Consider the following 113,115-nt stretch of genomic DNA (forward strand, 5'->3'; position numbering starts at 1 on the left):
CAGAGGCCGAAGAGAACTTCTATGCACAGCGCGACGTGCTCGATATGGTCGCGTGAAATGAAGCTATAGGTCTCCGACAAACCCGGAGCGATTCACGGTGATCCGGTCGCCGGGTTGAACAAAGGTCTTCATCTCAGGTTCCTTTCGATGTGGCGAAGTAGAAGGTGGACGGCGGGCGGTTCGCGAGCGCCGCGATCTCCGAGTCCAGGGCGGCCAGTGCGCGGGCCATCTCGGCGTCGGAGCGGTATTCGATCTCTTCGCCGTTCTGGTCCCGCACCCGGCGCATACCGCCCGCACGCGCCCGCAGGAGCGCGTCACGGGCAGATTGCAGTTCGGCGAGGGTCAGCGCCATTAGCTGGTCGCCACGCGCTGAGCGCCGCGCCAATCCAGCCAGCCCGCCCCGAAGTCGAGGAAGGCCCGGAAGGACAGGCCCAGCGTGTCCCACGCCTCGCGGCGCTGAACCTGCACGCCTTCGGCCCCGGAGAGGTAGCCGTAGCGGAGCGCCGCCAGCCGCGACGGGTCGCTGAACAGATACCAGTGGCCGGACGGCAGGCGCGGCTCCACCAGCAGGTTCAGCTTGCCCGCGAAGGGATTCACGTCGGCCGTGGTGGCGGCGTAGATCGCGGCCAGCACTTCTTCGCCGTCGGTTTCCAGATCGGCGGGCACCAGCAGATAGCGCGGCGGCGCGTCGATGATCGTGGTGCCATCGGTGCCGGTCCGCAGCCGCATGGCCTCGCGGTTCTCGGCCAGCGTCGCCTTGGACGGCGTGTCGGCCGTGGTGCCGATGTTGCCCCGGCTGGCATCGAAGACCGGCGTGCCGTCGCGCATGTCGGGGTTGCCGGTGATCGTCGCCACAAGGATCGACGCTTCGGTCTGGGCGGCTGCCTCGCCGAAGGCGCGGACGGTATCGCCCAGCAGGTTCAGGTCATCGTTGATGATAAGGTTGCGGCTCAGGTCGATCCGGCGGCCGTAGGTCTTGAGGTTGATCGCCTCGCCCTCTTCGCCCCGGGTCGTGGCCGTGAACTCACCGGACTCGGCCATCTCTTGCAGTTCGCCCATCTCGCCAAGGCGGACGGCCGTGCTCGGCTTGAAGTCCCGCAGCGTGGTCTTCCGGCAGAGCGTCTTCAGCGGCGACTCCGCAGCGCGGTAGGTAGCCATCGCCGTCTTGCCTGCCGCGTCCATCACGGTCAGGGGGAAGTCCGACGTGGTGTGCTCGCCCGCCGCGCGGTGCAGCATTTCGTTGCGGCTCATGCCGCGCGTGCTGGTCCCAGCCCGCTCCACGGATTCGCGCGCAAGGTCCATCAGGGCCACGTCGGCATAGGGCCGCGCCTCTTCGGGCAGTTCGGCCAGCCCGCCCATGCGGTAGGCCAGCGCATCGGCCTGCCGACGCCGGATCACGGCCGGATCATCGTTCGCCGGAGCGTGGGTGCGGATGACGGGCTGCGACCGGCGCTTTTCGTCCATAGCGTCGAAGATCGCAGCCTTGGCGGCGGTCAGGTCGGCGTTCTGGTCGATCAACTGATCGGCGATCTCAGCGCCGAGCCCGGCGGAACGGACCAGCCCACGGATGTCGCTCCGACGCTGTGCCTCCGCCTCTTCGGGCGTCGGGGTTTCGATGACTTCTTGGGGCATTTCGGTTCCTTTCTGCCTCAGACGGGCGGACGGGTCCGCCGGGTTGGAAGTCAGGGTGACTTCGGTGATCCGCCACCCGGTCGGGGTCTTCACCCGTCCCTGCGGCGTGGATTTTTCGGTCCATCCGGTGACGCGGTAGCCGATGCTGACTCCGCTCACCGTGCCATCGGCGATCCGCTGCACGATGGGCGCAGCATCTTCGGCCGAAGTCAGTTCCAAGACGGCAACGACCACGCCGTCTTCCAGAGCGATGGACCTCACCCGGCCGATCTGGTCACGGACGCTCGACGTCCGGTGCGAGTCGAGAACGGGCAATTCCGCGACCGCCGACAGGTCCAGCGTGTCGGCGGTCAGAATTTCGAGGAACGGGCCACGGGCATCGCGGCGCTGGACCGGCGTGGCGGTGGCGACCACGGCGGAGACGGTCCGGGTCTCCGGATCGAAGCTGTTGGGCCGCGTCGTGGCGGCGCGGGTCATGGTGCTATCGAGCGGCAAGGCGGGACTCCCATTTCTGGAACTCGGTGGAGCGCCGGTCATGCAGCTTCCCGGTCTTCGGGTCGCGCACATGCGAGGCGTTGACGGGGCTGGCGGTCAGCTTCGGACCAGTCTTCTGGTCATTCGCATCCCGCAGGAGGAATCGAAGCTGAGACTCACTCTTGGCCATCGGTCGCCCCCTTGCCGAAGGACAGGCCCAGTTCCACTTCCCGCGCGCGGTCGGCAGCGATCTCGCGGTCCAGATCGTCAGCGTTCCAGCCCATCTCGTTGATGGCCTGCGACCGGGACATGAGCCCGAGCGCCAGCGCCTCTTTCACGGCCGCCATGTCCTTGGCCGGGTCCACCTGAGCGTGACGGGGCATGATCCACTCGGCCCCCAGATCGGGCGACAGGTCCAGTCGTCCAGCGAGGACTTCCGTGGCAATCCAGCGCCGCCAGATCGGGCGCAAAAGCTGGGGAGCGAGGACGCCATACTGGCATTGCTCCACGCGCGCCCGGAACGGCAGCAGGCCCGCCCGCAGGCTCGAATAGTTGGCATTGGTCAGGTCGCCCGACAGCATATGCTCGGGCAGGCCCAGAGCCGCCGCCAGTGCCAGCAGGTTCATCCGCACGAAGGCCGGGGCGTCCTTCAACTGTTCGGGGCTATTGAAGCGAATATCGGTGCCACCCGGCAGGACCCGGACCACCCCCGGTTCCAGCGAAATGTCGGTCAGCCCATCGGCGTCCGGGAAGGCCGTCGCCGCGCCGCCCATGTTGGTGGCGTCGGTGACGAAGGCGGCGTGCATGGCGGCGATCTTGGCCGAGACCAGCAGCGCGTCGGTCAACTGGTCCAGTTCGCTGGCCGACAGGACCGCCGGGGCCAGCCAGCTAAGCCCGCGCACCTGTCCGGCGGCGGCGGACTGCATCACATGCAAAACGTCGGCTGCGTCCACCCGGACCGGCGGGGCATAATCGGCGTAGATGGAAGACGGTTTCTGCGGCAGGATGTGATAGGCCACCCGGCGGCCTTGGGCGTCGAACTCCACGCCGGAGACGATCTCCCGGCCGTTGCCGAGCGTGGCCGTCTTCGACTCGTCCAGCAGTTCCGGCGGGATCAGTTGCAGGCGCAGCCCATCGGCTTCGTCGCGCATCAGGATCAGGGCTTCGCCGTCCACGACAAGGTGGCGCGACACGTCCCGCTGAAGGCCCCAGAAGTCGGTCCGCCCGGCGTGGTCTGCGGCGTCGGCCCACGTCTCGAAAGACCCGGCGGCCAGTTCACGAGTCCCGGCATCGGTCGCCCGGACGGCGGGACGGATGCCTGTTCCGACCAGCGAGGCGCACCAGTTCTGGACGCCGTTGGCAATGAACGGGTTGTTCATGGCGAGGTAGCGAGCGCGGGACCGCGTGATTGACGCGGCCGCGCCGATCTCCGGGTTGATCGGTCCAAACTGGCCCAGTCCGCTCCCCCGGCGGCTCCCGGTGGCAGCATCAAGCGAGCGCCGCCCCACCGGAGCGGCGGAGCGGTCGAAGATGCGCCGGACGGCGTTGGAGAGGAACGGAAAGGCCATGCTCAGATTGCCTTGGGCAGCTTGCCCAGCACTTCCGCGATCAGCCGCGAAACCGGGAGAACGAAAGCGGCGTCGATCAGCCGTTTGCCGGATGCGGCTTCCAGAGCGGCCAGCATCTCTTCCGCCTCGGGGGTCGTCGTGTCGGCCCATCCGGCGCGAACGGCAATAGTCCCGTCCCGATACATGACCAGCGACAGGTCGAAGACTTCGCCTTCCCGCGTCCTCTCAATCGCCTCTTCGATGACCGACAGCGCGCGCCGTCCACCCTCGAAACTCCGATAGCGTCCCGGGAGAGTGTCTGCGGAGAGCAAGAAACGCGCCAGCCTGTCTAGCTGGAACCGGTCGAAGCCGAAGCGTTTGGCAATGTGGACGAGGCGCAGCGCACAAACCCCGGCTTCGTCGAACAGGTCGGCGCGGCCGTCACGTTCTCGGGGCGCGATGCTGGTGCGCTGCGTCAGGTTCCGCAGTTCCTTGTCAAGCGTGTTGAAGTCGTCATCGGGAAGCTGGTCTATCTCCGCGAAGGCGACGGAGGCTTGGGAAATCTTGAACATCAGGAGTCTCCGAGTTGGCTCTACGACTCTATAACTCGGTTTTGAGTTGTAATGCAAGAGGCTGCTGTGCTAAGGCCGAGTCGTCGGCGACTACAGCCCGCCGACGTTCCTCTACCTGTGTGGAGGGGGCTGGTTTCGCGCCGAGGCTGGCCCCCTCCAATTCTGAAAGGACCTCCGATGCAGGATTTCTTGGCAGACGTTCAGAAGGCCCGCCGCCTCGCGGTAATAATGTTCAGGACGTCGGCGGAAGAGGGGCTGAGGGTTGGGGAAGCGATCATCATGACGCGGCGGTATCTGGAACACATGGGCTATCCCGCCCCCGACGATCCGCTGGCCTTCGCCACGAATGGCCGCGTCACCATGCACGATGCGCCGCTGGGCTCACAGTTCTACTGCAAGCCGAACGGCGAGATTTTATGATAAACGACTGGTGCGTTCGTTCGCGAACTTTGGCACCATCCACTAATGGAAAATGTGCAGATTCTCACGAAACGTATCGCGTCCATAGCCAAGGACGCGTTAGAGCGAGAACTTTCCACTCAAGAGCGTGCGCGGCTGGCAGACGAAGTCGAGACATTGCGCGGCGACATTTTTGAGCATTTTGAGATGGTTAAAGTCGACTTGACCGACAAGCGCCGGATACCTCCCGGGGACTACATCGACGAACAACTTACTGGGCTTTGTAGCTTCACACGTATGGCTCTAGGCACCGAAGAACGAACCGCGTCTCCCCGTCAAATCGCCGAAAACGTCACCCACTATCAGCACAAGATAAATGGCCTTGTCGGCCCTTAATTCGCACTTTGTTCTGGCCGCCCCTTGACAGGTTAACGCTTCGTCACTTTATCGAAGCGATTGGCAACTATTTGGTGACAAAGATGAAATTGACGGACGGTGAAAAGATCATCATCGCCATGTTGGCGGATGTTCACAAGGCGCTGAAGATCGAAGGTGAGACCGATGTAAAACATCTCATGGAGTCAATCTACAGCGGCAACTTGTGGAGTTTGGACTGGGATTGGCAGGGGCTGTTGGGCGCGAAAGAAACGCCTGACCACGTCGTGAAAGAGACGGCAGACATCCTCGATATGTGGTCGCTCCTTGAGACGGCCTATGAGCGACTAGAAGAAGCGGACAAGGACAAGGTTAAGGCGGCAAACCATGGCCACGGACCGGTGTTTTCCGGCTTCGATGGAAACAACGATGATCACTTTGGTGTCGCGAAGCACTTCATAGAAGTAATGGATCGTTTCGCCCATTTTGAAGGTCGCGACCTCAACTCTCACTCTCAGATGTCGCTTCCACGCTACCGTCAGATGTATCCCAAGTTTGAGGAACTGCGCGCAAAACTTGCGGATCGTGACTTGACAGCGGATGAGATAATTTCGGTGCTTCAGGCGGAAGCGGCTTAACGATCAAGCCATTTGGATTTGACAACCTGCGGGGGCTTGCGAGCCCCCGTCACGCTGGCCAGATCGGCTTCGCGGCGATCAACGGCGACGCCCACCAGTGCCCGGGCGGCCATCGCATAGACGACGCAATCCAGCGCCTCAGCGCGGCGGCCCACGATCCGCTCGAACCGGGCGGCGGGCTGGCCCCGGCTGTAGCGCACCACGCGGCGTTCGCTGGTCAGTTGCGTGAACCAGTCATCGGACAGGGTGTCGCCGAAGCGCCAGCCCGAGCGGGCTTGCAGTGCGTTCAAGAGCCGTTGCTTGGCCACGTCCACGCCCACCAGCATCAACACGATGCCACGGGTCTTGGACCGCTCCACCAGCGGCCGTTTGAAGCCTGCGACGCCCTTCAGCGGGAAGATGCGGCGGCCGATGCGGGACCGGGTGAAGCCGTAAACCTGATCCGTCATGCCGCCGTCGCCGCTGTCCACCAGCACCGCGTCATAGCGGAGCACACCGCCCGCCGGGTGCCGAAAGTCGCGGCGCAGCAGGTCGTCCAGTTCCGCCCAGGTATCAGTCACGTTGGGGTCGCCCCAGACGATCTCATGGGCTAGCACCAGCGCCACGTCGTCCGCCGTCCAGCCCAGTGTCGTCAGTTCGATCCTGTCCTTCTGCACGTCCGCGCCGCCGGTAAGGTAGAGCGTTTCAGGCGGCAGCCGGTCGAGACCGATGGGCTCGCGCATGGATGCCAGTTCGGCGTCGTCCAGATGGTCGCCCTCGCCGCGCCACGGCTCGCCCAGCACAGTGTTCAGCCACGGCTTCAGCGTGGTCGGGCTGCGCTTGGCTTGAAGGAACTCGGCGGCCAGACGGGGCCATGAGGCGTTCGGGAGCGTGCTGGTTAGGCTGGTCAGCTTGTAGCCCCTATGCCCCTCCACATGGGGCGCTGTGGCCCGCCACCGGCCCTCTGCCACTATCCGGGGCTTCTGCCGGTCTTCGACCACGCAGCCGCACTCGGGGCAGACCCAGTGGGCCGTCTCGGGCTTGCCGTCGTCCCATCGAATGTCGGCCCAGAGAATTTCGCCGAACTCTCCGCAGCCGGGGCACGGGACCTCATAGACCCGCCGGTCGGATTGCTCATAGGCCCGCAGGATGCGGCTGGTTTCGGCGTCGACCGGCGTGCTGGCCAAAACGATCTTCCGGTTGCCGTAGGTCATGGTCCGCCGCATGGCCAGTTCCACGGGGTCGCCCTCCACGCCCGCGCTCAGTTCATAGGCGTCGATCTCATCGGCGAAGAGGATGCGGGCTGTCCGGGCTCGCAGGTTGCGCGGGGCGCGGGCGGATACGATGGACAGGCTGCCGCCTGCAAAATGGCGGTGCATGAGGACGTCGCGCCCGGATGCGTCGGTCGAGAGCGCCGCACGTAGCGCCGGAGACTCGCCAAAGGTCGGTTCGATGACGGACACCATCAGGTGCCGGGCGTCCGCCTCAGCCGGGACGACGCACAGGACCGGGCTGGGGTCGTTCTGGACGAAGTGCCCGAGCGCCCCGACCATCAACTGCGTTGCGCCTACCCGCGCGCTCTTCAGGATCGTCACACGCTCCACCGTGACGTCGCCGATTGAATTGCCAATCTCGATTTGCGGCTTCCAGAGCCGCATCCGGCCGGGCTGGGCGGCGAGGCTGGACGGCAGGAAGACGTGAGACTCGATCCACTCGCTCAGGGCCAGCTTGGCGGGCGGGCGGAACGCTGCCAGAGCGTCGCGGCGGAGTTGGGCGAAGCGCGGGTCAACGGTCATCGGCAATCGCCTCCATCGCGTCCCTGATCTCGGCGTCGAGCGCGGCGGTCTCTTTCCGGTCCAAGGCAAGGCGGCTGGCCACCCGGGACGGGACGGCCAGCACGGCGGCCCGCAGATCGGTCACGATTGCCCGCCACTCGTTCGCCACCTGCCGGGAGTCCAGCAACTCGCCACGGGCAGCCGCGTTCTGAAGCGCGATCTTGTCGGCCTGTTCCCGGGCCAGCCTTATCTTCTCTTCGGCCAGTGCCTTGTCGGCGGCCTTGCCCTTGGCGAGTTGCCGGGCGTGATCGCAATAGGCGGCCACGGATGCTCGGAGCGGATAGGTCTTCTCGGGCGTCCGGGGCAGCACGCCATCGCGGCCGAGCGCATGGACCCGGTTGGCTGTCAGCCCGAGCCACGCGGCCAGTTCGGCAGCGGTCACGGTGTCGGGGGCGGTGAAGTCGTCGGCCCACTCTTCGCCGATCAGTTCGGCAATGTTGTCACGGGTGTCAGTGCTCACGGGTATATCCCCCACAGGAGGGACCGCCCCCACAGGGGGGATGTGCCCCCGGGGAGTTTTCCCAAACCAGAATCTTCACCACGGGGCGAAATGTCGGGGCTCCGCGCCCCCCGCAGTGCGCATCCCCAGAGGGACCCATTGCATCCCCCTCACGGGGATCAGCAGTTCCCCACCACAAAGGAACATCTTCTCTAAGGTCCGGGGCATGGCCGGACCGGACAGCCGGACAGGGCCTAAAGGCCCCTGTCCTGTCCGTCCGGTTTCCGGGCCACCGTTGCCCAACCGGACGGACGCCGGACGAAACCCGGACCGTCCGGTCTTGTCCGGTCCCCTCACACATCGTCATCTCCCAGCAGGGCTTCGGGGGATTGCCCCGTGGCGAATCTCCCGTCGCGGAACACCAGCACATTCTTGCGGGTCAGTTCTTCAACGGCTCGCTTGAAAGTGCGCCGCCGCCCGTCACGGTCGTCGGCTGCGGAAACTCTTCGGCCTTCAATAGCCCGCTCGCGCCAGATGGATTCGGCAACGGGGGCACCATCGCCGATTTCATGGAACACGGTCAGCGCGGCATTGGCGCTGGGGGACAGCTTCACCTCCCGGCTGCCTGAGTCGGCGCTGTCCGTCTCCCGGCAGATCGCCGTGGTGATGGTGTCGCCGTCTTCGTCCTCGCCCAGCGGGATCGTCGCCACGGTGAAGGCCAGCTTTTCGTCGGTGCTGCCATTGCGGTTCTTGGTCAGCATGCCGGTGACGGTCCCGTCTTCCCGCTTCAGGTAGAGGTTCATGTCGAGCGCGCCGTTGAGGATGGAATGGCCGCGCGGCAGCCCATTGCTGCCGTCCTTCGTGGCGTGGTGGACCAGCACCACGGCCGCGCCCCAACGCGCCAGCCGCCGGGCCACAGCGACGACAGTGCCCATTGCCTTCGCGTCGTTCTCTTCCAGACCCGGGAACGCGACGGCGAGCGTGTCGATTACGATCAGCGCCGGGCGCTGGTCCTCAACGGCGACCATCAGCGCCTTCAGGTCTTCGCTGCCTTCACTCAGCAGATCGGAGACGCCCTCCACCAGATTGAAGGCGTCGGCGTCGCCGAGCTGGTCCCGGAGCGCCCGCACCCGCGCGCGCATCCCGTGGCTGTCTTCTGCCGCCACATAGAACACGCGACCCTGCCGGGTCCGACGCCCGAAGGCTTCCGCGCCCTGCGCAACGGCGAAGCCCAGATACGGGGCCAGCAGCGACTTGCCCGCACCCGGAGCACCGACAATGGCGGCAATGTCGCCCTCGCCCAACAGGCCCTTGATGACGTAGTTCCGGGCGGGCAGGTCTTCGCAGTCAGCGGGACTCAGGAAGGTCAGCCGCGACGGCGACAGACCCAGCAGGGCGAGACCTTCGGCGTCCAACTTCCGGCGCATCTCCGTCTTCCACTCGGCCTTGGACAGTTCGGCGGAGCGACGGTCGATCTCGCCCATCTCTTCATCGGACCACGCAGCGTCCAGCAGGGCCACGGCCTCGGCCTGCCGCAGTTCGGTGACGGCCGGATGGGACCAGCCCCGGCGCTCGGCTTCGGAAATGAAGCGCCAGCCGGTCGCCCCATCGGACCGCTTGAATGACGCCCAGACACGGTCGGTCTCGGCCGGGTCATTGGAATGGTGCTGGGCGGACCATTGGTGGGCCAGTTCGAGTCCATCCGAGCCGCCGCCACTCTCTGCATGGATAGCGGCGAGCCGAGCCACCCACAGTTCCCGGTCCTTGATGTCGTTCGGGACCGCCCGCACGGCTTCCACGAAGACGGGCCACGGCAGGCCCGTGGGCCGCGCCTCGCCCGCGTCCACGGCCTTGCGCTTGATCGGCAGATCATCGGGCCACGGCGGCAGCTTGGCCGTCAGGCTGCCGCTCAGGAGCCGGTAGGAGCCCTTGCCGTTGACCGCGCCGGGCGCGACAACGAAACCGCCTTCGCCGCGCACGTCCAGCCCCGGCGGCAGCCCGGCGGCGCTGTTGCCCATGCCCTCGGGCCACTCGAAAAAGATGTGGCGACCATCGCCCGCCGAGGCCACCTGCGTGTCGGACAGCGAGTCCACGTCCAGCCCGAGCGCCAGCAGTTCGGCGAAGCCGTCCTTGCCATTCTTCTGGTCCACGTCCAGCACCGCGACGCCGTTGCGCTTGCCGGTCGGCAGGGCGGGCATGGCATTGGGCCGGTCACGCCACCACGCTTCGATCTGGTCCGGGTCCGTCGTTGCCTTCTCCTGCCAGCCCTTCACCAGCGGGCGCTTATCGGGGCCGACCGGGAAGACGGCGATGCCATCCGCCGCCAGAGCGAGCGCGGCGCTCAGATTCTCAGCCCCTTGGCTTTTGTCGGTCTTCAGGCTATCTTTCGCTTGCATTGGTCGTGTCCTTTTCGGCCTTTGTGATTGCGCCGCCAGACGCACTTTCATGGAAGCCCTCGCCCTGATCTGGCGGGGGTTTCTTCGTTTCGACAATAGACGGGAATCGAACCCCGCGATTCGGCGTGTTCGCAGATGTTCTTGTCCACATCCTTGTCCACATTTCGAACCACGCGGATTCGTAAGTAATTGTTATAATTGTATTTTTGTGGGCGTATATTTCGCAGTAGCGGACTGTCTCTCCGCCATTTTGAGCTCAAGGCTAACCATCCCAATATGCTGATAGCAGGGTGAAGTTCGACGTTTTTGCGCTGACTGCGGTGTTTTGGTCCAATACGCAGTCGAGCAGCGTTTGAAAATTGCGCATGAACAATCCATGCCGTAATCAGAACGGATGCAGTGGACGATCAACGAGATCGAAACCTTTCTGGCGGTCATAGACGCAGACTCGATTTCGGGGGCTGCGATCCGTATGGATGTATCGAAATCGGTGATCAGCAAACGGATCAGCGACTTTGAGACGGCGCTCGGAATCGCGCTTTTCACCCGCCATGCCGGGCGCATCACGCCCACTGATGCGGCGTTGACATTGGCCGAGCGGCTGCGTCCGGCGTTGTCGCAACTTGTTAACGCGACCGAAAGCGCGGCATCTGGCGGTGTGGAACTGCGCGGCCGACTAAACATATCGGCACCGATGAGCTTTGGCATCCATCATCTCGGCCCGATCATCGCCGAGTTTGCCCGGACACATCCCGGTCTGGAGCTGGTCCTCGACTATGACGACGCGATGGTAGATCTGGTGCGCAAGGGGCATGATGTTGCCATTCGCCTGGGCGAGATGGCTGACAGCACGCTCGTCTCGCGCAAACTCTGCGAGGACCGGCGCGCCATTGTTGCCAGCCCGGACTACCTCGAACGTCATGGCCCGCTGACCGACCCGGCACAGCTCTCCGATCATTCCACGATCTGCTATCAGAACAGGCGGATCGGCGATATCTGGCGGTTCGATCCGCCGATTCGGCCGCCGAAGCCCTCGCACCTTGTGACCAACAACGGCGAGGCCATGCGCGACATGGTGTGTGCCGGGCTTGGCATCGCGCTCTTGCCGATGTTCATCGTCCACGAGGACATCAAACAAGGGCGCGTGGTTCAGGTTCTGCCGGAACTTCGGTCTCACGGCCTGCCGATTCACGTCGTCTGGCCACCGATCCGACCGATGCCACGGAAGCTGCGCCTCTTCATAAACCACCTCGTGACGAGCCTTGGCGATACCCCACCTTGGCTGCGGGCGTAACCACGCCGCGTGTCAGATCCCTGAGCCGAGCCGTTCGCCGACCCAGAACACCGGTTTCGTGGCGGGGAACGTGGCGACGCGGCACGGTCTCGATATGATCTGGTTGTCGCGCGATTCGATAATGTCCGCTGACGTTAAGGACACAAGCGTGCGCGCAAACCAAGAGGTTCGAGGCCATTTCTCCCGCCTCATGACAAAGAGGAAACGCGAATGTCATTCACCTATAAAAGACTGAACAAGGAAGACGCGGCCGTCCTGCTCGTGGATCATCAGGCCGGCCTGCTCTCGTTGGTGCGGGATATCGACCCGGACAAGTTCAAGAACAACGTCCTGGCCCTTGCTGATGCGGCCAAATACTTCGGTCTGCCGACCATCCTGACGACGAGCTTCGAGGATGGGCCGAACGGTCCCATCGTTCCCGAACTGAAAGAGACCTTTCCTGATGCTCCCTTCATCGCGCGCCCCGGGCAGATCAACGCATGGGACAACGAGGATTTCGTGGCCGCCGTAAAGGCTACGGGCAAGAAACAACTGATCATCGCCGGCGTGGTGACAGAGGTCTGCGTGGCTTTCCCCGTGCTCTCCGCAATTGAGGAAGGTTACGAGGTGTTCGTGATCACCGACGCGTCGGGCACGTTCACCCCGATGACCCGCGACGCTGCGTGGGACCGAATGTCGGCGGCAGGCGCGCAACTCATGACATGGTTCGGCGCCGCCTGCGAACTGCACCGGGACTGGCGCAACGATATCGAAGGGCTGGGCGATCTCTTTTCCAACCATATTCCCGACTATCGGAACCTGTTTTCCAGCTATCTTGTGAACCGGAGCTGAACGCGATCAAAGCGATTGTCACGCCGCCCAATACATCAGGATGACAGCCCATGCCCACATCGCGCCTGAGCGGGCATGGGCCAGCTACTTATTGCGATTGCTCAACCCGCGCCAAAGGGCGTAAATGACCACCGGACTCCGGGTGCGGGCGGATGAAAGATCAGTGGCAGGTCACCCACGCACCCTGAATCTCCGAGACCACACGCCCGACCCGTTCCGGTAAATGCGGCAGCCTTCGAAAGCAGATCAGCCGACAGAGCGGGTGCTGGCCTCGCTCTGTCGGCGCAGCCAGTCGCGGGCCACTTCCAGATCTTGCGCCACGATATCATGGCTCGCCGAGACAAGGGACAGATCGCAATCGGCTCCGCACCTCGTCAGCCACATGGCCAGTTCCCGGCTTCTGCTAACGCGGGGGTCGTCGGTCCCCGCGAGCAACAACACCTCGGTGCCCGCCAGATCCACCATCGGCAAGTTGACCAGAACCGGAATGGCCCGCACAAGGATCGCGCGACGAATGATCCCCGGATGGAGTGCCATGATGGCAGCCGCGAAATTCGCGCCGTTGGAATAGCCGAACACGGTCAGATTCTCCGTGTCGAGCGCATAACCCCGAAGCGCCTCGGGCAGGAATGCGTCAAAGGCGTCCGCTTCGGCGCGGATGTCATCCTGATCAAAGACATCCGGCGCGAAACGACGGAAAAATCGCGCAACGCCCTCTTCGGTGGCGCGACCGCGCAAACCGAGAAGGGTCGCACGGGGATTGAGGCGCGCGGCGAAGGGCATCAGATCCGCTTCGCTGCCGCCCGTGCCATGAAGCAGCAGGGTCGTGCTGCCATCCGGGTTCTGAGGGCTGCGAAGGCGGTGTGTGAAGGTCAGGTCGCGCTTTGGCATGCGCGGCTCACCCGGTCGCGCGAATTGCGGCAGCATGATGCGCAGATCCTCTGCACGCTCGCTGTCACGGTCCGGGATGATGAGCCTGGTTCCCAAAGTTTCAGGCGACTCGTCCACCGCGAAACCGGGCGCGTCCGTGGCGTATTCAAAGAGGATATTGGTCGGATCGCGCAGATAGAGCGACAGGAAATATTTTCGGTCATGCACGTTGGTGGGCATGTGCCGAAGCCCGAGCGCAAGCCGCATGCGCCGCACCGCATCCTCATCCGGCGCGCGAAAGGCCACATGATCGATCACGCCGGTGCCGGGGATGCCGCTGAAGAATCCGCGCGTATCGCGCACATCAATCACATCCGTCGCGGAAATTAGGCGCCGGACCTGGTCTTCGACCGCAGCGTTCCTGTAGCCAAATTGCATGGCGAAGTCGGCGGTTGCCGCAGCGTCGTTGGTGAAGAGTGTCACTGATCTCAGGCGGGTCGGGGCGATAGGATCAGGAAGGGCATGAACTGCGGAAAGGTCGATGCCGACGAGCTTGATGATGATCCCGTCCGGATCCTTGAGCCGCAAAACTGTCTCTCCGAATTCTCGCGTCGGTTGCTCACCAGCGACGCGCGCCTCGATCATCCGCCGCATCCATTCGCCGATGCTGTCTAGCGGAACGGCGAATGCAACCTCACCGACCTGACCATGGCCGACCCGACCGGGCGCGCCATCCTGCCAGACGAGGAAGGAGATGATTGAGCCCGGCGTGCCCTGTGCATCGCCGTAGAACAGATGAAGCTGCCCGGCATCCTCGTATCCGCCCGTCTGCTTGATCAGCCGCAATCCCAGAAAGCCCATGTAGAAATCCACATTGGCCTGCACATTCCGGGTGATCCCGGTCACATGATGAAGTCCGGTCGCCATGCGCGTTCCGCCCGAAGAATCCGCCCGAGTATAGCCGCGGTTGCCCTCATGTTAACATCCTCCGCGAGAGGCTCGCGCCTGTCCATGGTTACCGGAATGGTACCACGTCGATACCATCGAGAGCCTGATCCTCCCCTCTGCGGCTGGAGTCGCTGCCCTGTCTGCGAGCGGGGATAACCGGTCCGTCGCGACGTCCGAGAGCACTACCGCGATACGGTATCTCCTGCGGAATTCAGGCACTGATACCACCGAACAACGGCGTGAGACGGATCGTTCCTGTCAAAGGGCGCTCACATCGCATCACGAGCGATCACGATAAGTTCATGAAGTGTCGATGCAACCTGATGCTACGCAAAGAAAAGCTCTGAACGATCTGACTCGAAATAGAAATTTTCCTCGCGGGAGTGTGAGATGCGTGCTGTCGGCTCGACGAAAGTGTTGTTTCCCCTGGCCGGCAGCGCCGGAATTACGGCAAGACAGAGACAGCTTGGCGCACTGCGCCTCGGGGTTTCGTGGCTTGCACTTGCGGTTGTGATGGCTGCCGGACCCAACCCCGCCCATGCAGCGGACGAGTGCGGTCCCGCCGTCCCTGGCGGGACGGTGACCTGCGGCCCGACCGGCAATCCGACGAACCACTACCCTGACGGGATCCTCTACGGCAACGTCGGGGTGCCGGTTCCGGACCTGACGGTGGTCATCGAGGATGGCGTCATCATCGGCACCACCGGAGATTCCCAGGCAGCCATGACGCTGTTCGGCTCGGGCGACGCGGTGGTGGACGTGGGCGTGGCCACGATCTCGACCCGTGGTGTCACGTCGAACGGCATCTGGGCGCGCAGCTACACCGGGACCGCCACGATCACCTCGGAGGCGGCCGTGAGCACCGAAGGCAGTTCGTCCATGGGCATCTACGGCAGCAGCTTCAGCACGGCGCCCGGCGCCGACGTGACCATCACATCCATCGGCCCTGTCCTGACGCGCGGCAACTATGCGAACGGCGTGATGGGTGTCACCGGCGACGGGCTCGTCTCCATAACAACCGGCCGGGTGACAACAGAAGGCTTCCTGGCCAGGGCCATTCGCGCCACGGCGTTCGACGGCGCGGTTTCCGTCACCACGACCGACGTGGTCGAGACCCGTGGAGACGATTCTGTCGCCATACGCATTGACGGCGGCGAGGGTGTGAGGATTGACGGGCAGGCCGCAATTCAAACCCGGGGCAGCTTCAGCGACGGAATCCTCGCACGCGCCTACGGTGGCACAGTCGACGTCGACGTGACCAGCGTCGGAACCCTTGGCAACGGGTCTGCGGGCATGTTCGTATCGAACTACGGCACCGGCGCGGGCAATACCGTCTCCGTCACATCCACAGACCAGATCACGACCGAGGGCAGCAACGGGATAGGGATCTTCGCCCTCAGCCGCGGCGGGGCAATCGACATCGAAGTCGTCGATGTCACCACCACCGGGGCGGGCGCCACCGGGATCTATGCCCGCAATTATGCGGCCGGCGCCAACGGCGCGGTCTCGGTCACGGTGACGGGCAACGTCGTAGCCACCAACACCACCGCGCGCGCGATATCCGTGAGGGGCGCGCAGTCGCATATCGTCATCACCGAGACGGGGCTCGTAACCTCGGGGCAGTCCGACTCGATCAACTCCGTCTCGAGCACGATCGATACCGTCGATGTGCATGGCACGCTGGCGGGAACGGCGCGCCTGAACGCCGGCGACGACCGGGTCACCTTCTACTCCACCGCCGATCTGTCGCGGCTCACCCTTGTCGATGCCGGAACGGGGACGGACGCGCTCACCTTCGACGGGCTCGCGGGGGTGCTCGATCCCGCCATCTTCACGAATTTCGAGACGATCACATTCGACAACGGGTCGGATTTCGTGGCGGCCCCGGCAGGCGCCTCGGTGCTGAGCGCGTCGCAGGGCCTGTTCCTGAGCAACAACTCGGCGCTGCGGCTTGGCGATCTCGACGACATCTTCGGCAGCGTGTCGATCGACGCGACCTCGCGGCTGGTGGCGCGCGGCGACAGTCCGGGCATCAACAGCATCACCGGAGACCTCACGCTGGCCGGGCGGCTCGACCTGACCGATGGCGCGGCCGACGACCGCACGGATGTGAGCGGCAGCCTGATCGGTCAGGGCGGCACCATCGCGCTCGACGTGCTGTTCGGCGGCGGCGGAGTGGCGGCGGCGGACCGTCTCACCTTTGGCGGCGACATAACGGGAACCGCCTTTCTCGAGATCAACCCGATCTTCGGTGGACCGCTGGCCGGAGGCCCGGTTCCGCTGATCACCTTCGGCGGTGCGATGATGGGGAATATCCAGCTTGCACAACCGCTCGATTTCGGCGGCATCGTCTTTGAACTTGCGCAGACGGGCAACAGCTTCACACTCGCGCTGGTCGAGCAGGGGCTGGTGGCCGATGTCGCGGAAAGCGTGGCGTTGGGCGCCGCCTTTGCGCCCGTTCTCCAGAGTCTCTTCGGCGATCTGGGCGCGCGTATCGGCACCGGGGATGCCCTGCGCCGTCCGGGGCTGGGCGCCGAGCCGCCGGGCCTCTGGGGCCGGATCGCCGGGGCCGATCACGATGGCGAGGCGGGCAACGGAACCCGCGGGGTAGATTTCGAGATCGACCAGTTCGTGCTTCAGTTCGGCGCGGACGTCCTGCGGGCCGAGACAGCGGGCGGCACACTGATCGGATATGCGATGGCGCAATATGGCACGGCGGACGGCGATGCCTATCAGCAGGGTATGGCCTCGACCGGGTTCAGCGCCACAAGTTACGGCATAGGGTTGGGTGCCACCTGGTATGCGGCGGACTCGGACACCTATGCGGACATCGCGGGCATGGTGAACTGGCATGACCTCGGCGTCACGGGGCCGGACGGCGACGCGCTCTCCTATACGCTGGGAATAGAGGGCGGCACACGCCTGCCGCTGGGCGGCGCCCTGTCGCTCGCACCGATGGGACAGATCGTCTACAGCAACGCGGATATCGACCGGCTGTCCCGACCAACCATGGTCGATCCGGCGGGCTCGATCACCTTTGACCGGGCCGAAAGCCTGGTGGCGCGCGGCAACCTGATGCTGGAATATGCGATCGACCCGATGTCCTCGGTGCAGATCGGCGGCGGTCTCGCCTATGAGTTTCTGGGCACCAGCGAGACGCGCTTTGGGTTCGGGTCGGTCAGCAAGACCGATCACGGTGGTTTCAGCGGTGAGATCGCGGCGCGCGGACAGGTGCGGCTGGCCGAGGCGCTCACCGTCTTTGGTGATGTGCGGGTCAGCAGGGCCTTCGATTCTGCCGGGATCGACAGCCTGTCGGGCCAGATCGGGATCCGGATGGATTTCTGACTCCGGCCATTATGCAGGTTGCCGGCGACGTGGCCGTCGGGCATGACAGCACTGATGACGCGAGGCGAGGCATGACCGAAGAGAGCGACGCGGAGGCAGCAGCGCCAGGCGCAGCGACGGCCGGCATAAGCTGCTCGGCGGGGTTTGCGGATTGGCTCGGATGGCATGGCATAAGTCTTGCCTTCACCTCTTACCAGACCGGGCAGCTGTTTCTCGTCGGGCACCACCCGAACGGTCAGGTTGCGTTTCACCAGCACGGTTTTGGCCGTGCCATGGGTCTCTGGACGACACCCGAACGGCTCTACATGGCGACATCGGCCCAGATCTGGCGGCTTGAAAATGTGCTGATGCCCGACCAGCGAGCCAACGGGCGCTTTGATCGGTTGTTCGTGCCGCGCAACGCGCAGACGGTGGGTGAGACCGACATCCACGAGATTGCAGTGGAACCACGGGGACGCATCCTGTTTGTCAACACGCTGCATTCCTGTCTTGCCACGGTCTCGACCGTGCATGGCTTTCGCCCGGTCTGGAAGCCGCCCTTCATCTCGCGCCTCGCGGCCGAGGATCGCTGTCATCTGAACGGGCTGGCGATGGAGAACGGGCGTGCGCGCTATGTCACTGCCGCCTGCCGGTCGGACGTGATCGGAGGCTGGCGCGACCGACGCGCCGAGGGCGGGTTGATCATCGACCTCGCCGAGGATGACCGGATCGTGACCGAGGGGCTTTCCATGCCCCACTCGCCCCGCCTGCGGGGTAGCGAACTCTACGTGCTCGACAGCGGCCGCGGCCAGCTTTGCCGTGTGGATCGCCTGACCGGCAGCGCAGAGCCCATCGCCTTTCTGCCCGGATTCCTGCGCGGGCTCGCGTTTGTCGGGAACCATGCCATCGTGACGCTCTCGCTGCCGCGCGAAGCCTCGTTCAGCGGTCTCGCGCTCGACGAGGCACTGCGGATCCGCGATGCAGAGCCCTGGTGCGGCGTGCAGGTGATCGACCTTGCGAGCGGCGATGTGGTGCAATGGATTCGCCTTGGCGGCCCGATCCGGGAATTGTTCGATGTGGCGGTTCTGCCGGGGACTGCCACCCCCATGTCGATCGGCGCCACCGACGGCGCCGAGGCACATGTCACATGGGAACCCGACTTTGCCCCTCTCCATGGCGGTTGAGAGCGGATTTCGGCGCACTTCCGATTTCCGGGGAGCATAGAAGATCGACCATCAGGCGGTTCGAAACCCCTTCAACTGCGGGCGCGCCCTCTGATCCCCTGCGGCATCGGAAATTACAGTGCCGCCACCCTCATCGGGTGTCGATGTGCGCCTGCGGCAGCATCGCTGCCCGTCTGAAAACGGGTTCGCTACCGCCTGACCTCGCCACGGATGTGACCGATTCACCCGACACGAATCTAATATGTGCTCTACTACCATAAGGCTATGGACAGCCCTCGAAGAAAAAAGTCATATGTAAGGCAAAATTGAGAGCAGATCATGAAACATGCCTGGACGCTTTTTGGGTCGATGACAGCGCCCTCGACATCGCAAGTGCGAGACGGTGAGCCGTCTGACCGGCCGCCGATAGTAAAGATGCCACGTCGTATCCGTGAAGCGGTGCGACAGGACTCCCGGCAGGCGGTCGATGAGACCGCCAATATTCTGACCGCGGACATGTCCTTTCAGAACATGAACAACTTCGGAAACCTGTTTCCGAAATACCTGAAAGCGCGCAAATCCGTCTTCATCGACCGCCTCAACTGGCACGTTTCCGAAACCGAAGGGATGGAGTTCGATCAGTACGATACGCCATTCTGCCGGTGGGTGGTTCTGGTGGAATTCGGTGACATCATCGGAGGGGTTCGCCTGATGCCGACCACGGCAGCTTGCGGCATTTACAGCTACATGCTCCGCGACGCGCACCTCGGTTTGCTCGAAGACTTTCCAACCGATGTGCTTTTCATTGAACCTCCTGTGGACATTGAGGCCTGGGAAGCGTCACGCTTCTTTATCAAGGACAGCATTCCGGGGACGAGACGGTTGCTCATCCAGAGCCGGCTCTTTTCGGAGATGAACCGTGTCGCGGAAGAGAACGGGGCAAAATACATTCTGGGTATCGTGCCTGCGGTATGGGCTCGCTGGGCGAGGCGACTGAACGTCACGGCCACCCCTATCGGCGCGCCATTCAGCATCGAAGGCAGCCGCAGCCAGTCGGTGCTTTTCCGGGTGGAACCGCCGGACCGCTGCGCGCGGACGCCGTAACAGCCCCGGACACACTGCGTGTCCGGATGGCTTCTCACAACAGCCCCTGCCCCGGATCCGTTAACGGGAGGGCCATTTTTCTGCGCTCTGAGCCTGTGCGCCGCCCGCCGATTGTTGCGGATCCAGACCCAATCCCCGTGCATTCTGCCACCTATCTCCAAAGCGGGAACGCAAAATGGATATTATGTCAGAAACATGTCGAGAAAATCCAAAACGGCCCATATTTGGCCTAAAAATCGGCAAATTCGTAAAGCATCTTTCAATGTTGAAGTCCGATCAACACTCTTCTGGCCGAAAGCAGACATGAAAGATGACACCACCATTTTTCAGCGAAGGCTGAAGGATCGAGCGCGAGAGGCACAGCATCAGATGCGCGTGCTCATCGTCGATGATGATCCAAGCATCCTGCACGTATTGCAGACGGCGCTCGCAGCAATCGATAACTACAGCGTGGCTGTCGCCGCCTGCGCTGATTCCGCGCTTGACATGATCGAAGGAGCTGAGACGTCGTTCGACTGTTTCCTGCTCGATATCCAGATGCCCGAAACCGACGGCATCGTCCTGCTGCGGAAAATTCGCAGGATGCCGGACTATTCCGAGACCCCGATCATCATGCTGACGGCAATGAGCGAACGCAATTATATTGACGACGCCTTTATTGCCGGTGCGACAGATTACATCACGAAACCTTTTGACCTGATGGATCTGCGCGGTCGGATGAATGCGGCGCGGCGTCTCGTGAAAGAGAAACTCAGGACCGAAGAGACCAAGCGGGCTGTCACGATTCTGAAACAGGAGCTTCAGAAGAATACACAGTTCAATTTCGACGATCCTCTGGTGATTGAGGGTGCCGACCGGCACCTGCGTTTCATGCAGTTCAACAACTACATTGATCAGTTGTCGCGCGGCCAGATTTTCAAATCGCATTGCCTGGCTATCCTGTTGCAGGATGCGCAGACCCTCTATGATGTCACCGATTGCGGATATTTCCGTCATGTCGTCAACGAAACCGCGCTCTGCCTGCAGTCCGCGACATCGGATCTCGATTGCATGTTCTCCTACCGGGGCAGCGGCCTGTTCCTGGTGATCGTCCATGATGACGAGTCCCTGCGCGCATTCCCGACCGAAGAAAAGCTCAACCACTATGTTCAGGCGATGCTTGGCGAGCGCGGAAGCGCGGATTCCTGGGTGCAGGCGCTTGTGGGCAAGCCTTTCTCGATGCGCTCACTGTCGCGTTCGGGTATCGATGCGGCGATAAATCGCGCTGTCGACAGCGTACAGCAGCGCGAGATCATTTTCCGTCAGGGCGATACACGACCTGTAGACGATCCAACTGACGCAGGAACCCAGCGCGGCACACATACGCGTCGCAGGATCTACGAGCGTGTGCTCATGGAGCTTTACGGCGAAGAGAGCTATCTCAATCTGAAATAACCGGATCCATGTATCCAATTATCCCGACGTATCGTACGTTTCGGTTGCTTCAAATCGGGCGGGCATTCAGGATGATGGGGCCGCCGGGACGCATCGTGAACGTCAATACCGGGCGCGGAACAGGCGTGGCCGTCATCGAGAAAACGATGCAACGTAAGACCGATGCCATAAGCACCATAAGTTCTGTTTCCGCATACTGGGCCCCGATGCATACCCTTGGCCCGTCGCCAAACGGAATGAACTGACCTCTGGGAACGGTTGTGCCGAGAAAGCGCTCGGGCCTATACAAGTTCGGAGACTCCCAAAGGCACACGTTGCGATGCAATGAATAGACCGGAAAGAAGAGCGCGTCGCCCTTCTCGAACCGAATACCCTTGATCGTGAGTTCCGCACCCGCATCCCTGGCAAAGAACGCCGCCGAGGGATAAAGGCGCAACGTCTCGCGGATATGCGCCCGCAGCAGCGGCATTTTCTGGATATCATCGTAGGTTATCGGGGCCTCGGGTGAGACAGATCTGATTTCGTTGCGGATTTCGGCCTGAACATCCGGATGGAGCGCCAGCAGGTACACACCCCAGGCAAAGGCATTGGCAGAGGTTTCGTGCCCCGCCACCACAAAGGTCAGCAGATTGTCCACCGTTGTTTCGATATCCTCGAAATCCTCTTCGAGCGCGGCAATCATCAGGTCGAGAAAATCCAGAGGTTCGGGCCGGTTCTCGTTGCGGCGTTCTTCGATGACCTGCCTTGCCAGCCAGCGCATGCTGGTGACCGGCTGTTTGCTTCTGAACCACTTTTGCCTCGGCAGCCAAGACGGCAGCCCCATGAGATCGAACAGGGAAATCAGGGTGATGTATTCGAAATACTTTCTGAGCCCTACCCGGATCTCCTCGGCGCTGACTTCCTCGTTGCCTGCAAACATAACACGGGAGATGTTTGTCAGCGTCGCAGCGGGGCCCATCTGCGCGGCGTCGACCAGCCCGTGACCTTCCGCCAGAGAATCGGCCATCTCCATCCCGGTTTCGGCAAAGTGCTGCGCCAGCATCGGCAGGTTGCGCGCCGCAAAGAGCGGCGAATAGCGTCGGCGCTGCGCCTTCCATTTCTGACCTTCCGAGAGGATGAGGCCATTGCCGACCGCGGATCCGATGATGTCCTTGGTGAACTTTGCTTTCGGAAAATCACGGCCCTTGCCGACCAGCAGTTCGGTGACGATTTCGGGATCGCAGATATAATGAATGTTCAGTGGTCCCCGCAGATAGGTCTGCCGGGTGGTTTCGATGGGGATGACTTCCAGCATGTTCCGACCGGCATGACGCGCGAATTCGAGCAGACCTATCGGCTTTTCAGCCAACTTTGCCTGAACAGGCGTCACGGAATCGCGCGCCTCTTGCGTCTTGCCAACCCTATGCAGTCCGTCTGGAGCCATCTTTGATTTCACGCCGCTCGTTTCAGTTCTTGTGTTGCATCACCTCGCCAGACGTATGACACATTTTGTCAGAACGAATACTGATGGAACGCTCTGGACGTTCGTTCGGTTCGCAAACAACCGGATCACCAGAACCACAATATCGGCACGACCATGTTCAACGTAGGGGCGGCAATGAAGTTTTCATGCCCAAGCAGCAAGACCGTATCAGACCTGTTCGATTTGACAATAGAGGCTCCATGCGGGCGCGCGCGAACACGGGCTGCCGTTGCCGCCATGAAACAGGTCGAAGGACATCACCTGCCCCAAAGGATGCACCCGGATGAATCCGCCCCCGATACCATCCATTTGGCTCCGGCATGTGCCGCGTGCCAAACTTTGAACTGAATGCGGACGGAATCTTTGCACGAACATGTGCGAAGTAATGAAATGCTCAACCGTAGGCCCTGCGCAAATGAAGCCCATCGACGTATCGCAGTTTGACAGTGAAATTGCAGCCAACCGCGAACGGCTGCTGCAAAACCTGAAAGACTACACCGCAATGGCCTTTGCGCTGCTGTGGCAGAGGCAGGCGATTTTTCTGTCTGCCACCATTCTGACGGCATTCTACTTCGATCCGGTGAATGCGGTGCTGTTCTATGTCGTCATCCTGTTCTGCGAACTTCAGGACTATCTGCTTGCCAGGCGCGTCTCCAGGCTGCGTCCAAACGAGCAAAAGGCCATTTCGATCGCGCTGAGCGGGATACTTCTCAACACCTTCCTGAGCGCCAGTGCGATCTGCATCTATGCCGTCTCGGTTGCCTTCAGCCAGAAGGCCGGCGGACATTTCACGCCCCTGTTCTTTCTGTTCGCCGCAGCGCTCTTTGCTGCGATGAACAACCATCAGCTTGTGCCGGCCCTTGCGATCAGGCTCACGCTTTATGGTATTTCCTTCGTCGTGATCACGCTCCGGGATCTGTGGGTGGAAAAGCCGCCCGTGACATCCGAACTCTGGCTGCACTTCTTCACGGTGCTTTTCGTGATGTATTTCCTCATCGATTGCTCTGTTGTCTTCCTGAAGCTCTATCGCAAGAATCTTGCCTCGATGGAGACCCTGAAGCAGGAACATGCCCGCACAAAGGCGGCCTATCTCGTGAAATCGCAATTCGTGGCCACCGTGAGCCACGAGTTGCGCACACCGCTCACCTCGATAAAACTGTCGCTTGATCTTCTCAATTCGGGCGCCCTTGGTCCCGTCCCGGACAAGATGAAAAGCATCGTCGAAACCGCCGGGCGCAATGGTGAACGACTGTCCAAGCTGATCGACGATCTGCTCGACCTGCAAAAGATCGAGGCAGGCGAAATGACCTACCGGATGGAGACGCTGGACGTAAAGTCGTTCCTACGCGACTCCATGGATGCCAATGCGCGCTTCGCCGAAGCGCAGGGCGTGGCGCTGATCCCGGATTATTCCGAGGATCCGCCGATACTCATCAAGGCGGACGAAATGCGCCTGATGCAGGTGATGTCCAACATGATCTCGAACGCGGTAAAGTTTTCCCACAAGGGCGGAAACGTCTTTGTCGGTTGTCACGACAAGAACGGCAAGACGACAATCTACGTCCGGGACAACGGTATAGGCATCCCCGAGGGCGCGCAGGACAAGGTTTTTGGAAAGTTCAGCCAGATCGACTCTTCGGATCGCCGGCAGGCTGGCGGCACGGGTCTTGGCATGAACATATCAAAAGAGATTGTCGAGCAATTCAACGGCAGGATCGACTACGTCAGTGAGCTTGGAAAAGGCACGACCTTCTTTGTCGAATTCCCGACGATAGCCAGCACAGAGCGTCATCCGCAACAAGCATGAGGCCGCCTCGTTCAGGGATTTCCTGAACCCGGCGGCGCCTGCATGGTCAGCCATCATTTCATGAGTCTGCGAGATACTTTTCAAAATTCCACCGCAATTGCGATCTATTTGAGGGTCAATCTACAGATATTTCGATTCGTTTCTTTCAGTGACCGCACGAAGAGGAGCCAGAGCAGAATGAGAATATTGGCGGTCGACGATGATCCAAGCATTCTGATGCTTCTCGATCACGCCCTCGGCATGTCCGATCATCATGATGTGACGCTGGCCTTTTCCGCCAGGGAAGCTCTGGACGCGATAGAACGCGATGAGGTGGATTTCGATTGCTTCCTGATCGACATTCAGATGCCCGAAATCGACGGCATTCATCTGACGCAGGTAATACGGCAAACACCGGGATATGAGCGCCATCCGATACTGATGCTGACGGCCATGCACGACAAGTCATATCTGGACAGGGCCTTCAGGGCCGGGGCCACCGACTATGTCAGCAAGCCGTTCGATTTCAGAGAGCTTCAATCCCGTATCTTCGACGCGCAGGGACTGGCCGTCGAAAAGGCGCGGTCGGTCTGCCGGATCGACAGGGCCCGGAACATCAAATGGTCACACGGCGTCGCCGGGGACACCGGGCCGGATCAGGTGATTGATCACGGAGGCGCAGATGGCCTGATTGCATACGGCGAATTCGACAACTACGTGCTGGAACTGGCGCGTCGCCCCCAGTGCAATGCCTCTGTCGTCGCGCTCAAGATCGCCGACCCGACACTGGGACATTCGGAAAGCTCGTTGAGGGAGTTTTCCTCGATGCTGCGCGAGGTCATCATCTGCATCAACGCTTCCTTGCCCAACCTCATGAGCTCCATCTCCTATCGTGGCAACGGGACGGTGCTTTGTGTCATGGACAGATATCTGAACGCGCCGAAGGAAATGATCGAGAGCGAGATCAACGCCCGCTTCCTCGACATCTCGACCGGGGCGAACATCGCAAAACTGCGGGTTTTCTTAGGGGATCCGGTACCCTTAAAGGCAGATTCAGATGCCGGAGTTCTGGAAGTGCTGTGGCAGGCGACAAACAGCGTCGAGAAGAGATTCGTCTCGAAAAAGGAAATCGCCACCATTTCAAAGCGCGTGCTGAACCGAAACCTGCTCTCTGACGAACAGCATCGTCTCGAACGCAAGGCCTACAAGTCGGTCATGAAGGACATCCTCTCGGACATGAATGACGATCACTGGATCCGAAAACTCTACAACAGGGCCAGCCGCTGAAACAGGTGCCTCACAACCCCATGGCGCGGTAACTTGCTGCCACCTTGGCGATCGAGACCAGATAGGCTGCGGTGCGCAGATCGGTCACATCCTGACGGCTGTGCCAGACCTCGCGCATCGACTGATAGGCCGAGCGCATGGTGTCATCCAGTCCCGAACGCACCAGTTCCAGTTCGCCCGCGCCGCGCAGGTATTTCTGCTTGAACCCCGGTGACAGCTCCCATGCGTCGCCGATGCCGCGGTTGAGGCGTTCCAGTTCGGTCACGATCAGATGATGCCGCGCCTCTTCCTGACGCCGCCCGATCCGGCCGAACCGGATATGGCTGAGGTTCTTGACCCACTCGAAATAGGACACGGTCACACCGCCGGCGTTGGCATACATGTCCGGGATGATCACGGTTCCCTTGTTGCGCAGGATATCGTCGGCACCCGCCGTCACAGGCCCGTTCGCGGCCTCAATGATCAGCGGCGCCTTGATCCGCTTGGCGTTCGATAGGTTGATCACCCCCTCCATCGCCGCCGGGACAAGGATGTCGCAGCTTGCCTCGAGCACATCCGCGCCCTTGGCATGGTGGGTGGCGTCGGGATAACCCTTGATGCCGTCATGTTTCACCATCCAGTCGCGCACTGATTCGACATTCAGCCCCTTGTCGTTGAACAGCGCCCCGTCGCGTTCTATGATCCCGGTGATGATCGCGCCATCCTCTTCCTGCAGGAACTTGGCGGCGTGATAGCCGACGTTGCCCAGCCCCTGCACGATGACGCGCTTGCCCTCCAGCGTGCCGCTCAGCCCGGCGGCCCTGACATCCTCCGGGTGGCGAAAGAACTCGTGCAGCGCATATTGTACGCCGCGTCCGGTCGCCTCGACCCGGCCCTGGATGCCGCCGCCGTTGATCGGCTTGCCCGTCACGCAGGCCCGGTAGTTGATATCGGTGGTGGCCATGCGTTTGTACTGATCGGCAATCCAGGCCATTTCGCGCTCGCCGGTCCCCATGTCGGGTGCCGGCACGTTCTGCGCCGGATGGATCAGATCGCGCTTGATCAACTCATAGGCAAAGCGCCGCGTGATCTGTTCCAGCTCGTGCTCTTCCCAGGCGCGCGGGTCCACGCATAGCCCGCCCTTTGATCCGCCGAACGGCGCATCGACCAGCGCGCATTTGTAGGTCATCAGCGCCGCCAGGGCCTCGACCTCGTCCTGATTGACGGCGAGCGAATAGCGTATGCCGCCCTTGACCGGCTCCATATGTTCGGAATGAACGCTGCGATAGCCGGTAAAGGTATGGATCTGCCCGCGTAGCCGCACGCCAAACCGCACGGTATAGGTGGCATTGCAGACGCGGATCTTTTCTTCCAGCCCCGGCGACAGCTCCATCAGTGCGGCGGCGCGGTTGAACATCAGATCCACACTCTCGCGAAAACTTGGCTCCTTGGTGGCTGTCATGACCTCTCTCCCCGTCATTATCATGTCTGTCCGAATAGGCCCGGATAATGAAATCATCGTTAAGGCTTGTGGCCGCTTTGTCCAGACCCAGCCGCCTGCGTCCTTGATCCGTCTCTCGGAAACGGGGCGTTCGGGTGCAGATTGTGCCAAGCAGGGAAACATTGGCGGACGGTTGCCTGGAATGTTCCGGGGCGTCCCCTTTTTCTCCGTGTTTTGCTGACACCTCGCCATAATTCTGCCACAGAATTCATGAATTTATCAGCGTGATAGAGTCCGTTCTGCGACGGACAGTATGTGTTGATGAGGTAACGAAATGAATTCGGCTCAAACTCACGGTAAGTGGCCCGTCGCCTTTCAGAAACTTTCCGGCGCTATACGCTACGAGCGCTTCCCCGCGCCGGTGAAGACATTTGCCGGCGAAGACGGCGGGGGCATTCTGCCGCTGACCCTCTTCATGACCGTACTCTTTCTCACCGTGGCCGGTCTGGGCATAGACACGATGCGTCACGAGATGGAACGCACACGCATTCAGGCCGCACTGGACCGCGCGGTGCTGGCGGGCGCGGCAGCCCGCAACAGCGTCGAAGCGCGCAATATCGTCGAGGATTATTTCGACAAGGCCGGCATGGCCAGTTATCTGCACGACGAGGCGGACGATGATATCTCTTCTTCGCTCACGTCCGCAAAGGTGACGGCCAGTGCCAGCAAGACGGTTGACACCTACCTGATGAAACTTTCAGGTGTGGAGACGCTGACCGCCGCCGGAACCTCGACAGCCGAAGTCAACATTCCCAAGCTCGAGGCCATTCTGGTGCTCGACGTTTCCGGCTCGATGGCCCAAAACTCGAAGATGCAGAACCTGCAAGCCGCAGCAAAGGATTTTGTGACGACGATCATGAACTCGTCCGAGACCGGCAATGCGGTCATGTCCATCGTGCCGTTCAGCTTTTCAGTGTCCCCGACCGAGGCTATGTACAATGCTCTCGCGGTGGACGAAAGGCACAAATACTCGACATGCCTGGAGTTCAAGGACAACGATTACACGCATTCGGAGTTGACCAGCGGTGCATCGGCACAAAGTAGCGGCATTCCGGTGAACCAGATGGTCTATACATCGGCTTACGGCAACTTCGATGACCTCAACCGCAGCTGGCGGTCGTGCTACAACGATGAGTATATGCGCATCCTGCCCTACTCCACCAGCATCACAGACCTGCACGCCAAGATCGACGCGCTGCAACCGGATGGCAACACCTCCGGCAACGAGGGCATGAACTGGGGCGCGGCGCTGCTCGACCCGACATTCCGGCAGGTGACCGCGTCGATGATTTCCGTGGGTGCGCTAAGTTCTTCCCTGTCGCACGTCCCCGAGGACTATGGTTCGCCCGATACGTTGAAGGCGATCATCTTCATGGGGGATGGCGAGAATACCACCTCCTATTTCTTTGACAGGAGCAATCCGAAATACCGTGGCAAATTCTCGGATCTGCACGAGATCGTGTTTCAGGATCGCGTGTTCAAATACGCCTACGACATCTACAACGTGGATCGCAGGAAATACGGATCCGACGGCGAGTCGCAATGCAATAAGCCGCGTTGGGAATGCGTATACGAGACAAATGGCGAGGCGGAATCCGTCTATTACCTGCGCAATCCGCTGACCGGAAGCTACTGGAGCATTTCGGAAGAAAAATGGATTACGAGCAGTGAATTTGGCAATCTCGATACTTCGATTGAGGGGTTCATCTCCAAGACGCAGCTCAACTGGGAAATCGCATGGGGTCTGATGTCGCCGAACTACTACGGCAACATCACCGGCGACTGGCGGCCATGGAACGATTACATGGGGTCGGAATACGTCGACGGTGCCAAGAAGAACACGCTGATGCAGAGCGTCTGCAGCGCGACAAAAACCGAGGGTGTTGTTGTCTACTCGATCGGCTTCGAAGTGCCCGAAGGCGGCACCGCAGACACCGAGTTGCGCAAATGCGCCTCGTCACCGGCTCATTACTACCGGGCTGACGGCGCCAACATCAACAATGCGTTCAGCGCAATTGCCGGGAACGTGAAACAGCTGCGGTTGACCCAATGATCCGCCTCCTGAAAAGCCGCCTCGCGCGGTTCAGGCGGGACGAGTCCGGCAGTCCGACGGTCGAGTTTGTGCTGGTCTTCCCGCTCTATCTGGGCCTGATGGCGCTGTCGGTCGAACTGGGTATGGTCACCTTGCGGCACACTCTGCTGGAGCGCGGCCTCGACATGGCCGTGCGCGAAGTGAGGCTTGGTACCGGCAGCGCGCCGTCGCATGACCAGATCAAGGTGCTCGTGTGCGAGAATGCCGTGATGATCTCGAGTTGCGAGAGCAACCTGCGCCTCGAGATGCGCCCAGCCGATATCAGGGTCTTCACCGCGCTGGATGCCACCGTGGACTGCACCGACCGCTCCGAGGAAAGCAAGCCGGTGCGCGAGTTCACTCCCGGCCAGCAGAACCAGTTGATGGTACTGCGCGCCTGCCTGAAATATGACCCCCTGTTTCCGGAGGGCATACTCGGCTCGGCGCTGACCAAGGATGTCAGCGGTCAGGCTGCGATCGTGTCAACCACGGCCTTTGTGCAGGAGCCGACCTGAGATGTTCATGTCTCGCCTCAAATCTCGGCTCTCGCGGTTCCGTGAGGATACCGGCGGCGTTGTAACCGTCGAGATGGTGATCACCATGCCGTTGCTGATCTGGGCTCTGGCGGCGACTTATGATTTTTTCGAGATCCATCGCCACAAGGCGGTTCGGGAAAAGGCCACCTACACCGTGGCCGACATGTTCTCGCGCGAGCAGGCGCCGGTAACCGACAGCTACATGGATGGTGCCCACGACCTGTTCAATTCCATGACCAATGACGATAGTCCTGTTCAGATTCGCGTGACCGTCGTGGTCTATGACGAAGATGAAAACCAATACAGCGTGGTCTGGTCACGCGTTCGCGGCACGGGCGCACTGGCCGCCCTGTCCGACGCCGAAGTGCGCTCCGGCGGTATTCCGCTTCCGAAAATGATCGACGGTCAGCAGATCGTGCTGGTCAGTTCCCTCTCGACCTACAACCCAGCCTTCAATGTCGGTCTGGAAAACAGTATTCGGGTGGAAACCAGCCAGTTCATGAATCTGCGCTTCGCGCCGCAACTGTGTTTCGAGACCACCTGCAGCTAGGCAACGCCCGTCATTTTCGCTGCCCGTCCGCCGCGCGCGCAGTGGCCAGCTCCGACATAAGTTCCGCCATCACCTTGGCTTGGGAACTTGCGGTGACACCGCCCACGCCGACCCGCCGCCCGAGCCGCCACCAGAGCCCCGGCTGCCACGCCTTCGGGGCTTTGCCATGCAGCCGGATCAGAAACCCGTTCGACGGTTTGAAAGCGAACACCCCGCGCTCGATCGCCGCCACATCGGCAAGCGGGGCAATCATCGTTCCGTCGCTGCTGCGCAGGCCCTCGCGCGTCAATTCAAGCTGTCCGCCTGTTGCACGCCACATCCGTTTCGCCAGCCAGAGCAACAGCGCACCCGTACCCAGCATGAAGAACAACCAGCCCGCCGGTGGCAACTGCACCAGCGCCAGATAGACCAGCATCAGCCCCAGCCCCGCCAGCGCCCCCACGCCCAACAGCCGCCGCCCCGTCGAGGCGCGCAGCACCATCAGCACTTCTCCATCCCGCATGCCGTCTCTCCCTTTGGTTCGGCTTTAACCCGGTTGCGCGCGCTTGGCGAGAACGAAGTCAAAAGCGCACAGCCGCCCTTCGCAATTGAACAGGCCGGGGCATTTTCTGCGCCCGGCCAGCGCCTATATATGCTGCGAAGGGAGACGATCATGTCAATCAGACCCGTACTCGAAACCCGCAGGGCGCAGCCGGCCATCGAAGGGGCCGGTGTGCATCTGCACCGCGCCTTCGGCTTTCACGACCCATCGGAGCTTGATCCGTTCCTGCTCTTCGACGATTTCCGCAACGACGACCCGGCGCGCTATACGCAGGGCTTTCCCTGGCATCCGCATCGCGGCATAGAGACCATCACCTATGTCCTCGCCGGAGAGGTGGATCACGGCGACAGCCTGGGCAACAGCGGTCGTCTGGGAGCGGGCGACGTGCAGTGGATGACTGCCGGGTCAGGCATATTGCACCAGGAAATGCCACGCGGCAACCTGCAGGGCCAGATGCACGGGTTTCAGCTCTGGGCCAACCTGCCCGCAGCGCTCAAGATGACCGCACCGCGCTATCAGGACGTGAAGGCGCCCGACATCCCGGAAATCACCGATGATGACGGCACGCGCGTCCGGGTCATCGTGGGCAGTTTCTGGGGCAGGCGCGGGCCGGTCGACGGAATCGCCGCCGATCCGCAATATCTCGACATCTCGGTGCCGCCGGGCGTCAGTAAGACGTTTAAAATAGATACCTACCGGCGCAGCTTTGCCTATGTGTTCGAGGGGGCGGGTGCCTTTGCCTACGCCTCTCGACCCACAGGCGTGCTGCTCGAGAAAGAGATCGCCGGACAAGAGGTCAATATCCGCGACATGTCCGGCAACAGAACGCTGATCCGCTTTGGCACCGGCGACGAAGTAACGGTGCAGGCTGGCCCCGACGGCATCCGCTTTCTGCTGATTTCCGGCGCGCCGATCGAGGAACCTGTCGCATGGCACGGCCCCATCGTGATGAACACGCAGGACGAACTGCGTCAGGCCATGGCCGATCTGCGCAACGGCACGTTCATCAGGCCCGCGCAGTAGGCACCCCTCCCCGGATCAGTCGCGAATGGTCCGGGGAATCAGGCCGCCACCGACTTGCGCACCATTTCCCAATAGATCGCCTCGACCTCCGCCAGGCTGAGCCGCCCCTGCTCGCGGAACCAGGTATTCACCCCTGTCAGCATCGCGATCACCGCCATGCTGGCGATGCGTGGCTCAGATACGGCAAAGACCCCCTCGCGCGCGCCCTGTCGCAGGATCGTCTCCAGCCGCGTCTCGTAATCCCGCCGCAAGCCTTCGATCACCTCGAAATTCTCGGGGCTGAGATTGCGCAACTCCATGTAGGAGACAAAGACCGCATCCGCCCGTCGGGTGTTGAACCGGATATGAAACCGTGTGAACGTCTCCAGCGCCCCAAGCGCGCCGCCGGTGGGGGTCTGTGAATCCCATGCGGCCAGCAAATCCTCCATATGCGTGCGCATCAGATCGTAGAGCAGCGTCTGCTTGTCCGGTGTGTAGTTATAGAGAGCGCCCGCCTGCACCCCCACGGCGCTTGCGATCTGGCGCATCGACACTGCGGCGAAACCATGCCGTGCGAAAAGCGCAAGCGCCGCCTCGCGCACGCGCGGGCCGGTGATATCGGAATGAGAGCCTTGGGTTCTTGCCATGCACATGATTTAACTGAACACACGTTCAAATCAAAGCCCCTGCTTGCTCTTTGCCCTCAAAGAGTGGCAAGACAGCGCCAGACCTGCCTGCACAAGGACCGATCCGCAATGCCGCGCCCCTACCCCCTAGCTCTGGCTGTCGTTGCTCTGGGGCTGATGGCGGGCTGCACCCAGTTTCCCGAACTCGACGCCCAGATCGCTGAACAAGATCGCAACGCCACCTATCCCGATCTCATTCCGGTCGAGGATATCACCAGCGGGATCCCGCCCAAAACGATCACGCCCCAGACCGGCGAGGACCTCGACCTCCGGGCCGAGGCGTTGCGGTCGCGGGCGGACCGGCTCAGGGGCGATGTCATCGACGAAGACACCCGCCGCCGCATGCAAACCGGCATCGACAGCTGAAAAGCAACGCCATTTCCACCCGAGCCGCGTTGCATGCCCCTTCTGAACCCGTTACATCGCGCCTCAACCTTTGCACAGTGACGATCGGAGCGCCCCATGAACTCACCCCTGCGTCTTGGCATTGCCGGATTGGGCACGGTCGGCACCGGCGTCGTCAGGATCATCCGGCAGAAGGCAGACCTTCTGGCCGTTCGCGCAGGCCGTCCGGTCACGATTTCCGCCGTCTCGGCGCGAACGCGCGACAAGGATCGCGGCGTCAGCCTGGCCGATTACGCTTGGGAGGATGACCCGGTGGCACTGGCGCGCCGCACGGATGTGGATGTGTTCGTCGAACTCATGGGCGGCTCCGATGGCCCTGCCAAGGCCGCGACCGAGGCTGCGATTGCCGCAGGCAAGGATGTGGTCACCGCCAACAAGGCGATGCTGGCGCATCACGGTCAGGCGCTGGCGCTCGCCGCCGAAAAGGCCGGGTGCGTGATCCGCTTCGAGGCTGCCGTTGCGGGTGGCATCCCTGTCATCAAGGCCCTGAGCGAGGGGCTGGCGGGCAACGAGATCACCCGAGTGATGGGGGTGATGAACGGCACCTGCAACTATATCCTGACCCGCATGCAGGCGACCGGCCAGGGCTATAACGCATTGTTCGAAGAGGCGGACAAACTGGGCTATCTGGAGGCCGATCCGAATCTTGACGTGGGCGGCATCGACGCCGGTCACAAACTGGCGTTGCTGGCGTCGATCGCCTTTGGCTGTCAGGTCGATTTCGGGGCGGTAGCCCTCGAAGGCATCCAGAACGTGACCATCGAGGATATCCGCCACGCCGCCGACATGGGTTATCGGATCAAGCTGCTTGGCGTGGCGCAAATGACCGGACGCGGGCTGGAGCAGCGCATGTCGCCCTGCCTGGTGCCGGACACCAGCCCGCTGGGGCAACTGGAGGGCGGCACCAACATGGTCGTGCTCGAAGGCGACAGTGTCGAACAGATCGTGCTGCGCGGCCCCGGCGCGGGCATGGGCCCCACCGCAAGCGCCGTGATGGGCGATGTAATGGATATCGCGCGGGGTTTGCGTCTCTCGACTTTTGGTCAGCCCGCGACCAGCCTCAGCCGCTGCAAACCTGCCAGCACCGCCACGCCCGCGCCCTATTACATGCGCATGTCGCTCATCGACAAACCCGGTGCTCTGGCCAAGGTGGCAACCCTGCTGGGCGAGGCCGGGATCTCCATCGACCGGATGCGCCAGTATCGACATGACGCGACGACCGCACCCGTGCTGATCGTCACCCACAAGACCACCCGCGACGCGCTCGACACCGCGCTCACCGGCATCAGCCGTCTGGATGTGCTGGCCGGACATCCCGTCGCGCTGCGGATCGAAACCGTTTGAACCTTGGCCGCACCACCGCCCTTGCCCGGGCGGGATACGGGCGCTAATGCTGTCCGGAGCAGATGAACAAGGACCATCCCATGACTTCTGACATTGCCTTCAATGACCGCCTGCTATCGCTCGGGCTGGCCCGCGTCGCCGAACAGGCCGCCCTGGCCTGCGCCGACCTGATCGGGCGCGGCGATGAGAAAGCCGCCGACCAGGCTGCCGTCAACGCCATGCGCAATCAGCTCAACATGCTGGCGATCCGGGGCGTCGTGGTCATCGGCGAGGGTGAACGCGACGAGGCGCCAATGCTCTATATCGGCGAAGAGGTCGGCACCGGTGACGGACCGGGCGTCGATATCGCGCTTGATCCTCTGGAGGGCACGACGCTGACGGCCAAGGCCATGCCCAACGCGCTGACGGTGATCGCCATGGCGCCGCGCGGCACGCTGCTTCACGCCCCCGACACCTATATGGACAAGCTCGCGATTGGACCGGGCTACGCGCCGGACGTGGTGTCGCTTGCCATGTCGCCCCGTGAACGGGTCGAGGCGCTGGCAGCGGCACGCGGCTGTCGCCCGTCCGAGATCACCGTCTGCGTGCTGGAACGCCCCCGCCATCAGGAAATGATCGCCGAACTGCGCGAAACCGGCGCGGCGGTGTTCCTGATCACCGATGGTGACGTCGCGGGCGTGATCCACTGCGCCGAATCCGAGCGCACGGGCATCGACATGTATATGGGCACCGGCGGTGCCCCCGAGGGCGTGCTCGCCTCGGCCGCGCTCAAATGCATGGGCGGGCAGATGTGGGGCCGCCTCGTGTTCCGGAACGACGATGAACGCGCCCGCGCCGCCAAGGCAGGGATCACCGATTTCGACCGGATCTATTCGCGCGACGAAATGGTTACGGCGGATGTGATCTTTGCCGCCACCGGCGTGACTGACGGCTCGATCCTCAGGGGCGTCCATCGCCGACCGGGCTATGTCGAGACCGAGACCCTGCTGATGCGCTCGCGCACCGGATCGCTGCGCCGGATGGTCTATCGCACGCCGATGGCGTGACCGACGCGACAACAGGCGGGGGCTCTGCCCCCGCACCCCCGAGGTATTTGGAGCCAGATGAATGAGGGGATGCGGCTGGTGACGGCCTTTCTAGGCGTTGAACATTCGCTCTCCGGGCGGCGCTGGACTGGCCCGGATGCGGAGACCGACCGGCAGGCCGAGGCGATGGCGCAGGCCACCGCCCTGCCCCGGCCGCTCTGTCAGACGCTCGCACGGCTGGGTGTGGCGGCAAACGGGGCCGAGGCCTATCTGACCCCCGCCCTGCGCGACCTTCTGCCCGACCCGCACAGCCTGCGCGACATGCAGGCCGCCGCCGCGCGGTTCCTGCGCGCGGTCGAGCGGCGCGAGCGGATCGCGATCTTTGCCGATTACGACGTCGATGGCGGCACTTCCGCCGCCCTGCTGATCGACTGGCTGCGGCAGATGGGGCAGCCCGCGCCCACATTGTATGTCCCTGACCGCATCGACGAGGGCTATGGCCCCAACGTGCCCGCCATGCGCGATCTGGCAAAGGCGCATGACCTGATTCTCTGCGTCGACTGCGGCACGCTCAGCCACGATGCGATTGCTGCCGTCGAGGGGGCCGATGTGGTCATCCTCGATCACCACCTGGGGGCCGAGACCCTGCCACCCGCCCTTGCCGTGGTCAATCCCAACCGACAGGACGAGAGCGGCGATCTGGCCCATCTGTGTGCCGCAGCGGTGGTGTTCCTGATGCTGGTCGAGGCGGGGCGTCAACTGCGCAGCGCGGGGCGGCAGGGCCCCGACCTGATGGATCTGCTCGATCTCGTGGCGCTCGCCACCGTCGCGGATGTGGCCCCCCTCATCGGCGTCAACCGGGCCTTTGTGCGGCAGGGGCTGCGCGTGCTGGCCGAACGCGGGCGGCCCGGTCTCGTGGCACTGGCGGATGTGGCGCGCATGGACAGCGCGCCGACCACCTATCACCTCGGCTTTCTGCTCGGTCCGCGCATCAATGCGGGCGGCAGGATCGGCAAGGCCGATCTTGGCGCACGGCTTCTGGCCACGAACGACCCCGCCGAGGCCCGCGCCATGGCCGAGGAGCTTGATCGTCTCAACACCGAACGACGCGAGGTAGAGGCCGCCGTGCGCGCCGCCGCGATGGAGCAGGCCGAGGCGCGCGGTCTCGACGCGCCGCTGGTCTGGGCCGCAGGCGAAGGCTGGCATCCGGGCGTCGTGGGGATCGTCGCCAGCCGCCTCAAGGAGACCACCAACCGCCCGGCCGTCGTGATCGGGCTGGACGGCGACGAAGGCAAGGGATCGGGCCGTTCGGTCTCGGGCATCGACCTTGGCGCCGCCATTCAGCGCCTCGCCGCCGAAGGCCTGCTGATCAGGGGCGGCGGGCACAGGATGGCCGCCGGTCTCACGGTGGCACGCGACCGGCTGGATGCAGCCATGGCGCGCCTCTCGGAACTGCTCGGCAGACAGGGCGCGGGCCGCGGCGGCCCCGCCGACCTGCGCCTCGACGGGATGCTGATGCCCGGCGCCGCCAGCCTCGAACTGGCCGAGCAGATCGAGGCGGCAGGCCCCTTTGGCGCAGGCGCACCCGGCCCGCGATACGTGTTTCCAGACTGCCAGATCAGCTTTGCCAAACAACTGGGCGAGAGCCACCTCAAGCTGCGCTTTGGCGATGGCATGGGGGCGAGCCTCGACGCGATCGGATTCGGGGCATTCGACAGCCCCCTCGGCCCCGCGCTGATGGCCCATGGCGGCGCGCGATTTCACCTTGCCGGACGGCTCGATATCAATATCTGGGGCGGGCGCAGATCGGTGCAGCTGCGGCTCGAGGATGCCGCCCCGGCCTGACCCGGACACCCGCCGAACGGCCCGCCGGATTTCCGCGCCGCAGGCGAAGTTTTTGCAAAATCCCTCTTGCGCCCCCCGCCCGTTTTGCCTAGTTACGCCTCACGCCAAAGCTGGCCCGTTCGTCTATCGGTTAGGACGCCAGGTTTTCAACCTGGAAAGAGGGGTTCGATTCCCCTACGGGCTGCCATGATCCCCTGATATCTCATTGCCGGAAAACGGTTTTAGAACTTGTGCGGCAGGGGTCGCGGCCGACAATCATGCAGTCCTGCGTCGACGTCACGAGAACGCGCCCTATTACTTGGAGGTAAGCAGGGATATAGTCCCTGTCCCAACCCATTACGGCGCGTCCCGGCCCCACACCGTCGATACCAGAACGACAGGAAAGCAGAATGTCCGCCACCAGATCCCCCGATCCCACAGCCTCAGAGACCAGCGCCGCGGCCATCATCGTCAGCCACGGCCAGCCCTCGGATCCCGATCCGGCCGAGGTTGATCTGGCGGAGTTTGCGGCCATGGTGGCGAATGCCCTGCCCGGCTGGCATGTGGGCTCGGCGACGCTCGCCCGCGAGGGGGCGCTGGATGCGGCACTGACGGCGGCGGGGCCTGCGCCGCTGATCTATCCGCTCTTCATGACGCAGGGCTGGTTCACCGGCGACAACCTGAAGGGGCGTGTTTCGACCACGCCCGGCGCGCGGGTTCTGGCCCCGCTGGGCGTGTCGCCCGACCTGCCCGTGCTGGCCGCAGATCACCTGCGCGCCGTGCTGGCGCGCGCGGGCTGGCAGGCCGGCGAGACGCGGCTTTTCATTGCCGGGCACGGGTCGGGGCGCAGCCCCAATTCGGCCCGCGACACCCGCGCCTTTGCGGATGCGCTGGCGCGGCTTCTGCCCTTTCGCGAACTGCGCGTCGGCTTTGTCGAGGAACCGCCCTACCTGGCCGATCAGGCGTTTGATCTGGGCGAGAAATCCATCTGCCTGCCGTTCTTTGCGGCCAAAGGCGGCCATGTGATCGACGACATACCGGATGCGCTGAACCTGGCCGGATTTCAGGGCGTGCGGCTCGATCCCATCGGCTGTGTGCCGGGGGTTGCCGCGCTGGTCGCGCGCGCACTCAGACAGGCAAGAACGCCCGCGTGAAGGGGGCGCGGAACCACCGTCTCGCCGGCAAAGAAAGGGGGGGCACGAGGCCCCCCAAGTATCACGGATCAGGAGAAGTTTTGACTGCCCGATTGTTTTTGCCTGCATCCCGATCCGCGTTCAGGGCGAGCGCACCCGCCCAGGAACTGTTTAACCCTCAACTACACCCGCTCGTCGCCCCGCAGGTGTTGCACTTCATGCAGGTGCCGTTGCGCACCAGCGTGTAGTTGCCGCATTCGCCGCAGGCCTCGCCCTCGTAACCCTGCAGGCGCGCCTTGGTGCGGGCGTCGATGCTGGCGGTGGCCATGGCGGTGGTGCTCGACATCGCCGCCGTCACCGTGGCGCCTGCGGTTTCCGGCACCAGCGTGGCCAGCATGCTCACCGGGTCGAGCCCGTCGCCGCTGGCGCGCGCCATGGTCTGTCCGCCCTGAAACACCACCAGTTCCTGCGGCAGACGCTTGCGCAGATAGCCGGTCGAGCTGATCTGCTTGAGCACCTCCAGGGATTTTGTCGCAGCTTCGCCCGACATCTCCTTGATATTGCTTACACCTTCCTCTTCGCCTCGACCGATATCGTCAAAGCTGGCCCCGAGGGGTTTGACATGCGCCAGATCGGTGCGGTCGAGATAGCTCACCGCCAGTTCGCGGAAGATGTAATCCAGGATCGAGGTGGCCGACTTGATGCTGTCATTGCCCTGCACCATCCCCGCCGGCTCGAACTTGGTAAAGGTGAAGGCGTCGACGAATTCCTCCAGCGGCACGCCGTATTGCAGGCCCACGGAAACGGCGATGGCAAAGTTGTTCATCATCGCGCGGAACCCGGCACCTTCCTTGTGCATGTCGATGAAGATTTCGCCCAACTGGCCATCCTCGTACTCGCCGGTGCGCAGATAGACCTTGTGACCGCCCACGATCGCCTTTTGCGTATAGCCCTTGCGCCGCTCGGGCAGCTTTTCGCGGTGCGATTTCTGGATTTCCTTGATGATCACCTTTTCCACGATCTTTTCGGCCAGCACCTGCGCCTTTTGCTGCGGCGTGCCGGATTCGAGGATCTCGGCGGCCTCATCGTCATCCTCGACCAGGCTTGCCGCCAGCGGCTGGCTGAGCTTGGATCCATCACGATAGAGCGCGTTGGCCTTGATGCCCAGCGACCACGACAGCTCATACGCCTTCTGGCAATCCTCGATGGTGGCGTCGTTGGGCATGTTGATCGTCTTGGAGATCGCACCCGAGATGAACGACTGCGCCGCCGCCATCATGTGAATATGGCTTGCCACGCTGAGATAGCGCTTGCCCGTCTTGCCGCAGGGATTGGCGCAATCGAAGATGTGGTAATGCGCCGGGTCGAGATGCGGCGCGCCCTCCAGCGTCATGGTGCCGCAAACGTGGTCATTGGCGGCCTCGATATCGCGCCGGGAATACCCCAGATGCGCAAGCAGGTCGAAAGCAGGATCGTTGAGCTTTTCCGCCGGAATGCCCAGCACCTGCGTGCAGAATTCCGTACCCAGCGTCCACTGGTTGAACACGAACCGGATATCGAAGGCGGAACCCAGGGCCGCGTCGATTCTGGCCAGTTCGTTGACGCCAAAGCCATGCCCGATGAGCGAGGTCGGATTGATCCCCGGCGCATTGCCGATGCTGCCATGACCCACGGCGTAGGACACGATTTCCTCGATCTGGGCGGAACCGTAGCCCAGCTTTTCCAGCGCCGCCGGAACCGAGTGGTTGATGATCTTGAAATAGCCGCCACCCGCCAGTTTCTTGAACTTGACCAGCGCAAAATCCGGCTCGATCCCGGTCGTGTCGCAATCCATCACCAGACCGATGGTGCCGGTGGGCGCGATGACCGATGTCTGCGCATTGCGATAGCCATGCTTCTCGCCCAGCTTGAGCGCCTCGTCCCAGCTCGCCATCGCCAGATCGACAAGCCGCGCATCGGGGCAATTCCTGTGATCGAGCGGAACGGGCCGGGTCGCCAGCCCCTCGTAACCTTCGGTCGCGCCATAGGCGGCGTTGCGATGATTGCGGATCACCCGCAGCATGTGCCTTGCGTTGCGCTCGTAGCCCGCAAAGGCCCCCAATTCGCCCGCCATCTCGGCGCTGGTGGCATAGGCCACGCCCGTCATGATCGCCGTGAGCGCACCGCAAAGCGCCCGGCCCTCATCGCTGTCATAGCCCAGCCCCATGTTCATCAGGAGGCCACCGATATTGGCATAACCCAGACCGAGTGTGCGGAATTCGTAACTGCGCAGCGCGATTTCCCTTGATGGGAATTGCGCCATCAGGACCGAGATTTCCAGCGTCACGGTCCACAGCCGGGTGGCGTGCATATAGGCTTCCGCGTCGAATTGCCCGTCGGTGTAGAACTTGAGCAGGTTCATCGAGGCGAGGTTGCAGGCCGTGTCGTCGAGGAACATGTATTCCGAACAGGGGTTGGAGCCCCTGATCTCGCCATCCTCGGGGCAGGTGTGCCAGGCGTTGACGGTGTCGTGATACTGGATACCGGGATCGGCACAGGCCCATGCGGCGTGACCCACATCCTCCCACAGATCACGCGCCTTGATCGTCTTGGCGACCGAGCCGTCAACGCGGTTGATCAGTGCCCAGTCCTCGTCATTCTCGACGGCCTTGAGAAAGGCGTCGGTGACACGGATCGAATTGTTGGAATTCTGGCCCGAGACACTTGCATAGGCCTCCGAGTCCCAGTCGGTGTCATAGGTCGGGAATTCGATGCTGTCATAGCCCTGTTTGGCGTAGTCCAGCACGCGCTTGACGTAGGTTTCCGGGATCTGCACCTGCTTGGCGCCGCGAATGGCGGATTTGAGCTGCTCATTCTTCTTGGGGTCAACCGCGTCCTCGCTGCTGCCATCCCATGCCCGGATCGCGGCAAAGATCTCGTTCAGCTTCTGCTCGTGCATCTTGGAGCCCGCGACGATGCTGGCAACCTTCTGCTCTTCCTTGACCTTCCAGTTGATGAATTCCTGGATATCGGGGTGGTCGGCATCACAGATCACCATCTTGGCGGCGCGCCGCGTGGTGCCGCCCGACTTGATTGCACCCGCCGCGCGATCACCGATCTTGAGAAAGCCCATCAGACCAGAAGACTTGCCCCCGCCCGACAGCCGCTCGCCAGCGGCGCGCAGGCTGGAGAAATTGGTGCCGGTGCCAGAACCGTATTTGAACAGACGCGCCTCGCGCACCCACAGATCCATGATGCCGCCATCACCCACCAGATCATCCTTTACCGACTGGATGAAGCAGGCATGCGGTTGCGGATGCTCATAGGCAGAGGCGGATTTGGTCAGTTTGCCGGTTTGGAAATCGACATAATAATGGCCCTGGCTGGGGCCGTCGATGCCATAGGCCCAGTGCAGCCCGGTATTGAACCATTGCGGGCTGTTGGGGGCCGCCATCTGGCGCGCCAGCATGAACCGCATTTCGTCGAAATAGGCCTGTGCATCCTCTTCGGTCGAGAAATACCCGCCCTTCCAGCCCCAATAGGTCCAGGCCCCGGCCAGCCGGTCGAAAACCTGCTTGGCCGAGGTCTCGCCACCGGTTCCGGTGTTGTCATCCGCCGGAACGGAACGCCACAGAAATTCCGGCATGCCCTTTTCCCGAACCTTCTTGAGCTTGAGCGGAACGCCCGCCTTGCGGAAATATTTCTGGGCGATCACATCGCTGGCGACCTGGCTCCAGCCTGCGGGCACTTCGACCTCATCGAGACGAAACACCGTCGTGCCATCGGGATTGCGGATCTCGGAACTGGTGGTGACGAATTCCAGCGCGGCATAGGCGTCCTGTCCGGCGGTGGTGAATTTGCGTTCGATCTTCATCTGTTCTGTCCCCGAATAATTCCGATAGGCCCTCGGCCCGGTGAGTCTGACGCCGGTTGATCCGCGAGACACAGTGCGATCCTGTCGCTGACGCAATACGCGCAGCGCGGTCGGTGCCTTTTGGCTATCCGGCATATGTTAGTTGGGTTGCATGTCCCTGCCCGGGCTAACCACTATATCTTGTGGCCTTGCTGCCCGCCTACACAAACTGACGTATATTGGCATCGCGGGTCAATCGAAAATTTACGCATTTCAGAAGAAAAATGGTTTGACTGCATCCGTAACCGCACCCCGCCTTCACGGGCGTGTGATTCATCCACAGGGAGAGCGGGAAGAATGCAGCAGCGCGGCGTCGAAAATAACGTGTTGTTTCAGGCGTGCTTAGCGGATGAACCTGTCAGATCGCTTGAACTCTGCCTTGCCGGTCACACCGATTCTCCTCCCGGCCCGGCTCACCGACCGGGACCGCCCTGACGGGCGCCGCAGGCGGCCTGCTCCTGTCGTGCCGTGCAAGTGAGAACCGTGGTCGGGGCGGCGAGATTCGAACTCACGACCCCCTGTACCCAAAACAGGTGCGCTACCAGACTGCGCTACGCCCCGGACCGTGCGCCTCAATACTGGTGATTTGTCGGATTGAAAAGCCCTAACAGGGCCATGCCGCCCCGTCCTTGGCAAAGGCCGGGTGCTGCAATTGCGTGCCTGCGGTGATTCCCATGCGCCGCGCCAGCCCGCCGTTGATCTCGAGCACGGCAATCGTGTCAGATCCGCCGAAAATCGGGGTCTCGTCATGCGGAATCGCCATGTGATGCACGCTGGTGACGGTGCCGGTCGCGTCAACAAACAGCATGTCGAGCGGAATCAGCGTGTTCTTCATCCAGAAACCCACCTGTCTGGGGGCGGGATAGACAAACAGCATGCCCGCCGTGGTCGGCAGGCTTTCGCGGTGCATCAGTCCGCGCGCCCGCGATTCGGCGCTATCCGCCACTTCGACCGAAAACCGCGCCTGCCCCCAATCCCCGCGCAGCATCACATGATCCGCAACGCATTGCGCATGCGCGACAGAGGCCGCGCAGATTGCCCAGAGCCAGATCAGCGCTAGCCGGAGCCTTTTACCGCCATTTCCCATCCGCAGACCTCGGTTGCCATCCGGCCTCTCTTACCTTCGATCACGCGGATCGCCAAGGCCTCTCCGGGTTGCAGATCGGCAAGGCCCGACCGCCGCAGCACCTCGATATGCACGAACACGTCCTCTTCGCTGCCAAACGTGTTGGCAAAGCCAAAACCCTTGCCCTTGTCGAACCATTTGACGCGCGCAGGCAACAACGGAGCGGCCCGGATCACCTCGGGGTCGATATCATCCAGATCCGCAAGCCCGGAGCTTTCGATGTCATCGGGTGGCTCGACCGAATGTATCACCACGGCCTGCCGGCCACGTTCGGTAACCTGCACATCAAGTTCGACACCTGCGCGATCCGCGACCGAGCTCTGGCCGAAATTACGCAATACATTCGCATGCAGAAGTATGTCAGGCCCGCCCTCATCGGCGATCACAAAACCGAAACCCTTGACCGGGTCAAACCACTTAACGCGCCCTTTTACTCTGCGAGTATCTTCTTCGTTTGTCGTCACAATCGCCCACCTAACAGTCCCCACCCCCAAGACCATGTTAACACTTGCGTCAAATCACTACCCGCTTGCAAGAGCAAAATAGCCATTATTCATAATGCCTTGCATTTCACGTAACGTGAAATTCAGGGGTTGAGGCGTTCGACATTCCATGTTTCATTTCCCGCTTGCCTGCGCCAGACAAATCGGTCGTGCAGGCGAAACGCACCATCAGCCCAGAACTCAATCTCAACAGGGGCGATTCTGAAACCTCCCCAAAAGGATGGGCGCGACGGATTCGGGCCTTTTTGCGCCGTCACCTTCGCCACCTCTGCCATCAGCGCCGCCCGCGAGGACAGCGGCTGCGACTGGCGCGACGCCCAGGCACCCAGGCGGCTACCGAGCGAGCGCGAGGCATAATAGGCATCCGCCGCCGGTCCCTCTTCGCGTGTCACCGCACCGCGAATGCGGAGCTGGCGACGCAGCGATTTCCAGTGCAGCAGCATTGCGGCCCTCGGATTGACGGTCAGTTCCCGACCCTTGGCAGAAGTGTAGTTCGTGTAAAAGACAAAACTGTCCTCGCCTATCTCCTTGAGCAGAACCATGCGCACGTTGGGCAGACCTTCGGCATCGACCGTCGCGAGCGCGGCGGCATTCGGATCGTTGATCTCGGTCCTTTCTGCCTCGGCCAGCCATTCACGCGCTATCTCGAACGGATTGTTGCCCGCAAAAATTCCGTCACGTTCCATTTCGGCGCCGTTCCAGTCTGTCACATTGATCCCGGCGCACAGTTTAGCGTTTCGCCGAAATTTTGACAGAGGGATGTGACGACGAGCAGCCCTTGATGCAATCCTGTCAATCGCCTAAAGGTCAGAAAAACGAAAAATGGCCGGGGGCTGGGAATGTCGAACACTCTGATGGCGGGAAAACGCGGCCTGATCATGGGGCTTGCCAATGACAAGTCGATCGCATGGGGCATCGCCAGGGCCTGTGCGGGCGCAGGCGCCGAACTTGCCTTCAGCTATCAGGGCGAGGCGCTGAAGAAACGGGTCGATCCGCTGGCGGCAGAGCTTGGGTCCAACATCGTGCTGCCTTGCGACGTGGCCGACATGTCCTCGGTCGATCAGCTATTTGCCGATCTGGGCAAACGCTGGGACAGCCTTGATTTCGTGGTCCATGCCATCGGCTTTTCCGACAAGAACGAATTGCGCGGACGTTATGTGGACACCAGCCGCGACAATTTCAGGATGACCATGGATATCTCGGTCTATTCCTTTACCGCCGTGATGCAGCGCGCCGAAAAGATGATGAGCGAGGGCGGCAGCGCGCTGACGCTGACCTATTACGGGGCCGAACAGGTCATGCCGCATTACAACGTGATGGGTGTCGCCAAGGCGGCGCTTGAGGCGAGCGTGAAATACATGGCCGAGGATCTGGGCCGCGACGGCATCCGGGTCAATGCAATCAGCGCCGGGCCGATCAAGACATTGGCCGCCTCCGGCATCGGAGATTTCCGCTATATTCTCAAATGGAACGAGCTGAATTCGCCTCTGCGCCGCAACGTGACCATCGACGATGTGGGCCGCTCGGCGCTCTACCTGCTCAGCGATCTGGGCTCGGGCGTCACCGGCGAGACGCTGCATGTGGACGCCGGCTATCACATCGTGGGCATGAAGGCCGTGGACGCCCCCGACATCGACGCGACCTGAGGGCGGGCGGATGACTGCACTCGACCTTCTGGCGTTCAACGCGATTCTGGCGGCGGCCATCCTCAGCCCCGGCCCCGCGCTGCTGTTCGCGCTGCGCACGGCGCTGGCGGACGGGCGTGGCGCGGGGGTCGCTGCCGGGATGGGCTTGGGTCTTGTGGCGGCGGGCTGGACTCTGGCGGCGCTGCTGGGACTGGAGGCGCTCTTCGTGCTGTTCCCATGGGCCTATGTGACGTTGAAACTGGCGGGAGCGGCTTATCTTCTATACATCGCCTGGCGGATGTGGCGGGCGGCGCACGCACCTCTGGCCGCCGCAACGCGCAGGCCACGCGGGCGCGCATTTCTGGACGGGGCGCTCATCAACCTCGGCAATCCGAAATCGGTGCTGTTCGCCGCGTCGGTTCTGGTCGTGGTCTTTCCCAAGGGGCTGAGCGCCCATGAGATCGCGTTGATCGTCGGGAATCACATGATTGTCGAATGGCTGTTCTACGCGGGTTTTGCCACTCTGCTGAGCGGCGCATCCGCCCGGCGCGCCTATCTCGGCGCGAAACCCTGGATCGACCGGGCGGCGGCATTGTTACTGGGCGCGCTCGGTCTGAAACTCTTGTTGAGCAGGTGAATGACATGACCGACCGTCTGCCTCATGAAAAAGGCTTTCACGTCAGCTGGGATCAGCTGCATCGCGATGCGCGGGCGCTGGCCTGGCGTCTGCAGGGCGAGGCCCCCGAAGACGGCTGGCGTGCGGTCGTCGCGATAACCCGCGGCGGCATGGCACCCGCAATGATCGTGGCGCGAGAACTGGACATCCGCACGGTCGATACGATCAGCGTAAAGTCCTACAACCACCAGACGCAGACCGAACCGCAGGTGATCAAATCTCCCGACATGACGATCGTGGGCGACGGGACCGGCGTGCTGATCGTCGACGATCTGGTGGATACCGGCCGCACGCTGGCGGTGGTGCGCGCGCAGATGCCGCGCGCCCATGTCGCCACCGTCTATGCCAAGCCGATGGGGCGCGCGCAGGTAGACACGTTCATCACCGAGGTCAGCCAGGACACCTGGATTTTCTTTCCGTGGGACATGGCGCTGCAATATGTCGAACCCTATCGGGGCGCGTGACGTGCCCCTCGTGACCCGCACCGCCCAGACCTTTTCTCCGCCCATCACGGAAGCGCGGGGCTGGCTCGACGGGGTGATCCTTCCGCCCGAGCGACCGCTCATCAACGTGAGTCAGGCCGCGCCTGTCGAGGCCCCGCCCGAGGCGCTGCGCCGCGCGGTGGCCGAGGCCGCGCTGCACGAACCGCAGGCTCATCTCTATGGCCCGGTCCTGGGTCTGCCCGAACTGCGCGGGGAAATTGCCGCACAATGGTCCGTGACCTATGGCGGGATCGTCGAGGCGGGCAATGTGGCGATCACCTCCGGCTGCAATCAGGCGTTTTGTGCAGCCCTCACCACACTCTGCACCGAAGGGGATGAAGTCATCCTTCCAACCCCATGGTATTTCAACCATAAAATGTGGCTGGATATGCAGGGGCTGCGTTCCGTCCCGCTGCCCGCCGGGGCGGAATTGCTGCCCGATCCGGCGCAGGCAGAGGCGCTGATCACCCCTCGCACCCGCGCCATCGTACTGGTCACCCCCAACAATCCCGGCGGGGTGGAATATCCCGCCGATCTGACGCGGGCCTTCTACAGTCTGTCGCGGGAGCGTGGTCTGGCGCTGATTCTGGACGAGACCTATCGCGATTTCGATGTGCGCCCCGGCGCGGGGCACGATCTCTTTCACGATCCGGACTGGGACAGAACGCTGATCCAGCTCTATTCCTTTTCCAAGGCTTACCGGCTTACCGGCTGACCGGGCACCGGGTTGGCGCAATGGTGACCTCGCCTGCCCGGCTGACCGAAGTCGAGAAATTCCTCGACACTGTGACGATCTGCCCCAATCAGCTGGGCCAGATCGCCGCGCTCTGGGGAATGCGCAACCTTGGTCAATGGCTGGCCGGGGAACGCGCCGAGATACTCGACCGGCGAGCAGCCATTCACGACAACCTCCCAAAGATCGCGGCGCAGGGCTGGCGCCTGTTGGGCTGCGGGGCCTATTTTGCCTATCTAGCACACCCTTTCGCCATGCCCTCGGATCAACTGGCGCAGCGGCTGGTGCGCGAGGTCGGGATCCTGCTGCTGCCCGGCACGATGTTCCGCCCAGCGGAGGATCCACAGGGCGCGCGAGAGCTGCGCGTGGCCTTTGCCAATCTCGACCGGACGGGGATAGGTCATCTGTTCGACCGACTGTCCGGTCTCAGTTGGCCCCTTGCCCCGGCAGATGTCAGCACGTAGATAGACGGACAGGCAGAATTCGGCGATTTCGGAGGGCGCGAGGATGGCAGCCAAGAGCATGTCCAAAGGGGCAATGTGGATCCTGATGGGACTTCTGATCGTCGGGCTTGCCGGGTTCGGTGCGACCAATCACTCTGGCTCGGTGAGCAGTGTAGGGTCGGTGGGTGATGCCGAGATCGACGTGTCCACCTATGCCAACGCACTTCAGAACGAACTGCGGGCGCTGGCGGCGGAACGCGGCGCTCCGGTCAGCTTTTCCGAGGCGCGCGCGAACGGCATCGACCGTCAGGTTCTGGCGCAACTGGTGTCGCGCGCCGCTCTCGAACATGAGGCCGCGCGGATCGGGATTTCCGTGGGCGACGAGACGCTCCGCGACCAGATCGTCGACATCCCTGGATTTCAGGGGCTGGATGGCCGGTTCGATCCGGACACTTATCGCGCGTCGCTCCGGCATGCGGGGCTCACCGCAACCGAGTTCGAGAACAGCATACGCGCACAGACCGCCAGCACGTTGGTGCATGCAGCGGCGCTCGCGGGCTTGCAGACCCCCGCCACCTATATCGACACGATGATGACCTATCTCGCCGAGCGCCGCAGTGTCAGCTTTGTCGCGCTCGACCGCAACAATCTGACCGCAGGTCTGCCGGTCCCTACCGAAGCGGAACTGCGCGCCTATCACCAGAGCCACCTGCCACAGTTCACCACGCCCGAGGCCAAGAAGATCGCCTATGCCTGGGTCACACCTGCGCTGATAATCGACAAGGTCGAGGTCGACGAGACCGCCCTGCGCGCGGCCTACGCGGCGCGCGAGGCCGAATTCAACCTGCCCGAGCGGCGACTGGTCGAACGGCTGGTCTTTGCCGATGCAGAGGCGGCGGCGCGCGCCAGGGGGCGGATTGATCAGGGCATCATGTTTGAAATGCTGGTCGCGGAGCGTGGGCTTGAACTGAGCGATGTCGACATGGGCGATGTTTCGGCCGCCGATCTGGGCGCCGCCGCCGATCCGGTTTTTGCCGCTGAGCCGGGCGAGGTCGTGGGCCCGGTAGATACCAGCCTCGGGCCGGCGCTCTTTCGGGTCAATGCGGTTCTCGCGGCGCAGGTCACATCCTTCGAGGCCGCCGAGCCGGAATTGCGAAACGTGCTGGCCGCCGACCGCGCGCGGCGTGTGATAGAGGCTCTTGCTGATGAGGCTGACGATCTCCTGGCCGGAGGGGCCACGCTCGAGGATGTGGCGCGTGAAACCGATCTGGAACTGGGCTCGATCGACTGGCATCCCGGCCTGGCCGAGGGTATCGCGGGGTATGATGCGTTCCGCGCTGCCGCCGACGAGGTGACAGAGAACTCATATCCGGGAATCGAGCAGCTGGGGGATGGCGGGATCTTTGCCCTGCGCCTTGATGGCATCGAAGAACCGCGTATCCAGCCGCTCGAGGACGTGCGCGAGGCAGTGCTTGCGGGCTGGCGCACCGAGGCCACGGTTGCGGCCCTCAAGGCCCAGATCGCACCACAACTGGAAGAGTTGCGCAGCGGCGCGGATTTTGACGATCTCGGGTTCACCGCTACGCAGGTCAGCGATATAACCCGCCGCGACTATCAGCCGGACGCGCCCCCAGAATTCATCGAAACCGTGTTTGACATGGCATCCGGAGAGGTCCGGATCATCGAGGGCGCGGGACGCATCCATATCCTGCGGCTGGAATCGGTAGAGCCGCCCGCCGAAGATGACGAGGATCTGGACCGCCTGCGCGCTGCACTTCGAAATCAGGTGGCCGCTGATCTGGGTCAGGACATGTTTCAACTGTTGGCCGAGGATATTCAGGCACGGGCAGGAGTGACGCTTGACCAGACGACGCTCAATGCCGTGCATGCCAATTTTCACTGAGGACGGCATCGCGTGGATCTGACCCCCTCGTTCGCAGAGTTCGCCCGCGCCTACGAGGCAGGGCAGAATCAGGTCGTGCATGCGCGGCTTGCCGCCGATCTCGATACGCCCGTTTCGCTGATGCTCAAGCTCACGGGCGCCGCGCGCGACGCCTTCATGCTCGAATCGGTCACTGGCGGCGAGGTGCGCGGTCGCTATTCGATCATCGGGATGAAGCCCGATCTGATCTGGCAATGTCATGGAACATCAAGCCGGATCAACCGGCAGGCGCGATTCGATCCTGATGCCTTCGAGGATCAGACGGGCGATCCCCTCGGCACGCTGCGTGCCCTGATCGCCGAGAGCCGGATTGATCTGCCCGAGGATCTGCCGGCCGCGAGTGCGGGACTGTTCGGCTATCTTGGTTATGACATGATCCGCCTTGTCGAGCATCTGCCCGATGTGCCGCCCGACACGCTGGACCTGCCCGATGCAGTGATGCTGCGCCCCTCGGTGATTGCGGTGCTGGACGGGGTCAAGGGCGAAGTGACGGTGGTTGCCCCGGCCTGGGTCAGCTCCGGTCAATCGGCACGCGCCGCCTATGCACAGGCCGCAGAGCGGGTAATGGATGCGGTGCGCGATCTCGAACGCGCGCTGCCGCAGGCCAGTCGCAATCTGGGCGAGGCGCATGAGGATGCGCCCCCGGTGTCGAACTTTACACCGGAGGCCTACAAGGCCGCCGTGGAAAGGGCCAAGGAGTATATCCGCGCGGGCGACATCTTTCAGGTCGTCCCGTCGCAGCGCTGGACGCAACCGTTTCGCCAGCCACCCTTCGCGCTCTACCGCAGTCTGCGGCGCACCAACCCCTCACCTTTCATGTTCTATTTCAATTTCGGCGGGTTTCAGGTGGTGGGCGCCTCGCCCGAAATCCTGGTCCGGGTCTTTGGCCGCGAAGTGACGATCCGCCCGATCGCGGGCACCCGCCCGCGCGGCGCGACACCCGCCGAGGACCGCGCGCTCGAGGCCGATCTGCTGGCCGACAAGAAGGAACTGGCCGAGCATCTGATGCTGCTCGATCTGGGGCGCAATGATGCTGGCCGGGTCAGCAGGATCGGCACCGTGCGCCCGACCGAGGAATTCATCATCGAGCGCTACAGCCATGTCATGCACATCGTCAGCAATGTGGTGGGCGAACTGGCAGAGGATCAGGACGCGCTCTCGGCCCTGTTGGCGGGCCTGCCCGCCGGCACCGTGTCCGGCGCGCCCAAGGTGCGGGCAATGCAGATCATCGACGAACTGGAGCCGGAAAAGCGCGGCATATACGGCGGCGGCGTCGGCTATTTCAGCTCTGGCGGCGACATGGATGTCTGCATCGCGCTGCGCACCGCGGTCGTGAAGGACGAGAAACTATACATTCAGGCCGGCGGCGGCGTGGTCTATGACAGCGACCCCGAGGCAGAATACATGGAAACCGTCCACAAATCCAACGCCATACGCCGCGCGGCGGCGGATGCGGCACGGTTCGGCGGGGATGGAAACGGCTGATCCCGCGTGACACGGCCGACGATTGCGCCCCTGGCCACCTCAACGACAACGAAACCCCCTGGCAAGGCTTGCGGCAGCGCGCGCGCTCGGGCAAGAGGGTGCATGGCCCGCCTCATCCTGTTCAACAAACCCTATGACGTGCTGTCGCAATTCACCGATCGCGGCAGCACCGGGAACCCGCGCGCCACGCTCTCGGACTTCATCGACGTGCCGCGCGTCTACCCCGCCGGGCGGCTGGATCGCGACAGCGAGGGGCTGCTTCTGCTGACCGATGACGGACGGATGCAGGCGCGCATCGCCAATCCCCGTTTCAGAACCGAAAAGACCTATCTGGTCCAGGTCGAGGGACTGCCCGACGCAACCGCGCTCGCCGCTCTCAACCAAGGTGTCACGCTCAACGACGGCCCCACGCTTCCCGCGCGCGTGACGCGGATCGACCCGCCTGCGCTCTGGCCTCGCAATCCACCGGTGCGCTTTCGCAAATCGGTACCCGATTGCTGGCTGCAAATCACCATATCCGAGGGTCGTAACCGACAGGTGCGCCGGATGACGGCCCATGTGGGCCATCCTACCCTGCGGCTCATTCGCTGGCGGATCGGCGATTGGTCACTCGATGGCCTCGCCCCCGGAACGTGGCGCGATGCCTGACTGCCCTATTGCGCAGTCAGAACAGCCGAGACCGGGGCCAGGGCGACGCTCGCGGCGCGGTCCTGCAACCCCCAGACCAGCAGCGCGCTGATCGTCTCGTCCCGCAGGCGACCCAGCATGATCACGCCCTCGGCCTGCTGGTTCGCCTTCATCGCCGCCTGATCCAGAAAGCGGCGGATCGCGGCGGCATTCTGTCCCTGCCCGTCGAAATCGCGGAACAGCGTGGCCGAGGGCACGCCCTCGCGCGCAATCAGTTTCTGCACGGTGCCCAGACCGTTGGGATGCATCACAAGACCGTGCCCGCTCTCCAGCAGAATCGGGGCCAGTTGCGCGCTCGCCTCGCGGCTCGATTGCAGCCCGGTGCCGGTTCCTTCCAGCACCGCCACCGCCTGCGGCACCCGGCCCAGCCAGGTCTGCATCGCCACCTCGGCATCCATCGCACTCGCCCCTTCGGGCAGATCTGTCATGGCCAGCACCTCGAACCCGGCGGCGCGATACCGCTCCGCAGCAGCGCCCGCCCCGTCCCAGTTCACATCCACGGCGAAACTCACCGGATAGGGAAAGCCCTGCAGCGCATCAGGATCAATGCTGCCAGAGCCGTCATCCATCAGAATGATCGCCATCAGCGGCTTGCCCTGCGGATTTTCGAAAGGCTCCGCATTGCGTCCGAGCGCCCCCTGCGGCGCATCGGCAGAAGCGTCCCGCTCAGGCGTTTCCGGCGTCTGCGGCGCATCGGTGATGGCAGGCAGTCGGTCGGTGGTCACACCCTCGGCGCGGTTGTCGATCACCCCGGTCGTCGCAAGCGACTGCGCGGGCGTCCCGGTGCTGTCGGCCTCGGACTCCCCGATGCTGCCTTCGTCGGGCACTACGACCTCAGCCACGGCGGGGTCGGATGCCGAGGCGCCAGGCATCAGCGAGGGGGCGGGTTCCTCGACCGGAAAGACGGGAACCGCCTGCTCTTCGGGTTCCGCGCCGGGCATGGTGCCTGCCTCTTCGGATTCGGTGGCGGGGATCCTTGCCACATCGCCGGACACGTCCGGCACCCCCTCGGTGGCCGGAACGACCGGAGCCGCGGCCTGCGGACTGGGCAGAACCGGGTTTTCGGTCAAAACTGCGATTCCAGAGCCCGGCTCGCCTGACGATGTGGGCTGCGCCAGTTCCTCGGCCGCACCGGTCTCGGGCTGGATCGCGGGCGTGGTATCGGTTCCGCTCAGCGCCGCCAGATCATCCGGCGCGGGGGTTGCGACCTGCGGCCTGTCCGCGATCGTCGGCCCCTCCTGCAACGCAGGCAGCGCGGCTTCGGCATCCTCGCGCCGCAGATCGAATTCGGAACCGGGCGTTATTTCGACGCTTGCGGCCTCTGGCGACCCACCGGATCGCGTCTTGCCCGGTGCGCCGATCAGCACCGAGAGTCCACCCAGCACCAGCCCCGAGACCAGCGTTCCCGTGATCAGCCCTGCCAGAACTCCGCGTGCCACTGCCTTTGCCCTCGTATCTGCCTGTTTTGCCTCATAACGGCCTTGCGCCCCTTGACGGTGCCGCGCAAGCCTGAGCAAGTATACCGCGACCGGGGCCTTGGCCTCCAGCCCCCTTTGCACGAGGACAGGCAAGAATGCTGCTCTTGATCGATAACTACGACAGTTTCACCTATAATCTGGTGCATTACGTGGGTGAACTGGGGGCGCAAACGCGCGTGATGCGCAACGATGCGCTCAATGTGCAGGAGGCGATGGCGCTGCACCCCGCCGGTATCCTGCTGTCACCCGGTCCCTGCGATCCCGATCAGGCGGGAATCTGCCTGCCGCTCACTCTTGCCGCCGCCGAAGCGGGGATTCCGCTGCTTGGCGTGTGTCTCGGGCATCAGACCGTCGGTCAGGCCTTTGGTGGCCGGGTGATCCGTCACTCCGAGATCGTCCATGGCAAGATGGGCCAGATCCAGCATACCGGCCAGGGCGTCTTTGCCGGGCTGCCCTCGCCCTTCGAGGCGACGCGCTATCACTCGCTGGTGGTCGAACGCGACAGCCTGCCCGACTGCCTGGAGATCACCGCCACGCTGGAGGACGGCACCATCATGGGCCTGCAACACCGCGACCTGCCGATCCACGGCGTGCAGTTCCACCCCGAATCGATTGCCTCGCAACACGGGCATGCGCTCCTGAAGAATTTTCTCGATACCATGAAGGTTCCGGCATGAGCGACGGGATCAAATCCCTGATCGGCGCCGCCGCCGACCGCCCGCTGACGCGGGACGAGGCCGAGGCGGCGTTCCAGATCCTGTTCGAGGGCGAGGCCACCCCGGCGCAGACCGGCGGCTTTCTCATGGCGCTGCGCACACGGGGCGAGACGGTCGACGAATACGCCGCCGCCGCCGCCGTCATGCGGTCGAAATGCCACAAGGTGCGCGCGCCCGCAGGTGCGATGGATATCGTCGGCACCGGCGGCGACGGCAAGGGCACGCTCAACATTTCGACCGCCACCGCCTTTGTGGTGGCAGGCGCCGGGGTGCCGGTGGCCAAGCATGGCAACCGCAATCTCAGCTCGAAATCCGGTGCCGCGGACGCGCTCACGCAAATGGGCATCAAGGTCATGGTCGGCGTGCCCGTGGTCGAACGCGCGCTTGCCGAGGTGGGCATCGCCTTCATGATGGCGCCGATGCATCATCCGGCGATGGCCCATGTCGGCCCGGTGCGCACCGAACTGGGCACGCGCACGATCTTCAACATCCTCGGACCGCTGACCAATCCGGCGGGGGTCAAACGGCAACTGACCGGCGCCTTCTCGCGCGATCTGATCCGCCCGATGGCCGAGACGCTGGGGCAGCTGGGTTCAGAGCGCGCCTGGCTGGTGCATGGCTCGGACGGCACCGACGAAATGACCATCACCGGCGTGAGCTGGGTTGCCGCGCTGGAAGAGGATGGCAGCATCCGCGAGATCGAACTGCACCCCGAGGATTTCGGCCTGCCGGTGCATCCCTTCGAGGATATCCTGGGCGGCACGCCCGAACATAACGCCGCCGCCCTGCGCGCGCTGCTCGACGGCGCGCCCGGCGCCTATCGCGACGCGGTGCTGCTGAATGCCGCCGCCGCCCTGACCGTGGCGGGCCATGCGGACGATCTGCGCACCGGCGTGGCGCAGGCGGCGGAAAGCATCGACAGCGGCGCCGCGCGCGCCAGGATCGCCGCCTTGGCAACCCTGACAACGGAGGCCATATGACAACCCCAAGCATTCTCGAAAAGATCAAGACCTACAAGCTGGAGGAAATCGCCACGGCGAAGGACGCGCATCCGCTGGCGGAAATCGAGGCGCTGGCCAGGGAGGCCCCCGAGGTGCGCCCTTTCGCGCGTGCCCTGCAACAGGCGGGCAAGACCGGCTATGGCCTCATCGCCGAGATCAAGAAGGCCAGCCCCTCACGGGGTCTCATCCGCGCCGATTTCGATCCCGCAGCCCTGGCCGAGGCCTATGCCGAGGGGGGGGCTACCTGTCTCAGCGTGCTGACCGACACGCCCAGCTTTCAGGGCGCACCGGATTATCTCAGACAGGCGCGCGCCGCCTGCGATCTGCCGGTGCTGCGCAAGGATTTCATGTATGACCCCTATCAGGTGGCCGAGGCCCGCGCCTGGGGGGCCGATTGCATCCTGATCATCATGGCCAGCGTCTCCGACGCGCAGGCCGCGGAACTGGAGGACGCGGCGACCGAATGGGGGATGGACGCGCTGATCGAGGTGCATGACCGTGCCGAACTCGACCGCGCCAGTCTGTTGAAATCCCACATGATCGGAATCAACAACCGTGATCTCAACACGTTCGAGACCTCGCTCGACACCACCCGCAGGCTGTCCAGGCTGGTGCCCGCGGATCGCATGATCGTCTGCGAAAGCGGCCTTGTCACCCCCGATGATCTGGCCGATATGGCGCGCTACGGCGCGCGCGCCTTTCTGATCGGTGAAACGCTGATGCGCGCGGATGACGTGACCGGGGCCACCCGCGCGATCCTTGCCAATCCGCTGACCGCAGGCGGCATGTGATGGCCGGGCTCAGCCATTTCGACGGCAAGGGCGACGCCCATATGGTCGATGTCTCGGACAAGGCCGTGACCGCGCGCGTGGCCGTGGCCGAGGGTCACATCAGGATGGCGCCAGAAACCTTTGATATCATTGCCGAAGGCCGCGCCAAAAAGGGCGACGTTCTGGCCGTGGCGCGACTCGCGGGGATCATGGCGGCCAAGAAGACGCCCGATCTCATTCCGCTCTGCCACCCGCTGCCCGTCACCAGGGTGGCGGTCGAATTGACGCTTGACGCGGACCTGCCCGGCGTGCGTATCGAGGCCACGGTCAAGACCACCGGCCAGACCGGAGTGGAAATGGAGGCGCTGACCGCCGCCTCGGTGGCGGCGCTGACCGTCTATGACATGGCCAAGGCGGTGGACAAGGCAATGGAAATCGGCGGCATCCGCGTCATCCTCAAGGATGGCGGCAAATCCGGGCGGTACGAGGCGAAATGATCACCGTTGACGAGGCGCTGGAGCGGCTTTTCGCGCTGGTGAAGCCACTCGATACCGAAGAGGTGCCACTGATTGACGCCGCTGGCCGTGTGCTGGCACGCGATGTGACCGCCATGCGCGATCAGCCGCCCTTCGCCGCCTCGGCGATGGATGGCTACGCGGTTCGCGGTGCCGAGGTGGCGCCGGGCGCCATATTCGCCGTGATCGGCGAGGCGGCGGCAGGCCATGCCTATGACGGCGCAGTCGACCCCGGTCAGACAGTGCGAATTTTCACCGGCGCGCCACTGCCCAAAGGTGCCGACCGCGTGATCATCCAGGAAGATGTGGCGCGCGAGGGCGACCGCATCACCCTGGGCCAGAGTCCTGAAAGCAACGATAACGTCCGCCCCGCTGGCTGCGATTTTCGCAAGGGGCAGACGATGACCGCACCCCGCCGCCTGCGCCCGGCCGATATCGCGCTGCTGGCGTCGATGAACATTCCTTTCGTGCCGGTGCGCCGCAAACCGCAGGTGGCGCTGATCTCGACCGGCGACGAACTGGTCATGCCGGGCGAGACACCGGGGCCGGATCAGATCATCGCCTCCAACACCTTTGGCCTCAAGGCGCTGCTCGAAGACCATGGCGCGCGGGCGCGCGTCCTGCCCATCGCGCGCGATACCATCCGCTCTCTGGAAACCGCTTTTGACCTCGCGCAGGGGGCCGATCTCATCGTGACCATCGGCGGCGCCTCGGTCGGCGATCACGATCTGGTGGGCCGCGTGGCCGGCGATCTGGGAATGGACCGCGCCTTCTACACGGTGGCCATGCGCCCCGGCAAGCCGCTGATGGCGGGACGCATGGGCGATGCGGCGATGATCGGCCTGCCGGGCAATCCGGTCTCGGCCATGGTCTGCGGCCATGTTTTCGTGGTCCCGATGATTTCTGCGATGCTTGGTCTGGGTGCCACGCCAGCGCCACGCCACACCGCACGCCTGGCCGCCCCCCTGCCCGCCAACGGCCCGCGCGAGCATTACATGCGCGCTCGGATCACGCCGCGGGGCATCCTCGCCGAGGACCGGCAGGACAGCTCGCTGCTGAGCATTCTCGCCCATGCCGAGGCCCTGCTCGTGCGACCCGTCCGCGATCCGGCGCGCGCGGCGGGCGATCAGGTGGAATATCTGCCGCTCTGAAGCGTTTGCCTCTTTCCAAGCGCGCGCCCGTGGTCTATAGGCCCGGTTTCATGCGGGCCTACAGCCTTGGAGGAGACCCGCGCTAACCTATGGAGAGATAACATGGCTGGAGAAATTCCTGATCTTCAAGCCCAGGAACGCACGGGGACAGGCAAGGGCGCCGCTCGTGCAGCCCGCCGCGAGGGCATGGTTCCGGGGATCGTTTTCGGAGGCGAAAAAGCGCCGCTGCCGATCAACATTCCGTTCAACGCGCTGTTGAAGCGGCTCAGAAAGGGCCGGTTCAAATCGACGCTCTTCAATCTTCAGGTCGAAGGGCACGATGATGTTCGCGTGATCTGCCGTGATGTGCAGCGCGACGTGGTCAAGGATTTGCCGACGCATGTCGATTTCATGCGCCTGCGCCGCACCACCAAGGTGAATCTGTTCATCCATGTCGAGTTCATCAATCACGACGACTGCCCGGCACTTCGCAAGGGCGGCGTCCTGACCGTGGTGCGCAACGAGGTCGAGCTGAACGTGACCGCCGGCGATATCCCCGACCATCTGACGGTGGACCTGTCAAAGGTTCAAAGGATCGGCGATGTGGTGACGATTTCACAGGTCGCCCTGCCCGAAGGCGCTGAACTGGTGATCAAGGACCGCGATTTCGTGATCTGCAACATCTCGGCCCCCTCGGCGCTGAAATCGAGCGGCAGCGAGGACGAAGCCGAAGAAGAAGCCGAAGGCGAAGAGGCCTAAGCCTTTCCTCCTCGCCCGCGATCCTGTATCAGAACGCGGTTTCCGTCGCCGGAAACCGCGTTTTCATTTGCCCCGCACGCGGCGAAATCCCAGGACGCGTCCGCAGGATGGTCCGGGGTCATAGGTCAGCCCGGACTGCGACATGCAATCGACGATGCGCCTGATCACCGTGTCGGGATAGCGACCGGGATGCAGTTCCACGATTACCCTGCGTACGAAGCCGGGCCATGGCGCGTCAAAAAGATGCGCTTCGGCCCCTTCGATATCCACGATCACCACATCCGGGCGACAGGTTTCCAGCAGATCCCCAAGCCCCAGACGCGGCACATCCGCGACCGCCTCGGGCGCGGTGTCCTGATCCGCCAGCCGCGCCGCCCAAAAGGTTCGGGACGTATCGAAACCGATCGGCGCATCTCCGCCCGCCATCCCCGCGACCGCACCGTGCAATAGCGTGACCGCGCCAGCTCCGTTCCGGTCGAGATTGGCACGGATGACCGACAGCATCGCCGGATTGGCCTCGATCGTGGTCACGTTCCCGGCGCCCGTGATGCGCGCGCAGAGGCAGGCGATATAACCGATGCCCGCCCCCAGTTCCAGAACGCGCTGACCGGCGCGCAGGCGCATTCGGACGGCGCGCGCCTCCTGCGCCTCATAGCCGCCCGACGCGAGCTTGGCGGCGATGCGCTCGTCAAGCATCGCATCCGGCACCGAGAGGATCAGCCCGTCAATCTCGTATTCCGCCATCCGGCCCCGCCCCAGGTTGATTCCGCGGGCACAACGCCCTAGACCATCCTCAACAATCACAGGGGCATGGGCAATGCAGCTCTTTGTCGGTCTGGGCAATCCGGGCGCGAAATATGAAAACAACCGGCATAACATCGGGTTCATGGCGGTCGAACGGATCGCGGCGGATCATGGATTCGGCCCCTGGCGTGCGAAATTCCAGGGCCATGTGGCCGAAGGGGCATTGGACGGCGAGAAAGTGATCCTGCTCAAGCCCGCCACGTTCATGAACCTTTCGGGACAGTCGGTGGGCGAGGCGCTCAGGTTCTACAAGCTGACGCCCGGCGATGTCACGGTGTTTCACGACGAACTCGACCTCGCGCCGGGCAGGCTGCGCGTCAAGCAGGGCGGCGGACATGCCGGGCATAACGGGCTGCGCTCGATCCACAGCCATATCGGCGAGGCTTATGGCCGTGTGCGTCTGGGCATTGGCCATCCGGGGCACAAGGACCGGGTGGCGCATTACGTGCTGCAGGATTTCGCCAAGGCGGATGCGGCATGGCTAGATGATCTCATGCGCGGCATCTCCGAAGGTGCGCCCTGGCTCGCGCAGGGCAAGGCGGATAGGTTTCTCAATGCCGTAGCGAACCGGGTAAGCCCGCCGCGTTCGTCCAAGACGCCAGACACCAGCCGCACCCCGGAACCGGAACGCGCACCGCAAAATGACCCCACCCCGTCAGAAGACGCCCGCAGCCCTCTGCAACGCCTGATGGACAAGTTCCGCTGAGGACAGTGCGCCGACCACACAAGCGATACGGCGATCGCCGCAACCCTGGCTGATCGCGTCCCGACCGCTTGCCGCCCGCCGGGACTGCGCTATAGTTCCGAGGCAAGCAGGTCCGCCGGGCCAGAGCCAGCCTTTCCCGATGGATCAGACAGAAGGGCATATAATGACATTCATCGCGATGAACCGCTTTCGGGTAAGACCCGGCCATGAGGCGGATTTCGAACGGATGTGGGCCGAACGCAAAAGCCGCCTTGGCGAAGTGCCGGGTTTTCGTGAATTCCGCTTGCTGCGTGGACCCGAGGGCGAAGGGTATCGCCTCTATTCCAGCCACGTGATCTGGGACAGTCGCAGCGCCTTCGAGGGCTGGACGAAATCCGAACAGTTCCGCGACGCGCATCGCAACGTAGGTCAGCAGACGACGCGCGACGCTCTGATGGGACCACCACAATTCGAGGGATTCGAGACGGTCCTGGAACAAAGCTGATCAAGGCAAGGGAGACCCGGCATGATGCAAAAGGACAGATCGGTCAATGTTATGGGCAATCCGCTGAAGCCCTGTTCGAATGATCCGCTGACCGGGTTCTTCCGTGACGCACATTGCAACACCTGCGCCGAGGATCACGGCAGCCATACGGTTTGCGCGCTGATGACCGCCGAGTTTCTGGCCTATTCGAAATATGTCGGCAACGATCTCAGCACGCCGCGTCCCGAATTCGGCTTTGCCGGTCTGAAACCCGGCGATCAGTGGTGCCTTTGCGCCGCGCGCTTTCTGCAAGCGCATGACGAGGGCTGCGCACCGCAGGTGCGGCTCGAGGCCACGCATGAACGCGCGCTCGAAATCGTGCCGCTCGAGATCCTCAAACAACACGCGCCCGCGTGAGCGCGGCGGATATCCAACCAGACCGCGCCCTTCGCACAGCAGTGAAAACGGCGTCCGATACCTGCCACAAGTGTGGCGGGACGACCCCCGCCCTGCCCTTTACCCGCCGGTATTGATCTCGACGCCCAGATGCTTGGCGACGGCAAAGATGTCCTTGTCGCCACGACCGCACATGTTCATGACCAGCAGGTGATCGGCGGGCAGCGTCGGGGCAATCTTCATCACATGGGCCAGCGCATGGCTCGGCTCCAGCGCCGGGATGATGCCTTCCAGCGCGCAACTGAGCTGAAACGCCTCCAGCGCCTCCTTGTCGGTGATCGAAACATACTTTGCGCGGCCCGTCTCATGCAGCCAGCTGTGTTCAGGGCCGATGCCGGGATAGTCGAGCCCGGCGGAAATCGAATGCCCTTCAAGGATCTGCCCGTCGTCATCCTGCAACAGATAGGTCCGGTTGCCATGCAGCACACCGGGCCGCCCCCCGGTCAGCGAGGCGCAATGCTCCATCCGGTCATCGACGCCATGGCCGCCTGCCTCGACCCCGATGATGTTGACCGAAGGATCGTCGAGAAACGGGTAGAACAGTCCCATCGCGTTCGAACCGCCGCCAATGGCGGCAACCAGCGTATCCGGCAGACGACCCTCGGCGGCCTGCATCTGCTCGCGCGTTTCCTTGCCGATGATCGACTGGAAATCGCGCACCATGGCCGGATAGGGGTGCGGTCCGGCGACAGTGCCGATGCAGTAGAAGGTGTCGCGCACATTCGTGACCCAGTCGCGCAGCGCGTCGTTCATCGCATCCTTGAGCGTGCCACGCCCCGAGGTCACCGGCACCACCTCAGCCCCCAGCAGGCGCATGCGGAACACATTGGGTGCCTGCCGCTCGACATCATGCGCACCCATGTAGACCACGCATTTCAGCCCGAACTTGGCGCAGACCGTGGCGGTGGCCACGCCATGCTGCCCTGCCCCGGTCTCGGCAATGATCCGGTTCTTGCCCATGCGACGCGCCAGGATGATCTGGCCCAGCACATTGTTGATCTTGTGCGCGCCGGTATGATTCAGTTCGTCGCGCTTGAGATAGATCCTCGCCCCGCCCAGATGCCTGGTCATCCGGTCGGCGTAATAGAGCGGCGAGGGACGGCCCACGTAATGGGTCCAGAGATCCTGCATCTCGGCCCAAAACGACTGATCGGTCTTGGCATGCTCATACTGCTCTTCGAGCTCCAGAATGAGCGGCATCAGCGTCTCCGACACGAACCGCCCGCCGAAATCACCAAAGCGGCCCTTTTCGTCAGGTCCGGTCATGAAACTGTTGAAAAGATCGTTGGCCATGTGCTGCGCCCCTTGTTTGTCTCCGCTCGTCCTAGTGCGATGCCGCGCCAAGGGCAAGGGAAAGGCGTTTGCAAACGCCTTTCAACGCGGTTTCGAAACCGCGTGCCAAGCCGCTTGCAAGCGGCTTGGCCAAGGGATTTCGAAATCCCTTGGCCCCGGACCGCGCAGGCGACGAATGGGCTGGCCGTTGCAGAAGACCACGTAGTGTCGCCCGTTCTCGACAGCCTGAAAACCACGCCGTTCGACCGCGCGCAGGAACATCTCGCGCCCCACGAGGCGTTCCACGTCCCGAATCTGGCGTTTGACCACGCCACCGCGCCGTGCCTCGGCGGAGTCGAGGAACTGGGCAAGCCAGATTTCGGGGGTGAGATGGTCGGGGATCCGTGTCATGCGCCGAGCATGCGCATATCCTGGTTAATCGGTGCTTAATCCGCGCGCGTTCACGATAAAGGCGCGGATCAGGGCTGCATCCTTGACGCCCGGGGCGCGTTCGACACCCGAAGAAACATCGAGCTGCCGCGCCCCGGTGCGGGCAATTGCCTCGGCAACATTTCCTGGCGTCAGCCCCCCCGCCAGCAGCCAGGGCAAGGACCAGTCGCGACCGGCGATCAGCCCCCAGTCAAAGGCCAGCGCGTTGCCGCCGGGACGACTGGCCCCCTTGGGCGGCTTGGCGTCGATCAGCAACTGATCGGCCACCTGCGAATAGGCGTCGATCGGCGTCAGATCGGCGGGTTCCGCGATGCCGATCGCCTTCATCACCGGCAGACCATAGCGCGCCTTGATCTCTGCCACCCGCGCGGGCGTCTCATGGCCGTGCAACTGCAACATGTCGAGCGGCACGGTCTCGGTCAGCACATCGAGGGCTGTGTCATCCGCATCGACCGTCAGCGCCACCTTGGCCACACCCGCAGGCACGCCGAGTGCCAGCGCGCGTGCGCGCTCCGGTGTCACATGACGCGGAGAGCCTTCGAAAAACACAAAGCCCACATAGGCCGCGCCCGCCTCCACGGCGGCTGACACATCGGCAGCGGCGGTCAGGCCGCAGATCTTGACGCGAATATCCTGTGGCATGCCCCGATTTAGCTGGCTTCGTCCAGAAGTGCCAGCACCTCGTCCTTGCCCTGGTGCCGCTCGCCCTTGAGCCGCCTGACCTCGGCGCGCAGGCTGGCCAGTTCGCGCGCCTGCCGCGCGGCGGCCGTGCGCTCGCCCGCCTCGCGGATCCATTCCCAGACAAAGCCTACGATCAGTCCCATGAGGATGCCGCCAAAGATGACGATGAACAGCGGCAGATCGTATGTGGGATTGAGCGCCGCAAATCCCGCCATCTCGTCAGGCAGCACCCGCAGCGTCACGACCCCGCGATTGGCCAGGGCAATGAGCACCAGCGCCATGCCGAAAATGGCGATCGAGGCGTAGCGGACATAGCGCATCGGTTACTTTCCGTTCAGGCGGTCGCGCAACAGCTTGCCGGTCTTGAAGAACGGCACGCATTTTTCATCGACCTGCACACTTTCGCCGGTGCGCGGATTGCGCCCGATGCGCGCATCGCGCTTCTTGACCGAAAACGCGCCGAAACCGCGCAACTCGACCCGGTTGCCACTGGCAAGCGCATCCGAGATTTCATTGAAGATCGTGTTGACGATACGCTCGACATCGCGCTGGTAGAGATGCGGGTTCTCGTCGGCGATTTTCTGGATCAGTTCCGATCGGATCATCGGTGGTCTCTCCCCCGGCCTTATTGTTTGATCGTCAGTGGCAGTTTTGGGGACTATAGCCAGATTGCCGCAAAACCCAAACAGAAAGCCGGGCCAAGGGGCGGAAATCCCTGCAATATTTTGCCCAAAGACGCGGCTTGACCGCGTCATGCGTCAGGTTGCGGCGCTGCGCGGGACGCGACGCGCCGATGCTGCGTCGCAGCGTCCCCGATGATTCGGATCGGCAGAGAGACGCCCGCACCGGCACGGTGGAGATGGACATTTCCGCAGGGCCGCCGCATGGTCCGCCCTGTCAAGAGGAGACAGACATGGCAGCGCGGCAGATCATCATCGACACCGATCCCGGCCAGGACGATGCGGTGGCGATTCTGATGGCGCTGGCATGTCCCGACATGTTCGAGGTGCTGGGCATCACCTGCGTGGCGGGCAACGTGCCGCTCGATCTGACGACCAGAAACGCGCGTGTGATCTGTGAACTGGCGGGCCGGGATGACATGCCGGTCTTCGCCGGCTGTGACCGCCCGATGGGGCGCGATCTGGTGACGGCGGAACATGTCCACGGGCGCTCTGGTCTCGACGGGCCGCACCTGCCCGAGCCGACGATGCCGCTGCAATCCACGCATGCGGTCGATTTCATCGTCGACACCCTGCGCGCGCGGGCGCCGGGCACGGTGACGCTGGTGCCCATCGGACCGCTGACCAACATTGCCACCGCCTTTCGCAAGGCCCCCGACATCATCGCCCGGCCGCGCGAAATCGTGCTGATGGGCGGGGCGCATTTTGCCCATGGCAATGTCACCCCCACGGCGGAGTTCAACATCCATGTGGACCCGCGGGCGGCGCAAGAGGTGTTCCGCTCTGGTGCGCGCATCGTGATGCTGCCGCTCGATGTGACGCACAAGGCGCTGGTGACACATGCGCGCAACGCCGCCTTTCGCGCGATCGGCACGCCGGTGGGGCGCGCGGTGGCCGACCTCACCGGATTTTTCGAACGCTACAATCCGGCACGCCATGGCGGGGACGGCGCGCCGCTGCATGATCCCTGCACGATCGGCTGGCTCCTGCGGCCCGATCTTTTCACCGCCCGCGAGGTGAATGTCGAAATCGAGGTGCAGTCGGAACTGACCATGGGCATGACCGTGGTGGACTGGTGGGGCGTGACCGGGCGGGCCGCCAATGCAACCTTCGTCCACGATATCGACGCTACCGGGTTCTTTGACCTGCTCACCGACAGGCTGGCGCGGCTGTGACCGCCCTCACCCTGGCGCGACCCGGCGATCTGGAGCGACTCTCGGCGCTCGTGGCCGCGTTTCATGCCGAGGCCGGGATCACTCAGGACGAACCGACCCGGCGCGCGGCGCTGTTGCCGGTGCTCGAGGGCAGCCCGCATGCCGCCGCCTATCTGATCGGCCCGCCGCGCGCGCCCATCGGTTATATCGTGATCAGCTTTGGCTGGTCGCTGGAATTCGCGGGGCTGGATGGATTCGTTGACGAATTCTATATCCGCAGAGCCGTGCGTGGGCGTGGCATCGGCACCGAAGTGATGAGCGCCCTTCCCAGGGCATTGGCGGGGGCCGGCCTCAAGGCGCTGCATCTGGAGGTCCGGCGCGACAATCTCAAGACGCGCAGGCTCTATGAGAAACTCGGTTTTGTCGCGCGTGACGAACACAGCCTTTTGACCCGCAGGATGTAGACATTCGCGCAGTTGACCCTAGGTTATCACCATGACAGTCCATATCCCGTTTCAGAATAGCTATGCTCAGCTGCCCGCGCGGTTCTACACACGGCAGAACGCGGTTCCGGTGCGCGCACCCCGGTTGATCCGGTTCAACATGCCCCTCGCCCGCGAGCTTGGCGTGGCCGGTGGCAGTGACCCGGAACTGGCCCGGATATTCGCCGGCAACGAGCCGCCAGAGGGTGCCACCCCGCTGGCGCAGGTCTATGCCGGGCACCAGTTCGGCGGGTTTTCCCCGCAGCTGGGCGACGGGCGCGCATTGTTGCTGGGAGAGGTGCTGGATGCCGCGGGACAGCGCCGTGACATTCAGCTCAAGGGGTCCGGTCCCACGCCCTATAGCCGCATGGGCGACGGGCGCGCATGGCTGGGCCCGGTGCTGCGCGAATACGTGGTCTCCGAGGCGATGCATGCGCTTGGCCTGCCCACCACGCGCGCGCTGGCGGCAGTCGGCACCGGCGAATGGGTCTACCGCGAGGCGGGCGCGCTGCCCGGTGCGGTGCTCACCCGCGTCGCGGCCAGCCATCTGCGCGTCGGCACCTTCCAGTATTTCGCGGCCCGTCGCGATCATGAGGGTCTGCGCGCGCTTTATGACTATACCGTGCAGCGGCATTATCCGCATGTCGAAGGGCCTGCGCATCTCCTGGCCGAGGTGATCCGGCGCCAGGCGCGGCTGGTGGCGGGCTGGCTCTCGGTCGGTTTCATCCACGGGGTGATGAACACCGACAACACCGCGATTTCCGGCGAGACGATTGATTACGGCCCCTGCGCCTTCATGGATGTGTATCATCCGCAGACGGTATTCAGCTCGATTGATGCGCATGGCCGTTATGCCTATGACAATCAGGCGCATGTGATCGTCTGGAACATGGCGCAGTTCGCCACGGCGCTTGTGCCGTTGATGCCCGATCAGGATGAGGCGATCGAGGAATTCACCGCATTGGTTCACGCCATGCCAGATCAGATCGAGGCAGAATGGTGCCGCGCCTTTGGCCGCAAGATCGGGATCGCCGATGCCGGACCGCAGGATGCCGCGATGGTGGGTGATCTCCTGACCCGCATGGCAGATGGGCGGGCGGATTTCACCAACACGTTCCGGGGCCTCGTCGACGGCACCGCGCGCGATCAGTTCCTCGACCGTGCGGCCTTCGACTCTTGGGCCGAGGGCTGGCGCGCACGGCTTGCACATGAAGCGGATCCCGAGGGCGTGATGATCACCGCCAACCCGGCCTTTATCCCGCGCAACCACCGCATAGAGCAGATGATCGGGGCCGCCGTGGCGGGGGATTACACACCCTTCGAGCGACTGCTGACAATCCTGGCCCGGCCCTATGAGGATCAGCCGGAGGCGGCGGATCTCAAACACCCGCCCGAGCCCGCCGAAGTGGTAAGTCAGACCTTCTGCGGCACCTGAATCACTTGCGCCGCAACCGGCGAAACAGGCGTGGATTGCGGCGGATGAATTCGTCGATAACGCCGGTCAGCCCGCCATACGCGCGCCCCTTGAGATAGGCAAAACCCGAGGCCGCCCCCAAGGCAGCACCTATCGTGTTCACGATGAGATCGGTTATCGTGTCCATCAGGCCCGATTTCTGCATGTTCGTCCCGAAGGTCTGGTCCATCGCGAATTCGAAGATTTCCCAAAGCGTGCCGATCGACAGGGCGAATGCAAAGGCAAAGAACGCAATCGCCCAATGCGGCGCGGCATAGCGGTCGCCCTGAAACATCATGAACACCGCGACAAACCCGATCAGACCGAATCCGATGGCCGATCCGCCGTGCATCGCGATATCCCACCACCAGAACCGGTTGTAGAAATCCAGCACCTCGCCCATGAACAGCGTGGCCCCGACAAAGATCACGATGGCGGTCAGGAAACTGGGCGGCACGTCAATCTCGGCCCAGCGGGCGACAAGGATCGGGGCAAATGACAGCGCAAGCGTGGCCAGCGCGATGAAGGCAAGCGACCATTCGCGCTGAATGAGCGCATCGAGCATGATCAATCCGAGCGCGATCCAGATCACACGAGTGAGTAGGGTCTGCTCCGAAAACATGCTGCCTCCTTCTGCCGGGCAATGCTATCAGGGTGTCATGAACCCGTCCACGATCCGGATTGCAAGCTATAACCTGCAGAAATGCGTGGGCCTCGACCTGCGGCGCAGGCCCGAGCGCAGCCTGACCGTGATCGGGCAGCTGGGCGCGCAGGTGGTGGCCCTGCAAGAGGCCGACAGACGACTCGCCCCGCGCCGCGCCGCCCTGCCACACGAGATGGCCGAGGCCGAGGGCTGGCAGGTGGTGGAATTCGGTCAGCCGGGCGGGTCACTCGGCTGGCATGGCAATGCGATGCTGCTCCGCAACGGGCCTCAGGTGATCGAGACCCAGCATATCGAGCTGCCGGGGCTGGAGCCGCGCGGCGCAGTGCGCGCCGACTTGGCAACCGATATCGGGCGGCTGCGTGTCGTCGGGTTGCATCTGGGGTTGGTGCGCCGCTACCGGCTGTTGCAGGTGGCGGCGATCATCCGCGCGCTGCGGCGGCTTGATCCCTGCCCCACCGTGCTGGCGGGCGATTTCAATGACTGGGGCAGCGGTGCCGCGCTCGACGCTACGGCGCAAGGCGTCGAATTCATCGCCACCCGGCCAAGTTTTCCCACCTTTCGCCCGGTGGCGCGGCTGGACCGTCTGGCGATCAGCCCCGATCTGGTGGCGCTCGACGCAGGTGTGCATTTGCAGCGCCCCGCGCGGGTGGCGTCGGATCACTTACCGGTCTGGGCCGATCTGGGGACGCGCCGGGAATAGCCCCGGCGCGATCTTCTGATCAGGCTGCGTGCGACCGCGCGCCGCCACCGGGTCTGCGGCGACGGTTGCCGGGCTTGCCTTGCGGCCGCCCCGGTTCCGAGCCACCACCAAAGCCACCGCCGCCACGACGCCGCGGACCGCCGCGCCCGCCTGACGGCTTGGCCGCCTTGGGATCCGGCAGCACCTCCCACGGGCGGCCCGAGGCGACCGGAATGGTCGTGCCCAGAACCTTCTGAATATCCTTCAGCTCACCCATCTCGTCAGGCGCGCAGAACGCGATCGCCGCCCCGTCGCGCCCCGCGCGTGCCGTGCGGCCGATCCGGTGAACATAGTTGTCCGGCACATTGGGCAGCTCATAATTGTAGACATGCTTCACATCCGGGATGTCGAGACCGCGCGCCGCCACATCGGTGGCCACCAGGATCTTGACCTGCCCGTCGCGAAACGCCTTCAACGCGCGTTCGCGCTGGCCCTGGCTCTTGTTGCCGTGAATCGCGGCCACGCTGAACCCTGCCTGCTCCAGCCGCCGCGCCAGCTTGTCAGAGCCATGCTTGGTGCGGCCAAAGACCAACGCCAGTTCTGCCTTGTGCTTGCCCAGAAGCTCGATCAGCAGATCGGGCTTGGCCGCCTTGGCGATGAAATGCACCTCCTGCGTCACCTTGTCCGCCGCCTTGCCCGGGGGACTTACCTGCACCCGCTTGGGATGCGTCAGGTAGCTGGCGGCAATCTCTTCCATCTGCTTGGGCATGGTGGCGGAAAACAGCATCGTCTGCCGCTCGGCGGCCAGCAAGCCCGCAATCCGGCGCAGCGCGTGGATGAATCCCAGATCGAGCATCTGATCGCCCTCGTCCAGCACCAGGAACCGCGCCGCATCCAGCCGCACGGCGCGCCGGTCGATGAGATCGAGCAGCCGGCCCGGCGTCGCCACCAGAATGTCGATGCCCTGTTCCAGCCGCTTGATCTGCGGGTTGATCGAGGCGCCGCCAACGACCAGACCGATCTTGATCGGACTGTCCTTGACCAGCGGCAGCAGAGCGTCGCGGATCTGTCCCGCCAGTTCGCGGGTGGGGGCAAGGATCAGGCTGCGGATGGTTTTCGGCGCGGGCTTGCCCGGTTCCTCCATCAACCGCGTGATCAGCGGCAGGCCAAAGGCCATGGTCTTGCCGGTGCCAGTCTGCGCCAGCCCAAGCACGTCAAACCCGTTCAGGGCATGCGGGATAGCATGGGTCTGGATCGGGGTCGGTTCGGTGATGCCTTCGTTGGCCAGCTTGCGCACCAGTGCGCCGGGCAGGCCCATTTCGTCAAAGAGATTCAAGTCGTATCCTTTCAGGGGCGCGGGACCATCCCGCAGCCCGTCACGGGGGGTGAAGGATCACCGCCCGGTCGTCGTGGTTGCACCTTACAGCAGCCAGGGAACCGAATGCCCCCTGCACTCTGACAGGTGTTTGGCCCCACGCGTGATTTTGGGATCATCCGCGACATTTCATCAGATACGCCCAACTCCGGGCTGTGCTGCTCACGCGGCAGGAAATGTCGGTTGGCTGCGATATGGCGGTATAGGGGATGGAAGTCAAGGGCGTGTGAAAGACGCTCACGCCTGTGCGGACATTGACCCAGAGTGATGAGCCGCGCGAGTGACATGCGAACGGCCGCACAAGACCCGGAACCGCCCCCTCACCGTACCATCCACTTGCCATCCGGCCAGAATGCGTGAAATGCAAAGGCGAACATCACGTCATGCGGCACATCGCGCCCCTGCCCGTCGCGCACCCGCACCGTGCCCACATCGCGCCCCTTGGCGATGGTCGCGTGATCCAGCGCCGAGGCCTGCCCCTTTTCCCATGTGATCGCAAGATCGGCCTCGCGCACGCCCCCCTCCGCGCGGATGCGCGTCAGCGGCCAGGCGCGATCGCCCACCCGGACCACACGCTCCAGCGGCGGGATGCCGTGCGGCGGGTTCTCGCCATTGTAGAGAAACGGCTGGCGCGAACTGTCATAGCCTGCATATGGGTTGCGCCCGTAACTGCGATTGTATGCGGGTTCATCCATCACCAACCCCTGCGGATTGCGCGCGCGAAACTGGTCCCAGCTTTCCATCCAGCTTGTCATATGCGTCAGTTTCGTGCCGGTCAGATCGCCGACGATGGCCTCGCCGATGGCCTGCTGCCACCAGCTTTGCGTCTCGCGGTCATACATCACCATATCGGAATGGCGCAGCTTGCCCGAAACGCCAAAGCTGAGCACCCGCCCGCCGACACGCCGGTCAAAGACCATACCCGAGTTGCACAGCGGACAGAAGGTCACGGCGACCGGAACGCCGCCCACCCTATCGTTCACGATCTCATGCCAGGTCATGTAGCGGATCGGATAGGCGCGTGGCGTCTGCCCTTCCATTTCCAGCGTGATCACCGGTTCGGTGCCGGAAATACGCCGCTCGGACCCGGCCTTGCGGAATTTCGGGGCATCAATCGCCGGTATGCCATCCTTGGGCGGACCACCGGACAGGATCTCGGACCAGTCGGTGATCGCGCTCTTGCCGAAATTCGTATCGGGCCATTCGCCGCGCCAGAGCGACGGGTTGGCGCCGGCATGGCTGGTGAGCAGCAAAAGCGAGGTCAGAAGGGCGATGATGCGGTGCATGACGGCTCCTGTCGCGGGGCAAAAAAGTCACCTCAAAGGATGCCCCGCGCCGGGGATTCGAACCAGCCCACCCCACGCGATCGTGACAGGCTGTCAGCGGCGTCCCGCCTCGTCGAACGTCCGGTCCCAGAGCCGGTCGCGCATCAGGCGGCGAAAGGCGCGCTTGATCTCGCCGCTGGCGTCGCGCGTGTAAACCCGCCCGTGCGTCAGGATCAGCCGCTCCGGTCCCCAGTCGAGAATCTGTTCCACCAGATCCCCCACCGCCCTTCGCCCGCCCAGACGTCGCGCAAGACCCGGCGGCGGCTTGCCGTCGCTGTCATCTATACCCGCCAGCCACACCAGCGGCCGCGCCCAGGGCGGCATCGGTCCGGTGTCGATCGCGATCATCAGCCGCGACAGGATGACGGACCGGCTGGCCACATGCAGAAACACCGTCTCGGTCTGTGCGCCCTCCAGCATCAACGGCCTGACATGCCGGCACCATGAGGCGGTTTTCACCTCGGACCCGCGCCATATCCGCATCGCGGGCCAGGCCGCGCGCCAGTCCTCCAGATACGGCAGGTCGGGCGCCTGCGGCAGCACGACATGGGCGACCCGCCCTAGGGTATTCAGCCAGCCCCGCAGATCCGGCGTGACCGGGCAGGGCGCATGCACCCAGAGATTGCTGCCGGGCAATTCAACCACCGTGCAGCGCAATGGCACCGGCACGCCGCGCCAGGTGATGTCCGCCCCCGTCAAACCCCACAGCCCGGGCGCAAGCGCCTCAGGCGCGATCGTGGGGCTGGAAGCGGGGGCGGACATCGGATCAGTCTGTCACGGTGACCCTGGACATCACATCCGGCCGCCCGATCACCGCGCCATTCGGCCCCTTGCCGCGCTTGATCGCATCCACGACCTCCATCCCGTCGGTGACGCGCCCGACGACGGTGTACTGACCGTTCAGGAATTCGCCCGCATCGAACATGATGAAGAACTGGCTGTTGGCGCTGTCCGGGTTCTGGCTGCGCGCCATGCCCACCACACCGCGCAGGAACCGCTCGTCCGAGAACTCCGCCCTCAGATCGGGCAGATCGCTACCACCCATCCCGGCACGGCCCATGTCACCGCCTTCCAGCTTGCCGAACTGCACGTCACCCGTCTGCGCCATGAAGCCCTCGATCACGCGATGGAACACCACCCCGTCATAGGCCCCCGCGGCGGCCAGCGCCGTGATCTGTTCGACATGGCCGGGCGCCACATCCTCCAGCAGGTCGATGGTGATGGTGCCATTGGCCTCGCCCTCAACCTCGATCTGCAGGCCCGTGGCCAGCGCCGGACCTGCCAACAGGCTGAATACAAATGCAAGTTTACGCATCAGAAGCCACCTTTACGCTGATCATCCGGTCCGGGTTCGCGGGCGGCTCCCCACGGGTGATGGCATCGACATGCTCCATCCCCGAAATCACCCGCCCATAGACGGTATACTGCCCGTTGAGGAAATGATTGTCCTTGAAGTTGATGAAAAACTGGCTGTTGGCGCTGTCCGGGTTCTGGCTGCGCGCCGCTCCGATCGTACCCCGGTCATGCGGGATGCGACTGAACTCGGCCTTGAGATCCGGCAGGTCGCTGCCGCCCGTTCCGGCCATGCGCGGGTTATAGTCCTTTTCCATGTTGGCGTTCTGCACATCGCCCGTCTGCGCCATGAAGCCGTCGATCACCCGGTGAAAGGCCACGTTGTCATAGGTGCCCGCACGCGCCAACTCCTTCATTCGCGCGCAATGGCCCGGCGCGATGTCGGGCATGAGCTCGATGGTGACGGTGCCGCCTTTGAGCTCCACCAGGATGGTGTTTTCGGGGTCTTTGATCTCGGCCATCGGGCTCTCCTTTCGAAAATCTCTGGCGTTACCTAGGCGCTTCGCGCGCGATTGCCAAGCGCAGAGGTTGACGGTGGCCCGGCCCCGCGCCAATAGAAGGCGACAGAATCTGAGGAGCCTTGAGGCATGAGCTGGAAAACCCTGGACGACATGGATCTGAACGGCAAGCGCGTGCTGGTGCGGGTCGATATCAATGTACCGGTCGAAAACGGGATCGTGACCGACACCACCCGGATCGAACGGATCGCGCCGACCGTTCTCGACATTCTGGCGCAGGGCGGCAAGCCGATCCTGATCGCGCATTTCGGACGGCCCAAGGGCAAGGTCATGCTCGACATGTCGCTGCGCGTGACGGTTCCCGCGCTCGAAGCAGCGCTCGGGCGCAAGGTGCGGCTGATCGAGACGCTCGAGGGGGCCGAGAACCTGACGCATGAGGCGCAGGCCTCGGATGTCCTCCTGCTCGAAAACATCCGCTTTCACCCCGGCGAAGAGGCCAACGATCCCGACTTTGCCGCCCGCCTCGCACAATTGGGCGACATCTATTGCAACGATGCCTTCTCCGCCGCCCACCGCGCCCATGCCTCGACCGAGGGATTGGCGCGTCACCTGCCCTCCTGCGCAGGCCGCCTGATGCAGGCCGAATTGCAGGCGCTTGAGGCAGCGCTTGGCACGCCCAAACGCCCCGTCGTGGCGGTGGTGGGCGGGGCCAAGGTCTCGACCAAGCTCGATCTGTTGGGGAATCTGGTTGAAAAGGTCGACACCCTGGTCATCGGCGGTGGCATGGCCAATACATTCCTCGCCGCCCTGGGCCTCGATGTGGGCCGTTCGCTCTGCGAGCATGACATGACGGCAACGGCGCGCGAAATCATGCTCAGGGCGGGGGCGGCGAACTGCTCGATCCTGCTGCCCGCCGATGTGGTGGTGGCGCGCGAATTCCGGGCGGGCGCGTCGCATGAGGTGGTCGGCGCACATGCCTGCCCGCCGGACGCGATGATCCTCGATGCCGGGCCGCTGGCCGTAACCCGGATCATCGCGGCGCTGGACGGGGCGAAAACGCTGATCTGGAACGGCCCGCTCGGCGCGTTCGAGATCGACCCGTTTGATGCCGCCACCAATGCGGCTGCGGGTCACGCCGCGCGCCTCAGCCGCGAGGGGCGGCTCGTTTCCGTGGCGGGCGGCGGCGATACCGTGGCCGCGCTCAACCGCGCGGGCGCGGCTGGGGATTTCACCTATATCTCGACCGCAGGCGGCGCGTTTCTGGAATGGATGGAGGGCAAGGATCTGCCCGGCGTCGCAGCACTCAAACGCTGATCCGGGCGAGACATCCTCAAGTCACAAGAGATCAAGTGGCGCGGTTGACGGGGCTCGAACCCGCGACCCCCGGCGTGACAGGCCGGTACTCTAACCAACTGAGCTACAACCGCGCATCTGACGCGCTCGGGATCACGGGGCAGCAATGGCGCGGTTGACGGGGCTCGAACCCGCGACCCCCGGCGTGACAGGCCGGTACTCTAACCAACTGAGCTACAACCGCCCGCTGCCCGCCCGATCCCTCAGGCGTGTTGCGCTTCTATGCGGCGCAATCGACCTCGTCAAGCGCCCGCTGGCGGAAAATCCAACTTTCGCGCGGCCCCGGGCACGACCCTGGATGCTGTACGCTGCATTGCGGGAATGGTGGGTGATGAGAGACTCGAACTCCCGACATCTTCGGTGTAAACGAAGCGCTCTACCAACTGAGCTAATCACCCGTAACGCGCCTGATACCCAAGCGCGTGATGCTGTGCAAGAGGCTTTGCACCACCCGTCTCAGCGTATCAGAACCACCGGCACCTTGCAGGACCGCACCATCTCGGTGGTGGTCGAGCCGATGATCAGGCTGCGGATGCGGCTGTGACCGTAGGCACCCATCACCAGCATGTCGAATCCGGCCTCATCGACCAGTTTGCCAAGCGCCGTTTCGGGCTGGCCCGCGATCACCTCGGTCCCGGCATCGATCCCTGCCGCGACCAGCAGCGCGCGGGCGTCTTCCAATCCCTTCCTGACCTCAGCCGTAGCATTGCCCACAGTGACCACATGCACGGCAAGCCCGGCAAACAGCGTGCTGCGCGCGATGTGATCCACCGCCTTCATCGCCGAGGTGCCACCATCATAGGCGACCAGAACCTTTCCGATCGGCCTGAAGGCGCGCGACGCCACGAATACCGGCTTGCGGCTCGCACGCACGATCCGCTCCAGATTCGATCCCAGATGCCCCTTGGCGAAATCCGCGGCCTCGCCGCGCTTGCCGATCAGGATGACCCGCGCGTCATGCTCGACCTCGGCCACCGTTTCGACGATATCGCCATGCCGCAGCCGCGTGGTGATCTCGTTCACCCCGGCCTGATCGAGAATGGCGCGGGCGTCCTCCAGAATGGCGCGACCGCGATGCGCCACGAGCTTGGCGCGCTGTTCATCGAGGGCGGCCAACTCCTCCAGCAGGGCAGTGCGCGCGCCCAGCCGGATGGATCCCGAGAGATCGGCCTTTTCCGCCCCCTCGCGCCGCCCCAGCACATGCAGCAGTTCCACCGGTGCCCCGGTGCGTTGCGCAATCCACGCCGCATGTTCGCAGACCGAGGCCGAATAGATCGACCCGTCCACCAGTGCGATGATCTTCTCCGCCATCTTTATCCCCCCTCAATGCGCTATCAGCTTGTCGATGGCCCCCGGCTTGTCATGGATGGCCAGCCTGTCCACGATGGTTTCAGACGCCTTGTTCATGCCCTTTATCTCGACCTCGGCCCCGTCGCGGCGGAATTTCAGAACCGCCATGTCGAGCGCCTGAACCGAGGAAATATCCCAGATATGCGCAACGCTCACGTCGATCACGACCTTATCCAGCGCTTCCCTGAAATCAAAGGCACCCATGAAATCCTCGACCGAGCCATAGAATAGCTGACCCTCGACGCGATAGATCCGCTCCCGCCCGTCATCGGAAATCTCGCTGCTGACCCGGAAAAGCTGCGCGATCTTGCCGGCAAAGAAGATGCCCGAGAGAAGCACCCCCACCAGAACGCCAATCGCCAGGTTGTGCGTGTAGACCACCGTCACCACCGTCGCGATCATCACGATCGAGGACGAGCGCGGATGCTCGCGCAGATTGCGGATCGAGGACCAGCTGAACGTGCCGACCGATACCATGATCATGATCGCCACCAGCGCCGCCATCGGGATCATGCTCACCACGTCACCCAGGCCCACGACCATCGCCAGCAGGAACACACCGGCAGCAAAGGACGACAGCCGCCCGCGTCCGCCGGATTTCACGTTGATGATCGACTGACCGATCATCGCGCACCCCGCCATGCCGCCGATGAACCCGGTTGCGGTATTGGCGATCCCCTGTCCCACCATCTCCTGCGAGCGGTTCGATTTCGTGTCGGTCAGATCGTCCACGATATTCTGCGTCATCAGGCTCTCCAGCAGGCCCACGACGGCCACCGCAACCGAATAGGGCAGGATGATCGCCAGGGTTTCGAGGGTCAGCGGAATATCGGGGATCAGGAACACCGGCAGCGTATCGGGCAGCGCCCCCATGTCACCCACCGTGCGCACATCAAGGCCCAGAAAATACGCCGTCACGGAGAGAACGACAATCGTGACCAGCGGCGAGGGAACGGCACTTGTCAGGAGCGGAAACAGATAGATGATCGCCAGGCCCGCCGCCACCAGCACATAGGTGATCCATGTCACGCTGCGTGGGTCCAGTTCCGGCAGTTGCGCCATGAAGATCAGGATCGCCAGCGCATTGACGAACCCGGTCATCACCGATTTCGACACGTAACGCATGACAAACCCCAGCCGCAGCACCCCTGCCCCGATCTGGATGAGGCCGGCAAGCACCGTCGCCGCCAGCAGATATTGCAGGCCGTGATCCTTCACGAGCGTGATCATCAGCACCGCCGTCGCCGCCGTCGCCGCCGAAATCATGCCCGGTCGCCCGCCGGTGATCGCTACGATCACCGCGATCGAGAAACTGGCATAAAGTCCCACCTTGGGATCCACGCCCGCGATGATCGAAAAGGCGATCGCCTCGGGGATCAGCGCCAACGCCACCACCAGCCCCGAGAGCACGTCACCCCGGATGTTGCCAAACCATTGTGCCCGATAGGCATCTAGTGAAATCATCTGAAATCCGTCCCACATCAGGCCAGCCTCACCGGCCCGATCACGCGCTCTGATGTCGTGTCATGATCCGGCGGGTCAGCGGCCGGAAGAGCCACCCGGACATCTCTTCCGGGATCCTGTCGATTGCTTGTCGCGTCTAACTGCCCCGTCCGCACTTGCCAAGCGGTTTGTTCCGCAACGCAGCATTGCATCAGGGCCATAACCAGCCGCCTTTTCAACTGCCGGAGGGGAGGCGAATACCGGCGGTCCGGTTCCGGCACACACATGCCGAAGTTTATATTTTCCACCTCTTAGCCATGACATCGGTCGGTTTTTGTGCAATCGCTAGTCGAAACTCAACTTTTCATGGCTTGCGATGGCTTGCACGACGCGATGAGACATGCCCGGATCATGACCGTGGCACAATGGGCCGCCGGGTGCGACTGGCGGCTGTCCCTGTTGCACAGCAACGCCCAGCATGCCCTGCTCTGGATCACCCGCGGTCAGGGCATAGCGTTGATCGAGGGGGTACGATGCGGAATCGGTGTGCATAACGCACTGGCGATCCCGGCGGGCACCCTGTTCTCGCTCGATCTTGGCAAGACCGGCTTTGGCCTGGTCTGCCTGATACCCGCAGGCGGTCCTGTGCTGATGCCGGACGAACCCCAGCATCTGCGCATCCGTGATGTCACCGGCCAGAACGAACTGACCGCGCTCCTGGAGGTGATGCAGCGCGAACAGAGCGCGGCCCGCCCGTTCACGGACGAGGCGCTGGACGCGCAGGCGTGGCTCCTGAGTGTCTGGCTGCGCCGCGCGATGATCGCCCACACCGCCGGGGGGCGCCTCAAGGCGTCCGAACGTCTGGTCAAGGCCTATGCCGCGCTGATCGAACGGGATTTCACCAGCGGGCGCGCGATGGCGGCCTATGCCCGCACTCTGGGCGTGACGCCCACCCATCTCACGCGGGTGTGCAAGGACGTCTCGGGGCTTACGGCGGCGGAGATGCTGACCGAGCGCAGCCTGCACGCCGCGCGCGACATGCTGGAGGCCGGCGAGCGCCCCATCGGCCAGATTGCCGCCAGCCTCGGATTCGGCAGCGCCGCCTATTTCTCGCGATTCGTTCTGCAACACACCGGCCAGAGCCCCTCGGCGCTGCGCGCCCGCGCGGCGGGACGTGCGAATCCGGCAGCCGCGCTGTTCCCCACCAAAATCGAGTGAAAGATCGCGCCGCAACGGGTTGCGCCCGACGCCTTCGCGTTATCTAATGCACGCAGAGCAACGATCCGCCTTCCGGCGCATCGCCCCCTTTGCCTCGAAAGCTGCAGATGCCGCGTCATAGCTCCCCTCCCCATCCCGCCGTGCAGGCGCATGCGATTGACCTGGGGCGTGGTGCGATCGGACGGCGCGAATTTCTTAGCCGTGCGACCGCCCTTGGTCTTAGCGCCGCCGCGGCCTATGCGCTTGGCGGGTTGGCGCGGCCCGCCACGGCCCAACCCGCGATTGCCCCGGGCGGCACGCTGCGCATCCAGCAAAGCGTCAAACCGCTCAAGGATCCGCGCAGCTACGACTGGAGCGAGTTGGGGAATCAGACCCGGGGATTTCTGGAATATCTTGTCGAATATCAGAATGATGGCACCTTTCGCGGGATGCTGCTGGAGGCGTGGGAGGTCAACACGGACGCCACCCGCTACGTGCTGCATGTCCGTCCCGGCGTGCGCTGGAACAACGGCGATGCGTTCGACGCCCGCGATGTCGCGCACAACATCGCGCGCTGGTGTGACAGCAATGCGGTCGGCAATTCGATGGCCGGGCGTTTTGCCGGGTTGATCGACCCGGATACCGGGCAGGCGCGTGAGGGTGCGATCACGGTCGAGGATGATCTGACCGTGGCGCTGACGCTTTCGCACCCGGATATCGCAGTCATTGCCAACATGTCGGATTATCCGGCCGCCATCGTGCATCACAGCTACGACGGCGGCGACCCGTTCGCGCATGGCATCGGCACCGGCCCCTTTCGCCCGGTCAGCCTGAACGTCGGTGAGACCTGTATCCTCGAACGGCACCCTGCACATGACTGGTGGGGCACTGCCCACTTCGGCGGACCATATCTCGACCGGATCGAGTTCGTCGACTACGGCACCAATCCGTCGAACTGGCTCGCCGCAGCCGATGACGGCGAGATCGACCTGCTCTATGAGACCGTCGGCGATTTCATTGACTCGATGGACGCAATCGGCTGGATATCCAGCCGCACCGAAACTGCGGCCACGATGGTTGTGCGCGCCTCGCAAAATGCGCGGATGGTGGGCACCAACCCCTATCCGAGCCGCACAGTGCGCCGCGCGCTGGCCTTGGCGGTGGATAATGAAATCTGCCTGGAACTGGGCTATGGCGGACATGGCACGGTTGCGGCCAATCACCACGTCAGCCCGATCCATCCCGCCTATGCCGATATCGGCCCGGCCCCCTATGATCCGGCACAGGCCCGCAGCGATATAGAGGCGGCGGGCCTCCTGGGATTCGTGCACGAGCTTGTGACCGTCGATGACGAATGGCAACGCCACACCGGCGATGCGGTTGCGGCGCAACTGCGCGATGCGGGACTGAGGGTGCGCCGCAGGATCCTGCCCGGTGCAACATTCTGGGCAAGCTGGCGGGATTTTCCCTTTTCGGCAACCCAGTGGAACCACCGCCCGCTGGATGTACAGGTGCTGGGCCTGGCCTATCGCTCGGGCGCCGCTTGGAACGAGAGCGGTTTTGCCAACGCAGAGTTTGACGCGCTGCTCGATGAGGCCAACCGCCTCGTGGATGCCGACACGCGACGCACGGTGATGGCGCGGTTGCAAACCATCCTACGCGACGAGGGCGTGATCATCCAGCCCTATTGGCGCGCGCTCTACAATCACCACAACGGCCGTCTGGTGAATGCCGAAAAGCATCCCTCGAACGAGATTCACCTCTACCGGATCGGGTTTGCGGCCTGACGCCTCAGCTGCCCAGAATCACGCGCACGTAATTGCGGGTTTCCGCATAAGGGGGCACGCCACCGTGCTTTTCAACCGCGCCCGGTCCGGCATTATACGCCGCCAGCGCCAGCCGCCACGAGCCGAAGGTGCGGTATTGCTCGGCCAGATAGCGCGCACCGCCTTCCAGATTCTGCCGCGGATCGTGCGGGTTGACGCCAAGCGTCCGCGCGGTCTGCGGCATGAGCTGCGCCAGACCGATCGCCCCCTTGTGCGAAAGCGCATCGGCACGCCAGCCCGATTCCTGCTGCACGAGGCGCAAGAACAGATCCTCAGGGATGCTGTAACGCCGCGCCGCCTGTTTCGCCATGTCGAGATAAGGTCCGCGATAGACGCCGCGGAACGCGGGCGACAGATCGTCCCACATGGTCGGCGTCCTGAACGTCTGCGGTTGCAGACGCACGGAATTGTTGTATTGCTGACGCGCGCGGTTATCCAGAACGCTGGTCTGGGACTTGAACACGCTGACCCGACTCTTGCTTGACAGCACGTCCGCTGCGGCCACGCCAGACGACATCAGCCCCACAGCCACAATCGCACATGCGATCCTGCCCATCCCTACATTGCCCCCGTACCCCGGTTTTGCGAAACTATACGGATTTTGCCCGCAATTTCGAGCCTTTCTTTGCCAGCCCGGAACCGATTCGCAAGTTCCCGCGCATTTAAGGCACATTTTAATCTTTCCTTCACGCCGATGCGGTGGTGTAAACGTCGGAACGATAACCATGCACGATCAAAGGAGGGCGCGATGGCCGGCTCTGTGAACAAGGTAATTCTCATCGGAAATCTGGGCCGCGATCCCGAAGTGCGCACCTTTCAGAATGGCGGCAAGGTCTGCAACCTGCGCATCGCCACCTCCGAGACATGGAAGGACAAGGCCACCGGCGAACGCCGCGAGCGCACCGAATGGCACACGGTCGCGATCTTTTCCGAGGGGCTGGTGCGGGTCGCCGAGCAATATCTGCGCAAAGGGTCCAAGGTCTATCTCGAGGGCAAGCTGCAAACCCGCAAATGGCAGGATCAGTCGGGCCAGGACCGCTATTCGACCGAGATCGTGCTGCAGGGGTTTGACGCCTCCCTCGTGATGCTCGATGGCCGCGGCGAAGGCGGCGGCGGTGGCGGTGGCAACTATGGCAGCGGTCAGGACAGCGGTTATGGCGGCGGCGATTACGGCGGCGATCAGGGCGGTAGCCGCCCCTCGCGCGACATGGATGACGAAATCCCGTTCTGATCCGCTCTCGCCCGCAGGCCCGGCCTGCGGGATGCATGTTTCAAAACCGACACAACCGCACGGCATGATGGCGCCTGCGCGATGCTTTGCCTCTGGTCATTCGGCGCTGCGGCGTATAGGGCGCAGGCGAACATCATCAGGACAAAGCCTCTATGGATCTGCGTAATATCGCCATCATCGCCCATGTTGACCACGGCAAGACCACGCTTGTCGACGAATTGCTGAAACAATCCGGGGCCTTCCGCGCCAATCAGGCGGTGGACGAACGCGCCATGGACAGCAATGACCTGGAGCGCGAGCGCGGCATCACCATCTTTGCCAAACCCACCAGTGTCCTCTACAAGACCACGCGCATCAATATCGTCGACACCCCCGGCCACGCCGATTTCGGCGGCGAGGTGGAACGGATCCTCAGCATGGTCGATGGTGTCGTCTTGCTGGTCGATGCCGCCGAAGGCCCGATGCCGCAGACCAAATTCGTCACCTCCAAGGCCCTGCGCCTCGGGCTGCGCCCCATCGTGGTGCTCAACAAGGTCGACAAGCCCGACGCCGAACCCGACCGCGCACTCAACGAATGTTTCGACCTCTTCGCCAATCTCGACGCCAATGACGATCAGCTCGATTTCCCGCATATGTATGCCTCGGGCCGCTCCGGCTGGGCCGATCACGAACTGGACGGCCCACGCAAGGATCTCTCGGCGCTTTTCGAACTCATCATCCGCCACGTGCCTGCGCCGCGACAGATCGCCCGCCAGAACGAGGATTTCCGCATGCTCGCGACCACCTTGGGGGCCGACCCCTTTGTCGGTCGGCTGCTGACCGGGCGGGTCGAATCGGGCCGCCTCAAGGTCGGCCAGACCGTGCAGGCGCTCAGCCGCATCGGCCAGAAGATCGAACAGTTCCGCGTCACGCGCATCCAGGCCTTTCGCGGGCTGGCCAGCCAGGACATCGACGAGGCCCTCGCCGGCGATATCGTCAGCCTTGCCGGCATGACCAAGGCGACCGTGGCCGACACGATCTGCGCCCTCGCGGTCGAGGAACCGCTCGAGGCGCAACCGATTGATCCGCCCACCATCACCGTGACCTTCGGCATCAATGACAGCCCGCTCGCCGGCCGCGACGGCAAGAAGGTGCAAAGCCGCGTCATTCGCGAACGCCTGATGAAAGAGGCTGAATCGAACGTCGCCATCAAGGTCAGCGACACCCCCGGCGGCGAGGCATTCGAGGTGGCGGGGCGCGGCGAATTGCAGATGGGCGTGCTGATCGAGAACATGCGCCGCGAAGGGTTCGAACTCAGCATCTCGCGCCCGCAGGTTCTGATGCGCGAAGGCCCGGACGGCGAGCGGCTGGAACCGATCGAAGAGGTGACGATCGACGTCGATGACGAATACTCGGGCGCCGTGATCGAAAAGATCACCGGCCCGCGCAAGGGCGATCTGGCAGAGATGCGCCCCGCAGGTGCCGGCAAGACGCGGATCATCGCGCATGTGCCGTCGCGCGGCCTGATCGGCTATCACGGCGAGTTTCTCACCGACACCCGTGGCACCGGTGTCCTCAACCGCGTCTTTCACAAATGGGCGCCGCATCGCGGCCCAATTCCGGGGCGGCGCGCGGGCGTTCTCATCTCGATGGAAAACGGCGAGGCCGTGGCCTATGCGCTATGGAACCTCGAGGAACGCGGGCGCATGTTCATCGGCGCACAGGCCAAGGTCTACACCGGCATGATCATCGGCGAACACAGCCGCGACAACGATCTCGAGGTCAACCCGCTCAAGGGCAAGAAACTGACCAACGTGCGCGCCTCGGGCACCGACGAGGCCGTGCGCCTCACGACGCCCATCACCATGAGCCTTGAAGAGGCCATCGCCTATATCGACGACGACGAACTCGTCGAGGTGACGCCCAACGCGATCCGCCTGCGCAAACGCTATCTCGACCCGCACGAACGCAAGCGGATGTCGAAACAGGGCTGACGCCGCATCCGGCTATTCGGTGGTTTCGACGATCAGCAACTCGCGTTCGGACGCACCGCGCGCATGTTCGAGCGCGGCCTGATATTCGACGCTGTGATAACAGGCCTCCGCCGCCTCGACAGACGGAAACCGCGCCACCACATTGCGCGGACGCTCCTTGCCCTCAAGCTGCACATAACGCCCGCCGCGCGCGATGAACGCACCGCCATGCTTGGCGATGGCAGGCCCGGCAAGGGCGGCATACTTGCCATAGGCCACATCGTCGGTGACGGTCACATGGGCGATCCAGAGTGCGGGCATTATCAGTCTCTCCTGTCTTTCAGATACCGTCGACCACGACGATATCACGGCTGCTGCTGCTCAGGGCGATGGGCAGGATGCGGCGGTATTCCTCCGAATGATACCAGGCCAGCGCCGTGTCCCGGTCGGGGAATTCGATGATCACATGCCGGTCCGGGCTGTTGCCCTCAAGCGCGGTCTGCGCGCCGCCCTTGACCAGAAAACGCCCGCCGAACTTCTCGGCAAGGGCTACGGTCTGACTGGCATAGGTCAGATAGTCCTCAGGCTCGGTCACCGTGATCCGGGCAATGATATAGGCGCTCATTCATCCTCCTCAGGCGGTCACGACCCCCTCGATCACCTTTGTTCCCGCCGCGATCGCCGCCTCTGCCCCGGTCATGTCGCTGCCCCCGCCCTGCGCCATGTCCGGGCGGCCACCGCCGCCCTTGCCGCCCAGGGGCACGACCGCCGCACGCAGCAGATCCACCGCCGAGAGCCGCGGGATCAGATCATCGGTGACCCCTGCCGCCACAGCCACCTTGCCGCCCGTATCGGCAATAAGCAAGACGGCACCAGAACCAAGCCGCGCCTTCATCTCGTCGATCAGCGGCGGCAGATCCCGACCCTGCACGCCAGAGAGCACCTGCGCGATGAACTTGACCCCGCCCACATCGCGCGTCTCGATACCCCCGCCCTGCCCGGCGCCACCCGCCATCGCCAGCTCACGGCGCAGCTGCACCACCTCGTTTGCCAGCGCCCGGCGCTCTTCCATCAGCGACCTGACTCGCTCCGGCACATCCTCGGGCTTCGCCTTCAGTTCGGATGCCACTTGTCCCAGCCGCGCCGCGTGACCATCGAGATAGTCGAACGCCGCCGCCCCGGTCAGCGCCTCGATGCGCCGGACACCCGCACTTGATGCGCTGTCGCCAAGCGCCACGAATACACCGATATCGCCCGTGCGCCGCACATGCGTGCCGCCGCACAGCTCGATCGAATAGGTCCGCCCGTCGGTGCCCTTGCCCGATCCCTCATCGATCCCCATCGACACGACGCGCACCTCGTCCCCGTATTTCTCGCCGAACAGCGCCTGCGCACCCAGGGCGCGCGCATCGTCGGGTGTCATGATCCGCGTCTCGACCGGCGCATTCTGACGGATATAGGCGTTGACCTCGCGTTCCACCCGCGCCAGTTCCGCCTCGCTCAGCGCCTTGGCATGGCTGAAATCGAACCGCAGCCGGTCCTCTGCATTGAGCGAGCCGCGCTGCGCCACGTGATCTCCAAGCGCCTTGCGCAGCGCCTCGTGCAACAGATGCGTGGCAGAGTGGTTGGCCCGGATCGCACTGCGGCGGGCGTGCCTGACCTCCAGCCGGACACTCATCCCGACCGTGAGCCGCCCGCCATCCGGCGTGAACTGATGACCGAAAAGACCCCCAGGAAACTTCTTCGTATCATAGATGAAACCGGCGACATCCTTTCCGACCAGATCGCCCTGGTCTCCCACCTGACCGCCGGATTCCGCATAAAACGGCGTCTGATTGAAAATCACCCAACCTTCGCACCCCTCCGCAAGCGCATCGACCCGCTTGCCATCGGACACGATGGCCAGAACCTGCGCCTCGGAAACCTCTGTGTCATAGCCGAGGAAATCGGTCGCGCTGACCTCTTCGGCAATATCGAACCACACCGCCTGATCCACGGCCTCGCCCGACCCGGCCCAGGCGGCGCGGGCCTTGGCCTTCTGTTCGGCCATGGCCGCGTCAAAGCCGCCCGTATCAACCTCGCGCCCCTTCTCGCGCAGCGCATCCTGCGTGAGATCGAGCGGAAACCCATAGGTGTCATAAAGCCTGAACGCCGTCTCGCCCGGCAGCGCCGCCCCCTCGGGCAGCCCGGTCAATTCGTCATCCAGCAGGCGCAGGCCCCGCTCCAGCGTCTGCTTGAACCGGGTTTCTTCCAGCCGCAGCGTCTCTTCGATCAGCGGCTGCGCCCGTCCCAGTTCCGGGAACGCCTGCCCCATCTGCGCCACCAGCGCAGGCACCAGCCGATGCATCACCGGATCCTTCGCCCCCAGCATATGCGCGTGCCGCATCGCCCGGCGCATGATCCGGCGCAGCACATAGCCACGCCCCTCGTTGCTGGGCATCACCCCATCGGCAATCAGGAACGAGGTCGAGCGCAGATGATCGGCAATCACCCGGTGATGCACCCGCCCCGGCCCGTCCGGATCGGCGCTGGTGGCATGCGCGCTCGCCTCGATCAGCGCGCGCATCAGATCGGTGTCGTAATTGTCATGCTTGCCCTGCAACAGCGCCCCGATCCGCTCCAGCCCCATGCCGGTGTCGATCGACTGCATGTCGAGCGCGCGCATCGTGCCATCCTCGAACCGTTCGTTCTGCATGAAGACGAGGTTCCAGATCTCGATGAACCGGTCGCCATCCTCTTCGGCGCTGCCCGGAGGGCCGCCCCATATCTCCGGCCCGTGGTCATAGAAAATCTCGGTGCAGGGACCGCAGGGGCCGGTCGGGCCCATAGACCAGAAATTGTCGTCGCTGGCGATGCGGATGATCCGGTCATCGCTGAGGCCCGCGTATTTCTTCCAGATCGCCGCCGCCTCGTCGTCGGTGTGATAGACCGTGACCAGCAGCCTCGATTTGTCGATGCCGAAATCGCGGGTCAGCAGATCCCAGGCATAGGGAATCGCCTGTTCCTTGAAATAGTCGCCAAAGCTGAAATTCCCCAGCATCTCGAAAAACGTGTGATGCCGCGCGGTATAGCCCACATTGTCCAGATCGTTGTGCTTGCCGCCCGCCCGCACGCATTTCTGGCTGGTGGTGGCGCGGGAATAGTCGCGGTGCTCGACGCCGGTAAAACAGTTCTTGAACTGCACCATGCCGGAATTGGTGAACATCAGCGTCGGATCGTTGCGCGGCACCAGGGGCGAACTGTCTACGACGCAGTGATCGTTGCGTTCGAAAAAGCTCAGAAAGGTTGAACGGATGTCATTCAGCGTGGGCATGGGCGTCTCTTTCCAGGGCGTGATGTCTGGCCTGCGTTGTGCTGATTTAGCTGCGCCGTTCCCTCATGTCCACCGCAAGAAAATGGCCCGGCACGGCGACCGGGCCGCACTCACAAGGCACGCCGACGCTCACGCCTCCAGTATGTTGCCCTCTTCCGGCGCATCCGGGTCGCCGTGCATGTCAAAATCCAGCCCGTGCGAGGCCCGAATCTTGTCCTCGATCTCCAGCGCGATGCGGGCGTTTTCCCGCAGGAAGGTCTTGGCGTTTTCGCGGCCCTGCCCGATGCGTTCGTCGCCATAGCTGAACCAGCTGCCGGATTTCTCGACCACGCCCGCCTTGACGCCCAGATCCAGCAGTTCGCCCATCTTGGATATGCCTTCGCCGTACATGATGTCGAATTCCACCGCCTTGAACGGCGGGGCCACCTTGTTCTTGACCACCTTGACGCGGGTGGCGTTGCCCACCACCTCGTCACGGTCCTTGATCGAGCCGATGCGCCGGATATCGAGCCGCACGGAACTGTAGAACTTGAGAGCGTTGCCGCCCGTCGTGGTTTCCGGGTTGCCGAACATGACGCCGATCTTCATCCGGATCTGGTTGATGAAGATGACCGTGCAATTGGTGCGGCTGATCGAGCCGGTGAGCTTGCGCATCGCCTTGCTCATCAGGCGGGCATGAACGCCCACGCTGCTGTCGCCCATCTCGCCTTCAATCTCGGATTTCGGCGTGAGGGCGGCCACCGAATCGACCACGATCATGCTGACCGCGCCCGAGCGCACCAGGGTGTCGACAATCTCCAGCGCCTGTTCACCGTTGTCGGGCTGCGAAATCAGCAGCTCGTCCAGGTCAACCCCGAGCTTGCGCGCATAGACCGGGTCGAGCGCGTGTTCGGCATCTACAAAGGCGCAGACGCCACCCTTTTTCTGTTCCTCGGCCACGCAATGCAGCGTCAGCGTGGTCTTGCCCGAGCTTTCGGGCCCGTAAATCTCGACGATGCGACCCTTGGGGATCCCGCCGATACCCAGCGCGATATCAAGCCCAAGCGATCCGGTCGAGGTTGCCTCGATGTCCTTGACGGGGTTGTCGCCCCCCATCCTCATCACCGACCCCTTGCCGAACTGCCGCTCGATCTGCGCCAGGGCGCTGTCCAGCGCCTTCTGCTTGTCTGCGTTTCGCTTGTTGTCCATTGAGAGAAGATCTGCCGTTGCCATTTGTCCGGTCCCTTATTCCACACCCTGCCTGGGGCGGCAATGATTGCCTGTGTTCGCCTCTTGTTCCACCCCTTATGCGGACAAAAAGAGAACATTTCAAGAAGTTTGTTGGTGATTCCACTTTTGTCTGAAACGGTTAAAAAGTAGTTTAGATTTGAATTTGACTGGACGACGCAACCATGAAGAGCGGGAAATGCTAGTTTTTTCAGAGGCAAGGCTGGTTTTTCTTGCAGTACCAAAAACCGGCAGCACGGCATTCGAGACAGCCCTGGCGCCGTTGGCCGCAATGTCCGTCACGGCGCCGCCAGAACTCAAACATGCTCCGGTATTCCGCTACAATCGGTTCTTTCGTCCGATGATCGAACGGTTCGTCGCGCCCGATATGGATATCTTGGCCGTCATGCGCGAACCGATAGGCTGGCTGGGCAGCTGGTATCGTTACCGCCAGCGCCCCGCCGCCGCCGGTCAGCCCACCAGCACCCACGGGATGAGCTTCGACGATTTCGTCAGCGCCTATTGCTCGGGCAATCAACCCGCTTTTGCCAGGGTCGGCTCGCAGGCGAAATTCCTCGAACCGCAGCGCAATGGCACCCGCGTTACCCATCTCTTTCGCTACGAGGATCAGCCGGGCCTCATCGCCTTTCTCGAGGCCCGGCTGAACACGCGCCTCGAACCGGCATCGCTCAATCGCTCCCCCGATCGCCCGACGCCCCTGAGCGCGGCGACCGAGGCCCGGCTCAGGCGCAAATTCGCGGATGATTTCACGCTCTGGCAGGGAATTGGCGCGAACGGGTCATACCACGCCCTCGCCGCCCGACCTGCCCCGGAACCCAGGGCGGGCTGAGACATCCGCCGCAGATTTCATGCCCAGTCCAACTGGCGCTGGACCGTTTCCGTCAGTTCGTTCAGCGAGAACGGTTTGGGCAGGAACACCGAATTGGGAATCTTCGCCTGCGTGTCGCCAAAGGTCTCTTCGGCATAGCCGGACATGAACACAACCTTGACATCGGGTCGCGCGGTCAGCGCGGTGCGCACCCAGCTTGGCCCGTCAAGGCCGGGCATCACCACATCGGTGACAAAGACATCGACCCGCAGCGTATCATCGGCAAGCAGGTCTAGCGCGGTTTCGGCCGAATCCGCCTCGAGAACCGTAAAGCCGCGCAATTGCAGGGCACGGCTGGCAAAGGCGCGCACCGGTGCCTCATCCTCGACCAGCAAGACCAGGCCACGGGCAGCCTCATGCGGTGTATCACCCGATCGCGTCTGTACAATGACTTCCTCGCGACCGTGATAGGCCGGAAACAGCAACTGGAAAGAGGCTCCGTTGCCCGGCGCGCTGTCAACGAAAATGAAACCGCCGGTCTGCTTGACTATGCCGTAAGCGGTAGACAGGCCAAGCCCGGTACCCTCGCCGGTGCGCTTGGTCGTGAAGAACGGCTCGAACACCTTTTGCAGCTTGTCGGCGGCGATACCAACGCCCGCATCAATCACCTTGACCGAGACATAGGATCCGGGCGCCACCACCGCGCGGTCACGCCGCAGCGGTTCGGTCAGGGCGACATTCTCGGTCAGAATGCGGATGTCCCCGCCCTGCGGCATCGCGTCACGCGCGTTGACGACCAGGTTCATCAGCACCTGCTCCAGTTGCCGCCTGTCGGCGCGGATCGGAAAGAGGGTTGGATCGTGGCTCAGCGACAGCGTTACCTTCTCGCCAACCAGCCGGTTCAGCAGGTGGGTCAGATCCGAGAGCGTGTCGCGCAGATAGATCACCTGAGGGCGCAGCGTCTGCTTGCGGGAATAAGCCAGAAGCTGATTGACCAGCGCCGCCGCGCGATTGGCGTTCTGGTTTATCTGCATGAGGTCGCAGTAATCCTGATCGCCCTGATCATGCCGCAGCAAGAGCAGGTCGCAATGGCCGGATATCGCGGTCAGAAGATTGTTGAAATCATGTGCAACGCCCCCCGCAAGCTGACCAATTGCCTGCATTTTCTGGCTCTGCACAAATTGCGCCTCCAGCGACTTCAACTCGGTCGCGTCATTCAGCACCGCGATCAGCACCGCCTCACCCTCCTCTGTGGCGCGGTTGAGCGTGACCTGCACGAACACTTCACGATCTTCTCGCCGCACACGCAGAAACTCGGCATGCACCGTGCCGCGACCGTCGGCGGCATCGTTTATCCAGTCGGTCACCGAGCGCCCCAGCCCCTCGAGCAGTTCGCTCAACGGCTGCCCCCGGCGCCCCGGCGTCCCCAGCAAATCCCGCGCCGGCCGGTTCGACAGCTGAATCGTGCCATCGCGCGCCAGTTTCAGCAACGGCACGGGCAGATTGTCGAAACAGGCCCAGCAATCGGACCGGCATTCGGCGCCATCAATGCGAGGAAGCAGAAAAACCTCACGCCGCCCCGCGGCGCCCTCCAGCTCGACCACAAAGCATGGCCGCGCCCCCTCGGGCGTGCGGATGTCATTCATCCGGCCTGATCGCAGTGGCACAGCGGTGCAGATCTGATCGAGCGTCCGGACCCGTTCCCCGACCAGCGCGCGCGCCGCAGGGTTCATGTACAGAACCGCATCGTTGCGTCCGACCGTCAGCAGCGGCAGCGACAGCGGATCGACACTGCGCTGCGGTCGGTCGGCCGATTTCTCGATCCGCCACAGAAAATGCCCGGTCCCGGCGCGGTGCACACTGATCCGCAGATGCCCCGAATGGGTAACGATATCCTCGACCACCGCACCCTTGGCCATGGCGCGGGTTTCCATTCGGAACAGGATGATGCCGGGATTGGCCAGCACCTCGCGCAGCGCTGCGGCCAGAGTGCCGGGATTCTGCGTCGCGATCATCTGCGCCGCAGAGGCATTGTGATAGAGGATTCGCCCCTCTGCCCCCGTCAGAATCGACGGCGCCGGATCATCGTCCAGAATGGATTTCGCCTGCCGCAAAACATGTTCGCCCTCTCTCCTACGCAATCGTTCCGCGATCCTGCCCCAGATCGCGGACAGGCCAAGCGCCGCCCCCGCCATGACCAGCACGATCTGCCCCTGACCCGGTGGCAGAAAAAGAGCCACTATCCAGAACAGGACAGCCACCGCCAGAATGACCCTGAGCCGCGCGCCGATCCACGTTGCCGCCTGGCGGAGGGAACCACCGCTGAAGGTCAGGAATGCCAATGACTGCGCCCTTTTCAAGTTCTCGCCGGATCATCTCTGGCGGCAAAACCTTAAAAGAGGTTTAATGAAGTCTGAGAGAACACGTCAAGGTTGTATAATTACCCGTTTACACGACATAATTGCACAAGAAAAAATCCGTCGCCCTGACGGGAGATCGGCCAATGTTCCTGTCCCGATATGTTCCATTCGGGATGTTTGCATTGAAAATATGATATAACATCATGATTTTCTTCATTTAAGACAGAACATGTCGCATAGGCCAGAACACCGCCGGGCGCGACCATGCGGCTCGCTTCGGCCAGAATCTGCGTCTGAAGGCGGGTCAGTTCCCGCAGACGTTCCGGCGTCAGACGCCATTTCGCCTCGGGGGTCCGCCGCCAGGTGCCGCTGCCCGAACAGGGCACGTCGCAGAGTACAAGGTCGAAGGGCGCGGCGGCGTGCAGGGCGGCGTGGTCCATGACCCGCACCGCCACCCCGGCGCGCGCGGCGCGGGCCGGCAGATCCTTCATCCGTTCGGGCGCGGCGTCATGCGCGACCCATCGCGCCTCGGCTCGCGCCGCCAGCGCCAGCGTCTTGCCGCCACCCCCGGCGCAGTAATCCAGCACCCGTGCGTCGGGCGCTACGTCAAGCCGCTCCATCGCCGCCTGACTACTGCCGTCCTGAAGCTCGACCACTCCCTCAAGATAGGCAGAGGATGTGGCGATTTTTCTCTCTCCACCAGTGACTTGCAAGGCGTTCATGGCAATCTCGCATGGCTCGGCGACAATGCCCTCCGCGGCCAGACGGGCAATTGCGTCCGCCGCTGTGCCCCGGCGTGGATTGACCCGCAACATCACCGGCGCGCGATGTCGCAGCGCCTCGGCGGCCACTTCGGCCTCGGCCCCGAGCGCCGCCTGAAACCGCGGCCAGAGCCAGTCCGGCAGATCCAGCGCCGCTGCCCCTTCCGGCGGCGCGCCGCCGTCGCGCTCCGCCGCCGTCAGCGGCGCAGGCGCATGTCCGGTCCCGGTGAACAAAGTATCTGGATCAATACCCTGCGCCCTGAGCGCGCCCAGCATCAGCGCGCGCCCGGTCTCTCCCCCGCCCGACACGGCGCAAGACCGCCACCGGCGCAGCACATCAAAGACATGATCCCGCAGCGCCGCACGGTCGCCCGACCCGGCAAACCGCGACCGCCGCGCCCAGTTGGTCAGCGCCTGCTCGGCAGAGACCCCGGCGCGGATAGCATCCAGCACCTCGATGGCGGCGGATATCCGTGCGGCAGGCGTCATCCATACACCTCAGAAACACCCCGCAACCACATGAAAATACTAGCCTATCCTGTAATTCGGACTTTCGCGCGTGATCTGCACGTCATGCACATGGCTTTCCTTGAGTCCCGCGCCGGTGATCCGCACGAACTGGCAGTTGTTGCGCATCTCCTCGACCGTGGCACAGCCGGTATAGCCCATCGCGGCGCGCAGACCGCCCACCAGCTGATGAATGACACTGCCCGCAGCCCCCTTGTAGGGCACCTGCCCCTCGATCCCCTCGGGCACCAGCTTGTCGCTGGCGGCATCTTTCTGGAAATAGCGGTCGGCAGAGCCGCGCGCCATGGCGCCCAGCGAGCCCATTCCCCGATAGGCCTTGAACGACCGCCCCTGATAGAGGATCACCTCGCCGGGGCTCTCGTCCGTGCCCGCCAGCATGCTGCCCACCATGGCGCAAGAGGCCCCCGCCGCGATCGCCTTGGCGAAATCACCCGAGAACTTGATCCCGCCATCGGCGATGACCGGCACATCGCCCGCCGCCTGTGCGCTGTCCATCACCGCCGTCAGCTGCGGCACACCCACACCCGCCACCATCCGTGTGGTGCAGATACTGCCTGGTCCGATCCCGACCTTGACGGCATCGGCCCCGGCACCGATCAGGGCGCGCGTGGCCTCTGCGGTCGCCACGTTCCCGGCCATCACCTGCACCTCGTTGGACAGCGCCTTGATCCGCTCGACCGCCTTTGCCACACCTTCGGAATGGCCATGCGCGGTGTCGATCACCACCATGTCCACCCCCGCCTCGATCAGCGCCTGCGTGCGTTCGAACCCGGCATCGCCCACGGTCGAGGCCGCCGCCACCCGCAGACGCCCCAGCAGATCCTTGCAGGCGGTAGGGTTGAGCACCGCCTGTTCGGTATCCCGCAGCGTCAGCAGGCCGGTCAGCTTGCCCTTGCCATCGGTCACCAGCAGTTTCTCGATCCGCCGCGCCTTCATCAGCGATTTCGCCTCGTCGCGATCGGCAGGTTCCCGAAGCACCGCAAGATTGTCGCTCGTCATCATCACCCGCACCGGCGTGCGGTCATCCTCGGCAAAGCGCATGTCGCGGTTGGTCACGATCCCCACCACATGCCCCGCCTCGTCCACCACCGGAAATCCGGTGACATTATAGCGCTCCTGCAACGCCTTGGCGTCGGCCAGCGTCTGATCGGGGCGCAGCGTGATCGGATTATAGACGATGCCGCTCTCGAACCGCTTGACGCGGCGCACCTCGCGGGCCTGTTCCTCTACGCTCAGATTGCGGTGGATCACCCCCATGCCGCCCGCCTGCGCCATGCTGATCGCCATGCGCGCCTCGGTCACCGTGTCCATGGCGGAACTCAGCAGCGGGATGTTGAGCGCGATCGCGCGCGTCACATGGGTGCGCGTGTCGGCCGTGCTGGGCAACACGCTGGACGCGCCCGGTACCAGCAGAACATCATCAAAGGTAAGGGCCTCGCGAATCTCCATTCCAATTCTCCATGGATATCTCGTTTGGCGCTTCCCTATTGCATGGATGACCGGCAGGGGAAAGGCCGATTCTCACCCCGCGCGCCGCGCGGGCTCAGCCCCGGCGGCGCTCGGGCACCGGATCATGGCCGCATTGCCCCCATGGGTTGCAGCGCAGGATACGCCGCGCCGCCAGCCAGCCACCGCGCAGCGCACCGTGCCTTTCCAGCGCCTCCAGCGCATATTGGCTGCATGTCGGATGATAACGGCAATGCCAGCCCACCCAGGGGCTGAGCACCAGACGGTAGGCCCGGATCGTCAGCGCCAGAATATGCGCCAGCGGACTCATCCCTGCCCCCTCAACTTGCCCAGCGCCTGCGCAAGATCACGCCGCAGCGCATCATAGGGCTGCACAGCCGTCTCACCGGCGCGGCCGATCAGCACATAATCCCACCCCGGCTGCGCCAGACCGGGCAGCACCTCGCGCGCCACCGCGCGCAGACGGCGCTTGGCGCGGTTGCGCGTCACGGCATTGCCGACCTTCTTGGAACAGGTAAAGCCTACGCGGATCGTGGCATCGCCATCGCGCCGGTCCCTGCCCTGAACCATCATGGATCCGGTCCCATGACGTCGCGCACGGGCCGCAGCCAGGAAATCGGCACGCCTGCGCAAGACTGCCAGTCCCCCCCCCGCGCATGACGAAACCGCCAGAGGCATGATCCCGGCATCGCTGCGGGGGGCCTCCGGCGGTGTCATTGTCGTCACTCAGGCCGCGCGCTTACGCGCACAGCACCTTGCGGCCACGCGCACGGCGCGCGTTCAGGATCTTGCGACCGGCCTTGGTGGCCATGCGCGCACGAAACCCGTGGCGGTGTTTGCGAACCAGGTTCGAGGGTTGAAAGGTGCGTTTCATCGCTCCGTCTCCGACGTTGTCAGGCCATGCGTTCAGGAATCGCGCCGCCCATGTGTATCCGAAGCCCGGTCTATAGAGTGGCCGTTTTCACAAGTCAAACCCCACCCCCGGGTTTTGCAACAAAAACATGCGAAAATCCCATGCCAATGTTACAAGGCTCGGCACGGCAGGCCATGACACCACGCAAACCATCACCCGCGATCACCCCCGCGTGAGGCCCCTAGCGGTAACGCCCGCGACTGTGCAACTAGGGGGAATAGTGATCAAATCAGGCGAGACAATGGATCAGAGCACATCCCGCGCAACCGACAACAAGCCCAGACCCTGGACGCGCCACGCGCCCCTGGCGATCATCCTGATCGTGGCCGTAATCGGCTACGTCACCCTGCGCGACTATATCACCTTCGATACCCTGCGCGACAACCGCGATGCGCTTGTCGCGTTCCGCGACGCTCATTTCGCGCTGATGGTCCTGACCTTCATCGGCATTTATGTGCTGATCGTGGCATTCTCCCTGCCCGGCGCGGCGGTGGCCTCGGTCACCGGCGGGTTCCTCTTCGGGCTGGCGCTTGGCACCACATTCAACGTGATTGCCGCCTCGCTTGGCGCCGTGGCGATCTTTCTCGCGGCCCGCCTCGGTCTGGGCCAGACGCTCGCGGCGCGGCTCGAAACCTCCGAAGGAAAGCTCAAACAGCTCAAGACTGGGCTGAACGATAATGAAATCAGCGTGCTTTTCCTGATGCGCCTTGTCCCTGCGGTGCCGTTCTTCGTGGCCAATCTGCTGCCCGCGCTGGTCGGGGTCAAATTCGTCAACTTCGCCTTTACCACGGTGCTGGGCATCATTCCCGGCGCCATCGTATTCACCTGGATCGGGGTCGGGCTGGGCGAGGTCTTTGATCGTGGCGAAAACCCCGATCTGTCGCTGCTGTGGGAACCGCAGATCATCGGGCCGATCCTGGGGCTTTGCGCACTGGCGGCCCTGCCCATCCTGATCAAGACCATCCGTGGCAAGAAGGACATCTGAGCATGCAGAAACTGAAAGCCGACCTGCTGGTCATCGGTGCCGGCTCGGGTGGCCTGTCGGTCGCGGCGGGCGCGGTGCAGATGGGTGCCAGCGTGATCCTGCTTGAGGGTCACAGGATGGGCGGCGATTGTCTGAATTTCGGCTGCGTGCCCTCCAAGGCGCTGATCGCCAGCGGCAAGGCGGCCCATGCGCAGGCCCATGCGCAGATTTATGGCGTGGCCGATGTAACGCCTCAGGTCGATTATGCAGCCGCCAAGGATCATGTGGCGGATGTCATCGCACAGATCGAACCCGTGGACAGCCAGGAGCGATTCGAGGGACTCGGCGTGCGGGTGATCCGTGACTACGGAACCTTTGTCTCGCCCACCGAGGTGCAGGCGGGCGATCACCTCATTACCGCGCGCCGCATCGTGATCGCGACCGGCTCGTCACCGCTGGTTCCCCCCATTCCGGGGCTCGACACGGTGCCCTACGAAACCAACGAGACGATTTTCGAGTTGCGCGAGAAACCCGGTCACCTGCTGATCATCGGCGGCGGGCCGATCGGCATGGAAATGGCTCAGGCGCACCGCCGCCTTGGCTGTGACGTGACCGTGATCGAGGGAATGAAGGTTCTGGGCCAGGATGACCCGGAACTGACCGCCGTGGTGACAGAGCAATTCCGCGCCGAGGGCATCGGGATCGCCGAGGATGCCATGGCCGCCGAGGTTCGCGGCGCCACAGGCGCCATCGAGGTCGAAACCAAGGACGGGCGCGTGTTCCGCGGCACGCATCTTCTGATGGCGGTGGGCCGCAAGCCCAATACCGACAGGCTCGACCTTGAGACCGCAGGCATCGAGACCACCAGGCGCGGCATCAGGGTGAACGCCTCCATGCGCACCACGAACCGGCGCGTCTACGCCATCGGTGACGTGGCGGGCGGGCTGCAATTCACCCATATGGCGGGCTATCATGCCGGGCTGATCATCCGCTCCGCGCTGCTGGCTCTTCCGGCCCGCGAGCGTACCGATCACATCCCGTGGGTCACCTATACCGATCCCGAACTGGCGCATGTCGGCCTGACCGAGGCGCAGGCGCGCGCCGAACATGGCGGCAATCTCAAGGTCATCCGCTTTCCCTACAACCACAATGACCGCGCCATCGCCGAGCGCAGGACCGCGGGGCTGATCAAGGTGATGGTGGTGCGCGGCCGCCCCGTCGGGACCTCCATCGTGGGGGCGCAGGCAGGCGAGATGATCAGCCTCTGGGCCTTTGTGATCGCCAACAAACTCAAGATGAAACATGTGGCGGCAATGGTCGTGCCCTATCCGACACTGAGCGAGATCAACAAACGCGCCGCCGGCGCCTATTTTTCTCCAAAGCTCTTTGATAGCGCTATGGTCAAACGGATCGTAGGCTTCGTGCAGCGCTGGCTGCCCTGAGATTCGGACCCAAGAGAGGAGAACCACTTGCTCAACTCACTATCGGGGCGCTTCCTGATCCTGACGGCCATCTTCGTGATGCTGGCCGAGGTGCTGATCTTCGTGCCTTCGATTGCCCGCTTTCGCGAGGAATTTCTGCTCAACCGGCTGGAACGGGCGCAGATCGCCTCGCTGGTGCTTCTGGCTGCGGATGAGGTCAGCCCGGATCTGCAAGAGGAACTCCTGCGCAATGCGGGCGTGTTCAACGTGGTGCTGCGGCGCGACGAGGCGCGTCAACTCGTGCTGTCCTCGCCGGTGCCCCAGCCGGTCGCACATACCTTTGATCTGCGCGACGCGCCGGCCTTCACGCTCATTCGCGATGCCATGCTGCGGCTTTACACGCGCGAACCTCAGGTGATCCGCGTGATCGGAGAACCGGTGCGCATGGGCGGCCTGCTGATCGAGATCACCGTCGACTCCCGCGATCTGCGCACCGCGATGATCGACTACGGGCTGCGGATTCTCTGGCTCTCGCTGGTCATTTCGATCATTACCGCCGGGCTGCTCTTTCTCGCGGTGCGCGGGTTTCTCGTCAAACCGATCCGGCGGGTGGTGGCGACGATGCAGGCCTATGCCGCAGCCCCCGAGGACGCGCGGCGGGTGATCAAGCCTTCCTCGGGCATCACCGAACTGCGCGAGGCCGAGGAAACCCTGCAATCGCTGCAAATGCAACTGACCGGCGCGCTCAAGCAAAAAGAGCATCTGGCACAGCTTGGCAGCGCCGTGGCCAAGGTCAACCACGACCTGCGCAACATCCTGACCAGCGCGCAGCTTTTCACCGACCGCATCGAGATGAGCGAGGATCCGGCGGTCAAACGCATGGCCCCGAAACTGGTCAATTCGCTCACCCGCGCGGTGCATCTGTGCGAGGCGACGCTCGCCTACGGCAAGGCCGAAGAACCGGGCCCGACGCTGGCGCGCGTCCCGCTGGCCAAGATCGTCGCCGACGTGATCGAGAGCGAGCGGCTGTCGGCCGGAGACGCGGATATCAGCTTTTCCGAGGACGTCCCCGCGCATCTTCTGGTGCTGGCCGACACCGAACAACTCTACCGCGTCATCGCCAATCTCGTGCGCAATGCCCGTCAGGCCATCGTCAACAGCGGGCGGCCCGGTGAAATCAACGTCATGGCCGACGAGGACGACCGCGAATGGATCATCCGCATCCGCGACACCGGCCCCGGCCTGCCGCCCAAGGCGCGCGAGCATCTCTTCAAGCCGTTTCAGGGTGGCGTGACCAAGGGCGGCACCGGCCTCGGCCTGACCATCGCCGCCGAACTCGTGCGCGGCCATGGCGGCAGCCTTTCGCTCGAACACAGCGACGCGACCGGCACCTCGTTCTGCATCACCCTGCCCAAGGGAAATCTGGGTCAGGGCGTCTGAATTCCGCCAAATCGCCCTTGCAATGCCCGGCCGCAGAGTCTAATTGCTGCCCTCGACGGACCGATAGCTCAGCTGGATAGAGTACTTGACTACGAATCAAGGGGTCGGGGGTTCGAATCCTCCTCGGTCCGCCACTTTCACAAAGAATGTGGCGGTATGTTCGGTCGGCGGATATGATCTTTTCCCTGCGCCCTACCGCAATATCATGACAGCGATGTGACCCACAGGATCGTTGCATCCTCGGGACTGACCGAAATCACGTTGTGGCCCATGGTGGCATCGTAATAGGCACTGTCGCCGCGGCGCAACTCGATGGGTTCATAGAATTCGGTATAGAGCCGGATCACCCCCGTCAGCACATACAGAAACTCCTCGCCGTCGTGGCGCACCCAGCCGCCGAATTCCTCGACGCCGCGCGCCCGGATCCGCGCGCGATAGGGCATCATCCGCTTCTTGCTCAGCGTCTCGGCCAGCAGTTCATGCTCATAGGTGGCGGTGGCCTTGGGCGCGCCCTCGCCGGATTTGGTCACCGCCATGCGCCCGTTGATCTGATTGCGCGAGGGCGGCGTGAACAGCTGCGGCACAGATATTTCCAGCCCCAGGGCCAGCTTTTTCAGCGCCTCATAGGTGGGCGACATCTGGCCGTTCTCGATCTTGGACAGTGTCGAGCGCGCCAGCCCCGCCTGCCGCGCGGCCTGTTCCAGCGTCCAGCCCCGCGCCTTGCGCAGATCGCGCACCCGCGCACCCAGATCAAGCGGTTCGGCAAGCGCCGTCTCGCCGCTGTCCCGGATAATGCGGATAAGAGGAGAATTTCCACCATCTGTCATGGATCGTTTCTACACGCAGGCCCGGCCCACTTGCAACTGGCCTCGGCGCGGCCTAATCCGGACGCATGACCGCAGTTTTCGATCAGGGCCCGCCGCCGCCCTGCCCCCACCCCTTCAATCTGGCCGCCCATGTGCTGAGGCGCGCCGATGACCTGCCCGACAGAATTGCGCTGGCGGTTCTGGGCCTGTCGGGTGCCGACCGCTGGAGCTATGCCCGGCTCCGGGCGGCCGTCCTTGGCACCGGCACCGGGCTGTTGCAGGCCGGATTGCGCCCCGGTGACCGGGTGCTGATGCGGCTGGGCAACACGGTCGAGTTCCCGATCGCCTATCTCGGCGCCATCGCCGCAGGGCTGGTGCCGATTCCGACCTCGAGCCAGTTGACCGCACCGGAAGTGGCAGGCATCATCGCCACCACCACCCCCGCCGTCATCCTGCGCGCGGGCGGCATCGCCTGTCCCGAAACGGACATCCCCATTCTCGACGAAACCACCCTGACGGCGATGCGCGACCTGCCGCCCGTCGCATATGCCATGGGCGATCCCGACCGGCTGGCCTATATCATCTACACCTCCGGCACCTCCGGCATCCCGCGCGCGGTGGCCCACGCCCATCGCGCGATCTGGGCGCGGCGGATGATGTTTCAGGGCTGGTATGGCCTGCGGGAACAGGACCGGCTCTGCCATGCGGGCGCGTTCAACTGGACCTATACCCTTGGCACCGGCCTCATGGATCCCTGGACCATGGGCGCCACCGCCCTGATCCCCGCGCCAGAGATCACGCCCGAGCAACTACCGCTCATTCTCAAACGCCACGACGCGACGATTTTCGCCGCGGCGCCAGGTGTTTACCGCAAACTCCTCAAGCAAGGTCAGACGCTGTCTCTGCCCCGTTTGCGGCACGGCCTCTCGGCCGGGGAAAAACTTTCGGATGCGATCCGCCAGCACTGGCATGAGGCCACCGGCACAACCATCCACGAGGCCTACGGCATGTCCGAATGCTCGACCTTCATCTCGGGCAGCCCGGATGACCCCGCCCCGCCCGGCACTCTGGGCCGCCCGCAGCAGGGCCGCCGCCTCGCCATTCTGGGCGCAAACGGCCCCGTGGCGACCGGCGACGCGGGCACCATCGCCATTCACCGCTCCGATCCCGGACTGATGCTGGGCTATCTCGGCGCGCCCGAGGCAACGGCAGAGAAGTATCAGGGCGACTGGTTCCTGACCGGCGATCAGGGCGCGATGGATGCCGAGGGCCATATCACCTATCTCGGTCGCACCGATGACATGATGAACGCCGGCGGCTTTCGCGTCTCACCTATCGAGGTCGAGGCGGTGCTGAACACCCATCCCGGCATCACCCAATGCGCCGTCACCGACATCGAGGTAAAAGAGGATGCGCGCCTGATCATGGCCTTCTATACTGGCCCCGAACCACTGCCCGCCGAGACGCTGCACAGCTTCGCCTGCGACCGGCTTGCCGCCTATAAACGCCCGCGAGGGTATTTTCATGTCGACACCCTGCCTACCGGGGCAAACGGCAAACTCCTGCGCCGCGCGCTGCGGCCCATCTACAAGGCGCTCCATGACCAAGCTTGACATCATCTCCGATCCGATCTGCCCCTGGTGCTATATCGGAAAAACACTTCTGGAACAGGCGCTTGCCAAGCGCCCCGATCACCCGTTCAAGATCGAATGGCATCCCTTTCAACTCAATCCCGACATGCCCGCATCCGGCATGGACCGCCACGAATACCTCGAAACCAAGTTCGGCGGCAAACAGGGTGCCATCCGCGCCTATGCGCCGGTGCTCGAACGCGCCGAAGCAGCGGGGCTGACGATCGACTTTGCCGCGATCAAACGCACGCCCAACACGCTCGATGCGCATCGCCTGATCCATTGGGCGGGCATCGAGGACCGCCAGGACCGCATGGCCATGGCGCTCTTTGCCGCCTATTTCGACGAAGGCCGCGATATTGGCGACCATGAGGTTCTTGCCGACATCGCCGACAGCCTCGGCATGGACGGCGCAATGATCCGACGCCTCCTGCAGACGGATGCGGACCGCGAGGATATCAAGGCGCGCGACACCCAGTTCCGCCAGATGGGCATCACCGGCGTGCCGACCTTCATCGTCGGCGGCCAGCATGCCGTGCCCGGCTGTCAGCCCGCCGACCTGTGGGTCAAGGTCATTGACGAACTGACCGCCGATGCGTGACACCGGCGCTTGCCCTCAACGGGCCGCCGCCTGACCCTCAGAACTGTGGCAGCCCGTCGCTCAGGTCGTAGGATTTGACCGCGGTCAGAACCTGATCGCCGTCAAGCGCGAAGACGAACACGTGCGCCCGGTCGTCGGCCAGCGTCATGCGGCAAAACTGCGTCTCGGTATCGAACTCCGCCGGGCAGGTCGCCAGATCGACATGCTCCACCGCATGTTCAAAGATCTCATAGGTCATCCTGCCATCGGCCAGTTCGGTCGTGTCTGCCCTTACGGCGAATGCCGCCACGCTGATCAGGGCGGCGAGGCTGAAGGTGTGAAAATGCGAGAGCTTCATATCCGATTCCTTCTATCAGGTATTGCCGTGCAGATTTCATACTGTTTCACTCAACTATAAACAAGCGCGATCTGGCCCCTCCCCCCGCTGCGTGCTAAGGGCTGCGCGTCCGTGCAAAAGGAACCCGCATGTCCGCCGCAACCCGCCCCGCCCGACCGGAATTCATCGCCATGATGGCGATGATGGCGGCCACCGTGGCATTCTCCATCGACGCGATGCTGCCCGCCCTGCCGCATATCGCACAGACGCTTGCACCCGACGCGCCGAACCGGGCGCAGCTGATCATTACCTCGTTCCTTCTCGGCCTTGGCATCGGCACGTTTCTGGCCGGTCCGCTGTCCGACAGTTTCGGGCGCAAGCGGATCATCCTGCTGGGCGCGGTCATCTATGTCTCGGGCGCGGCCCTGGCCATGCTGGCCCCCGGCCTTGAAACCCTGCTCGCCGCCCGCGCGCTGCAAGGGCTGGGTGCCGCCGCCTTTCGGATCGTGTCGATCGCGATCATCCGCGATCTCTACGCGGGCCGCGAAATGGCGCGGCTGATGTCCTTCGTGATGATGGTCTTTGCCCTCACCCCGGCATTGGCCCCGCTTCTGGGCGCGGGCATTATCGTCCTGGCCGGCTGGCGCGGCGTGTTCGGAGCCTTTGTCCTCTTTGCCGCGGCGCTTTCGCTCTGGATGTCGCTGCGCCTGCCAGAGCCGCTCGCCCCCGACCGCCGCCGCGCGTTTCGCGCCGCACCGCTCCGGGCCGCGCTCAGCGAGGTTCTGGGACATCCCGTCACCCGGCTGGCAATCGCGGTGCAGATGCTCTGCATGACCACGCTCTTCACCTCGCTCAGCATGGTGCAGCCGATCTTTGACGTGACCTTTGGCCGGGGGACCAGCTTTCCCTACTGGTTCTTCCTGATGGCGCTGATCGCGGGCTGCGGCAGTTTTCTCAACTCCCGGCTGGTGATGCGGCTCGGGATGGAGCGGATGGTCAGCGGCGCGCTTGCCGCACAGATTGCCCTCTCGCTCATCGCCATTATCCTCTGGCAGATCGGCCTGCCGCCGCAACTGCAATTCGCCGTCTTTGTCATCTGGCAGACCGGTGTATTCTTTCAGGCGGGGCTTACGCTGGGCAATCTCAACGCGCTCGCCATGGCGCCCATGGGCGCGATCGCGGGCATGGCGGCAAGCGTGACGGGGGCCGCCGCCACGGTGGGCAGCGTGGCCATCGCCATCCCCATCGGACAGCAGTTTCAGGGCACACCGATGCCCGCGCATCTGGGCGTTCTGGGGGCGGTTCTCATCGGCCTCGGGCTGATGCAGCGGGTCAGACGCCTTGCACCACAGGTGGTTTGACGGGACTATTTCTGTATACCGTCGCATACTATCTTTTCGACGCACCGGTTTTCGGCTATGACGCCGGCAATCACGCGAATCCCCCATAACCGCAAAGGACGCCTTCGAGATGACCAAAATCAAGGTAGACAATCCCATCGTCGAGATGGACGGCGATGAAATGACCCGGATCATCTGGGACTTCATCAAGCAGAAACTGATCCTGCCCTATCTCGATGTCGACCTGCTCTATTACGATCTGGGGATCGAGGAACGCGACCGCACCAACGACCAGATCACCATCGACGCGGCCGAGAAAACCAGGGAGGTGGGCGTCGCGGTCAAATGCGCAACCATCACCCCCGATGAGCAGCGGGTCGAGGAGTTCGGCCTCAAGAAGATGTGGAAATCGCCCAACGGCACGATCCGCAACATCCTTGGCGGCGTCGTCTTTCGCGCGCCCATCATCTGCCGCAACGTTCCCCGCCTCGTGCCGGGCTGGACCCAGCCCATCGTGATCGGTCGCCACGCCTTCGGCGATCAGTACAAGGCCACCGACATGCGGTTTTCCGGGCCGGGCAAGCTGACCATGAAATTCGTCGGCGAAGACGGCACCGTGGACGAGCGCGAGGTGTTCGACGCGCCCTCCTCCGGCGTTTTCATGGGCATGTACAACCTCGACCAGTCGATCCTCGATTTCGCCCGCGCCTCGCTCAACTACGGGCTGGATCTGGGCTGGCCGGTCTATCTCTCGACCAAGAACACCATCCTCAAGGCCTATGACGGGCGTTTCAAGGATCTCTTCCAGAAGGTTTACGAGGAAGAATTCGAAGCAGAGTTCAAGAAGAAGGGCATTCACTACGAACATCGCCTGATCGACGACATGGTCGCTTCGGCGATGAAATGGTCGGGCGGCTATGTCTGGGCCTGCAAGAACTATGACGGCGACGTGCAGTCCGACACCGTGGCGCAGGGCTTTGGCAGCCTCGGACTGATGACCTCGCAACTGATGACACCCGACGGCAAGATCGTCGAGGCCGAGGCGGCGCATGGCACGGTGACGCGCCACTACCGCCAGCACCAGAAGGGCGAACAGACCTCGACCAACTCGATCGCATCGATCTTTGCCTGGACCGGCGGGCTCAAGCACCGCGCCAAGCTGGACGGCAACGCCCCGCTCAAGACCTTTGCCGAAACGCTGGAGCGGGTCATCGTCGATACCGTCGAAAGCGGCTACATGACCAAGGATCTGGCCCTGCTCGTCGGCCCCGACCAGAAATGGCTGACCACGATGGGCTTTCTCGAAAAGGTCGACGACAATCTCGGCAAGGCACTGGCGGGCTGAACGCAGCACGCGACGAAACAGGACGGGGGCCCGCCGGCCCCCGTTCTTAATCCCGCCATCGCTGCGGATTGCGCCCGCGGCCCTCACTTGCCCCGGTTATGCGTCCTTGCATACATCTCGGCGATCATCCGGCTCGCGGTTTTCTCGAACGCGCAGGGAATCACCGCATGAATGAGCGCGGCAAACCCGGCGGCAAACAGCCAGAGACTGAACCGCCCCGCAAAAACCGCATGTTCGAGATAGCTTTCGTCCACACTGCGCGGATGCTCCAGGAAAACTTTTGAAATCATCGGCTTGCCCTCCCTGTTCTGTGTTGCGACCAGAATAGTCGCGCAAGAGGGTGAAATTTTCCCAAACTTCCGCTTACATCGGGTATAATCGGGAAAATTTCCACAAAAGACGCCATATGACGAGCAATCTTGACGAATTCGATCGCAAAATCCTGACCGAATTGCAGCGCAACGCCGATCTGCCGCTCGAAACCCTCGGGCAACGGATCGGCCTGTCGCGCAACGCCTGCTGGCGGCGGATCAGATCGCTGGAGGCCGCAGGCGTGATCCGCGCCCGCGTCGCCCTTCTCGATCCCGCCCGGATCGGCCTGCCGCTCACCGTGTTCATGCAGATCCGCGCCGCCCTGCACGACGCAGACTGGCTCGACAAATTCGCCCGCGCTACCCGCGCCCTGCCCGAGGTGCAGGGCGTCTACCGCATGTCGGGCGATCTTGACTACCTCATTCGCGCGCAGGTCGCCGACATGGCCGATTACGACCGGCTTTACCAGACCCTCATCGCGCGGGTGCCCATGGGCGATGTCTCGGCCTCCTTCGTGATGGAAGAGATCAAGCACAGCACCGAACTGCCGCTCAGCCGCGCCTGAGCGCATTCCCCATGGACCCGGCGCGCGCCCTCGCGTAAGCCTTGGGTCAACCCCGAACCAGAGAGCGCACGATGATCCCTCACGTTTACCTCATCCTCTTTCTCGCCATTCTGGCCGAAACCGCCGGCACCACCGCGTTGCAGGCCAGCCAGCAGTTTACCCGGCTCTGGCCCTCCGTGATGGTGGTGCTGGGCTATGGCATCAGTTTCTATCTTCTGGCGCTCACGCTCAAGGTCATGCCGGTGGGCGTTGTCTATGCGATCTGGTCCGGCCTCGGCATCGTGTTCATCGCCTGCATCGGCTATCTGGTCTTTGGCCAGAAACTCGACCTGCCGGCCGTGATCGGCACCGGCATGATCCTTGCCGGGATCGTCGTGATCCAGCTATTCTCGCGCACGGCGCCGCATTAAACGCCGCGCATCGGGCCAAAAAGGGTGGAATCCGCGCGCCCATGCCGTTATCTCCGCGTGCAAGCATCTCACGAGGCGGCCCATGAACGACACCATCACCGAACGCTGCGAGGCCAAGGGCCTGCGCATGACCGATCAGCGCCGCACCATTGCCTCGGTGCTGCAGGACTCCGACGATCACCCGGATGTCGAGGAACTCTACGCCCGTGCCGCGGGCCGCGATCCGCGCATCTCGATCGCCACGGTCTATCGCACGGTCAAGCTGTTCGAAGAGGCGGGCATCCTCGACAAGCTCGAATTCGGTGACGGGCGCGCCCGCTACGAGGACGCCGAACGCGACCACCACGATCACCTGATCGACATGAACTCGGGCGAGGTGATCGAATTCGTCGATCCCGAAATCGAGGCCCTCCAGGAAAGGATCGCCGAAAAACTGGGCTATCGCCTGATCGGTCACCGGCTGGAACTCTACGGCGTGCCGCTGAAACCGGCTCGCTAGCATGGGGCGTGCGGGGGCGGATGCCATGAACCGGGTGCTGCGGCTGGCGATCGGCAGCCTGATCGTGGGTCTTGCGGTGCTGTCGCTCAAGGCACTTGCCTGGGCGCTCACCGGCTCGCTCGCGCTGATGTCGGACGCGCTGGAAAGCCTTGTGAACGTCGCGGCTGCGCTTGCGGTGATCGCAGCACTCAGGGTGGCCAAGCGCCCCGCCGACTCCAACCACCCCTACGGCCACCACAAGGCCGAATTTTTCTCGGCCGTGCTCGAAGGGGTGCTGATCGTCATTGCCGCCCTCTTCATCCTGCGCGAGGCCTGGGCCGGGTTCCTCGACCCGCGCGCGTTGGACGCGCCATTCCTCGGCATGGCCATCAACGCCGGCGCCAGCCTCATCAACGGGGCCTGGGCGGTCCTTCTGATCCGCAACGGACGGCGCTACCGCTCCCCCGCGCTGGTGGCGGACGGCAGGCACCTGATGACCGATGTGGTCTCGTCGGTCGGCGTCCTCATCGGCATCGGGCTGGCCATCGCGACCGGCTGGTGGATTCTCGATCCCGCCATGGCGGTTCTGGTGGCGCTCAACATTCTCTGGTCCGGCTGGGGCGTCATCAAGGGCTCGCTCAGCGGGCTGATGGACGAGGCGGTGTCGGATGACGAACTCGACGAGATCCGCGGCATCATCGCCACAGCGGCCAGCGACGATGTGGCGATCGAGGCGCATGACCTGCGCACCCGCCACGCAGGCCCCGTGACCTTCATCGACTTTCACCTCGTCATGCCCGGCGAAACCACGGTCGAGACCGCGCATGACCTGTGCGACCGGATCGAGGCGGCGTTGATGGCGGTCCTGCCGGATGCCCGCGTGACGATACATGTCGAACCCGAACACAAGGCCAAGCATAGCGGCATTGTCGTGCTGTCATAGCTCTGCCGCTTTCTTGTGCAGATGACCTGCGCTAACAGGGGCAATCCCTGATAGGACACCCCGATGGAAAACCTGCGCGGCAGCATTCTGATGGTTCTGGCGATGGCCGGGTTCGCGCTTGAGGACATGTTCGTCAAGCGGCTCGCCGGCGATCTGCCGGTCGGGCAGATCATCATGCTGATCGGCTTTGGCGGCGCGCTCGTGTTCGGGGCGATCACCACCGCACAAGGGCGCAGGATCTGGTCGCGCGACCTGCTGAGCAGCCCGGTGCTCCTGCGCAATTTCGGCGAGATTGTCGGCACCTTCGGCTTTGTCATGGCAATCGCGCTGACGCCCTTGTCCTCGGCCTCGGCGATCCTTCAGGCGACACCGCTTGCGGTCACCCTCGGCGCGGCGCTCTTTCTGGGCGAGACGGTGGGCTGGCGGCGATGGAGCGCCATTCTGGTGGGGTTCTGCGGCGTCCTGATGGTGATCCGGCCGGGACTCGAAGGGTTCGAACCCGCCTCGCTCTTTGCAGTGCAGGCGGTGATCGGTCTTGCGATTCGCGATCTGGCCACCCGCGCCGTGCCGCGCACGATCTCCTCGATGCAGCTTTCGACCTATGCCTTTGCCATGCTGGTGCCGACGGGGGCGATGCTTCTGTCCTTTCACGGCACACCCGCCCTGCCCTCCGCATTGAACTGGCGCGATCTGGCACTGGCGCTCCTTTGCGGCGTGCTGGCCTATTATGCCATCGTGGCGGCGATGCGGCTGGGTGACGTGGCGGTGATCACACCGTTCCGCTACTCGCGCCTTGTCTTCGCGCTGATCATCGGCGTGACCCTCTTTGACGAGCGCCCGGATGTCTGGACACTGACGGGGGCGGCAATCATCATCGCCTCGGGGATCTACACCTTCTGGCGCGAGCGGCGGCTGGCCCGACACCTGATCGCGCCCGCCGCGCCAGGCCCAACCCCGGACGGGCGCTGAAACAGCTGCAACTGGCAGCTTCTGATGGTCCTGCATATCCGACCCGGCAGACCTCGGAACTGTCATCGGACGCAGCCTCGTCCGCATCCCCCGCCCCTGGCCTGAAGTGCCGGAAATCGCCGAAATGAGCGGTACGGGATTTCCGGGTGTCACTCGCGAAACTGCGCCCGGAAGCAACGGTTTAGCGTCAAACGTTCGACGCCTGCCCTGCCCGCATCGAAAAAATGGAAGCCGACACATGTTGGCCAGAAGACCGCCTTTTTCTCATCACAATCCGAACAGACCATGACGAAGTAAAAATATTACTTGGTCCCTCGTGTGTTTTTCGTCCTCGCAAACCGGGTACCTGCAAATGATCCAGATGGTCGCCGTACAGGATTCTGCTGACACAGAAGACTTGCCAGAAGGTACGACGCTCTTGAACGGGCAGTTTCTGATCAGATCCCGCCTTCAGAAAGGCGGGTTCGGAATCACCTATGTCGCGCGCGACAGCCTCGACCGTCAGGTTGTGGTGAAAGAGTGCTTTCCCTCGGGTATCTGCACGCGCGCGAACGGCCGGGTGCGACCGCTGATGCCCGATGTCGAACTTCAGTTTGCAGCCCTCAAGCGGCAATTCATCCGCGAAGCACGCCAGATGGCAAAACTGATTCACCCCAATATCGTCGCAGTTCACCAGGTGTTCGAGGAAAACAACACTGCCTACATGGCGCTCGATCAGGTAAAAGGCGTGGATCTGACGACGCTGTCGCAGGAACACCCCGAAAGGATCACGAACGCGTTTCTCCACACGTTGCTGGACCAGATACTCAAGGCAATCGGGCACACGCACGACCACGGCGTCCTGCACCGCGATATCTCTCCCGACAACATCCTCGCAGACGATGCGGACCACATCACGCTGATTGATTTCGGCGCAGCGCGGGAAAGCGGCATTCCGTCGACAGGCAATCAGTCGATCATCGTTGCCGTCAAGGATGGCTATTCCCCGCACGAGTTCTATGTGTCCGACGCCAGACACGATTTTTCGAGCGATCTCTATTCGCTGGGTGCCACCCTTTATGACATGATTACCGGGTCTCCGCCGCCGGATTGCCAGTCGCGGCTTGCTGCGGTGTCCAGCGGCGCTCCGGACCCTTACCTGCCGCTGGCATCGTCCGATTTCGACTTCGACTACAACATTCTCGCGACCGTCGACCGGGCGCTGGAAATTCCGCAGGAAGATCGTTTTCAATCCGCAAGCGACTGGGCCACAGAACTGGAGACCACGCCCAGGGTGCGCCCCGCCCGGCGGCCCGAGCTGTTACCCGATCCGCATCTGGAAACCAAGATCGCCCAGATCGTCGCGTCGACGAACACGCTTCTGCAACGCCGGAAACCCGACAGCGCCCCCACGGGTATCGCACCACCCACCGCACAGAGCGTCGCTCCCGAGTCGCAGAAAGTCGTGGATATCTTCGGCAACCGGATCGACGATCTCGAGGCTTGGCAGGCCGAGCAGGAACTCGAAATCCAGGCCAGGCAGATGAAATACAAAAAGCCGGATGACACCCGCAAACCGGAACAAGAAGAGACTGATCCAAAACGCAAATCCTGGATCATGAACCTGATTTCACGCTGCCTGCCGGGACGCCGAGCGTCGCGACTGCCCTGATTGAAATGCCGAGGAGATACCTGATGAGATTCATTCGCGAAATCATAAGCGAAAAGCGCAGCGCGCCGGTGGCTGAAACTGCTGATCTGGCAAAGCCTGACACAGGCGAATCGCGCTACGAACCGCTCCGCGCCGGTGCGCAGATGTATCCGCCGGGCCGGGCGAGCGATCCGTTGCCCCTCGATGCGTATGAACTGCCACAGGATGACAGCTTCGAGGATGCGGAATTCGACTCCGATTTCTCACTCTTCGATCAATCCGGGGAGGAAATCGGGGATTCGGCCCCCGATCAGGTCGAGGATGCGCAACCGGACCTCCGCCAGCCGATGAACACGGACGATCTTGCGTTCGACGATGCGCAGGAGGAGGAGGACTATTTCAAGGATCTGGATATCTCCGATCTGAACGATCTGCAGGGCATCGCCGATCCTTTCGAAAAGCTCCGTCAGGAGCATTTTGAACAGAGAGCGGAATACCAGGCTCCCGATCCTCTGGAGACTTGCGAACCCGAGGAACTGCCGGCCATGGACGCACGGATGCCCATCGCAGAGCCTTTGCCGGAGCGCCCCGTCGAGGAAACGTCATCCGTCGAAGTCCCGGCACCCGCCGCCGGGCGCGGGTCAAGCCGGTCCGGTCGCGTCAAGACGCGGCTGCTGGGCTTTTCTGCCGGTTCACTCGACCAGACTGACATGTTCGAGAAAACCACAAGCCACTCTGACAGCCCGTTCCCGGTCGGCTGGCTGGTGGTTGTCTCCGAACTCGGTCGGGGCGCCTCTTTCGCGCTGCATGACGGGGTTTCAAAGGTCGGGCGCGGCACGGATCAGACCGTGTGCCTCAACTTTGGCGACAACAGCATCTCGCGCGACAATCACCTGTCGATTGCCTACGACTCCGAACAAAACAGGTTCTTCGTCGGGCATAGCGGCAAATCGAACCTGGTTCGCCTGAACAACAAGCCGCTTCTGAGCACCGAAGAGCTTTGTTCCAGAGATCAGATCCGGCTGGGCGAGACGACACTTAGGTTCATCGCCCTTTGCGAGGACGATTTCACCTGGGCCAAGTCAGAACAAGAAGCCCTGAAACGTGCCTGAAACGGTCCAATATGTCTATGATGCTGCCCCTGCAATCATTCAGGGGCAGCGCGAGTATCAGGAGGACACGCTGGCCGTGGATTTCACCGCCGGTGCGGGGATGGGTTTCATCGTACTGGCCGACGGAATGGGCGGGCATTCGGCGGGCGATGTGGCAAGCAAGATCGTCGTGACCGAAATCTTCAGCGAATTGAAGATGCGTGCCGACGATGCCGAACAATTGGAATCGGACATCGGCAAGATCCTGCATGCCGCCGTGAGCGGCGCCAATGAATGTATCGGCAGGATGGCCAGTGAAAGTCCCCGGATGCAGGGCATGGGCGCGACGCTCGTCGCGCCGATCGTGATCGACAACCGGCTCTACTGGATATCGGTCGGCGACTCGCCTCTCTACATGTTCCGCGGCAACCGCCTGTTCCGCCTGAACGAGGAGCATTCCGTAAAACGACGCATGGCCCAACTTGTCGACCGGGGCGAGATGGCGCGAGAGGTGGCGGACGAGCATCCCGACCGGGGCTGCCTGACATCGGTTCTGATCGGCAGCACAATTCCGGAAATCGACTGCCGCGACACGCCTGTTGAACTGCGGCACGACGACATCGTGATTGCCGCCAGCGATGGGCTACAGTTCATCAGCGATCTGGAAATCGCACGCATCGTCTATGAATCACGCACCCTGCCAAGCGCCGAGATCAGCGCCAGACTGGTCAAACGCATTACCGATCTCAACGATCCCGACCAGGACAACCTCTCGCTTTGCGTTCTCAAGGTGCAGGAACGATCCAGACTCGCCTGCGCTGCCGCTGATATCGCGGCACCCGCACCCGTCGCCGAGGTCCAGTCCACCCGAACATCCATGCTCGCAAGGGTGAACGGGAAAACGACGATCTGGACCAGAAACACTTTTCAGGGACGTGAACTGCGATGATGTTACCCGATCTTCAGGACATGACCGAGCGTCTTCAGCTTGCGCTGAACGACGACAGGTTGCCGCACGAGTTTCTGAAGGTCGGCAAACAGTTGCTCGCACATCTGACGGAACCCACGCAAATCGCCGTTCTGGGCCTGCCCGGTTCGGGCAAGACCAGCTTGCTGAACATCATCCTCCGCGAAACGGTGATGCCGGATCTCCAGAATGTTCCGATCATCGAGCTGGTTCACGGCAAAACCGCTCGCGTCACCTATGAGGCGCTGACAGCCACCGCCACACGGCGCGACGGTGTTGCGACACAGGCCGACATTCCGCCGCGAACATTTCGCGTCATTCAGGAGTTGCCCCTGCCTCAGCTTGAGGACAAGAGCCTGATCGAGATCAATATGCCCGAGGACTTCGGACAGCGTTCGGATCTGCTCGAATGGGCGGCGAAAAAGGCACATATCGCGATCTGGTGCTCGGAAAATTTCGACGACCGGGAATGCTCGATCTGGTCTTCCGTTCCGGATCGCCTGAAGGATCACAGCTTTCTCGCACTCACCAAGGCGGACCGGTTGCAAATGAAAGGCGTGCTTGCCGAGCAGGTATCCCGCTTTCAGGAACATTTTGCGGACGAGTTTCTCTGCCTCTTTCCCGTTGCGACCAAGCAGGCGAGCGCCGCCTGCGCATCCGGCACCGTCACCAGCGTCGGGCTGTGGAAGGCAAGCGGCGGCAAGGCTCTCGCGGATGGCATTGATCGCGAGATCGCGACCGCCAGGCTGGCCGACAGGGATCATGCGGACGTGTTGCTGACCCGGATCGGTTTTGCCACAAGGCCGCAGACCGCCCATCCCGAGACCAGGGACACCGCCAAGCCGCAGACGGTATCGGCGCCCGAAAGATCACAGGCCGCCCCGGCGGCGCAGCCCCCGGCACCCGCCGCATCGCAGATGGGCCGCGACGAGGCGATCGAAATGGCGCTCTCCCTCCTGCAGAATTGCGCCAATGAAATGCTCGCCGATGGCACGGACCAGCACACATTACCGCCCGAACGGATCCTGGATCAATGCGTGCAGGCGGCGCAGGCGCTGGCCACATTGCTGATGGACACGCAGCCCGACGACCCTGAAATCAGCGCGCTTCGCGAGGACGCGCTGGAGAGCGAGCAGGTGATCATGTTGTTGCAGCTTGAGCGCAGCCAGACCGCAGCCAGCGACGCGATCACCGTTCTGCTTCAACTGAAAAAAGAAATGTCATTGTTGAGTGCAGGATGAAACCCGGACCTGAAAACCTCCCTCTCGTTCTGGATGATTTCCTTTTGTCGTTCGGCCCGGAATCCTCCGGCGAACCGGCCAGAAAAGATCCGGATCCCCGCAGAAAGGCTGA

107 protein-coding genes, 6 tRNA genes, 1 pseudogene and 1 other annotated feature are annotated in these 113,115 nt (G+C 63.4%); of the genes and pseudogenes, 64 read left to right on the plus strand and 50 right to left on the minus strand.

The annotated features are described in order from the left end of the window. Positions 1-133: 133 nt before the first annotated feature. From BSG08_RS13485 to BSG08_RS13505, 5 genes are read right to left on the minus strand one after another with little or no spacing between them, the layout of a single operon-like run. A complete protein-coding gene (locus tag BSG08_RS13485) occupies positions 134-352 on the minus strand; it encodes a phage head-tail joining protein (RefSeq protein ID WP_093037907.1) in 219 nt (72 codons plus the stop codon). Further along, the gene (locus BSG08_RS13490; RefSeq protein WP_175544789.1) at positions 352-2,127 is read right to left on the minus strand and encodes a prohead protease/major capsid protein fusion protein; all 1,776 of its coding nucleotides are present in this window, start codon (positions 2,125-2,127) and stop codon (positions 352-354) included. Before BSG08_RS13490 ends, BSG08_RS13485 begins: the two co-directional genes overlap by 1 nt. After that, on the minus strand, positions 2,114-2,296 hold the full coding sequence (locus tag BSG08_RS19505; RefSeq protein WP_093037914.1) for a hypothetical protein: 183 nt from the start codon (positions 2,294-2,296) through the stop codon (positions 2,114-2,116). The genes BSG08_RS13490 and BSG08_RS19505 overlap by 14 nt, the downstream gene beginning before the upstream one ends. Beyond that, positions 2,283-3,674, minus strand: coding sequence for a phage portal protein (locus BSG08_RS13500; RefSeq protein ID WP_093037917.1), 1,392 nt, complete (start codon positions 3,672-3,674; stop codon positions 2,283-2,285). Before BSG08_RS13500 ends, BSG08_RS19505 begins: the two co-directional genes overlap by 14 nt. Before the next feature lie 2 nt (positions 3,675-3,676). Beyond that, entirely contained in the window at positions 3,677-4,225 is a 549-nt protein-coding gene (locus tag BSG08_RS13505) for a hypothetical protein (RefSeq protein WP_093037920.1), read from the minus strand. Positions 4,226-4,402: 177 nt separating this feature from the next. Between BSG08_RS13505 and BSG08_RS13510 the strand changes: the two genes are divergently transcribed. From BSG08_RS13510 to BSG08_RS13520, 3 genes are all read left to right on the plus strand, one after another. After that, entirely contained in the window at positions 4,403-4,645 is a 243-nt protein-coding gene (locus tag BSG08_RS13510; RefSeq protein WP_093037923.1) for a hypothetical protein, read from the plus strand. Between the two features lie 54 nt (positions 4,646-4,699). After that, positions 4,700-5,020: a hypothetical protein gene (locus BSG08_RS13515; RefSeq protein ID WP_139274574.1), complete on the plus strand. Its 321-nt coding sequence runs from the start codon at positions 4,700-4,702 to the stop codon at positions 5,018-5,020. Between the two features lie 83 nt (positions 5,021-5,103). After that, positions 5,104-5,637: a YfbU family protein gene (locus tag BSG08_RS13520; protein ID WP_093037929.1), complete on the plus strand. Its 534-nt coding sequence runs from the start codon at positions 5,104-5,106 to the stop codon at positions 5,635-5,637. Here BSG08_RS13520 and BSG08_RS13525 read toward each other — a convergent pair. From BSG08_RS13525 to BSG08_RS13535, 3 genes are all read right to left on the minus strand, one after another. Continuing rightward, on the minus strand, positions 5,634-7,412 hold the full coding sequence (locus tag BSG08_RS13525; protein ID WP_093037931.1) for a phage terminase large subunit family protein: 1,779 nt from the start codon (positions 7,410-7,412) through the stop codon (positions 5,634-5,636). The two genes, BSG08_RS13520 and BSG08_RS13525, sit on opposite strands and share 4 nt — an antisense overlap. After that, positions 7,402-7,911, minus strand: coding sequence for a hypothetical protein (locus BSG08_RS13530; protein WP_093037934.1), 510 nt, complete (start codon positions 7,909-7,911; stop codon positions 7,402-7,404). The genes BSG08_RS13525 and BSG08_RS13530 overlap by 11 nt, the downstream gene beginning before the upstream one ends. Positions 7,912-8,243: 332 nt before the next feature. Beyond that, on the minus strand, positions 8,244-10,286 hold the full coding sequence (locus BSG08_RS13535) for an AAA family ATPase (protein WP_175544790.1): 2,043 nt from the start codon (positions 10,284-10,286) through the stop codon (positions 8,244-8,246). Positions 10,287-10,680: 394 nt separating this feature from the next. Between BSG08_RS13535 and BSG08_RS13540 the strand changes: the two genes are divergently transcribed. Both BSG08_RS13540 and ycaC read left to right on the plus strand, forming a co-directional pair. Beyond that, positions 10,681-11,580 (plus strand): LysR family transcriptional regulator, encoded by a 900-nt coding sequence (locus BSG08_RS13540; protein ID WP_093037940.1) that lies wholly within the window; start codon positions 10,681-10,683, stop codon positions 11,578-11,580. A 210-nt stretch (positions 11,581-11,790) separates the two neighbouring features. Then, positions 11,791-12,411, plus strand: coding sequence for an isochorismate family cysteine hydrolase YcaC (ycaC, locus tag BSG08_RS13545; protein ID WP_093037944.1), 621 nt, complete (start codon positions 11,791-11,793; stop codon positions 12,409-12,411). Positions 12,412-12,657: 246 nt separating this feature from the next. On the opposite strand, the gene BSG08_RS13550 is transcribed toward ycaC, so the two are convergent. Next, positions 12,658-14,208, minus strand: coding sequence for a VOC family protein (locus BSG08_RS13550; protein ID WP_093037947.1), 1,551 nt, complete (start codon positions 14,206-14,208; stop codon positions 12,658-12,660). A 411-nt stretch (positions 14,209-14,619) separates the two neighbouring features. Here BSG08_RS13550 and BSG08_RS13555 point away from each other — a divergent pair, with 411 nt between their 5' ends. From BSG08_RS13555 to BSG08_RS13570, 4 genes are all read left to right on the plus strand, one after another. Next, positions 14,620-17,574, plus strand: coding sequence for an autotransporter outer membrane beta-barrel domain-containing protein (locus tag BSG08_RS13555; RefSeq protein WP_093037950.1), 2,955 nt, complete (start codon positions 14,620-14,622; stop codon positions 17,572-17,574). A gap of 71 nt (positions 17,575-17,645) precedes the next feature. Further along, positions 17,646-18,737 carry a TIGR03032 family protein gene (locus BSG08_RS13560; RefSeq protein WP_093037952.1) on the plus strand — a complete coding sequence of 364 codons (1,092 nt, stop codon included), beginning with the start codon at positions 17,646-17,648 and terminating at the stop codon, positions 18,735-18,737. 318 nt (positions 18,738-19,055) lie between these two features. Further along, positions 19,056-19,820: an acyl-homoserine-lactone synthase gene (locus BSG08_RS13565; RefSeq protein WP_245770705.1), complete on the plus strand. Its 765-nt coding sequence runs from the start codon at positions 19,056-19,058 to the stop codon at positions 19,818-19,820. Between the two features lie 303 nt (positions 19,821-20,123). Beyond that, complete coding sequence (locus BSG08_RS13570) at positions 20,124-21,254, plus strand: response regulator (RefSeq protein WP_175544791.1); 1,131 nt, start codon at positions 20,124-20,126, stop codon at positions 21,252-21,254. 49 nt (positions 21,255-21,303) lie between these two features. Here the strand turns inward: BSG08_RS13570 and BSG08_RS13575 are convergent, their stop codons facing one another. Continuing rightward, positions 21,304-22,677 carry a cytochrome P450 gene (locus BSG08_RS13575; RefSeq protein WP_093037958.1) on the minus strand — a complete coding sequence of 458 codons (1,374 nt, stop codon included), beginning with the start codon at positions 22,675-22,677 and terminating at the stop codon, positions 21,304-21,306. 454 nt (positions 22,678-23,131) lie between these two features. On the opposite strand from BSG08_RS13575, the gene BSG08_RS13580 reads away from it, so the two are divergent. Further along, complete coding sequence (locus BSG08_RS13580) at positions 23,132-24,523, plus strand: sensor histidine kinase (RefSeq protein WP_093037960.1); 1,392 nt, start codon at positions 23,132-23,134, stop codon at positions 24,521-24,523. Between the two features lie 42 nt (positions 24,524-24,565). Next, positions 24,566-25,789, plus strand: a complete 1,224-nt coding sequence (locus BSG08_RS13585) for a response regulator (protein ID WP_093037963.1) — start codon at positions 24,566-24,568, stop codon at positions 25,787-25,789. Between the two features lie 10 nt (positions 25,790-25,799). Here BSG08_RS13585 and BSG08_RS13590 read toward each other — a convergent pair whose 3' ends face one another. After that, a complete protein-coding gene (locus BSG08_RS13590; RefSeq protein ID WP_093037966.1) occupies positions 25,800-27,230 on the minus strand; it encodes a Glu/Leu/Phe/Val family dehydrogenase in 1,431 nt (476 codons plus the stop codon). A 313-nt stretch (positions 27,231-27,543) separates the two neighbouring features. On the opposite strand from BSG08_RS13590, the gene BSG08_RS13595 reads away from it, so the two are divergent. The 3 genes from BSG08_RS13595 to BSG08_RS13605 are packed head-to-tail and all read left to right on the plus strand — an operon-like array spanning position 27,544 to position 30,426. Then, a complete protein-coding gene (locus tag BSG08_RS13595) occupies positions 27,544-29,322 on the plus strand; it encodes a pilus assembly protein TadG-related protein (protein WP_093037969.1) in 1,779 nt (592 codons plus the stop codon). Further along, positions 29,319-29,855: a TadE/TadG family type IV pilus assembly protein gene (locus BSG08_RS13600; protein ID WP_093037972.1), complete on the plus strand. Its 537-nt coding sequence runs from the start codon at positions 29,319-29,321 to the stop codon at positions 29,853-29,855. Before BSG08_RS13595 ends, BSG08_RS13600 begins: the two co-directional genes overlap by 4 nt. A 7-nt stretch (positions 29,856-29,862) precedes the next feature. Continuing rightward, on the plus strand, positions 29,863-30,426 hold the full coding sequence (locus BSG08_RS13605) for a TadE/TadG family type IV pilus assembly protein (RefSeq protein WP_139274575.1): 564 nt from the start codon (positions 29,863-29,865) through the stop codon (positions 30,424-30,426). Between the two features lie 10 nt (positions 30,427-30,436). On the opposite strand, the gene BSG08_RS13610 is transcribed toward BSG08_RS13605, so the two are convergent. After that, a complete protein-coding gene (locus BSG08_RS13610) occupies positions 30,437-30,928 on the minus strand; it encodes a hypothetical protein (protein WP_093037977.1) in 492 nt (163 codons plus the stop codon). Between the two features lie 150 nt (positions 30,929-31,078). On the opposite strand from BSG08_RS13610, the gene BSG08_RS13615 reads away from it, so the two are divergent. Continuing rightward, entirely contained in the window at positions 31,079-31,990 is a 912-nt protein-coding gene (locus BSG08_RS13615) for a pirin family protein (protein WP_093038249.1), read from the plus strand. Positions 31,991-32,028: 38 nt separating this feature from the next. Here the strand turns inward: BSG08_RS13615 and BSG08_RS13620 are convergent, their stop codons facing one another. Then, entirely contained in the window at positions 32,029-32,616 is a 588-nt protein-coding gene (locus BSG08_RS13620) for a TetR/AcrR family transcriptional regulator (protein WP_093037981.1), read from the minus strand. A gap of 108 nt (positions 32,617-32,724) precedes the next feature. Here BSG08_RS13620 and BSG08_RS13625 point away from each other — a divergent pair, with 108 nt between their 5' ends. From BSG08_RS13625 to BSG08_RS13650, 6 genes are all read left to right on the plus strand, one after another. Continuing rightward, on the plus strand, positions 32,725-33,021 hold the full coding sequence (locus BSG08_RS13625; protein ID WP_093037984.1) for a hypothetical protein: 297 nt from the start codon (positions 32,725-32,727) through the stop codon (positions 33,019-33,021). 96 nt (positions 33,022-33,117) lie between these two features. Continuing rightward, positions 33,118-34,404, plus strand: coding sequence for a homoserine dehydrogenase (locus BSG08_RS13630; protein ID WP_093037987.1), 1,287 nt, complete (start codon positions 33,118-33,120; stop codon positions 34,402-34,404). An 80-nt stretch (positions 34,405-34,484) separates the two neighbouring features. Further along, positions 34,485-35,450 (plus strand): class II fructose-bisphosphatase, encoded by a 966-nt coding sequence (gene glpX / locus BSG08_RS13635; protein ID WP_093038252.1) that lies wholly within the window; start codon positions 34,485-34,487, stop codon positions 35,448-35,450. A gap of 69 nt (positions 35,451-35,519) precedes the next feature. Next, the gene (recJ, locus tag BSG08_RS13640) at positions 35,520-37,274 is read left to right on the plus strand and encodes a single-stranded-DNA-specific exonuclease RecJ (RefSeq protein WP_093037990.1); all 1,755 of its coding nucleotides are present in this window, start codon (positions 35,520-35,522) and stop codon (positions 37,272-37,274) included. Positions 37,275-37,386: 112 nt separating this feature from the next. Then, positions 37,387-37,461 (plus strand) — tRNA-Glu (locus BSG08_RS13645). A gap of 202 nt (positions 37,462-37,663) precedes the next feature. Then, positions 37,664-38,407, plus strand: a complete 744-nt coding sequence (locus BSG08_RS13650) for a CbiX/SirB N-terminal domain-containing protein (RefSeq protein ID WP_093037993.1) — start codon at positions 37,664-37,666, stop codon at positions 38,405-38,407. Positions 38,408-38,564: 157 nt separating this feature from the next. On the opposite strand, the gene BSG08_RS13655 is transcribed toward BSG08_RS13650, so the two are convergent. The 5 genes from BSG08_RS13655 to pdxH all read right to left on the minus strand — a co-directional run bounded on the left by BSG08_RS13655 (position 38,565) and on the right by pdxH (position 44,593). Continuing rightward, the gene (locus BSG08_RS13655; RefSeq protein ID WP_093037996.1) at positions 38,565-42,239 is read right to left on the minus strand and encodes a vitamin B12-dependent ribonucleotide reductase; all 3,675 of its coding nucleotides are present in this window, start codon (positions 42,237-42,239) and stop codon (positions 38,565-38,567) included. Positions 42,240-42,762: 523 nt separating this feature from the next. After that, positions 42,763-42,839 (minus strand) — tRNA-Pro (locus tag BSG08_RS13660). A 43-nt stretch (positions 42,840-42,882) separates the two neighbouring features. Further along, the gene (locus tag BSG08_RS13665) at positions 42,883-43,365 is read right to left on the minus strand and encodes a DUF192 domain-containing protein (protein WP_093037999.1); all 483 of its coding nucleotides are present in this window, start codon (positions 43,363-43,365) and stop codon (positions 42,883-42,885) included. Beyond that, a complete protein-coding gene (locus BSG08_RS13670; protein ID WP_093038002.1) occupies positions 43,335-43,904 on the minus strand; it encodes a cold-shock protein in 570 nt (189 codons plus the stop codon). Before BSG08_RS13670 ends, BSG08_RS13665 begins: the two co-directional genes overlap by 31 nt. An 86-nt stretch (positions 43,905-43,990) precedes the next feature. Continuing rightward, positions 43,991-44,593 (minus strand): pyridoxamine 5'-phosphate oxidase, encoded by a 603-nt coding sequence (gene pdxH / locus BSG08_RS13675; protein ID WP_093038005.1) that lies wholly within the window; start codon positions 44,591-44,593, stop codon positions 43,991-43,993. A gap of 153 nt (positions 44,594-44,746) precedes the next feature. Here pdxH and fabI point away from each other — a divergent pair, with 153 nt between their 5' ends. From fabI to BSG08_RS13710, 7 genes and pseudogenes are all read left to right on the plus strand, one after another. Next, entirely contained in the window at positions 44,747-45,553 is an 807-nt protein-coding gene (fabI, locus tag BSG08_RS13680) for an enoyl-ACP reductase FabI (protein ID WP_093038008.1), read from the plus strand. 10 nt (positions 45,554-45,563) lie between these two features. After that, complete coding sequence (locus BSG08_RS13685; protein ID WP_093038013.1) at positions 45,564-46,169, plus strand: LysE family translocator; 606 nt, start codon at positions 45,564-45,566, stop codon at positions 46,167-46,169. A gap of 5 nt (positions 46,170-46,174) precedes the next feature. Then, positions 46,175-46,672, plus strand: coding sequence for a xanthine phosphoribosyltransferase (gene gpt / locus BSG08_RS13690; protein WP_093038016.1), 498 nt, complete (start codon positions 46,175-46,177; stop codon positions 46,670-46,672). Continuing rightward, positions 46,647-47,887, plus strand: a pseudogene (locus BSG08_RS13695) (aminotransferase). The gene gpt and the pseudogene BSG08_RS13695 overlap by 26 nt, the downstream one beginning before the upstream one ends. A gap of 43 nt (positions 47,888-47,930) precedes the next feature. Then, positions 47,931-49,769 carry a peptidylprolyl isomerase gene (locus BSG08_RS13700; RefSeq protein ID WP_093038019.1) on the plus strand — a complete coding sequence of 613 codons (1,839 nt, stop codon included), beginning with the start codon at positions 47,931-47,933 and terminating at the stop codon, positions 49,767-49,769. Positions 49,770-49,781: 12 nt separating this feature from the next. After that, positions 49,782-51,293 carry an anthranilate synthase component I gene (gene trpE / locus BSG08_RS13705; RefSeq protein ID WP_093038022.1) on the plus strand — a complete coding sequence of 504 codons (1,512 nt, stop codon included), beginning with the start codon at positions 49,782-49,784 and terminating at the stop codon, positions 51,291-51,293. 102 nt (positions 51,294-51,395) lie between these two features. Continuing rightward, complete coding sequence (locus tag BSG08_RS13710) at positions 51,396-51,941, plus strand: rRNA large subunit pseudouridine synthase E (protein WP_093038027.1); 546 nt, start codon at positions 51,396-51,398, stop codon at positions 51,939-51,941. Positions 51,942-51,946: 5 nt separating this feature from the next. On the opposite strand, the gene BSG08_RS13715 is transcribed toward BSG08_RS13710, so the two are convergent. Next, on the minus strand, positions 51,947-53,419 hold the full coding sequence (locus BSG08_RS13715; RefSeq protein ID WP_245770707.1) for a divergent polysaccharide deacetylase family protein: 1,473 nt from the start codon (positions 53,417-53,419) through the stop codon (positions 51,947-51,949). 134 nt (positions 53,420-53,553) lie between these two features. Here BSG08_RS13715 and BSG08_RS13720 point away from each other — a divergent pair, with 134 nt between their 5' ends. The 6 genes from BSG08_RS13720 (at position 53,554) to BSG08_RS13745 (ending at position 58,349) form a co-directional block, all read left to right on the plus strand. Beyond that, a complete protein-coding gene (locus BSG08_RS13720) occupies positions 53,554-54,135 on the plus strand; it encodes an anthranilate synthase component II (RefSeq protein WP_093038030.1) in 582 nt (193 codons plus the stop codon). Beyond that, on the plus strand, positions 54,132-55,154 hold the full coding sequence (trpD, locus tag BSG08_RS13725; RefSeq protein ID WP_093038033.1) for an anthranilate phosphoribosyltransferase: 1,023 nt from the start codon (positions 54,132-54,134) through the stop codon (positions 55,152-55,154). The genes BSG08_RS13720 and trpD overlap by 4 nt, the downstream gene beginning before the upstream one ends. After that, positions 55,151-55,966, plus strand: coding sequence for an indole-3-glycerol phosphate synthase TrpC (trpC, locus tag BSG08_RS13730; protein ID WP_093038036.1), 816 nt, complete (start codon positions 55,151-55,153; stop codon positions 55,964-55,966). The genes trpD and trpC overlap by 4 nt, the downstream gene beginning before the upstream one ends. Further along, positions 55,966-56,442: a cyclic pyranopterin monophosphate synthase MoaC gene (moaC, locus tag BSG08_RS13735; protein ID WP_093038039.1), complete on the plus strand. Its 477-nt coding sequence runs from the start codon at positions 55,966-55,968 to the stop codon at positions 56,440-56,442. The genes trpC and moaC overlap by 1 nt, the downstream gene beginning before the upstream one ends. Further along, a complete protein-coding gene (locus tag BSG08_RS13740) occupies positions 56,439-57,611 on the plus strand; it encodes a molybdopterin molybdotransferase MoeA (protein ID WP_093038041.1) in 1,173 nt (390 codons plus the stop codon). The genes moaC and BSG08_RS13740 overlap by 4 nt, the downstream gene beginning before the upstream one ends. A gap of 102 nt (positions 57,612-57,713) precedes the next feature. Continuing rightward, positions 57,714-58,349: a 50S ribosomal protein L25/general stress protein Ctc gene (locus BSG08_RS13745; protein WP_093038044.1), complete on the plus strand. Its 636-nt coding sequence runs from the start codon at positions 57,714-57,716 to the stop codon at positions 58,347-58,349. Positions 58,350-58,412: 63 nt separating this feature from the next. Here the strand turns inward: BSG08_RS13745 and BSG08_RS13750 are convergent, their stop codons facing one another. Beyond that, complete coding sequence (locus BSG08_RS13750; RefSeq protein ID WP_093038047.1) at positions 58,413-59,093, minus strand: FkbM family methyltransferase; 681 nt, start codon at positions 59,091-59,093, stop codon at positions 58,413-58,415. A gap of 73 nt (positions 59,094-59,166) precedes the next feature. Between BSG08_RS13750 and pth the strand changes: the two genes are divergently transcribed. The 3 genes from pth to BSG08_RS13765 all read left to right on the plus strand — a co-directional run bounded on the left by pth (position 59,167) and on the right by BSG08_RS13765 (position 60,739). Next, positions 59,167-59,859: an aminoacyl-tRNA hydrolase gene (gene pth / locus BSG08_RS13755; protein WP_093038050.1), complete on the plus strand. Its 693-nt coding sequence runs from the start codon at positions 59,167-59,169 to the stop codon at positions 59,857-59,859. 163 nt (positions 59,860-60,022) lie between these two features. Then, entirely contained in the window at positions 60,023-60,343 is a 321-nt protein-coding gene (hmuQ, locus tag BSG08_RS13760) for a heme-degrading protein HmuQ (protein ID WP_093038258.1), read from the plus strand. A gap of 24 nt (positions 60,344-60,367) precedes the next feature. Beyond that, the gene (locus tag BSG08_RS13765) at positions 60,368-60,739 is read left to right on the plus strand and encodes a DUF2237 family protein (RefSeq protein ID WP_425439294.1); all 372 of its coding nucleotides are present in this window, start codon (positions 60,368-60,370) and stop codon (positions 60,737-60,739) included. A 99-nt stretch (positions 60,740-60,838) separates the two neighbouring features. On the opposite strand, the gene trpB is transcribed toward BSG08_RS13765, so the two are convergent. From trpB to ihfB, 5 genes are all read right to left on the minus strand, one after another. After that, complete coding sequence (gene trpB, locus BSG08_RS13770; protein ID WP_093038058.1) at positions 60,839-62,071, minus strand: tryptophan synthase subunit beta; 1,233 nt, start codon at positions 62,069-62,071, stop codon at positions 60,839-60,841. 81 nt (positions 62,072-62,152) lie between these two features. Then, positions 62,153-62,461 carry an N-(5'-phosphoribosyl)anthranilate isomerase gene (locus BSG08_RS13775; protein ID WP_245770708.1) on the minus strand — a complete coding sequence of 103 codons (309 nt, stop codon included), beginning with the start codon at positions 62,459-62,461 and terminating at the stop codon, positions 62,153-62,155. 24 nt (positions 62,462-62,485) lie between these two features. Further along, on the minus strand, positions 62,486-63,142 hold the full coding sequence (locus tag BSG08_RS13780; protein WP_093038061.1) for a phosphoribosylanthranilate isomerase: 657 nt from the start codon (positions 63,140-63,142) through the stop codon (positions 62,486-62,488). 8 nt (positions 63,143-63,150) lie between these two features. Beyond that, positions 63,151-63,501 (minus strand): LapA family protein, encoded by a 351-nt coding sequence (locus BSG08_RS13785; RefSeq protein WP_093038064.1) that lies wholly within the window; start codon positions 63,499-63,501, stop codon positions 63,151-63,153. Positions 63,502-63,504: 3 nt separating this feature from the next. Continuing rightward, positions 63,505-63,786 carry an integration host factor subunit beta gene (ihfB, locus tag BSG08_RS13790; RefSeq protein ID WP_093038066.1) on the minus strand — a complete coding sequence of 94 codons (282 nt, stop codon included), beginning with the start codon at positions 63,784-63,786 and terminating at the stop codon, positions 63,505-63,507. 308 nt (positions 63,787-64,094) lie between these two features. Between ihfB and BSG08_RS13795 the strand changes: the two genes are divergently transcribed. Genes BSG08_RS13795 through BSG08_RS13805 form a run of 3 tightly spaced genes read left to right on the plus strand, consistent with a single transcriptional unit; the run spans position 64,095 to position 66,932 of the window. Then, a complete protein-coding gene (locus BSG08_RS13795; RefSeq protein WP_093038260.1) occupies positions 64,095-65,036 on the plus strand; it encodes a nucleoside hydrolase in 942 nt (313 codons plus the stop codon). Then, on the plus strand, positions 65,033-65,479 hold the full coding sequence (locus tag BSG08_RS13800; RefSeq protein ID WP_093038069.1) for a GNAT family N-acetyltransferase: 447 nt from the start codon (positions 65,033-65,035) through the stop codon (positions 65,477-65,479). Before BSG08_RS13795 ends, BSG08_RS13800 begins: the two co-directional genes overlap by 4 nt. Before the next feature lie 31 nt (positions 65,480-65,510). Continuing rightward, positions 65,511-66,932 (plus strand): protein adenylyltransferase SelO, encoded by a 1,422-nt coding sequence (locus BSG08_RS13805; RefSeq protein WP_093038072.1) that lies wholly within the window; start codon positions 65,511-65,513, stop codon positions 66,930-66,932. Between the two features lies 1 nt (position 66,933). Here the strand turns inward: BSG08_RS13805 and BSG08_RS13810 are convergent, their stop codons facing one another. Continuing rightward, positions 66,934-67,572 (minus strand): DUF2238 domain-containing protein, encoded by a 639-nt coding sequence (locus BSG08_RS13810; RefSeq protein WP_093038074.1) that lies wholly within the window; start codon positions 67,570-67,572, stop codon positions 66,934-66,936. Here BSG08_RS13810 and BSG08_RS13815 point away from each other — a divergent pair. Next, the gene (locus BSG08_RS13815; RefSeq protein WP_245770709.1) at positions 67,571-68,314 is read left to right on the plus strand and encodes an endonuclease/exonuclease/phosphatase family protein; all 744 of its coding nucleotides are present in this window, start codon (positions 67,571-67,573) and stop codon (positions 68,312-68,314) included. The genes BSG08_RS13810 and BSG08_RS13815 overlap by 2 nt on opposite strands. A gap of 19 nt (positions 68,315-68,333) precedes the next feature. Here the strand turns inward: BSG08_RS13815 and BSG08_RS13820 are convergent, their stop codons facing one another. The 5 genes from BSG08_RS13820 to BSG08_RS13840 all read right to left on the minus strand — a co-directional run bounded on the left by BSG08_RS13820 (position 68,334) and on the right by BSG08_RS13840 (position 72,807). Continuing rightward, positions 68,334-69,611 carry a DEAD/DEAH box helicase gene (locus BSG08_RS13820; protein ID WP_093038263.1) on the minus strand — a complete coding sequence of 426 codons (1,278 nt, stop codon included), beginning with the start codon at positions 69,609-69,611 and terminating at the stop codon, positions 68,334-68,336. Between the two features lie 377 nt (positions 69,612-69,988). Continuing rightward, complete coding sequence (locus BSG08_RS13825; protein WP_093038079.1) at positions 69,989-70,954, minus strand: DUF3179 domain-containing protein; 966 nt, start codon at positions 70,952-70,954, stop codon at positions 69,989-69,991. 93 nt (positions 70,955-71,047) lie between these two features. Further along, on the minus strand, positions 71,048-71,755 hold the full coding sequence (locus BSG08_RS13830; protein ID WP_245770711.1) for a DUF4336 domain-containing protein: 708 nt from the start codon (positions 71,753-71,755) through the stop codon (positions 71,048-71,050). Positions 71,756-71,759: 4 nt separating this feature from the next. Continuing rightward, positions 71,760-72,308 (minus strand): peptidylprolyl isomerase, encoded by a 549-nt coding sequence (locus tag BSG08_RS13835; RefSeq protein ID WP_093038081.1) that lies wholly within the window; start codon positions 72,306-72,308, stop codon positions 71,760-71,762. Then, on the minus strand, positions 72,301-72,807 hold the full coding sequence (locus BSG08_RS13840) for a peptidylprolyl isomerase (protein ID WP_093038084.1): 507 nt from the start codon (positions 72,805-72,807) through the stop codon (positions 72,301-72,303). Before BSG08_RS13840 ends, BSG08_RS13835 begins: the two co-directional genes overlap by 8 nt. Positions 72,808-72,933: 126 nt before the next feature. Between BSG08_RS13840 and BSG08_RS13845 the strand changes: the two genes are divergently transcribed. Then, positions 72,934-74,118, plus strand: coding sequence for a phosphoglycerate kinase (locus BSG08_RS13845; protein WP_093038086.1), 1,185 nt, complete (start codon positions 72,934-72,936; stop codon positions 74,116-74,118). Between the two features lie 36 nt (positions 74,119-74,154). Here the strand turns inward: BSG08_RS13845 and BSG08_RS13850 are convergent. The 5 genes from BSG08_RS13850 to BSG08_RS13870 all read right to left on the minus strand — a co-directional run bounded on the left by BSG08_RS13850 (position 74,155) and on the right by BSG08_RS13870 (position 76,971). Beyond that, positions 74,155-74,231, minus strand: a tRNA-Asp gene (locus BSG08_RS13850). 33 nt (positions 74,232-74,264) lie between these two features. Next, positions 74,265-74,341: transfer RNA gene (locus BSG08_RS13855), tRNA-Asp, on the minus strand. Positions 74,342-74,479: 138 nt separating this feature from the next. Next, a tRNA-Val gene (locus tag BSG08_RS13860) sits at positions 74,480-74,555 on the minus strand. A gap of 58 nt (positions 74,556-74,613) precedes the next feature. Next, positions 74,614-75,468: a universal stress protein gene (locus BSG08_RS13865; RefSeq protein ID WP_175544792.1), complete on the minus strand. Its 855-nt coding sequence runs from the start codon at positions 75,466-75,468 to the stop codon at positions 74,614-74,616. Positions 75,469-75,480: 12 nt separating this feature from the next. After that, positions 75,481-76,971, minus strand: coding sequence for a SulP family inorganic anion transporter (locus BSG08_RS13870; RefSeq protein WP_093038268.1), 1,491 nt, complete (start codon positions 76,969-76,971; stop codon positions 75,481-75,483). Between the two features lie 61 nt (positions 76,972-77,032). After that, positions 77,033-77,091: a sequence feature (sul1 is cis-regulatory element that is thought to sense ions involved in sulfur or methionine metabolism; They are found in Alphaproteobacteria), on the minus strand. A 225-nt stretch (positions 77,092-77,316) separates the two neighbouring features. On the opposite strand from BSG08_RS13870, the gene BSG08_RS13875 reads away from it, so the two are divergent. Further along, positions 77,317-78,168, plus strand: coding sequence for a helix-turn-helix transcriptional regulator (locus tag BSG08_RS13875; protein ID WP_245770712.1), 852 nt, complete (start codon positions 77,317-77,319; stop codon positions 78,166-78,168). A gap of 107 nt (positions 78,169-78,275) precedes the next feature. Then, on the plus strand, positions 78,276-79,934 hold the full coding sequence (locus BSG08_RS13880) for an ABC transporter substrate-binding protein (protein ID WP_093038095.1): 1,659 nt from the start codon (positions 78,276-78,278) through the stop codon (positions 79,932-79,934). Positions 79,935-79,938: 4 nt separating this feature from the next. Here BSG08_RS13880 and BSG08_RS13885 read toward each other — a convergent pair whose 3' ends face one another. Further along, positions 79,939-80,529: a lytic transglycosylase domain-containing protein gene (locus BSG08_RS13885; protein WP_093038098.1), complete on the minus strand. Its 591-nt coding sequence runs from the start codon at positions 80,527-80,529 to the stop codon at positions 79,939-79,941. A gap of 192 nt (positions 80,530-80,721) precedes the next feature. Between BSG08_RS13885 and ssb the strand changes: the two genes are divergently transcribed. Both ssb and typA read left to right on the plus strand, forming a co-directional pair. After that, positions 80,722-81,204, plus strand: a complete 483-nt coding sequence (gene ssb / locus BSG08_RS13890; protein ID WP_093038101.1) for a single-stranded DNA-binding protein — start codon at positions 80,722-80,724, stop codon at positions 81,202-81,204. Between the two features lie 152 nt (positions 81,205-81,356). Further along, a complete protein-coding gene (typA, locus tag BSG08_RS13895; protein WP_093038103.1) occupies positions 81,357-83,177 on the plus strand; it encodes a translational GTPase TypA in 1,821 nt (606 codons plus the stop codon). Between the two features lie 12 nt (positions 83,178-83,189). On the opposite strand, the gene BSG08_RS13900 is transcribed toward typA, so the two are convergent. The 4 genes from BSG08_RS13900 to recA all read right to left on the minus strand — a co-directional run bounded on the left by BSG08_RS13900 (position 83,190) and on the right by recA (position 87,681). Continuing rightward, the gene (locus BSG08_RS13900) at positions 83,190-83,477 is read right to left on the minus strand and encodes a DUF1330 domain-containing protein (protein WP_093038105.1); all 288 of its coding nucleotides are present in this window, start codon (positions 83,475-83,477) and stop codon (positions 83,190-83,192) included. A 19-nt stretch (positions 83,478-83,496) separates the two neighbouring features. Continuing rightward, positions 83,497-83,781, minus strand: coding sequence for a DUF1330 domain-containing protein (locus BSG08_RS13905; protein WP_093038108.1), 285 nt, complete (start codon positions 83,779-83,781; stop codon positions 83,497-83,499). Positions 83,782-83,790: 9 nt separating this feature from the next. After that, positions 83,791-86,469 carry an alanine--tRNA ligase gene (gene alaS / locus BSG08_RS13910; protein ID WP_093038111.1) on the minus strand — a complete coding sequence of 893 codons (2,679 nt, stop codon included), beginning with the start codon at positions 86,467-86,469 and terminating at the stop codon, positions 83,791-83,793. A 129-nt stretch (positions 86,470-86,598) separates the two neighbouring features. Then, positions 86,599-87,681: a recombinase RecA gene (recA, locus tag BSG08_RS13915; protein WP_093038114.1), complete on the minus strand. Its 1,083-nt coding sequence runs from the start codon at positions 87,679-87,681 to the stop codon at positions 86,599-86,601. A gap of 193 nt (positions 87,682-87,874) precedes the next feature. Here recA and BSG08_RS13920 point away from each other — a divergent pair, with 193 nt between their 5' ends. Further along, a complete protein-coding gene (locus BSG08_RS13920; protein ID WP_093038117.1) occupies positions 87,875-88,525 on the plus strand; it encodes a sulfotransferase family 2 domain-containing protein in 651 nt (216 codons plus the stop codon). Between the two features lie 17 nt (positions 88,526-88,542). Here BSG08_RS13920 and BSG08_RS13925 read toward each other — a convergent pair whose 3' ends face one another. From BSG08_RS13925 to rpmH, 6 genes are all read right to left on the minus strand, one after another. Further along, the gene (locus BSG08_RS13925) at positions 88,543-90,846 is read right to left on the minus strand and encodes an ATP-binding protein (protein ID WP_245770713.1); all 2,304 of its coding nucleotides are present in this window, start codon (positions 90,844-90,846) and stop codon (positions 88,543-88,545) included. Positions 90,847-90,944: 98 nt separating this feature from the next. Then, positions 90,945-92,114, minus strand: a complete 1,170-nt coding sequence (locus tag BSG08_RS13930) for an RsmB/NOP family class I SAM-dependent RNA methyltransferase (RefSeq protein ID WP_093038119.1) — start codon at positions 92,112-92,114, stop codon at positions 90,945-90,947. Positions 92,115-92,153: 39 nt separating this feature from the next. Beyond that, positions 92,154-93,602: an IMP dehydrogenase gene (gene guaB, locus BSG08_RS13935; protein ID WP_093038122.1), complete on the minus strand. Its 1,449-nt coding sequence runs from the start codon at positions 93,600-93,602 to the stop codon at positions 92,154-92,156. A 94-nt stretch (positions 93,603-93,696) separates the two neighbouring features. After that, complete coding sequence (gene yidD / locus BSG08_RS13940) at positions 93,697-93,930, minus strand: membrane protein insertion efficiency factor YidD (RefSeq protein WP_093038125.1); 234 nt, start codon at positions 93,928-93,930, stop codon at positions 93,697-93,699. Then, a complete protein-coding gene (gene rnpA, locus BSG08_RS13945; protein ID WP_093038128.1) occupies positions 93,927-94,337 on the minus strand; it encodes a ribonuclease P protein component in 411 nt (136 codons plus the stop codon). Before rnpA ends, yidD begins: the two co-directional genes overlap by 4 nt. Positions 94,338-94,359: 22 nt before the next feature. After that, positions 94,360-94,494, minus strand: coding sequence for a 50S ribosomal protein L34 (gene rpmH / locus BSG08_RS13950; protein ID WP_093038130.1), 135 nt, complete (start codon positions 94,492-94,494; stop codon positions 94,360-94,362). A gap of 280 nt (positions 94,495-94,774) precedes the next feature. Here rpmH and BSG08_RS13955 point away from each other — a divergent pair, with 280 nt between their 5' ends. The 4 genes from BSG08_RS13955 to BSG08_RS13970 all read left to right on the plus strand — a co-directional run bounded on the left by BSG08_RS13955 (position 94,775) and on the right by BSG08_RS13970 (position 98,492). Beyond that, positions 94,775-95,518 carry a TVP38/TMEM64 family protein gene (locus tag BSG08_RS13955; protein ID WP_093038132.1) on the plus strand — a complete coding sequence of 248 codons (744 nt, stop codon included), beginning with the start codon at positions 94,775-94,777 and terminating at the stop codon, positions 95,516-95,518. 2 nt (positions 95,519-95,520) lie between these two features. Then, the gene (locus BSG08_RS13960) at positions 95,521-96,939 is read left to right on the plus strand and encodes a dihydrolipoyl dehydrogenase family protein (protein WP_093038135.1); all 1,419 of its coding nucleotides are present in this window, start codon (positions 95,521-95,523) and stop codon (positions 96,937-96,939) included. Between the two features lie 27 nt (positions 96,940-96,966). Next, positions 96,967-98,358 (plus strand): sensor histidine kinase, encoded by a 1,392-nt coding sequence (locus BSG08_RS13965; protein WP_093038138.1) that lies wholly within the window; start codon positions 96,967-96,969, stop codon positions 98,356-98,358. Positions 98,359-98,415: 57 nt separating this feature from the next. Beyond that, positions 98,416-98,492, plus strand: a tRNA-Arg gene (locus BSG08_RS13970). Between the two features lie 69 nt (positions 98,493-98,561). On the opposite strand, the gene BSG08_RS13975 is transcribed toward BSG08_RS13970, so the two are convergent. After that, entirely contained in the window at positions 98,562-99,185 is a 624-nt protein-coding gene (locus BSG08_RS13975) for a helix-turn-helix domain-containing protein (RefSeq protein WP_093038140.1), read from the minus strand. 65 nt (positions 99,186-99,250) lie between these two features. On the opposite strand from BSG08_RS13975, the gene BSG08_RS13980 reads away from it, so the two are divergent. Together BSG08_RS13980 and BSG08_RS13985 are read left to right on the plus strand one after the other, a co-directional pair. Beyond that, positions 99,251-100,777 carry a class I adenylate-forming enzyme family protein gene (locus BSG08_RS13980; protein WP_093038143.1) on the plus strand — a complete coding sequence of 509 codons (1,527 nt, stop codon included), beginning with the start codon at positions 99,251-99,253 and terminating at the stop codon, positions 100,775-100,777. After that, entirely contained in the window at positions 100,764-101,396 is a 633-nt protein-coding gene (locus tag BSG08_RS13985) for a DsbA family oxidoreductase (protein WP_093038146.1), read from the plus strand. Before BSG08_RS13980 ends, BSG08_RS13985 begins: the two co-directional genes overlap by 14 nt. A gap of 37 nt (positions 101,397-101,433) precedes the next feature. Here the strand turns inward: BSG08_RS13985 and BSG08_RS13990 are convergent, their stop codons facing one another. After that, complete coding sequence (locus BSG08_RS13990; protein WP_093038149.1) at positions 101,434-101,733, minus strand: hypothetical protein; 300 nt, start codon at positions 101,731-101,733, stop codon at positions 101,434-101,436. A gap of 128 nt (positions 101,734-101,861) precedes the next feature. Between BSG08_RS13990 and BSG08_RS13995 the strand changes: the two genes are divergently transcribed. Together BSG08_RS13995 and BSG08_RS14000 are read left to right on the plus strand one after the other, a co-directional pair. Next, positions 101,862-103,073 carry an MFS transporter gene (locus BSG08_RS13995; protein ID WP_093038152.1) on the plus strand — a complete coding sequence of 404 codons (1,212 nt, stop codon included), beginning with the start codon at positions 101,862-101,864 and terminating at the stop codon, positions 103,071-103,073. A gap of 109 nt (positions 103,074-103,182) precedes the next feature. Then, positions 103,183-104,397 carry an NADP-dependent isocitrate dehydrogenase gene (locus BSG08_RS14000; RefSeq protein ID WP_093038155.1) on the plus strand — a complete coding sequence of 405 codons (1,215 nt, stop codon included), beginning with the start codon at positions 103,183-103,185 and terminating at the stop codon, positions 104,395-104,397. Positions 104,398-104,480: 83 nt separating this feature from the next. Here BSG08_RS14000 and BSG08_RS14005 read toward each other — a convergent pair whose 3' ends face one another. Further along, positions 104,481-104,687 (minus strand): DUF6356 family protein, encoded by a 207-nt coding sequence (locus tag BSG08_RS14005; protein WP_093038158.1) that lies wholly within the window; start codon positions 104,685-104,687, stop codon positions 104,481-104,483. Positions 104,688-104,803: 116 nt separating this feature from the next. Here BSG08_RS14005 and BSG08_RS14010 point away from each other — a divergent pair, with 116 nt between their 5' ends. The 9 genes from BSG08_RS14010 to BSG08_RS14050 all read left to right on the plus strand — a co-directional run bounded on the left by BSG08_RS14010 (position 104,804) and on the right by BSG08_RS14050 (position 113,003). Next, positions 104,804-105,274, plus strand: coding sequence for an Lrp/AsnC family transcriptional regulator (locus BSG08_RS14010; protein WP_093038160.1), 471 nt, complete (start codon positions 104,804-104,806; stop codon positions 105,272-105,274). 71 nt (positions 105,275-105,345) lie between these two features. Next, positions 105,346-105,684, plus strand: coding sequence for an SMR family transporter (locus BSG08_RS14015; protein WP_139274576.1), 339 nt, complete (start codon positions 105,346-105,348; stop codon positions 105,682-105,684). Positions 105,685-105,766: 82 nt separating this feature from the next. Next, the gene (locus BSG08_RS14020) at positions 105,767-106,183 is read left to right on the plus strand and encodes a Fur family transcriptional regulator (protein ID WP_093038163.1); all 417 of its coding nucleotides are present in this window, start codon (positions 105,767-105,769) and stop codon (positions 106,181-106,183) included. A gap of 25 nt (positions 106,184-106,208) precedes the next feature. Next, positions 106,209-107,105: a cation diffusion facilitator family transporter gene (locus BSG08_RS14025; protein ID WP_093038277.1), complete on the plus strand. Its 897-nt coding sequence runs from the start codon at positions 106,209-106,211 to the stop codon at positions 107,103-107,105. Between the two features lie 63 nt (positions 107,106-107,168). Next, a complete protein-coding gene (locus BSG08_RS14030) occupies positions 107,169-108,074 on the plus strand; it encodes a DMT family transporter (protein ID WP_093038166.1) in 906 nt (301 codons plus the stop codon). A 571-nt stretch (positions 108,075-108,645) separates the two neighbouring features. Further along, positions 108,646-109,725 carry a protein kinase domain-containing protein gene (locus BSG08_RS14035; RefSeq protein ID WP_175544793.1) on the plus strand — a complete coding sequence of 360 codons (1,080 nt, stop codon included), beginning with the start codon at positions 108,646-108,648 and terminating at the stop codon, positions 109,723-109,725. A 23-nt stretch (positions 109,726-109,748) separates the two neighbouring features. Next, positions 109,749-110,816, plus strand: a complete 1,068-nt coding sequence (locus BSG08_RS14040; RefSeq protein ID WP_175544794.1) for an FHA domain-containing protein — start codon at positions 109,749-109,751, stop codon at positions 110,814-110,816. After that, on the plus strand, positions 110,809-111,744 hold the full coding sequence (locus tag BSG08_RS14045; protein ID WP_093038175.1) for a PP2C family protein-serine/threonine phosphatase: 936 nt from the start codon (positions 110,809-110,811) through the stop codon (positions 111,742-111,744). Before BSG08_RS14040 ends, BSG08_RS14045 begins: the two co-directional genes overlap by 8 nt. Next, positions 111,741-113,003: a GTPase domain-containing protein gene (locus BSG08_RS14050; protein ID WP_093038177.1), complete on the plus strand. Its 1,263-nt coding sequence runs from the start codon at positions 111,741-111,743 to the stop codon at positions 113,001-113,003. Before BSG08_RS14045 ends, BSG08_RS14050 begins: the two co-directional genes overlap by 4 nt. Positions 113,004-113,115 lie beyond the last annotated feature (112 nt).

This window comes from Roseovarius azorensis (genome assembly GCF_900109455.1).
Lineage (GTDB): Bacteria > Pseudomonadota > Alphaproteobacteria > Rhodobacterales > Rhodobacteraceae > Roseovarius > Roseovarius azorensis.

Coding starts and splice junctions, on each gene's coding strand:
- BSG08_RS13485 (WP_093037907.1), bottom strand. CDS start 352: ATGGCGCTGACCCTCGCCGAACTGCAATCTGCCCGTGACGCGCTCCTG.
- BSG08_RS19505 (WP_093037914.1), bottom strand. CDS start 2,296: ATGGCCAAGAGTGAGTCTCAGCTTCGATTCCTCCTGCGGGATGCGAAT.
- BSG08_RS13500 (WP_093037917.1), bottom strand. CDS start 3,674: ATGGCCTTTCCGTTCCTCTCCAACGCCGTCCGGCGCATCTTCGACCGC.
- BSG08_RS13505 (WP_093037920.1), bottom strand. CDS start 4,225: ATGTTCAAGATTTCCCAAGCCTCCGTCGCCTTCGCGGAGATAGACCAG.
- BSG08_RS13510 (WP_093037923.1), top strand. CDS start 4,403: ATGCAGGATTTCTTGGCAGACGTTCAGAAGGCCCGCCGCCTCGCGGTA.
- BSG08_RS13520 (WP_093037929.1), top strand. CDS start 5,104: ATGAAATTGACGGACGGTGAAAAGATCATCATCGCCATGTTGGCGGAT.
- BSG08_RS13525 (WP_093037931.1), bottom strand. CDS start 7,412: ATGACCGTTGACCCGCGCTTCGCCCAACTCCGCCGCGACGCTCTGGCA.
- BSG08_RS13535 (WP_175544790.1), bottom strand. CDS start 10,286: ATGCAAGCGAAAGATAGCCTGAAGACCGACAAAAGCCAAGGGGCTGAG.
- BSG08_RS13540 (WP_093037940.1), top strand. CDS start 10,681: ATGCAGTGGACGATCAACGAGATCGAAACCTTTCTGGCGGTCATAGAC.
- ycaC (WP_093037944.1), top strand. CDS start 11,791: ATGTCATTCACCTATAAAAGACTGAACAAGGAAGACGCGGCCGTCCTG.
- BSG08_RS13550 (WP_093037947.1), bottom strand. CDS start 14,208: ATGGCGACCGGACTTCATCATGTGACCGGGATCACCCGGAATGTGCAG.
- BSG08_RS13555 (WP_093037950.1), top strand. CDS start 14,620: ATGCGTGCTGTCGGCTCGACGAAAGTGTTGTTTCCCCTGGCCGGCAGC.
- BSG08_RS13560 (WP_093037952.1), top strand. CDS start 17,646: ATGACCGAAGAGAGCGACGCGGAGGCAGCAGCGCCAGGCGCAGCGACG.
- BSG08_RS13565 (WP_245770705.1), top strand. CDS start 19,056: ATGAAACATGCCTGGACGCTTTTTGGGTCGATGACAGCGCCCTCGACA.
- BSG08_RS13570 (WP_175544791.1), top strand. CDS start 20,124: ATGAAAGATGACACCACCATTTTTCAGCGAAGGCTGAAGGATCGAGCG.
- BSG08_RS13575 (WP_093037958.1), bottom strand. CDS start 22,677: ATGGCTCCAGACGGACTGCATAGGGTTGGCAAGACGCAAGAGGCGCGC.
- BSG08_RS13580 (WP_093037960.1), top strand. CDS start 23,132: ATGAAGCCCATCGACGTATCGCAGTTTGACAGTGAAATTGCAGCCAAC.
- BSG08_RS13585 (WP_093037963.1), top strand. CDS start 24,566: ATGGTCAGCCATCATTTCATGAGTCTGCGAGATACTTTTCAAAATTCC.
- BSG08_RS13590 (WP_093037966.1), bottom strand. CDS start 27,230: ATGACAGCCACCAAGGAGCCAAGTTTTCGCGAGAGTGTGGATCTGATG.
- BSG08_RS13595 (WP_093037969.1), top strand. CDS start 27,544: ATGAATTCGGCTCAAACTCACGGTAAGTGGCCCGTCGCCTTTCAGAAA.
- BSG08_RS13600 (WP_093037972.1), top strand. CDS start 29,319: ATGATCCGCCTCCTGAAAAGCCGCCTCGCGCGGTTCAGGCGGGACGAG.
- BSG08_RS13605 (WP_139274575.1), top strand. CDS start 29,863: ATGTCTCGCCTCAAATCTCGGCTCTCGCGGTTCCGTGAGGATACCGGC.
- BSG08_RS13610 (WP_093037977.1), bottom strand. CDS start 30,928: ATGCGGGATGGAGAAGTGCTGATGGTGCTGCGCGCCTCGACGGGGCGG.
- BSG08_RS13615 (WP_093038249.1), top strand. CDS start 31,079: ATGTCAATCAGACCCGTACTCGAAACCCGCAGGGCGCAGCCGGCCATC.
- BSG08_RS13620 (WP_093037981.1), bottom strand. CDS start 32,616: ATGGCAAGAACCCAAGGCTCTCATTCCGATATCACCGGCCCGCGCGTG.
- BSG08_RS13625 (WP_093037984.1), top strand. CDS start 32,725: ATGCCGCGCCCCTACCCCCTAGCTCTGGCTGTCGTTGCTCTGGGGCTG.
- BSG08_RS13630 (WP_093037987.1), top strand. CDS start 33,118: ATGAACTCACCCCTGCGTCTTGGCATTGCCGGATTGGGCACGGTCGGC.
- glpX (WP_093038252.1), top strand. CDS start 34,485: ATGACTTCTGACATTGCCTTCAATGACCGCCTGCTATCGCTCGGGCTG.
- recJ (WP_093037990.1), top strand. CDS start 35,520: ATGCGGCTGGTGACGGCCTTTCTAGGCGTTGAACATTCGCTCTCCGGG.
- BSG08_RS13650 (WP_093037993.1), top strand. CDS start 37,664: ATGTCCGCCACCAGATCCCCCGATCCCACAGCCTCAGAGACCAGCGCC.
- BSG08_RS13655 (WP_093037996.1), bottom strand. CDS start 42,239: ATGAAGATCGAACGCAAATTCACCACCGCCGGACAGGACGCCTATGCC.
- BSG08_RS13665 (WP_093037999.1), bottom strand. CDS start 43,365: ATGGGAAATGGCGGTAAAAGGCTCCGGCTAGCGCTGATCTGGCTCTGG.
- BSG08_RS13670 (WP_093038002.1), bottom strand. CDS start 43,904: ATGGTCTTGGGGGTGGGGACTGTTAGGTGGGCGATTGTGACGACAAAC.
- pdxH (WP_093038005.1), bottom strand. CDS start 44,593: ATGGAACGTGACGGAATTTTTGCGGGCAACAATCCGTTCGAGATAGCG.
- fabI (WP_093038008.1), top strand. CDS start 44,747: ATGTCGAACACTCTGATGGCGGGAAAACGCGGCCTGATCATGGGGCTT.
- BSG08_RS13685 (WP_093038013.1), top strand. CDS start 45,564: ATGACTGCACTCGACCTTCTGGCGTTCAACGCGATTCTGGCGGCGGCC.
- gpt (WP_093038016.1), top strand. CDS start 46,175: ATGACCGACCGTCTGCCTCATGAAAAAGGCTTTCACGTCAGCTGGGAT.
- BSG08_RS13700 (WP_093038019.1), top strand. CDS start 47,931: ATGGCAGCCAAGAGCATGTCCAAAGGGGCAATGTGGATCCTGATGGGA.
- BSG08_RS13710 (WP_093038027.1), top strand. CDS start 51,396: ATGGCCCGCCTCATCCTGTTCAACAAACCCTATGACGTGCTGTCGCAA.
- BSG08_RS13720 (WP_093038030.1), top strand. CDS start 53,554: ATGCTGCTCTTGATCGATAACTACGACAGTTTCACCTATAATCTGGTG.
- trpD (WP_093038033.1), top strand. CDS start 54,132: ATGAGCGACGGGATCAAATCCCTGATCGGCGCCGCCGCCGACCGCCCG.
- trpC (WP_093038036.1), top strand. CDS start 55,151: ATGACAACCCCAAGCATTCTCGAAAAGATCAAGACCTACAAGCTGGAG.
- moaC (WP_093038039.1), top strand. CDS start 55,966: ATGGCCGGGCTCAGCCATTTCGACGGCAAGGGCGACGCCCATATGGTC.
- BSG08_RS13740 (WP_093038041.1), top strand. CDS start 56,439: ATGATCACCGTTGACGAGGCGCTGGAGCGGCTTTTCGCGCTGGTGAAG.
- BSG08_RS13745 (WP_093038044.1), top strand. CDS start 57,714: ATGGCTGGAGAAATTCCTGATCTTCAAGCCCAGGAACGCACGGGGACA.
- BSG08_RS13750 (WP_093038047.1), bottom strand. CDS start 59,093: ATGGCGGAATACGAGATTGACGGGCTGATCCTCTCGGTGCCGGATGCG.
- pth (WP_093038050.1), top strand. CDS start 59,167: ATGCAGCTCTTTGTCGGTCTGGGCAATCCGGGCGCGAAATATGAAAAC.
- hmuQ (WP_093038258.1), top strand. CDS start 60,023: ATGACATTCATCGCGATGAACCGCTTTCGGGTAAGACCCGGCCATGAG.
- BSG08_RS13765 (WP_425439294.1), top strand. CDS start 60,368: ATGCAAAAGGACAGATCGGTCAATGTTATGGGCAATCCGCTGAAGCCC.
- trpB (WP_093038058.1), bottom strand. CDS start 62,071: ATGGCCAACGATCTTTTCAACAGTTTCATGACCGGACCTGACGAAAAG.
- BSG08_RS13775 (WP_245770708.1), bottom strand. CDS start 62,461: ATGACACGGATCCCCGACCATCTCACCCCCGAAATCTGGCTTGCCCAG.
- BSG08_RS13780 (WP_093038061.1), bottom strand. CDS start 63,142: ATGCCACAGGATATTCGCGTCAAGATCTGCGGCCTGACCGCCGCTGCC.
- BSG08_RS13785 (WP_093038064.1), bottom strand. CDS start 63,501: ATGCGCTATGTCCGCTACGCCTCGATCGCCATTTTCGGCATGGCGCTG.
- ihfB (WP_093038066.1), bottom strand. CDS start 63,786: ATGATCCGATCGGAACTGATCCAGAAAATCGCCGACGAGAACCCGCAT.
- BSG08_RS13795 (WP_093038260.1), top strand. CDS start 64,095: ATGGCAGCGCGGCAGATCATCATCGACACCGATCCCGGCCAGGACGAT.
- BSG08_RS13805 (WP_093038072.1), top strand. CDS start 65,511: ATGACAGTCCATATCCCGTTTCAGAATAGCTATGCTCAGCTGCCCGCG.
- BSG08_RS13815 (WP_245770709.1), top strand. CDS start 67,571: ATGCTGCCTCCTTCTGCCGGGCAATGCTATCAGGGTGTCATGAACCCG.
- BSG08_RS13810 (WP_093038074.1), bottom strand. CDS start 67,572: ATGTTTTCGGAGCAGACCCTACTCACTCGTGTGATCTGGATCGCGCTC.
- BSG08_RS13820 (WP_093038263.1), bottom strand. CDS start 69,611: ATGGGCCTGCCCGGCGCACTGGTGCGCAAGCTGGCCAACGAAGGCATC.
- BSG08_RS13825 (WP_093038079.1), bottom strand. CDS start 70,954: ATGCACCGCATCATCGCCCTTCTGACCTCGCTTTTGCTGCTCACCAGC.
- BSG08_RS13830 (WP_245770711.1), bottom strand. CDS start 71,755: ATGTCCGCCCCCGCTTCCAGCCCCACGATCGCGCCTGAGGCGCTTGCG.
- BSG08_RS13835 (WP_093038081.1), bottom strand. CDS start 72,308: ATGCGTAAACTTGCATTTGTATTCAGCCTGTTGGCAGGTCCGGCGCTG.
- BSG08_RS13840 (WP_093038084.1), bottom strand. CDS start 72,807: ATGGCCGAGATCAAAGACCCCGAAAACACCATCCTGGTGGAGCTCAAA.
- BSG08_RS13845 (WP_093038086.1), top strand. CDS start 72,934: ATGAGCTGGAAAACCCTGGACGACATGGATCTGAACGGCAAGCGCGTG.
- BSG08_RS13865 (WP_175544792.1), bottom strand. CDS start 75,468: ATGGCGGAGAAGATCATCGCACTGGTGGACGGGTCGATCTATTCGGCC.
- BSG08_RS13870 (WP_093038268.1), bottom strand. CDS start 76,971: ATGATTTCACTAGATGCCTATCGGGCACAATGGTTTGGCAACATCCGG.
- BSG08_RS13875 (WP_245770712.1), top strand. CDS start 77,317: ATGGCTTGCGATGGCTTGCACGACGCGATGAGACATGCCCGGATCATG.
- BSG08_RS13880 (WP_093038095.1), top strand. CDS start 78,276: ATGCCGCGTCATAGCTCCCCTCCCCATCCCGCCGTGCAGGCGCATGCG.
- BSG08_RS13885 (WP_093038098.1), bottom strand. CDS start 80,529: ATGGGCAGGATCGCATGTGCGATTGTGGCTGTGGGGCTGATGTCGTCT.
- ssb (WP_093038101.1), top strand. CDS start 80,722: ATGGCCGGCTCTGTGAACAAGGTAATTCTCATCGGAAATCTGGGCCGC.
- typA (WP_093038103.1), top strand. CDS start 81,357: ATGGATCTGCGTAATATCGCCATCATCGCCCATGTTGACCACGGCAAG.
- BSG08_RS13900 (WP_093038105.1), bottom strand. CDS start 83,477: ATGCCCGCACTCTGGATCGCCCATGTGACCGTCACCGACGATGTGGCC.
- BSG08_RS13905 (WP_093038108.1), bottom strand. CDS start 83,781: ATGAGCGCCTATATCATTGCCCGGATCACGGTGACCGAGCCTGAGGAC.
- alaS (WP_093038111.1), bottom strand. CDS start 86,469: ATGCCCACGCTGAATGACATCCGTTCAACCTTTCTGAGCTTTTTCGAA.
- recA (WP_093038114.1), bottom strand. CDS start 87,681: ATGGCAACGGCAGATCTTCTCTCAATGGACAACAAGCGAAACGCAGAC.
- BSG08_RS13920 (WP_093038117.1), top strand. CDS start 87,875: ATGCTAGTTTTTTCAGAGGCAAGGCTGGTTTTTCTTGCAGTACCAAAA.
- BSG08_RS13930 (WP_093038119.1), bottom strand. CDS start 92,114: ATGACGCCTGCCGCACGGATATCCGCCGCCATCGAGGTGCTGGATGCT.
- guaB (WP_093038122.1), bottom strand. CDS start 93,602: ATGGAGATTCGCGAGGCCCTTACCTTTGATGATGTTCTGCTGGTACCG.
- yidD (WP_093038125.1), bottom strand. CDS start 93,930: ATGAGTCCGCTGGCGCATATTCTGGCGCTGACGATCCGGGCCTACCGT.
- rnpA (WP_093038128.1), bottom strand. CDS start 94,337: ATGACACCGCCGGAGGCCCCCCGCAGCGATGCCGGGATCATGCCTCTG.
- rpmH (WP_093038130.1), bottom strand. CDS start 94,494: ATGAAACGCACCTTTCAACCCTCGAACCTGGTTCGCAAACACCGCCAC.
- BSG08_RS13955 (WP_093038132.1), top strand. CDS start 94,775: ATGGATCAGAGCACATCCCGCGCAACCGACAACAAGCCCAGACCCTGG.
- BSG08_RS13960 (WP_093038135.1), top strand. CDS start 95,521: ATGCAGAAACTGAAAGCCGACCTGCTGGTCATCGGTGCCGGCTCGGGT.
- BSG08_RS13975 (WP_093038140.1), bottom strand. CDS start 99,185: ATGACAGATGGTGGAAATTCTCCTCTTATCCGCATTATCCGGGACAGC.
- BSG08_RS13980 (WP_093038143.1), top strand. CDS start 99,251: ATGACCGCAGTTTTCGATCAGGGCCCGCCGCCGCCCTGCCCCCACCCC.
- BSG08_RS13985 (WP_093038146.1), top strand. CDS start 100,764: ATGACCAAGCTTGACATCATCTCCGATCCGATCTGCCCCTGGTGCTAT.
- BSG08_RS13990 (WP_093038149.1), bottom strand. CDS start 101,733: ATGAAGCTCTCGCATTTTCACACCTTCAGCCTCGCCGCCCTGATCAGC.
- BSG08_RS13995 (WP_093038152.1), top strand. CDS start 101,862: ATGTCCGCCGCAACCCGCCCCGCCCGACCGGAATTCATCGCCATGATG.
- BSG08_RS14000 (WP_093038155.1), top strand. CDS start 103,183: ATGACCAAAATCAAGGTAGACAATCCCATCGTCGAGATGGACGGCGAT.
- BSG08_RS14005 (WP_093038158.1), bottom strand. CDS start 104,687: ATGATTTCAAAAGTTTTCCTGGAGCATCCGCGCAGTGTGGACGAAAGC.
- BSG08_RS14010 (WP_093038160.1), top strand. CDS start 104,804: ATGACGAGCAATCTTGACGAATTCGATCGCAAAATCCTGACCGAATTG.
- BSG08_RS14015 (WP_139274576.1), top strand. CDS start 105,346: ATGATCCCTCACGTTTACCTCATCCTCTTTCTCGCCATTCTGGCCGAA.
- BSG08_RS14020 (WP_093038163.1), top strand. CDS start 105,767: ATGAACGACACCATCACCGAACGCTGCGAGGCCAAGGGCCTGCGCATG.
- BSG08_RS14025 (WP_093038277.1), top strand. CDS start 106,209: ATGAACCGGGTGCTGCGGCTGGCGATCGGCAGCCTGATCGTGGGTCTT.
- BSG08_RS14030 (WP_093038166.1), top strand. CDS start 107,169: ATGGAAAACCTGCGCGGCAGCATTCTGATGGTTCTGGCGATGGCCGGG.
- BSG08_RS14035 (WP_175544793.1), top strand. CDS start 108,646: ATGCCCGATGTCGAACTTCAGTTTGCAGCCCTCAAGCGGCAATTCATC.
- BSG08_RS14040 (WP_175544794.1), top strand. CDS start 109,749: ATGAGATTCATTCGCGAAATCATAAGCGAAAAGCGCAGCGCGCCGGTG.
- BSG08_RS14050 (WP_093038177.1), top strand. CDS start 111,741: ATGATGTTACCCGATCTTCAGGACATGACCGAGCGTCTTCAGCTTGCG.